The sequence below is a fragment of the Protofrankia sp. Cas3 genome (assembly GCF_963555955.1).
Classification (GTDB): domain Bacteria; phylum Actinomycetota; class Actinomycetes; order Frankiales; family Frankiaceae; genus Protofrankia.
Genome location: NZ_CAUVXP010000005.1, coordinates 1 through 85293, shown reverse-complemented (window position 1 = coordinate 85293; position 85293 = coordinate 1). Strand labels below are relative to the sequence as shown.

General features: G+C 67.0%; 79 protein-coding genes and 2 pseudogenes. 48 read left to right on the top strand and 33 right to left on the bottom strand.

What is annotated here, in order from left to right:
* Positions 1–829 (top strand): acyl-CoA dehydrogenase family protein (locus U9983_RS02230; RefSeq protein ID WP_322752417.1); only part of this gene is annotated, 829 nt, incomplete at its 5' end.
* A complete protein-coding gene (locus U9983_RS02225; protein WP_322752416.1) occupies positions 826–1767 on the top strand; it encodes a sugar phosphate isomerase/epimerase family protein in 942 nt (313 codons plus the stop codon). The genes U9983_RS02230 and U9983_RS02225, both read left to right, overlap by 4 nt.
* A gap of 86 nt (positions 1768–1853) precedes the next feature.
* Here U9983_RS02225 and U9983_RS02220 read toward each other — a convergent pair whose 3' ends face one another.
* The gene (locus U9983_RS02220) at positions 1854–2162 is read right to left on the bottom strand and encodes a hypothetical protein (protein ID WP_322750461.1); all 309 of its coding nucleotides are present in this window, start codon (positions 2160–2162) and stop codon (positions 1854–1856) included.
* 7 nt (positions 2163–2169) lie between these two features.
* Positions 2170–3678 (bottom strand): fatty acid--CoA ligase family protein, encoded by a 1509-nt coding sequence (locus U9983_RS02215; RefSeq protein ID WP_322752415.1) that lies wholly within the window; start codon positions 3676–3678, stop codon positions 2170–2172.
* Between the two features lie 402 nt (positions 3679–4080).
* Here U9983_RS02215 and U9983_RS02210 point away from each other — a divergent pair, with 402 nt between their 5' ends.
* A complete protein-coding gene (locus tag U9983_RS02210; protein ID WP_322750463.1) occupies positions 4081–5274 on the top strand; it encodes an amidohydrolase family protein in 1194 nt (397 codons plus the stop codon).
* Entirely contained in the window at positions 5271–6065 is a 795-nt protein-coding gene (locus U9983_RS02205) for a CoA pyrophosphatase (protein WP_322752414.1), read from the top strand. Before U9983_RS02210 ends, U9983_RS02205 begins: the two co-directional genes overlap by 4 nt.
* A gap of 71 nt (positions 6066–6136) precedes the next feature.
* Here U9983_RS02205 and U9983_RS02200 read toward each other — a convergent pair whose 3' ends face one another.
* Together U9983_RS02200 and U9983_RS02195 are read right to left on the bottom strand one after the other, a co-directional pair.
* A complete protein-coding gene (locus U9983_RS02200) occupies positions 6137–8626 on the bottom strand; it encodes a CoA transferase (RefSeq protein WP_322752413.1) in 2490 nt (829 codons plus the stop codon).
* A 164-nt stretch (positions 8627–8790) separates the two neighbouring features.
* Positions 8791–9714: an alpha/beta hydrolase gene (locus U9983_RS02195; RefSeq protein ID WP_322752412.1), complete on the bottom strand. Its 924-nt coding sequence runs from the start codon at positions 9712–9714 to the stop codon at positions 8791–8793.
* Between the two features lie 259 nt (positions 9715–9973).
* Here U9983_RS02195 and U9983_RS02190 point away from each other — a divergent pair, with 259 nt between their 5' ends.
* Positions 9974–11587, top strand: coding sequence for a DEAD/DEAH box helicase family protein (locus U9983_RS02190; protein WP_322752411.1), 1614 nt, complete (start codon positions 9974–9976; stop codon positions 11585–11587).
* A gap of 48 nt (positions 11588–11635) precedes the next feature.
* Here the strand turns inward: U9983_RS02190 and U9983_RS02185 are convergent, their stop codons facing one another.
* A complete protein-coding gene (locus U9983_RS02185; protein WP_322752410.1) occupies positions 11636–12085 on the bottom strand; it encodes an NUDIX hydrolase in 450 nt (149 codons plus the stop codon).
* 483 nt (positions 12086–12568) lie between these two features.
* Between U9983_RS02185 and U9983_RS02180 the strand changes: the two genes are divergently transcribed.
* Positions 12569–13813: an ATP-binding protein gene (locus U9983_RS02180; protein WP_322752409.1), complete on the top strand. Its 1245-nt coding sequence runs from the start codon at positions 12569–12571 to the stop codon at positions 13811–13813.
* Between the two features lie 48 nt (positions 13814–13861).
* A pseudogene (locus tag U9983_RS02175) lies at positions 13862–14730 on the top strand (HsdM family class I SAM-dependent methyltransferase); the annotation flags it as partial.
* Between the two features lie 3 nt (positions 14731–14733).
* On the opposite strand, the gene U9983_RS02165 reads toward U9983_RS02175, so the two are convergent.
* From U9983_RS02165 to U9983_RS02150, 4 genes are all read right to left on the bottom strand, one after another.
* Entirely contained in the window at positions 14734–16002 is a 1269-nt protein-coding gene (locus U9983_RS02165; protein ID WP_322752406.1) for an ATP-binding protein, read from the bottom strand.
* 64 nt (positions 16003–16066) lie between these two features.
* Positions 16067–16492 (bottom strand): AFG1/ZapE family ATPase, encoded by a 426-nt coding sequence (zapE, locus tag U9983_RS02160; RefSeq protein WP_322752405.1) that lies wholly within the window; start codon positions 16490–16492, stop codon positions 16067–16069.
* A gap of 109 nt (positions 16493–16601) precedes the next feature.
* A complete protein-coding gene (locus U9983_RS02155) occupies positions 16602–16916 on the bottom strand; it encodes a putative quinol monooxygenase (protein WP_322752404.1) in 315 nt (104 codons plus the stop codon).
* A 29-nt stretch (positions 16917–16945) separates the two neighbouring features.
* Complete coding sequence (locus U9983_RS02150; protein WP_322752403.1) at positions 16946–17956, bottom strand: LLM class F420-dependent oxidoreductase; 1011 nt, start codon at positions 17954–17956, stop codon at positions 16946–16948.
* A gap of 342 nt (positions 17957–18298) precedes the next feature.
* Between U9983_RS02150 and U9983_RS02145 the strand changes: the two genes are divergently transcribed.
* The 3 genes from U9983_RS02145 to U9983_RS02135 all read left to right on the top strand — a co-directional run bounded on the left by U9983_RS02145 (position 18299) and on the right by U9983_RS02135 (position 21411).
* Positions 18299–19102 carry an enoyl-CoA hydratase/isomerase family protein gene (locus U9983_RS02145; RefSeq protein WP_322752402.1) on the top strand — a complete coding sequence of 268 codons (804 nt, stop codon included), beginning with the start codon at positions 18299–18301 and terminating at the stop codon, positions 19100–19102.
* A 116-nt stretch (positions 19103–19218) separates the two neighbouring features.
* A complete protein-coding gene (locus U9983_RS02140) occupies positions 19219–20370 on the top strand; it encodes a CaiB/BaiF CoA-transferase family protein (protein WP_322752422.1) in 1152 nt (383 codons plus the stop codon).
* A 102-nt stretch (positions 20371–20472) separates the two neighbouring features.
* Positions 20473–21411 (top strand): aldo/keto reductase, encoded by a 939-nt coding sequence (locus tag U9983_RS02135; protein ID WP_322752401.1) that lies wholly within the window; start codon positions 20473–20475, stop codon positions 21409–21411.
* Between the two features lie 141 nt (positions 21412–21552).
* On the opposite strand, the gene U9983_RS02130 is transcribed toward U9983_RS02135, so the two are convergent.
* Positions 21553–22767: an ABC transporter substrate-binding protein gene (locus U9983_RS02130; protein ID WP_322752400.1), complete on the bottom strand. Its 1215-nt coding sequence runs from the start codon at positions 22765–22767 to the stop codon at positions 21553–21555.
* A gap of 531 nt (positions 22768–23298) precedes the next feature.
* On the opposite strand from U9983_RS02130, the gene U9983_RS02125 reads away from it, so the two are divergent.
* Both U9983_RS02125 and U9983_RS02120 read left to right on the top strand, forming a co-directional pair.
* A complete protein-coding gene (locus U9983_RS02125) occupies positions 23299–24393 on the top strand; it encodes a sugar ABC transporter substrate-binding protein (protein WP_322752399.1) in 1095 nt (364 codons plus the stop codon).
* A 205-nt stretch (positions 24394–24598) separates the two neighbouring features.
* A complete protein-coding gene (locus U9983_RS02120; protein ID WP_322752421.1) occupies positions 24599–25744 on the top strand; it encodes an acyl-CoA dehydrogenase family protein in 1146 nt (381 codons plus the stop codon).
* 132 nt (positions 25745–25876) lie between these two features.
* On the opposite strand, the gene U9983_RS02115 is transcribed toward U9983_RS02120, so the two are convergent.
* Positions 25877–26635: a 3-hydroxyacyl-CoA dehydrogenase gene (locus U9983_RS02115; RefSeq protein WP_322752398.1), complete on the bottom strand. Its 759-nt coding sequence runs from the start codon at positions 26633–26635 to the stop codon at positions 25877–25879.
* Positions 26636–26741: 106 nt separating this feature from the next.
* Positions 26742–27935 (bottom strand): acetyl-CoA C-acyltransferase, encoded by a 1194-nt coding sequence (locus U9983_RS02110; RefSeq protein ID WP_322752397.1) that lies wholly within the window; start codon positions 27933–27935, stop codon positions 26742–26744.
* A 404-nt stretch (positions 27936–28339) separates the two neighbouring features.
* Between U9983_RS02110 and U9983_RS02105 the strand changes: the two genes are divergently transcribed.
* Positions 28340–29245, top strand: coding sequence for a pentapeptide repeat-containing protein (locus U9983_RS02105; RefSeq protein WP_322752396.1), 906 nt, complete (start codon positions 28340–28342; stop codon positions 29243–29245).
* Between the two features lie 686 nt (positions 29246–29931).
* On the opposite strand, the gene U9983_RS02100 is transcribed toward U9983_RS02105, so the two are convergent.
* Complete coding sequence (locus tag U9983_RS02100) at positions 29932–31335, bottom strand: XRE family transcriptional regulator (RefSeq protein ID WP_322752395.1); 1404 nt, start codon at positions 31333–31335, stop codon at positions 29932–29934.
* Between the two features lie 556 nt (positions 31336–31891).
* Between U9983_RS02100 and U9983_RS02095 the strand changes: the two genes are divergently transcribed.
* From U9983_RS02095 to U9983_RS02085, 3 genes are all read left to right on the top strand, one after another.
* Complete coding sequence (locus U9983_RS02095; protein ID WP_322750043.1) at positions 31892–32197, top strand: WhiB family transcriptional regulator; 306 nt, start codon at positions 31892–31894, stop codon at positions 32195–32197.
* A complete protein-coding gene (locus tag U9983_RS02090) occupies positions 32194–32556 on the top strand; it encodes a hypothetical protein (protein WP_322750039.1) in 363 nt (120 codons plus the stop codon). The genes U9983_RS02095 and U9983_RS02090 overlap by 4 nt, the downstream gene beginning before the upstream one ends.
* 576 nt (positions 32557–33132) lie before the next feature.
* Entirely contained in the window at positions 33133–34407 is a 1275-nt protein-coding gene (locus tag U9983_RS02085) for a bifunctional GNAT family N-acetyltransferase/ATP-binding protein (RefSeq protein ID WP_322750038.1), read from the top strand.
* Between the two features lie 446 nt (positions 34408–34853).
* Here the strand turns inward: U9983_RS02085 and U9983_RS02080 are convergent, their stop codons facing one another.
* Positions 34854–35081, bottom strand: coding sequence for a hypothetical protein (locus U9983_RS02080; protein ID WP_322750037.1), 228 nt, complete (start codon positions 35079–35081; stop codon positions 34854–34856).
* A gap of 95 nt (positions 35082–35176) precedes the next feature.
* A complete protein-coding gene (locus U9983_RS02075) occupies positions 35177–36577 on the bottom strand; it encodes a transcriptional regulator (protein WP_322752394.1) in 1401 nt (466 codons plus the stop codon).
* Between the two features lie 149 nt (positions 36578–36726).
* Here U9983_RS02075 and U9983_RS02070 point away from each other — a divergent pair, with 149 nt between their 5' ends.
* From U9983_RS02070 to U9983_RS02050, 5 genes are all read left to right on the top strand, one after another.
* Entirely contained in the window at positions 36727–37857 is a 1131-nt protein-coding gene (locus U9983_RS02070; RefSeq protein WP_322752393.1) for a PP2C family protein-serine/threonine phosphatase, read from the top strand.
* Between the two features lie 9 nt (positions 37858–37866).
* Positions 37867–38175 (top strand): hypothetical protein, encoded by a 309-nt coding sequence (locus U9983_RS02065; RefSeq protein ID WP_322752392.1) that lies wholly within the window; start codon positions 37867–37869, stop codon positions 38173–38175.
* A 184-nt stretch (positions 38176–38359) separates the two neighbouring features.
* Entirely contained in the window at positions 38360–39697 is a 1338-nt protein-coding gene (locus tag U9983_RS02060; RefSeq protein WP_322752391.1) for an ATP-dependent 6-phosphofructokinase, read from the top strand.
* A 104-nt stretch (positions 39698–39801) separates the two neighbouring features.
* The gene (locus tag U9983_RS02055) at positions 39802–40035 is read left to right on the top strand and encodes a zinc ribbon domain-containing protein (RefSeq protein WP_322752390.1); all 234 of its coding nucleotides are present in this window, start codon (positions 39802–39804) and stop codon (positions 40033–40035) included.
* Between the two features lie 411 nt (positions 40036–40446).
* On the top strand, positions 40447–42156 hold the full coding sequence (locus U9983_RS02050) for an MFS transporter (RefSeq protein ID WP_416211249.1): 1710 nt from the start codon (positions 40447–40449) through the stop codon (positions 42154–42156).
* Positions 42157–42214: 58 nt separating this feature from the next.
* Here the strand turns inward: U9983_RS02050 and U9983_RS02045 are convergent, their stop codons facing one another.
* Positions 42215–43117 (bottom strand): alpha/beta hydrolase, encoded by a 903-nt coding sequence (locus U9983_RS02045; protein WP_322752389.1) that lies wholly within the window; start codon positions 43115–43117, stop codon positions 42215–42217.
* A gap of 300 nt (positions 43118–43417) precedes the next feature.
* On the opposite strand from U9983_RS02045, the gene U9983_RS02040 reads away from it, so the two are divergent.
* Positions 43418–44128 carry a metallophosphoesterase family protein gene (locus tag U9983_RS02040; RefSeq protein ID WP_322752388.1) on the top strand — a complete coding sequence of 237 codons (711 nt, stop codon included), beginning with the start codon at positions 43418–43420 and terminating at the stop codon, positions 44126–44128.
* A gap of 81 nt (positions 44129–44209) precedes the next feature.
* On the opposite strand, the gene U9983_RS02035 is transcribed toward U9983_RS02040, so the two are convergent.
* Positions 44210–44629 (bottom strand): hypothetical protein, encoded by a 420-nt coding sequence (locus U9983_RS02035; RefSeq protein WP_322750028.1) that lies wholly within the window; start codon positions 44627–44629, stop codon positions 44210–44212.
* 469 nt (positions 44630–45098) lie between these two features.
* Between U9983_RS02035 and U9983_RS02030 the strand changes: the two genes are divergently transcribed.
* The 4 genes from U9983_RS02030 to U9983_RS02015 all read left to right on the top strand — a co-directional run bounded on the left by U9983_RS02030 (position 45099) and on the right by U9983_RS02015 (position 49404).
* Positions 45099–46229: a DegT/DnrJ/EryC1/StrS aminotransferase family protein gene (locus U9983_RS02030; RefSeq protein WP_322752419.1), complete on the top strand. Its 1131-nt coding sequence runs from the start codon at positions 45099–45101 to the stop codon at positions 46227–46229.
* 73 nt (positions 46230–46302) lie between these two features.
* The gene (locus U9983_RS02025; protein WP_322750027.1) at positions 46303–47295 is read left to right on the top strand and encodes an NAD-dependent epimerase/dehydratase family protein; all 993 of its coding nucleotides are present in this window, start codon (positions 46303–46305) and stop codon (positions 47293–47295) included.
* 3 nt (positions 47296–47298) lie between these two features.
* Positions 47299–48456: an MGDG synthase family glycosyltransferase gene (locus U9983_RS02020; protein ID WP_322752387.1), complete on the top strand. Its 1158-nt coding sequence runs from the start codon at positions 47299–47301 to the stop codon at positions 48454–48456.
* Positions 48457–48510: 54 nt separating this feature from the next.
* Positions 48511–49404: a hypothetical protein gene (locus U9983_RS02015; protein ID WP_322752386.1), complete on the top strand. Its 894-nt coding sequence runs from the start codon at positions 48511–48513 to the stop codon at positions 49402–49404.
* Positions 49405–50282: 878 nt separating this feature from the next.
* Here the strand turns inward: U9983_RS02015 and U9983_RS02010 are convergent.
* Positions 50283–51014 (bottom strand): NUDIX hydrolase, encoded by a 732-nt coding sequence (locus U9983_RS02010; protein ID WP_322748848.1) that lies wholly within the window; start codon positions 51012–51014, stop codon positions 50283–50285.
* Positions 51015–51103: 89 nt separating this feature from the next.
* Here U9983_RS02010 and U9983_RS02005 point away from each other — a divergent pair, with 89 nt between their 5' ends.
* Together U9983_RS02005 and U9983_RS02000 are read left to right on the top strand one after the other, a co-directional pair.
* Entirely contained in the window at positions 51104–52192 is a 1089-nt protein-coding gene (locus tag U9983_RS02005) for an SPFH domain-containing protein (protein WP_322752385.1), read from the top strand.
* Complete coding sequence (locus U9983_RS02000; RefSeq protein ID WP_322752384.1) at positions 52189–53130, top strand: hypothetical protein; 942 nt, start codon at positions 52189–52191, stop codon at positions 53128–53130. Before U9983_RS02005 ends, U9983_RS02000 begins: the two co-directional genes overlap by 4 nt.
* Positions 53131–53190: 60 nt before the next feature.
* On the opposite strand, the gene U9983_RS01995 is transcribed toward U9983_RS02000, so the two are convergent.
* The 3 genes from U9983_RS01995 to U9983_RS01985 form a co-directional block, all read right to left on the bottom strand.
* Entirely contained in the window at positions 53191–53349 is a 159-nt protein-coding gene (locus U9983_RS01995) for a hypothetical protein (RefSeq protein WP_322748845.1), read from the bottom strand.
* A 751-nt stretch (positions 53350–54100) separates the two neighbouring features.
* Positions 54101–54334 (bottom strand): DUF397 domain-containing protein, encoded by a 234-nt coding sequence (locus U9983_RS01990; RefSeq protein WP_322752383.1) that lies wholly within the window; start codon positions 54332–54334, stop codon positions 54101–54103.
* The gene (locus U9983_RS01985) at positions 54331–55191 is read right to left on the bottom strand and encodes a helix-turn-helix transcriptional regulator (RefSeq protein WP_322752382.1); all 861 of its coding nucleotides are present in this window, start codon (positions 55189–55191) and stop codon (positions 54331–54333) included. The genes U9983_RS01990 and U9983_RS01985 overlap by 4 nt, the downstream gene beginning before the upstream one ends.
* Positions 55192–55562: 371 nt before the next feature.
* Here U9983_RS01985 and U9983_RS01980 point away from each other — a divergent pair, with 371 nt between their 5' ends.
* The 3 genes from U9983_RS01980 to U9983_RS01970 all read left to right on the top strand — a co-directional run bounded on the left by U9983_RS01980 (position 55563) and on the right by U9983_RS01970 (position 56761).
* Complete coding sequence (locus U9983_RS01980; protein WP_322752381.1) at positions 55563–55856, top strand: hypothetical protein; 294 nt, start codon at positions 55563–55565, stop codon at positions 55854–55856.
* Between the two features lie 252 nt (positions 55857–56108).
* On the top strand, positions 56109–56360 hold the full coding sequence (locus U9983_RS01975) for a type II toxin-antitoxin system VapB family antitoxin (RefSeq protein WP_322752380.1): 252 nt from the start codon (positions 56109–56111) through the stop codon (positions 56358–56360).
* A complete protein-coding gene (locus U9983_RS01970; protein WP_322752379.1) occupies positions 56357–56761 on the top strand; it encodes a type II toxin-antitoxin system VapC family toxin in 405 nt (134 codons plus the stop codon). Before U9983_RS01975 ends, U9983_RS01970 begins: the two co-directional genes overlap by 4 nt.
* A 178-nt stretch (positions 56762–56939) precedes the next feature.
* On the opposite strand, the gene U9983_RS01965 is transcribed toward U9983_RS01970, so the two are convergent.
* Positions 56940–57248 carry a hypothetical protein gene (locus tag U9983_RS01965; protein ID WP_322752378.1) on the bottom strand — a complete coding sequence of 103 codons (309 nt, stop codon included), beginning with the start codon at positions 57246–57248 and terminating at the stop codon, positions 56940–56942.
* A gap of 31 nt (positions 57249–57279) precedes the next feature.
* On the opposite strand from U9983_RS01965, the gene U9983_RS01960 reads away from it, so the two are divergent.
* The 4 genes and pseudogenes from U9983_RS01960 to U9983_RS27635 all read left to right on the top strand — a co-directional run.
* Positions 57280–57441: a hypothetical protein gene (locus U9983_RS01960; protein ID WP_322752377.1), complete on the top strand. Its 162-nt coding sequence runs from the start codon at positions 57280–57282 to the stop codon at positions 57439–57441.
* 111 nt (positions 57442–57552) lie between these two features.
* Positions 57553–58542 carry an alpha/beta hydrolase gene (locus U9983_RS01955; RefSeq protein ID WP_322752376.1) on the top strand — a complete coding sequence of 330 codons (990 nt, stop codon included), beginning with the start codon at positions 57553–57555 and terminating at the stop codon, positions 58540–58542.
* Positions 58543–58557: 15 nt separating this feature from the next.
* On the top strand, positions 58558–59274 hold the full coding sequence (locus tag U9983_RS01950) for a helix-turn-helix transcriptional regulator (protein ID WP_322752375.1): 717 nt from the start codon (positions 58558–58560) through the stop codon (positions 59272–59274).
* Between the two features lie 318 nt (positions 59275–59592).
* A pseudogene (locus U9983_RS27635) lies at positions 59593–59823 on the top strand (VOC family protein); the annotation flags it as partial.
* An 88-nt stretch (positions 59824–59911) separates the two neighbouring features.
* Here U9983_RS27635 and U9983_RS01945 read toward each other — a convergent pair.
* From U9983_RS01945 to U9983_RS01925, 5 genes are all read right to left on the bottom strand, one after another.
* Entirely contained in the window at positions 59912–60865 is a 954-nt protein-coding gene (locus U9983_RS01945) for a nuclease-related domain-containing protein (RefSeq protein ID WP_322752374.1), read from the bottom strand.
* Between the two features lie 821 nt (positions 60866–61686).
* The gene (locus U9983_RS01940; RefSeq protein WP_416210254.1) at positions 61687–62253 is read right to left on the bottom strand and encodes a Uma2 family endonuclease; all 567 of its coding nucleotides are present in this window, start codon (positions 62251–62253) and stop codon (positions 61687–61689) included.
* 50 nt (positions 62254–62303) lie between these two features.
* Complete coding sequence (locus U9983_RS01935) at positions 62304–62708, bottom strand: hypothetical protein (RefSeq protein ID WP_322752373.1); 405 nt, start codon at positions 62706–62708, stop codon at positions 62304–62306.
* A complete protein-coding gene (locus U9983_RS01930) occupies positions 62705–63064 on the bottom strand; it encodes a hypothetical protein (RefSeq protein ID WP_322752372.1) in 360 nt (119 codons plus the stop codon). The genes U9983_RS01935 and U9983_RS01930 overlap by 4 nt, the downstream gene beginning before the upstream one ends.
* Positions 63061–63384, bottom strand: coding sequence for a PadR family transcriptional regulator (locus U9983_RS01925; protein WP_322748832.1), 324 nt, complete (start codon positions 63382–63384; stop codon positions 63061–63063). Before U9983_RS01925 ends, U9983_RS01930 begins: the two co-directional genes overlap by 4 nt.
* A 116-nt stretch (positions 63385–63500) precedes the next feature.
* On the opposite strand from U9983_RS01925, the gene U9983_RS01920 reads away from it, so the two are divergent.
* Together U9983_RS01920 and U9983_RS01915 are read left to right on the top strand one after the other, a co-directional pair.
* Positions 63501–63809: a hypothetical protein gene (locus U9983_RS01920; RefSeq protein ID WP_322752423.1), complete on the top strand. Its 309-nt coding sequence runs from the start codon at positions 63501–63503 to the stop codon at positions 63807–63809.
* A gap of 189 nt (positions 63810–63998) precedes the next feature.
* Positions 63999–64229 (top strand): hypothetical protein, encoded by a 231-nt coding sequence (locus U9983_RS01915; protein ID WP_322752371.1) that lies wholly within the window; start codon positions 63999–64001, stop codon positions 64227–64229.
* A 259-nt stretch (positions 64230–64488) separates the two neighbouring features.
* Here the strand turns inward: U9983_RS01915 and U9983_RS01910 are convergent, their stop codons facing one another.
* Positions 64489–65046 carry a helix-turn-helix domain-containing protein gene (locus tag U9983_RS01910; RefSeq protein ID WP_322752370.1) on the bottom strand — a complete coding sequence of 186 codons (558 nt, stop codon included), beginning with the start codon at positions 65044–65046 and terminating at the stop codon, positions 64489–64491.
* 81 nt (positions 65047–65127) lie between these two features.
* On the opposite strand from U9983_RS01910, the gene U9983_RS01905 reads away from it, so the two are divergent.
* The 3 genes from U9983_RS01905 to U9983_RS01895 all read left to right on the top strand — a co-directional run bounded on the left by U9983_RS01905 (position 65128) and on the right by U9983_RS01895 (position 67915).
* Complete coding sequence (locus U9983_RS01905; protein WP_322752369.1) at positions 65128–65412, top strand: helix-turn-helix domain-containing protein; 285 nt, start codon at positions 65128–65130, stop codon at positions 65410–65412.
* Positions 65413–65680: 268 nt separating this feature from the next.
* Positions 65681–65842, top strand: a complete 162-nt coding sequence (locus U9983_RS01900; RefSeq protein WP_322752368.1) for a hypothetical protein — start codon at positions 65681–65683, stop codon at positions 65840–65842.
* 804 nt (positions 65843–66646) lie between these two features.
* On the top strand, positions 66647–67915 hold the full coding sequence (locus tag U9983_RS01895) for an ATP-binding protein (RefSeq protein ID WP_322752367.1): 1269 nt from the start codon (positions 66647–66649) through the stop codon (positions 67913–67915).
* Between the two features lie 175 nt (positions 67916–68090).
* On the opposite strand, the gene pglX is transcribed toward U9983_RS01895, so the two are convergent.
* Positions 68091–71516, bottom strand: coding sequence for a BREX-2 system adenine-specific DNA-methyltransferase PglX (pglX, locus tag U9983_RS01890; RefSeq protein WP_322752366.1), 3426 nt, complete (start codon positions 71514–71516; stop codon positions 68091–68093).
* A 418-nt stretch (positions 71517–71934) separates the two neighbouring features.
* Between pglX and U9983_RS01885 the strand changes: the two genes are divergently transcribed.
* The 6 genes from U9983_RS01885 (at position 71935) to U9983_RS01860 (ending at position 78926) form a co-directional block, all read left to right on the top strand.
* Complete coding sequence (locus U9983_RS01885; protein ID WP_322752365.1) at positions 71935–72228, top strand: hypothetical protein; 294 nt, start codon at positions 71935–71937, stop codon at positions 72226–72228.
* Positions 72229–72411: 183 nt separating this feature from the next.
* Positions 72412–72987, top strand: a complete 576-nt coding sequence (locus U9983_RS01880; RefSeq protein ID WP_322752364.1) for an HhH-GPD-type base excision DNA repair protein — start codon at positions 72412–72414, stop codon at positions 72985–72987.
* A gap of 384 nt (positions 72988–73371) precedes the next feature.
* Positions 73372–77043, top strand: a complete 3672-nt coding sequence (locus tag U9983_RS01875; RefSeq protein ID WP_322752363.1) for a choice-of-anchor D domain-containing protein — start codon at positions 73372–73374, stop codon at positions 77041–77043.
* 147 nt (positions 77044–77190) lie between these two features.
* Positions 77191–78342, top strand: coding sequence for an inorganic phosphate transporter (locus U9983_RS01870; RefSeq protein WP_322752362.1), 1152 nt, complete (start codon positions 77191–77193; stop codon positions 78340–78342).
* Between the two features lie 13 nt (positions 78343–78355).
* Entirely contained in the window at positions 78356–78613 is a 258-nt protein-coding gene (locus tag U9983_RS01865) for a hypothetical protein (RefSeq protein WP_322748818.1), read from the top strand.
* A 1-nt stretch (position 78614) separates the two neighbouring features.
* Positions 78615–78926: a DUF3349 domain-containing protein gene (locus U9983_RS01860; protein WP_322748817.1), complete on the top strand. Its 312-nt coding sequence runs from the start codon at positions 78615–78617 to the stop codon at positions 78924–78926.
* A 78-nt stretch (positions 78927–79004) separates the two neighbouring features.
* Here the strand turns inward: U9983_RS01860 and U9983_RS01855 are convergent, their stop codons facing one another.
* Genes U9983_RS01855 through U9983_RS01840 form a run of 4 tightly spaced genes read right to left on the bottom strand, consistent with a single transcriptional unit; the run spans position 79005 to position 82440 of the window.
* Positions 79005–80087 (bottom strand): M56 family metallopeptidase, encoded by a 1083-nt coding sequence (locus tag U9983_RS01855; RefSeq protein WP_322752361.1) that lies wholly within the window; start codon positions 80085–80087, stop codon positions 79005–79007.
* Entirely contained in the window at positions 80084–80590 is a 507-nt protein-coding gene (locus U9983_RS01850; protein WP_322752360.1) for a BlaI/MecI/CopY family transcriptional regulator, read from the bottom strand. Before U9983_RS01850 ends, U9983_RS01855 begins: the two co-directional genes overlap by 4 nt.
* A 9-nt stretch (positions 80591–80599) precedes the next feature.
* On the bottom strand, positions 80600–81970 hold the full coding sequence (locus tag U9983_RS01845) for a PH domain-containing protein (protein WP_322752359.1): 1371 nt from the start codon (positions 81968–81970) through the stop codon (positions 80600–80602).
* The gene (locus U9983_RS01840) at positions 81967–82440 is read right to left on the bottom strand and encodes a PH domain-containing protein (RefSeq protein WP_322752358.1); all 474 of its coding nucleotides are present in this window, start codon (positions 82438–82440) and stop codon (positions 81967–81969) included. The genes U9983_RS01845 and U9983_RS01840 overlap by 4 nt, the downstream gene beginning before the upstream one ends.
* Before the next feature lie 355 nt (positions 82441–82795).
* Between U9983_RS01840 and U9983_RS01835 the strand changes: the two genes are divergently transcribed.
* Together U9983_RS01835 and U9983_RS01830 are read left to right on the top strand one after the other, a co-directional pair.
* A complete protein-coding gene (locus tag U9983_RS01835; protein WP_322752357.1) occupies positions 82796–84268 on the top strand; it encodes a cytochrome ubiquinol oxidase subunit I in 1473 nt (490 codons plus the stop codon).
* On the top strand, positions 84265–85272 hold the full coding sequence (locus tag U9983_RS01830; RefSeq protein WP_322752356.1) for a cytochrome d ubiquinol oxidase subunit II: 1008 nt from the start codon (positions 84265–84267) through the stop codon (positions 85270–85272). The genes U9983_RS01835 and U9983_RS01830 overlap by 4 nt, the downstream gene beginning before the upstream one ends.
* Positions 85273–85293: the final 21 nt, after the last annotated feature.

Genomic DNA, 85293 nt, shown 5'->3' with positions numbered 1-85293 from the left:
ACTGGACGGCGACGAATGGGTGATCAACGGGGAGAAGTGGTTCTCCTCGAACGCCCGTTTCGCCTCCTTCCTGATTGTCGTCGCGGTGACCGACCCGGATGCCTCCCCGTACCGGCAGCAGTCGATGTTCATCGTCCCTACCGACACGCCCGGCATCCGGTTCATCCGGCACGTCGAGCTCATCGACGAGGATGCCGGTCAGGGAACCGAGGGTTACATCGCGTACGAGAACGTGCGGGTGCCCCGCACCAACCTGCTCGGTGCGCAGGGCGGTGGTTTCGAGGTCGCACAGGTCCGCCTCGGCGGCGGCCGCATCCACCACGCCATGCGCACGGTCGGCCTGGTGAAGTGGGCCTTTGACATGATGTGCGAGCGGGTGCTGTCCCGGTTCACCCAGGGCGAGATCCTCGCGCGCAAGCAGTTGGTGCAGGAGGCCATCGCCGACACGTGGATCCAGATCGAGCAGTTCCGGCTGCTGGTTCTGCGGACCGCCTGGCTGATCGACGAACGTCAGGACTACCGCCAGGTCCGCGGTGACATCGCGGCCATCAAGGCAGCCATGCCGAAGGTCATGCTCGACGTGACCTCCCGGGCCCTGCAACTGCACGGCTCGTTGGGTCTGACCAAGGAGATGCCATTCTTCGACATGCTCGTCGCCGGTTACACCGTCGGCCTCGCCGACGGTCCGACCGAGGTGCACAAGGTCACCCTCGCCCGTGAGGTGCTCAAGCGGCACAAGCCGACCGACGGGCTCTTCCCGACCAACCACCTGATCGCCCTTGAAGAACAGGCCCGGGAACGCTACGCCGACGTGCTGGCCGATCTGTGACCGGGGAGCAACCGGCCGCTACCGCACCGGCCGCTACCGCACCTGCCGCCACGAGCGGCGGTGGGCTCGTGCTCTGCAACGTCTCGGTGGCGTCGCTGAGCTTTCGCGATGTCGTCACCGCCGCCTCGGCAGCGGGCTTCGACGCCATCTCGATCCTGGGCCGTTCGCTGCATCGGGCCCGCACCCGGGAGGGGCTGTCCGACTCCGACATCAGAGCCATGTTGGATGACAACGGCCTTGCCCTCACCGAGATAGAGGCGGTCGGTGACTGGCTCACGCCACCCCCGGTCGATCAGCCGGCGTTCATGAACCAGGTTCTCACCGAGGCCGAATATCTCCAGGCGGGACGGTCGCTGGGGGCCAGGACGCTGGTGGCGACGCATTTCGGCGATCCGGTCGAGCTGGACCAGGCCGCCGAGAAGTTCGCGGGCCTGTGCGACCGCGCCGCCGACCACGGGCTCAACGTCGCGCTGGAAGCGGTGGCCTGGGCGACGATCGGCGACATCGGGACGGCATGGGAGATCGCGCGCCGTGCCGACCGGCCCAACGCCGGCGTGCTCGTGGACGCCTGGCACCACAACCGGGGACCCGGCGCCGGTGACGCCGAGTTGCTGCGCCGTGTCCCCGGGGACCGGGTGTTCGCGGTGCAGCTCAGTGACGCCGCGGCAACGCCGGTGGGCCCGCCCCTTGAGGACGTCCGGCACCGGCTGCTGCCCGGCGAGGGCAGTCTGGACCTGACCGGGCTCGTCGGCATTCTCGACGACGCCGGGGTGCGGGCACCGATCGGAGTCGAGGTCCTCAGTGCCGAGATCCTCGCGCAGGGTCCGGCCGGCGCCGGGCGGATTCTGCTGGACGCGCTCCGCGCCACGCTCGATCGCGCGCGGTCGAGCGTGGCAACGGAGCCGACTGCAACGGAGCCGACATCGCCGGGGAGATAGACCCCGACGGTCAGGGGCCGTCCAGCCGGTGATCGATCACCGGCTGGACGGCCCCTGACCGAGGGCACCTGAGCGGGGAACCTCGGTCAGTCGCTGGATGGAAGCGGCTTGGCCTCCTTGAGCAGCAGGGGGGTCAGCCCATCGGCGACGGTACCCGCTCCGGCCTTGGTGACGAGGAGCTCGATCTCACTGGCCTCGTCGGTGTACCGCTTGCCAAGCAGCGCCCCACCGGAAAGTTCCGGCTTGAGGTCCAGCCCTTCGGCCGGCGTCTCCTTGGATGCGATCATCGGATGACCACCGCAGGTCAGGTCGATCTCGCTGGACCCGGGCCGGACCACGATCACCTCTGTGGAGCAGACCTGGCTCCGCAGCCGCAAACCTGTCTTGAGCCGCATGGTGTGCTCACGTCCTTTCGTATGTCGTGGAAGCGCCGATCTCGGCGACCAGCTGACGGCGTAGAAGCTTGCCGGTGGGCGTGTAGGGAAGGTCGTCGCGAAAGATGACCTCGTCGGGAGTACGGGAGCTGCGAAGCCTGGCTCGGACCCAGGCGCGCAGGTCATCCGGTTCCGGCGCCGCGTGCGCCTCCGGCACGACGACCGCGGTCAGGCGCTCGCCCCACTCGATGTCGGGCAGGCCGATGACGGCCACCTCCTTGACCGCGGGGTGGTGGATCAGCACGTCCTCGATCTCGGCCGGCGCGATGTTCTCGCCCCCGCGGATGATCGTGTCGTCCGACCTGCCCTCGACGAACAGGTAACCGTCGGCGTCGAGCCAGGCCCGATCCCTGGTGGGGAACCAGCCGTCGGCGTCGAGGACGGAGCCCAGCCCCAGGTACTCCCCGGAGATCTGGCTGCCTCGCACCCACAGCTCGCCGATCTCGCCGGGGCCGGCGACCGCTCCGGCGGAGTCGCGGATCTCGCCTTCCACCCCGGGGACGAACCGGCCCGCGGAGGCCAACCGGGCCTGTACCGCCGGGTCGGCCGACGCGAGCGCCGCGCGGTGGTCCTCCGGACCGAGGATCGCGATCGTCGAGCTCGTCTCGGTGAGTCCGTAGGCGTTGACGAAGCCGGTACCCGGAAATGCGACGAGCGCCTTCTCCAGGACCGGACGAGGCATCCGGGCGCCGCCGTAGGCGATCGCCCGCAGCGTCGGCGTCGGTGCCTGGGCGCCAGCAAGTTCCTCGACGATGCGGGCCAGCATTGTCGGTACGACCATGGCGCTGGTCACCTCCTCCTCGGCCACCAGGCTCAGCCATGCGGCCGCGGAGAAGTTCGGCAGGTAGACGAAGCGGCGGCCGGCATAGAGGTTCGTCAGTACGGTTCCGACACCGGCGATGTGGTACGGCGGGACACTGGTCAGGGAGGCCTCGTCCGGTTCGGCGGAACCGAACTCGACCGTCTGTAGGACGTAGGAGACGAGGTTGGAGTGCCGGAGCACGACCGCTTTCGGCTTGGACGTCGTCCCGCTGGTGAAGAGCAGGACCGCCGGTGCGTCGTCATCGATCTCGACCGGCTCGGCCGGTTCCGCGAGTGCGGCGTCAGCCAGCCAGTCCTCGCTGTGGTGGATCTTCAGGCCGGTTCTGGCCACAACGCCCTGGAATGCCTCGTCGCAGACGACGACCGGCCCGTGTAACTCGCCCAGCAGCCCGTCCAGTTGATCTTCGCTGAGACGGTAGTTCAGCGGAACGAACGGCATCCCGGCCGCAGCCGCGGCGAAAAGGACGGCGGGGAAGGCTGCGCTGTTGCCACCGAGGTACGCGACCCGCTCGGCCCCGGAGGAGCGCAGCAGCGTGGCTCCGCCGGCTGACACCCGGACCAGGTGCTCGAAGGTGATGCCGTCGCCACGCCGCCCCAGCGCCACCCGGTCGCCGAAGGCCATCGCGGCCATGTCGAGCAACATCCCGATACTCATAGACCCCGCCCTAAATCATCGCTTCAGATAAGCTCTTGCATTGTAATTTAGGGATCAATCCACATGCATTGGTTGTCGAACGATCATTCGGCGATCTCTTTCGCGATCTTCGTAGTTCCCTGGTTGAGCCCTGGCGTTCCCTGGCGTTCCCCGTCGTCCTCCGGCTGGCGCCTCGTCCGGCCGGGCCGCTCGCCCGGGCCGCTCGTCCGGACGGGTCGATCGGTCGGGTCGATCGGCGAGGCGGGCGGTAGGGCCTGTCCGGCAGATCCTCGACCGCATCGACGGGTATCCGCTGGACGAACTCTAGCGTATGATCAGGAATACTAGTATGCTAATTAGACGAAATGGCTCGTAGAGTCGCGAGGCTCGTAGGGTCGCGAAGATGGATGCGGGGAGACTCCGATGACAGTGCTCGACTTCGGCCTGTTCGACTGCGACACGCACTGCTACGAGACCAGGGACGCCTTCACGAAGTATCTGCCGGCGCAGTGGTCCGAGTACGCGGTTCGGCCGATCAAATTCGAGGGCGGCCTTGAGAAGATCATGGCTGCGGACCGGGTCGCGACCTTCAACTCGGAGCAGGGGCTCGGCTTCGACCTGGCCTACCGGCCGGGATCCCTCAAGGAGATGTTGCGCCAGATGGCGTCCGGCAACCCGGACGAGACCTATGAGCCGGAGCCGATGCGCCCGGAGTACCACGACCGTGACGTGCGCCTGCAGTTGATGGACACCCAGGGGGTGGACAGGGCTGTCGTCTTCCCGTCCGCGATGGCCCTGTCGGTCGAGAACTACGTGAAGAATGTGCCCGCCGCCTATGCCAACGTGCACGCCTTCAACCGGTGGTTCGAGGAGACGTGGGGCTTCGCGTACAAGGACCGCATCTACGGCCCGGCTCTGCTGTCCCTGCGCGACCTCGACCTCGCTGTAACCGAGCTGGACGACCTCCTCGCGCGTGGGGTCCGGGTTGTGCTGCTGCCGACCGGTCCCGTCAACGGCCGTTCGCCCGGCGACCCCTACTTCGACCCGATCTGGGCCCGGCTCAACGAGGCCGGCGTGACCGTCGCCTTCCACATCATGGAGAACTGGTACAACGAGCACATCGCGCCCGCCTGGGGTCACGAGGCCTTCCCCGCGGCCTGGCACATGTCGGCGTGGCAGTGGAACAACCTCTACGGCGAGCGACCCATCGAGGACACCCTGTCGGCGCTCATCTACGACAACGTCTTCGGACGGTTCCCCAACCTGATGGTGCTCGTCGCCGAGTTCGGCGCCTCCTGGGTGCCGCATTTCATCGAGCACATGGACAAGAGCCGGGGGATGGGCCGCAACGGCCCGTGGATCGGCGGCCGCCTCACCGAGCGTCCCAGTGCGATCTTCCAGCGTCACATCCGGGTCGCGCCCTACCCGGAGGACAACGTTGCCAAGATCGTTCGTGATCTGCCTGAGGTCGACTGCCTGGTAATGGGCTCGGACTTCCCGCACGCGGAGGGGCTGGCGGTACCGGCGGACTTCACCGGGCTGCTCACATCGCTGACGCCGGAGCAGCAGCGGAAGATTCTTCGCGGCAACGCCGAAAAGCTCTTCGAGAACGCGTGATCAAGCCGGCGGATGCTCGCCGGCCCGACGACGCGGATTCCGCGGGTGCGGCTCATGCCGGCCCGGATTCCAGCGGGCAGGACGCTTCGCCGCGGCCGTACTGGGACACGTTCTCGGGTTCCCGTACCCGCCTGGACACGCCGCCGCCGTGGGCGGATCTTCCCCCGCAGACGCGTCAGGGGATCCGGATCGATACGGTCCGGCGTGCCTTCAGGCACCGGTATACCCCGCCGCCCGCCCCGCAGCGGCCGGGTATCCGGGACGCGGCGGTCCTGCTTGTCCTGTTCGAGGAGGCGGACGAAGCCCGGGTCGTCCTGACCGAACGCTCCGGCACGGTCAGCACGCACCGGGGGGAGATCGCCTTCCCCGGTGGTGTCTGCGACGCGGGCGAGACATCCGGCCAGGCCGCGCTGCGGGAGGCGTGGGAGGAGATCGGGCTTGCCGGCGCGACCGTCGAACTGATCGGTGAGCTGGGCTGGCAGAACGCCGAGCTGACGAAGTTCCAGATCACCCCGATGGTGGGTACGGTCGCGGCCCGACCGCTCCTTCGGATCAACCACAGTGAGGTCCGGGATGTCTTCGACGTCGCGCTCACCGGGCTGATGGCCGACGGCGTGTACCGGGAGGAGCTGTGGGTCGCTCCGGATGGCAGGTTCATGGTCCCGTTCTTCGACCTCCCACAGGGCATCGCCTGGGGTGTGACGGCGTCGATACTGGTGGAGCTCCTCGCCATCGTGACCGGTGGCGTCCACGACAACCGTCCGCCTCCGCCGGGATGGATCGCGCCGTGACCCGGGCCGTGACCTGGGCCGAGGCGCGCCGCCGGTAGCGGTGGCGCGCCTCGGCCCTATTGCCGGGCGCTCTAAGCGGGGAGGTCGGCGCCTGCGACGATCGTGGCGTCCTTGAGTGCCGCGATGGCGTCAGCGTCATAACCGAGTTCGGCCAGCAGCGTTTCGGTCTGCTCACCGAGCACGCAGCTACGGCCGATCCGCCCGGGCGTTTCCGACAGCGCCGCCGGCAGGCCGTGCACCCGGATCCGGCCGAACAGCGGGTGGTCCACCTCGGCGACCAGGCCGGTGGCCAGCATGGTCTCGTCCGTGCAGGTGAACCCGGAAAGGCCACCCTCGAAGACGGTCACGCAGGCGAGCCCCTCGGGAACGAACAGGTCCTCCCATGCCTGGGCGGTGTCGGTGAGGAGGACGTCTTCCAGGATCGAGGTCAGGTCGTCGTCGTTGGACACCCGACTTTCCACCGTGGCGAAGCGGGGGTCCTCCAGCAGCTCCGGACGCTTGATCCCACCGACGAGGATCTCCCACTCCTGCTGCGTCGGGGCGGCGAGGAAGACCCAACCCGGCGACGTCCGGTAAAGGCGGTACAGGGCGTTGTACCCGTGTTGTTCGGAATCCAGGGTGGGCGCGGGCGGCTTGCCCGCGTAGGCGTTGACGTCATCGGAGTAGGTATAGGCATTTCCGTTGATCATGGTGGTGGAGACGAGCTGTCCCTGCCCGGTCCGCTGCTGGTGGGCCAGCGCCAGCATGATGCTGGAGAAGACCGCGACCGCGGCGTTGGAGTCACCGTCGGTGAGACCACGCAGCCTCGGCTGGACGATGGCCTGTATTTCGGTCAGGTCGAAGCTGCTGACGAGATCGGGGTCCATCCAGTAGGCGGCCTGCTTGAACAGGCTCCCGGCCACGGCGCTCGCGGCGTCGGCATAGAGCGGGCGGGCACTGTACGGCCCGCTGCTGCCATACCCGGTGGCGTGAACGTAGATGATCTTTGGGTTGGTCTCGCGCAGGGTCGGGTAGTCGATGCCGAGACGTTCGGCCACCCCGGGCCGGAACCCGAGGACGAAGACGTCCGCCTTTGCGAGCAGAGCCTTGAGGATCGATTTTCCCTCGTCGGTGGCTACGTCGACGGCGATGCTCTCCTTGCCCGCCATCGTTTTCACGCCACCGGTCTCGCTGACCCCGAAGGAGCTGCGCATCGGGTCGCCCGCCAGACCCTCGATCTTGATCACCCGTGCGCCCATCGCGGCGGCAAGGGCGACCCCGAACGGCATCGCGTAGAAGTAGCCGAACTCGACAATGGTCACCCCTGCGAGGGGATGGACCGGGGCGGTGTCGGTCGGGTTCGCGGGCGCCGAGGGGCCCGCCAGCCCGCCGGAAACTACGGCCTCCGGGCGCGCGATCTGACGATCGTCGCGCGCCCTTTGGCCGATCAGCGGACCGTTGTTGGCGCCGAGCGCGGGTGCGGACCGCTCGATCCGGCACGGCGTCGCTTCGAAGGCCGCGACCGGGCCGACCTGGCGGATCGGGCCGCGCTCCGGATCGTCGATCGTGATCGAGTGCCCGTTGTAGATCATCTGCGGATGGTCGAGTGCCTCCTCGCAGGTCGCGCCGACCTCGAAGGCGACGTCCACGTCGGCCTCCAGCAGCGGTACCCACTCGGCGAGCGTCCTGCTCCGGACGGCATTGCTCAGCAGGTCCTCCCAGCGCTGCGCGTCCGCCGGCGTCTTGAACCGCGGCATGTCCGCGAAGAGCGGGTCGGTGATGAGCTGCTCATGGCCCAGCACGCGGGTGAGCGCCTGCGCCTGGTGGGGGAGCTGCGGATTGGCGATGATGAAACGGCCGTCCCTGGTTGCCATCGTGAGGCTGAACCGGCTGGCAGCCAGTGCGCCGCCGCGGGCACTGATGATGACATGGGGTTCACCGCCGGTGTTCTTCGCGTACTGCCAGTGCATCGTCCCGAAGTAGTCGACCGGGTTGTAACCCTGTACGAGGGTGGCCTCGACGCGCTGTCCGCGTCCGGTCCGCTCGCGGACGATGAGCGCGGCCATGATGCCGCCCAGTGCCATGTGCGCAGCGCCTGTGTTGGCCAGGGGGGCGGCGACGAAGATCGGGCCGGGCCGGAACCCGAACTGTCCCCGGGCGAACGCCCCGGCCTTCGCCGCGACGACGCCTTCGTAGCCCTTGAGCCGTGCGTATTTCCCGGTGGACCCGAAGCCGTTGACCGAGCAGTAGACCAGCGCCGGGTTGGCCGCGTGCAGGGTCTCGTAGCCGAGATCCCAACCCTGCGCGACGCCCGGCTCGAAACTCTCGATCAGCACGTCGGCATGGCTGGCGAGCTCGGCCGCCTCGGCCCGGCCCGCGGGGGTGCGCAGGTCGGCGACCAGGCTCTCCTTGCCCCGGTTCCAGACCAGGAAACCGGACGGTGACTGTGTGCGCAGACGGTCGCCCTGCGGTGGCTCGATCTTGAGCACCCGGGCTCCGTTATCGGCGAGGATCATCCCCGCCAGGGATCCGGCAACACTGCCGGCGCCCAGCTCGAGCACTGTCAGACCATCGAGGATCATCGATACCGCTTTCCAGGGCCGCGGGTCACACCGGCACGAGAGCCCTGTGAGCCGTCCTGATTCCCGCCGTGGGGGAGGAGGCTGGGCGCTCAGCTGCAGGCGCTCCTAATAGGTAACGAATCTAACAGCTTGTGCAGGTCGGGGACAGACCGCGCATCCGGCGGTTACCGGTCGTCGTCCGCGGTACCGAAGACGAAGTCGCTGATGAGATGGGCAAGCTCGACCGGCCGGTCGCCCTGGACGGAGTGCCCGGCGCCCGCCACGGTCTCGACGCGGGTCGTGGGCTGGCGGCGACGGAACTCGGCCACGTCGTCCTCGGTGACGACGCCGGAGGTCGACCCCAGCACGAGCATCGCCGGTGCCGGCAGCGCGCTGACGTCATCCCACAGTGGCTCGAAGTCCAACATGCCGCCAGGGCCAGGGGGGGCCAGCCGGTCGTACCGCCAGGCCCAGCGGCCGTCCGGGAGCGGGTGGGCGTTGTGCAGGATGCCGCGGCGCAGGGAGCTGACCGACCGGGTCGGGTTGTGGCGGACCGTCCGTTCCAGGATCTCCTCGAAGGAGGGGAAGGACTCCGGGCCGTTGATGAACGCCGCGATCGGGGCGCTCTTCGCCAGCGTTACGCTGGGCGTCACGTCGACGACCACAAGCCGGCGGACGAGATGTGGGTGGACGGACGCGAGGCGGATGCCGGTGAGCCCGCCGAGGGACATGCCGATCACACCTGCGGCCTGCGGCGCGAGTTCGCTGATCGCGCCGGCGAGGATCTCGGCGTTGCGGACCGGCCAGTAGTCACCGTCCGACCGTCTGCCGGAGTGACCGTGCCCCGGCAGGTCGAAGGCCACCAGCGGGCGGTCGCCCAGTGCGAGGGCGACGGTGTCCCAGGTGTGGGCATTCTGCGCCCCACCGTGGAGGAACACCAGCTCGGCTGGTCTGTCACCCCAGACCAGGGCGCTTATCCGTTCGCCGCCGACATCGACGTTCTCCCGCCGTACCAGCGGCGGACCGGCCCAGGCCAGGCCCGCTTCCCGTGCGTTCTCCTCGAAGAACCCGAACTCGTCGTATGCGGGCAGTTGTGCGGCCGCTGTCATGTGGGCCTCCCGGGGTGATCTGTTCCTCGAACGCCCGCGTGCGGTGACCGGAGATCGTGACGGTCCCCGTGGGGATTGGCTTATGCATCCAATATAGTTACAAAATATATCTATATCAGGTACGGTCCGGGCTGGGTAGACCGTTGCCTGGTCGTGGTTGGTGACAGGGTCGTGTCCGGTGAAATCCGGACCGAGACTACATTGTGAGTCTGCACAGTCACCAAATGGTCAAAGGGTGCACGATTATCGTTGTGTTCGCGTGCCCGGAGGCCCCAGGGCTCTCCACGGGGGCGGGCTGGAACGGTCACTCGCCGATGACCGGCCCCGGGCACTGATCCAGATGGCGACCGGCGCGGGCAAGACGTACGCGGCTGTCACCTCGTCGTACCGGCTGCTCGCACACGCCAAGGCACACCGCATCCTGTTCCTGGTCGACCGCAACAACCTCGGACGCCAAGCCGGGGAGGAGTTCGCCACCTACGTCACGGCTGGCGACGGCCGTAAGTTCACCGAGCTGTACAACGTCGAGCCGCTGACCGCCGCCGGGCTGCGCGGGTCCACCCATGTGGTGATCTCCACGGTGCAGCGGCTGTACGCGATGCTGCGCGGCCGCCCGGTGCCCGATCCCGACGTCGACGACCGGGCGTTCGACGCGGACACATCCGGGGACGGCTCCGGGGACTGGTCCGGGGACGGCGATGACGAGCCGATCGACATCGCCTACAGCGCGGACATCCCGCCGGAGACGTTCGACCTGATCATTGTGGACGAATGCCACCGGTCGATCTACGGACGCTGGCGCGCGGTACTGGAGTACTTCGACGCCTACCTGGTCGGCCTGACCGCCACCCCGGTGAAGCAGACGTTCGGCTTCTTCCATCAGAACCTGGTCAGCGAGTACACCTACCCGCAGGCGGTCGCCGACGGGGTGAACGTCGACTTCGACGTCTACCGCATCCGCACCGAGCTGACGCGCCACGGCGCGACCATCGAGGCGGGGATCACCGTCCCGAGGCGGGACAGGCGCACCCGCCAGCAACGTTACGAGGAACTCGACGACGACTTCTCCTGGACGCCGGAGCAGCTCGGCCGCTCGGTCGTCAGCCCGAACCAGATCGAACTGGTGCTGCGGACGTTCAAGGACCGGCTGTTCACCGAGATCTTCCCGGGCCGGACGCACGTCCCGAAGACGCTCATCTTCGCCAAGGACGACAACCACGCCGAGGACATCGTGATGAAGGTCCGGGAGGTGTTCGGCCAGGGCAACGAGTTCGCCACCAAAATCACCTACTCGGTACGGGACACCGACAGCCTGCTCAAGGCCTTCCGCAACAGCGCGGAACTGCGGATCGTCGTCACCGTCGACATGATCGCAACGGGCACGGACGTCCGGCCGCTGGAATGTCTGCTGTTCCTGCGCAATCCGCGCAGCGCCGTACTGTTCGAGCAGATGAAGGGTCGGGGTTCCCGAACCATCGACGGCGACGACTTCCAGGCGGTCACCCCGGACTCGTCCGTCAAGAACCGGTTCGTGCTGGTGGACGCGGTCGGTGTGCTGGAGAGCGAACGGGCTGAGGCGGCCCCGCTCGCGCAGCACACCGAAAAGCAGATCAGCCTGGACAAGCTGCTGCGCAAGACCGGGACGCTGACGATCGACGCGGACGAGGTGTGCACGCTTGCGTCCCGCCTCGCCCGGCTCAATCAGCAGATCACCCCGGACGAGCGGGCCGAGCTCGAACAGCTCGCCGGGGCGCCGCTCACTGCCGTCGTGTCGAGCCTCGCTCGCTGTGCCGACACCGCCCGCAGGGCCGGTCCGGGCGCGCAGCGGGCGCTGGTGGAGGATGCCGGAGGCCGGGCGAAGAAGGCGACGTAGAACCTGGACTGCGTGGGAGATGAGCGGGGTCTTGGATAGGGAGCCGGGCTATGCGTCCCGCAGCTCCCGGTATTTACTTAGCACGTCCTTCACGGCATCCGTCGCCGACAGTTCCTCGTTGATCGGCGTCCAGGTGTAGGCATCGTGCTCCTGCAACTCGATCGGCTCCGGGCTGGTTACGTCCACAGCGAAGTTGAACTGTCGGCTCTTCTTGCCGCTTCCGGACGTGTAATCGAAGCTGCCCAGGTAATCACCGAGCGCATCCACGTCGAGGCCGGTCTCCTCCCTGACCTCGCGGATGAGCGCGGTGTCCAGCGCTTCCCCTGGCTCGACCTTTCCGCTGGGCAACTCGAAAATGCCGCCCATGAAATCATCCTCGGGGCGTTGTAGAAGGAGAACCTTGTCGTCGTGCTGGACGACCGCGCCGACAACGAATTGCTGCACCCCGTCGGCTTCGGCTTCGGCGGCGAGTCGGCGGAGAAGAGACGAGTGATCCATACCATTATCCTCTCAAGTCGTGGTAATGCTCGGTAACTTTGTGGACCGCTTCGGCGCGCAGCTGCGCCAGATGGTGAACGATCGTGGATTATCCCGCACCGCTCGGACCGTCGATGCTGACGAACATGCCCCGCTCGTTGTTAGAAAAGGGACGGTGTTTCACCGTCGTCCCTTCCTGATGGTTTGTCGCAGAGTTCTTCCAGCGACAGCGGACCTGCCCCGGCAGGTTGGGCGAGGTGGACGAACAGCCGGACCGTGACCAGCGCGTCACAGGTGACGCGGTGCGGTGCGGCGCGAGAGTCGGGAAGACCATGCGCGTAGACCCGCCGCCCACCTGGCCGGTAGGTAGGCCGCGAGCGCGTCGAGCAGCCGCACGGCACGGTCTAGGTGCGCTGGATCGCGGTTCGAACGCGTGTTAAATTATCGATGATCTATGTGTAATTTCCATGGTCAACTGTGTGCTAATTCCATGATCGGACATTCGTGCGCGCCTACGTTCCTCGTCTGCTCGACACGGAGTTGCAGGATGTCGTCGCCTCCCACCCAGCCGTCCTCGTCGTCGGCCCTCGGGCGTGCGGCAAGACGACCACGACCCGGCGTGTCTGCCAGTCGATCCTGCGCCTGGACGTCCCGGCGCAGGCTGCGGTCGTACGGGCCGACCCCGACGCGGCGCTGCGCGGGCTCGAGGAGCCCGTCCTGATCGACGAGTGGCAGGTCGTGCCCGAGGTACTCGGAGCGGTGAAGCGGGCCGTCGACGACGACCCGCGCCCGGGGAGGTTCGTGCTCACCGGATCCTCGCAGGCCGACCTCACCGCCTCAGGCTGGCCCGCGACCGGCAGAATCGTCCGGCTGACGATGTATCCCCTCGTCGGCCGGGAACGCCACGGCGACCCGAGCGGACCCTCACTGATCGACCGGATCCTCGACGGCGGCGCGGACGCGTTCGCAGATCCCCCCACCGGCTGGGACCTGCACGCCTACGTGACCGAGGCACTCACCAGCGGCTGGCCGGAGGCGCTGCGAACCGAGGCCGACCGAGCACGCGACCGCTGGCTGACTGGCTACGTCGACCATCTCGCGACCCGGGAAGCCCCGGCGCTCAGCGTCGCACGAGACCCCCTGCGACTGCGCAGATATCTCCAAGCGATCGCCGCCAACACCGCCGGTGTGCCGACCCACAAGTTGCTCTACGACTCGGCGGGCATCGGACGCGAGGCAGCCGTGGCCTACGACGACCTCCTCGACACCCTTATGATCACTCAGCGGGTCCCTGCCTGGGCGGACAACCGCACGAACCGCGCGGTTCGGCTACCCAGGCGATACCTCACCGACCCCGGCCTCCTCGCCCCGTTGCTCCGTATCGACCACCGCCGCGCGCTCCGCGACGGCGACCTGCTCGGACGCATCATCGACACCCTCGTCGCCGCCCAGTTCCGCGCTGAGTGCGCGCTGAGCGTCGTCGGCGCCGACCTATACCACCTGCGTGACGCCAACGGCCGCCGTGAGATCGACCTGCTCCTCGAAGCCCGAGACGGCCAGGTCATCGCCATCGAGGTCAAGGCATCCGCGGCCCCCTCCCACACCGACGCACGACACCTGGAATGGCTTGCGGCGGAGATCGGTTCACGGTTCACCCTCGGACTCCTCGTACACACGGGCCCACGGGTCTTCCAGCTCACAGAGCGCATCCTCGCCGTCCCCGCAGCAAGCCTCTGGTCCTCCCGCTGAGGACGCCGGTGCCGCGGAAACGTCCACGAGGAGCTCGCCGCGCCCTCGCTCGTCGACGGCACGGCCCGGCTTGCCGCCATGAACATGCTGCTGCACGGCATCGGCCAGCCGAACGGGCCGTCCCCGATCGAGGTGGCCGACGCGCTCGCCCGACCGTCCGGCCTGCACCCGAGCGTGATCCTGGCGAACCCGCCGTTCGGCAAGAAGTCATCCATCACAGTGATCGCTGACGACGGCCGCGCCGGGCGGGACGACATCTCCTACAATCGCCAGGACTTCTGGGTCACGACCACGAACAAGCAGCTCAACTTCGTCCAGCACATCGCGACCGCGCTGGGTATGAATGGGCGGGCGGCGGTCGTCGTCCCCGACAACGTGTTGTTCGAGGGCGGCGCCGGGGAGACCGTACGCCGGCGGCTGCTGACCCAGTTCGACGTCCACACACTGCTGCGGCTGCCCACCGGCATCTTCTACGCCGGTGGGGTGAAGGCGAACGTGCTGTTCTTCGACAAGCGGGAGGCGCGGCCGGGGCGCCGTGGACGTCCAAGCTGTGGGTGTACGACTTCCGGACCGGAGAGCATTTCACCCTCAAGCAGAACCCGCTGCGCCGCGATCATCTTGATGATTTCGTCGGATGTTACCGGCCGGGTGAACCTCGTGCGGACCGGGTGGAGACCGAGCGGTTCCGCCCGTTCAGCTATGACGAGCTGGTCGCTCGGGACAAGGCCAATCTCGACATCACCTGGCTGAAGGATCCGAGCCTTGACGACGCAGACAGTCTGCTGCCGCCCGAGGTGATCGCCCGGGAGATCGTCGAGGACCTTCAGGCCGCGCTCGCAGAGTTCGCGGCCATCGCCGACTCCCTCGCCACCCGGGCGCAGCCCCGCGAGACCACGGCGGCAGGGAATCAGGGTTGACGGTTAACGCCACAGCCGGTCCACCGGCAGGACCCAGATCCGGTCATCGGCCTGATAGGCCCGTTCTCCCAGGTACAGGACCGTACCGGCCGTGAACCGCGAACCGAGTTTCTCGCGCAGCAACCGGAGCCCTCGCAGGTCTTCTCCCGGCACCCGGGATGACGCCTTGACCTCAACCGCCGCGATTGTCCCGTCATCGGTCTCGAGGACCAGGTCGACCTCATGCCCATCGCTGGTCCGGAAGTGCGACGGCTCGACAAACGTCTCCGCCCAGCCAGCCTGTTTGATCACTTCATTGACGACGAACGTCTCCATGATATGTCCGAATTCGGTCAGGGCCGCAGGGTCACGGTTCTCCAGCCGCTGCGCGGTGATCCCCAGTAGATAGGCCCCGAGTCCTGAGTCGACGAGGTGCGCCTTGGGTCTACCGGTGACCCTGCTGTGCAGCGTCCGTCCGAATGCCGGCAACCGATGGACGAGGAAGACCGTTTCCAACAGCTGGACGTAGTCACCGACGACATCCTGCGCCAGTCCCACTGCCCGTCCGATGTCCGCGAGATGGAGTACCTGACCGGTTCGTGCCGCGATCCGGCGAAGGATCATGGGCAGTACCCCTCGCTGCCGCACCTTGCGGATCTCCAGGACGTCCCGCTCGACCACGGTTGTCACATAGTCACGGAACCAGCGGTTGCGGGCCGCACCCGCAGGGCGGCGTGCAGCGAGCGGAAAGCCGCCCGCGATGAGCCGCTGTGTGTACTCCTCGCGGGGTGTGGGTTTCCCCTCCACAGCCAGCAACGAGCCGGGGTCGCCGAGGACCTGGTCCACGAACGTCTCCCGGCGACCGTTCAGTTCACCCTGAGACAGCGGCCAGAGAGTCATCACATGGACCCGGCCGGCCAGTGACTGGGACAGGGTCGGCATCGTCAGGTAACGGGTGGACCCGGTGAGAACGAACCTCCCTGGACGCAGGTCGCGGTTGAGTTCGGCCTTCACGGCATCCAGCAGCTCGGGGATGTGCTGGAACTCATCCACGAACACTGGCGATCGCGCTGCCATGAAGAAGACGGGGTCAGCCTCGACAGCCGGCCTCGTGGACAGATCGTCGAGATCGAGGACGGTGGCATCGTGCTGGGTGGCCAACGCGGATAGCAACGTGCTCTTCCCGGCCGTGCGAGCACCGTTGATCACTATCACCGGTTCGGCGGTCAGGAGCTCTGTCACCACCGGTGTCAGGTTGCGCCGCAGCGCGTCGCCGCCCGACTGCGTCACCACTGTATCACCGCTGGTTCACCACGGTGGACTCAGCCTCATGCCTTGCGATGCTAGAGTCCGAACGCTATTTTTGCCAGAACCCGAGCACTTCCGATGCCAGAACCAGATGATCTTTTATGCTGGAACCCGAGCACTCCATTGGGTCGAAGGCGGTGTCGGCACCACACAGCTCCGCACCACACAGGAGGTCCGCCAGCGGGATGTCGCCGATGCGGAACAGCGCGATGTCCCTGTCGCAGAGAACATCCACGAGGTTGACGAAACGCTGCTGGGCGTCCGGTGAGCACGCTGTCATCCGGCGCAACCCCTCGACAACCCAGACGGTGAAACGGTCCGTCAGCGCGAGCACGTCCAGTGCTGAAACGGGGCCTTCGCACAGGTCGCCGACGTTGAACCAGGTGTGGTCGTCCCGAACGGCCAGGGCCGGCAGACCACGGTCCGGTTCGCGATGGGACGAGTGGAAGGCTGACGTACATTGTCGCCCTGACATGCAGGTCTTTCTGACGTCAGGCTTCCACTCGTCGCGCCGTGGGTGCGGTTGCCGATGGGAGCGGACGGTTGTGGACGGGAGCGGCGCTACGTGACCAGTGGCTCCGGGTTCACGTGGGTAGGCCGACGCCGGTCACCGGGTTGAGGATGAAGCCCTTGCCCGGCTGCTCCATCAGGGCGTTCAGCCGGCTACCGGCCGCCTTCATGATCGGACCCCTGCCGTGGACCTTGAATGCAGCCTCGTCCGGGTAGAGCTCGTAGAAGGCGAACGAACCCGGCTTGTCGGCGCGCTGGTGGGAGACGTGCATCAGGGCGGCGGGCTCCTCGATCGTCATGGCCGCGCTGATTTCGGCCAGTATTGCGATCGCATCGTCTATCTTTTCCGGTGGAACCGAGAAGGTGAACATGACCGCGAGAGGTGGCATGGGCCGCTTCCTTCTGGGAGCTGCGAGGTTCAGGAGACCTGGAGGGCGGCCACGATGTCTGGCCACAGCTTCTCGTCGGACGTGTACGGAGTGTTGAGGGTGACCCGTGTCATGACGTCGCCGTAGCGCCGGCGGAGCTCGGGCGCGATGTCGTCGGGCTCGCCCACGACGGCGAAGGCGTTGAGGACATCGTCGTCGATGAGGTCGCCCATCTCGTCCCAGGCTCCCCGCTTGGACAGCAGGTTGAGCTGCTCCTGGAGGGTGCCCCAGCCGTGGATCTCCAGGACGGGTCGGTAGGCGGGCGTAGAGGCGTAGAACGCTATTTGCTTGCGGGTACCGCGCGTTGCGTCAGCCAGCGCCTGCTCGTCGTGGCCGGTGACGACGAAGGGTGCTCCGGCGATGGTGAAGCCGTCGAGCGTTCCGTCAGCGGACTCACGTCCGGTCGTCAGCGCCGGGAGCGTCACCTCCCGCAGAAAACGCTCGGTGGTGAAGGGATGGCAGAGAAAGCCGTCGGCGACCTCGCCCGCGACCTTCGTCATGAGCTCGCCGACGCCCGCGAGGAGCACCGGGGGGCGTCCGTGCGGGTTCGGGCCGGGGTTGAAGAACGGTGTCATGAGTGTGTGGGTGTAGAACTCGCCGCGGAAGTTCAGCTCCGCGCCGTCGTTCCAGCAGTCCCAGATCGCCCGGATCGCCAGGACGAGCTCGCGCATGCGGGCGGCCGGCCTGGACCACGGCATGCTGAAACGGCGGGTGATGTGGGGTTTGATCTGCGTCCCCAGCCCGAGCAGGAACCGGCCGCCACTGGCGAGCTGGAGATCGTTCGCCGCCATCGCCAGGTTCATCGGGCTGCGGGCGAAGGCAACGGCGATGCTCGTGCCGACCTGGATGCGGTCCGTGCCCGCCGCGGCCAGGGCCACGCCGATCAGGGGGTCATGCGCGGTCTCGCCGAGCCAGAGCCCGTCGTAGCCCCGGGCCTGGGCATCCTGCGCCAGGGCTGCCGCTCCGGTCGGATTGAGGATCCCGCCCGCATCGACCTTCACGTGTCCCGTCCCCTCGTCCACCTGGCCACGGCCTGCACGTAGCCACGGCCTGGCTGAGCCGATCTGATCTCTGTCGATCCGACTGGTTGTCGATCAGAATCGGAGGCTATCCCGTTAGAGTTAGACCATCAAACACATTGCACTACCAGAGCGCTGGAGCGTAGCGTCGGCAGCCGCGATCCCGCCGCATCGATCCCCACCCATCCGTTCTGACGCGTCGGGTCTGACGCGTCGAGTTTGACGCGTCGGTTTGACATGGACGCATTGTCGCCCATGTTGTCGCCGGAGCGCGCAGGTCGTCACCAGGGGCAGGGCCGCCCCGGCTGAAGGAGTGGTGCAGCCTTGGAAACCATCAGTATCGAGGAAGTGGCTCCGCATGTCGCAGTCCTTACCCTCAACCGGCCGGATCGGCTCAACGCGATCACGCTGAAGATGTACGACGAGATCGAGGAGACCGTCGACGCCCTCTCCCGGGACACCTCGACCCGAGCTCTGGTGATCACCGGTGCGGGCCGCGGCTTCTGCTCGGGCCAGGACCTGCGTGACCTCGGCGCCGACCCCGCCGCCTCCGATCTGGGGCGGATCCAGTTCGGGATGGCCTGGCAGGCCCGCGCGTCCCGACTGATCAAGGCCGTTCACGAGCTGCCGCAGGCGGTCATCGCCGCGGTCAACGGCCCGGCCTCCGGCGCGGGGTTGGCCATCGCACTGGCCGCGGACATCCGCCTCGCAGCACGCTCCGCCCGCTTCAACGTCGCCTTCGTCCGGATCGGGCTGTCAGGTGCAGACATGGGCACCAGCTACTTCCTGCCCCGGATCGTCGGGCCGACGGCGGCGGCCGAGATGATGCTGACCGGCCGGCTCATCGACGCGCTGGAGGCCAAGGACAACGGTCTTGTCCTGCGGGTCGTCGACGACGGCACGGTGGTGGACGAGGCGGTGTCGATCGCTTCGGCGATCGTGGCCAACAGTCCGTTCGGAGTCCGGATGACCAAGCAGGTGCTCTGGAACAACATCGACGCCCCGAGTCTCGACGCCGCCATGCAGGTGGAGAACCGCACCCAGATCCTTGCCAGCCTGACCGAGGACTGCCGCGAGGCCGAGGCGGCCTTTCTCACCAAGCGCGCCCCCGTTTTCAGTAACAAGTGAACACGTGACCCGTTACAAGAAGTGATCTGTTACAACAAGTGACGGTTGACAGTGTGACCGTGCCACCTCTGGTGGACGGCACTGACAAGCAGACAAGCAGACAAGATGGGCGTGCCATGGTCGAGAAGCAGGTGACCGCATCCGGCGGACCATTGCGTGGGGTACGCGTCGTGGAGCTGGCCGGTCAGGGGCCCGGACCGTTCGCGGCGATGCTGCTCGCCGACATGGGGGCGGACGTCCTCTCGGTGGATCGGTCGCCCGAGACCAGGGTGGAGCTGGCGCCCGCGCTACTCGCCCGCGGCCGGCGGACGGTGACCGTCGACCTGAAGGATCCGGCCGGGGTGGCCGCGGTGCTCGCGCTCACCGACGCCGCGGACGCCTTCATCGAGGGTTACCGTCCAGGCGTGGCCGAGCGGCTCGGTGTCGGCCCCGATGTCTGCCTCGCTCGCAATCCCGGGCTCGTCTACGGGCGGATGACCGGCTGGGGCCAGGACGGCCCCTATGCCCGCAGCGCCGGCCACGACATCAACTACATCGCGCTCGCCGGCGCGTTGGACCCGATCGGTCGGGAGGGTCAGGCACCGGTCCCGCCGCTCAATCTGGTCGGCGACTTCGGCGGCGGCGGAATGCTGCTCGCTTTCGGCGTGATGTGCGCGTTGTTCGAGGCGAAGGCGTCCGGCCTCGGTCAGGTCGTCGACGCGGCGATGGTCGACGGGGCCGCGCTGCTGATGATGATGACGCATGAGATGCGCGCGGCCGGGCAGTGGGACGGCCCGCGGGGCACCAACGTTCTGGACACCGGCGCGCCCTTCTACAACGTCTACGAGACCGCGGACGGCCGTTATGTCGCGGTCGGCGCGATCGAGAACAACTTCTACCGCACGTTGCTGGAGCTGGTCGGCCTCGACCCGGTGGATCCGGCCACGCAGTGGGACAAGGCCGGCTGGCGGCCGATGAAGGCCAGGCTCGCCGAGGTGTTCAGAACACGGACCCGGGACGAGTGGTGCGCGCTGCTGGAACATACCGACGCCTGCTTCGCCCCGGTGCTGTCGATGGACGAGGCGCCCTCGCATCCGCACATCGCCTACCGCGAGACCTTCACCGACAGCGGGGGAGCGGTGCGCCCGGCGCCCGCCCCACGTTTCAGCCGCACACCCGCGTCCACTCCGCCCGGCCCGGTCGAGGCGAGCCTCGACGAGGCGCTGGCCGCCTGGGGCGTGGCTGTCGGCCCATCAGCTGGGCCAGTTCGCCGCGCCGGGCTCGGGTAACGACCCCGGCTGCCCGGCGACGCTGCGTCCCCTATTGCCGGTCGCTCTTAGTGGTCGGCGCCGACCACTAAGTGTTTATAAGCGGATTGCGAAGGAGTGGGAATGCGTACCCGAAGAATCGGCAGCCTGGAGGTATCCGTCGTCGGGTTGGGTTGTAACCAGCTCGGCACCACCTGCGACGAGACCCGGACCGCAGCGATTCTCGACACGGCCGTCGACAACGGCGTGACCTTCCTCGACACCGCTGACGAGTACGGTGCCGGCGCGTCCGAGGAGCTGCTCGGACGTCTGCTGGCCGCACGTCGTGACAAGGTAGTGATCGCGACGAAGTTCGGGTCGACCTACGGCGCGGCGCCCGGTGACGGCGGCGCGAGCCCCCGCTGGATCACGGCAGCCGTCGAGGCGAGCCTGCGGCGGCTGCGTACCGACCGGATCGACCTCTACCAGTTGCATTTCCCCGACCCGACCGTTCCGATCGAGGAGACCCTCGGCGCACTGGACGCGCTCGTCCAGGCGGGCAAGGTCAGGGAGATCGGCTGCGCGAACGTGGGAACGGCCCAGATCGACGAGGCGGCGCGCGCCGCAAAGGACCACGGCCTGCGGCCGTTCGTCAGCGTGCAGAACCGGCTCAACCTGTTGCGGCCGGAGGCGCTCGCCGACACCGTGCCGGCCGCGAGTGCCCATGGTATGGCGTTCCTTCCGTTCTTCCCGCTCGCGTCCGGCGTTCTCACCGGCAAGTACCGCCGGGGGCAGGCTCCGCCCGAAGGCACCCGCCTCGGGGATCATGTAGCCCCTGATGTGGTCGGGAAAATCCTTTCCGACCGCACGCACGATCGTCTCGATGCCTTCGAGAAGTTGGCCGGCCAGGACGGGCACAGCCTCCTGGAACTGTCGATCGCCTGGCTGATCGCGCAACCGGCGGTGGCGTCTGTCATCGCCGGTGTGACCTCGCCCGCGCAGCTTCTCGCCAATGTCGCCGCCGCCGAGTGGGAACTGAGCGAGGACACCGCGGCCTCGGTGTCGGCGCTCGCCCACGGCTGAGCTCCGTGGCGCGTCCGGTAGGGGCTCCGGACGGTGCCCGCCTCGGACCTGGGGTGCCAGGGGCGGTGCCGGCCAGGTGCCGGCCAGGTGCCGGCCAGGTGCCGGCCCGGTGGGGATTCGGGCCGGGTGGCGTGTGCCCGGTCAGGACGAGTTGCCGCACAGGGGTGCTGTTGACAGCACGTTGAAGTGAGCGCCGTCCGGGCTGACCTGGACAAAGTAGTTACAAGGGTTCTGGCGGACCGCACTGGTGAGGTCGACTGGTGCCAGCAGGCCGCCGGCGGTGTAATGGTTGACCTTGTTGAGTCCGGTGATGAAGCCGTGCCGGGTCGGGCAGCTGCCGGCTGCCTGTACGCCCTGGATGAACATGTCGGCCGCTATCCATCCGTCGAGCGCCATCTGCTGGTTCGGCGGCTGTATCTGCGGAGCGTACTCGATCATCCCCTGTAGAAAGGCTCGGTGCGCCGGGAGGTTAAGCTCAAAGGGCGCAGAGTTGACGGCGATGATACCGCCGGCGAGTTTGGAACCCCATCGGTTGAGCTGGTTGGGGTCGTAGCCGCGCGTCCCGATCCGTACTTTGAGCGGTACGCCGGCCTGCCCGGCCGCGTCAAGAACGGACGCGTACACCTCCGGCGCGGAACTGATGATCAGAGTGTCGGCCTTCAGTCTTTTAATCTCCCGCCCGATGGCGGCGAAATTATCGTTGGGCCCGGAGACGTCGTGGGCATAGACGACATTGATGCCGGACGCGGCCAGGCTTTCGATAACGGCATTTTTCTGCTGTATCGACACCGGGTCGAACTGGACGCCGAGCACGGCCGCGTTGGTGCCACCATGGTCGCGGACAAACCTGGGCCAGGTGGTTTCCGGGAAATAGGTGGTCACGGTGAAGACGTTGTCGTAGCTCGCCTGACCTGCGCTGAGCGCCGCAACCGCCGGGATCCCCTGATTCTGCAGCCAGCTGCTGGTGTCGTCACTGGCGGCGAGCTGAACAATCCCGAAATCCTGTTCCTCGTTCACCATGTTGCGGACCACGACAAGGTTCTGCTCCGGCCGGTTCTGGTCGTCGGCCCAGGCGTATGTCAGGTGGCGGCCGTTCACCCCGCCGCGTGCGTTCTCCGTCCCGATACGGGCGTCCACGCCGGCACGAAACGGCAGCAGCGTTGCGTTCGTTGTCCCGGTGTCCGGGTAGACAAGTCCGAACTTGAGCGTGTCAGCACTCACGCCCGGGTCGGCACACAGTTTCGCGGCATCCGCAGCCGAGTTCTTGCTTGATCCTCCGCAACCGACCAGTAAACCTAACGCGGCGACTCCGGCCAGCGCGATTCCGCGACGGCCACGGAACATGGAACGTGGCATCGGTGCACCTCTCCTTCTATCCTGGTAGGCCTATTGAGATGATCTTATGGTCTTCCCGTCCAGGCGGGCTGGCACGCTTTGTCGTCGGCCGGTCACCGGTTCTCCCGGGATGTCCGACCGGCCCGGCCGCCGCCCGTGGTCGCCGTGGTTCGGCGTCTGGCTGGGTTGTCATCGAATGCTGCTCTGCTCTTCCGATTTTTCTGGTGAGTGGCTACTGTGGCCCTCTTCGCTGCCAATCTCAAGAAACACCGTTGAACGCTGCCGGCGCGGCGGGACAAGGCAGGCGGTTCCGTGGTACGGCAATGGCCGTACCACGCCCCTGTCGCGGCGCACCCGAGTATGACAAGACACCGAATACCCAATTCAGTTCACTTGAAGGACAACGTGAAGACACGAAATTCTCTCTACTTGAACAATAATCGTGGCGGGCTCGCGGACCTTGCGCGAATTTTTACCAGGTCACGGTTAGGTCGGACCCGGAGGCACAGCGGGTTACGGTTGGTCGCGGGCGCCGCGACGGCGGTCTTTCTTGTGACCGCATGCAGCGGAGGGGCGTCTGACGGGGGGAGTGGTGGCCAGACCGGGACGTCCGGTGACGCGCTGATCGCGGCCCAGGCCGCCCAGGCCGAGGTGTCGAAGGTGCTGCGCAACCCCAGCGGCATCCTGCTCGACGCACCGCTGTCAAGGACGCCGCCCACAGGCAAGATGATCGCCGTAGTGGACAGCCCGACCGGCACGGGCCACGTGAAGAACCAGGGCGTTGTCGATGGCGCGCGGGCGCTCGGGTGGCGGGCCGAAGTGATCCCCGTGGGCACGGGCGCCGAGGACGCGGCGGCCGCCTTTGACAAGGGGCTGGACATGCGCCCCGATGCCGTCGTCTTCGCCGGTACCCCGGTGGCGCTGCTGAGCAAGCAGCTCGCCAGGGCCAAGGCGCTGAACATCCCCGTCCTGGCGGACAGCATCACCGACCCGATCCAGCCCGGGCTCATCTCGACGTCCCTGGACGGCGCGCCCCAGGTGGCAGAGTACGGCCGGCTTGCCGGTACCTACGTTGCGGCCACGAGCCGGGGCAAGGCACACGTCGCCCTCTTCACGATCAGCGCCTATCCGGTTCTCACCGTCTTCGCCAACAGCTTCAAGCAGGCACTCGTCTCAGCGTGTCCAGCCTGCAAGATCGTAGTTGTCAATCAGCAGGTCAGAGATCTCGGGACCAGGACCCCACAGAGTGTCGTGGAAACAATCAAGCGTGATCCGGACATTGACTGGGCGATCTTCTCGCTCGGTGATCTGACGATCGGCGTGCCGGACGCGCTGCGGGCGGCCGGGCTGCAGGGCAAGGTCAAGATTGGCGGCGAGACCCCGACCACGGCCAACATCGAGGCATTGCGGGCCGGGACGGAGGAGGTCTGGACGGGTTTCGCCGCGACGATCCTCGGCTGGCGCGACGCCGACCTGCTCGCCCGCTATTTCAACGGCGACGACCTCGACCGGGCGAACCGGACGTTGCTGCCCACCCAGCTCATCACCAGGGACACCGTGGACGCGGCTGCGCTGGACTCGACCGGGTACTACGTGGGTTTCCCAGGTTACGTCGATGCCTTCAGGCAGCTCTGGAAGGTCGGATAGTTCCGGAGTCCGCGTCACCGGCCGCCGGCCGCCCGGTGCCCGGCGCTCTTAGGATATGTCCGCTATCCTGAATTAGCCTGGCGGGTGGACGGCGTCGTGGTCGTGGCGGTGGTCGTGTCTCGCGCGATCGCGAACCCCGGCCCCGCGTCCCCGAACCAAGTGGGAGAGGTGGTGCAGGGTGGTCTCGGACCAGCTGCCGTCGTCGCTGTCGGCGTGCGTATATGACAGTGATCATGAGCTTTTCCGCGACGTGGTACGGGCTTTCATCGCACAGCGCGTGCTTCCGAACATCGATGCGTGGGAGCGGGCCGGTATCGTCGATCGGGCGATGTTCTCCGACGCCGGTGCGCAGGGCCTGCTCGGATTCGGTGTCGATGAGAAGTACGGGGGTCCCGGTATCGAGGATTTCCGGTTCAACGCGATCGTGGGGCAGGAATTCGGCCGTGCGCTGGTCTCGTCAGCGGGCCTCGGTCTGACCTTGCAAAATGACATCGTCCTGCCCTATCTGCTCGGCCTCGCCACGGACGAACAGAAGGCGCGCTGGCTTGCCGGTACGGTTTCGGGTGACACTGTCCTCGCGGTGGCCATGACCGAACCGGGTACCGGCAGCGACCTTGCGGGTATCCGGACCCGCGCGGTCCGCGATGGTGGCGTCTACGTGGTCAACGGAGCAAAAACCTTCATCTCCTCCGGTCAGCATGCTGACCTCGTGGTAACCGCCGTGCGTACTGCCGACGATCCGCACCGTGGGCTGTCGCTGCTCGTCATCGAGCGCGGGATGGCGGGTTTCGAACGGGGCCGTAACCTGGAGAAGATCGGTCTGCATGCGCAGGACACCAGCGAGCTGTCCTTCATCGACGTCCGGGTGCCGGTCGCCAATCTTCTCGGGGAGGAGAACCGCGGGTTTTATGCCCTGGTCGGCAACCTGCCGCAGGAGCGGCTGTCCATAGCGGTCACCGGGCTGGGCGTGGCGGAGGGCGTGCTCGCCCAAACCCTGGTCTATGTGAAGGAGCGCACCGCCTTCGGCCAGTCGATCGGGTCCTTCCAACACAGCAGGTTCGTCCTGGCGGAGCTGGCGACCGAGGTCGACATTGCCCGTACGTTCATCCTCGACTGTCTGGTGGAGCATCTGCGTGGCGAACTCAGTGCCGCGCGTGCGGCCAAGGCGAAGTACTGGGTCACCGACCTTCAGTGTCGGGTTTCCGACCGTTGCCTGCAGTTGCACGGAGGGTACGGCTATATGCGTGAGTATCCGGTTGGCAGGGCCTTCGTCGATTCCCGGGTTCAGACGATCTACGGTGGGACCAATGAGATCATGAAGGAGATCATCGGTCGGGATCTCGGTTTGTGACCAGCTGTGGGCGTTGCGGGTGCGGTTCACCCAGGTTTTCGCCTCGCGGCCCCGGGGGCCCGGGATGGGTGGGCGACGGTGTTCGCGGACACCGCCGCCTGTCTCACCCCGGGACAGCCGGTGATCGGCTGGTCAGCGAGGGGCCATCCGGATGGCGCCGTCAAGACGGATGACCTCACCGTTGAGCATCGGGTTGGCGATGATGTGCTCGACCAGCGCGCCGTACTCGTCGGGGTCGCCGAGGCGGTTGGGGTGGGGCACCTGGCGGCCGAGCGAGGCCTGCGCCTGCGCCGGAAGGCTCGCGAGCATCGGTGTGGCGAACAGACCCGGGGCGATGGTCACTACTCTGATCTGCTTGTCCGCGAGGTCGCGGGCGAGCGGCAGGGTCATGCCGACGACACCCCCCTTGGAGGCGGAGTAGGCGGCCTGTCCGATCTGGCCCTCGAACGCGGCGACCGACGCGGTACACACGACCACGCCACGCTCACCCGTGGTGGGCTCGTTGCGAGCCATCCGCTCGACGGCAAGCCTGATCACGTTGAACGTGCCGATCAGATTGATCGTGACCGTGCGGGTGAACGTCTCCAGCGGCATCACGCCGGTCTTGCTGAGGATCCGGGCCGGCGGTCCGATCCCGGCGCAGTTCACCACGACGCGCAGGTCGCCCAGGCTGTCGGCGACATCGAGCGCGGCGGAGACCTGCTCGGAGTCGGTGACGTCCGCGGGCGCGAAGGTGGCCTTGCCGAGATCGGCGGCGGCCTGCTCACCACCTGACGTGGGCAGGTCCAGCAGCACGACGCCCGCGCCCGCGCTCACGAGACGACGAGCTGTCGCGAACCCGAGCCCGGACGCTCCCCCTGTGATCACAGCGATGCCGCCGGCGATATCCATCTGTCCGAGTCCTCTCCTGTTTCGTTCGTGCCGTTGCCGTTGCCGTTCCTATTGCCGTTCCCATTGCCGCTGCGACTGCCGCTGCGACTGCCGCTGCCGGGCGCTCTTACAGACGCTCGATGATGGTCGCGTTGGCCATACCGCCGCCCTCGCACATCGTCTGCAGGCCGTACCTGCCGCCCGTTGCCTCCAGATAGTTGACCAGCGTCCCCAACAGGCGGGTACCGGATGCGCCGAGCGCGTGCCCGAGGGCGATCGCGCCGCCACGAGGGTTGAGTTTCGCCGGATCGGCGGCGAGATCGTGTGCCCAGGCCAGCGGCACGGGTGCGAACGCCTCGTTGACCTCATAGGCGTCGATGTCGTCGATGGTCAGACCAGCTCGCGCGAGGACCTTCTGGGTTGCCGGGATGGGGCCGGTGAGCATCAGCATCGGGTCGTCACCAACCACCGAGAACGCGTGGAAGCGGGCGCGTGGGCGCAGGCCGAGCTCATTGGCGGTCTGCTCGCTCATGATCAGCGCAGCGGACGCCGCGTCCGTGAGAGGGGAGGAGTTCCCAGGGGTGATCTTCCAGTCGATGTCGGGGAACCGTGCCCTCATGTCTGCGGTGGCGAAGGAGGGCTTGAGGGCTGCGAGCCCCTCGGCGCTCGTGCCCGCCCGCACGGTCTGGTCGACCAGATGCGTGCCGGTTGTGCCATCCGGCGCGGGTGCCGTCACCGCCACGACCTCGTTGTCGAACGCGCCCGCAGCCGCGGCGTCGGCGGCGCGCCGGTGAGAGGCCGCCGAGTAGGCGTCGAGAGCCTCGCGGTCGAGCTTCCACTTCTTGGCGATCAGCTCGGCTGCGACCCCCTGGTTGACCAGGCCCTGAGGGTAGCGGGCGTGGAGTCCCGCGTCCTGCGGGTCCTGGCCGATGGTCGGCGTGCCCATCGGAATGCGGCTCATCGACTCGACGCCACACGCGATCACGATGTCGTAGGCACCGGCGATCACGCCCTGCGCACCGAAGTGCGCGGCCTGCTGACTGGAGCCGCACTGGCGATCGACTGTTGTCGCCGGCACGGTCTCCGGAAATCCCGCGGAGAGCACGGCGTTGCGGGTGATGTTCGAGGACTGCTCACCCACCTGCTGGACACATCCGCCGATGACATCCTCGACTCGTGCCGGGTCGAGGCCATTGCGTTCGATCAACGACCGAAGCACGGTCGCGAGCAACGCAACCGGGTGTACCCCGGACAGGGCGCCGCCCGGCTTGCCTCGTCCGGACGCGGTCCGAACGACATCAACGATGACAGCGTTGTTCATGAATTTCCCTCCGGGCGGGCTCTGGTCGGCCAGCGGCTGCGCGATCCCGATCCTGCTCGCGCGGCAGGAGGCCCTGAACAATCAAGGAAGTCGCCGGGCGTGGTCACAACGAACCGCTCGCCGACCTCTGTCGTCAGTGGACTACCAAGCCCATCGTCATCCACCGGACATTACGCGGTCAAAAAACCGGAATTTTTGATATGTTAGAGACCTTTTTATCCTGATTTTTGGATCCGGGATTTCCACGTGTGGGGCGGTCGGGTCCGGGGGAGTCGGCGGCACGGCAGCCGGCCCCGAGCCGAGGTGTCGTCCCGTGGTCACGACGGGGACGGCTGCCTTCGTCGTCGCGTAGAACATCAGTTATGCATGGGCGCGGTGACCGATGGTGGCGGCTGGGGCCGGCGGTGGTGGGGCTGGTTGTGCTGATCGGCTTGGCGGTGTTGTGGGTGCAGGCGCCGATCTTCTACCCGCCGCCGGCCGACGGTCGGGCACCGGCGATCGCGACCACTCGCACCGGGATCGTCATCGCGGGTGCCGCATTGATCATATTTGTCGGTCTGATGATGAGCCTTGCCGAGATCCGCCGGGCCGCCACCCGGGTGACCGAGAGAGATCGACAGGTGGCTGAGCGGCAGCTGGCCGGACAATTGATCGAGCGTTACACCCGAGCGGTCAACCAGCTGGGCTCGGACACGGCGGACGTGCGTCTCGGCGGGATCTATGCTCTCGAGCGGCTCGCGGGGGGTTTTCCCGAGGAGCAACCCGCCGTGGTCGAGATGCTGTCGGCGTTCGTCCGCGAGCACACGCGCCTCGGTCGGCCCGGCAACCGGCGGTGCAAGAGCGCGGCCGACGGACCGGAGACCGACATCCAGGCTGCGATCAACGTACTGGGTCGGCTCCCGGCGCGGGACGGGGTCCTGCGTGCCGATCTGACCGGCGCGGACCTGGCCGGTGCCCGGTTGGACCGTGCGAATTTCACCCGTGCGCGACTTGACGGCGTGAACCTCGCCGGCGCCCGGCTGGTTGAGGCGAACCTCACGCGGGCCGGGCTGGTCGGGGTGAACCTGCGCACCGCCCGTCTCGACGGGGCGGATCTGACCGGAGCTCTGCTGGACAGGGCCAACCTCACCGATGCCCGGTTGGAAGGGGCCGACCTCACCGGCGCATGGCTGGACGGCGTGGATCTCACCGGCGCGGTGCCGCTGACACAGGAACAACTTGAGGCCGCCCACGGGGATGCCGCGACGGTCCTGCCGGTGGGGTTCACCCGGCCGACCTCCTGGCCCGAGGCGATAACCGTCCTGCTCTGACCGGGAACCTCCGGCTGGTCTGGATCGGATGGCTGCGAGTCGGACAGAAGATCCAAAACGCGCTCTGAGTGCCGACCCGCGGATCCCGGCAGCGGCTGAATACCTCGTTAGCACCGGATACCCGGTCGACACCCGTCGGTCGACGCTGCGGGCATTGCAGAGTGCGTTCCGGTGGACGTGACCTAGCTATCAGTTTCGCGACAGCTTGGTCGGGAAATCATCTGTGGTGAGCGGCGCGGCCCCGATCGCGACTCTGTCGGTCGCCTGTCGCCGGGTGCGATCGCCATGCGGGCGAGATGCGGGCGAGAGGTCGCCATTGGTCCGGCGTTCCGGGGGTATTTAACGCTAGGTAATGATGGTTACGATCCGAGATTGAGTGGATGCCCTGTGGAAGCAGTCTGAAAGATCCTTTTTCGGCTGCTGCTGGAATCGACGGCCAGAGCATCGCGGGCATTTGCTTCCAGTCGGACTCGGATTGATGTGAAAATGTGGCGAGAGTCATACGCGTGCCCGGCATTGTAAAGATCGTTTAAATATGTCCTAATCGGACATTAGCCGCAAAAAGACAAGAGGCAGTCGAGGCGGTGATCCCGTCCCGGCTGCCTCGGCTGCCTCTTGTGTGCGGTGTCCCGTGCTGGAACCGCGGAGCCGGTCCCGCGTTGCGGTGACCGGGTGGAGCGTTGCCGTCAGGCTGCGCCGACGGCGGTCAGGGCGACCCGGGCGTGATCGGTGAGATCGGCGGCCCCGGCGCACCCGGTCCGTTCGATCTCACGGCAGAGCGTCGCGACGTCCCGGCCGGCCATTCCGGAGTCGAGAAGAGCCGCCTGCTCCACGGCCTGATGCCCGAGCTGAATAGCGGCGTCGGCATCGCCGGCCTGGACGTGCGCCACACCGAGTCTGGTCATGGCTTCCACCCGGGCGCGTGGGAAATCACCGGCCAGCCCGTCCGCGGCATTGTCCAGGTACGGAATCGCCGCGGCTCCGTCACCGCTGGCCAGTAGCGCTTCACCAGCGAAAAGTGAAATGCAGGACGGGACGCACCAATAGATGTGCGGAGGATCCTCCGCCGGCTGCGACTGGCTGATGAGATGAACCGCGTCCTCGGCCGTCCTGGCTGCGGTGGTACTTTCGCCGGCACGGCCGTACGCGAGAGCCAGCGCGCCGGAGATTGCCGCCTTCTCGGTGGCCGTCATTGCCGCCCGGGCCCCGGCCTGAGCCGACCGGAGCATGGTGACGGCGTCATTCGGGTCGCCATACCATGCCGCCTGCTCAGCCATGCAACGCAGGATGTTGGCACCGAGCGCGGGTTGGCCGGCCTCGCCGGCGGCCCGTAGCGCGACCATCCACAGGCGCTGGGCGCCGCCGTGGTAGCCGCTGTCGAACGCTGCCCACCCGGCCAGGCGGGCCAGCTCAGCCGCGACGGCGTACAGCCGTGCCTCGTGGGCGTGGCCGTACAGGGCGGTCCGCAGGACGCGTACGGCGACCCGCAGCTCCGCCATGGAAAGCTCGTATATGTCATCTCCTCCTAGAACGTCATCCATCTTGCGAAGCGTGTCGACCCGCCGCTCGAAACCCGCGACGAGCGAGTCGTTCACGCGCTTTCCTTCGAGCGCCGCGGCAAGCCCTGCTGAATCGGTCATGAGCCAGTGATGTGCGACCGAGGTCAGCGCCACGCCGGACACGCTGAGAAATTTCCGCCGTTCCATGTTGGCGGTCACCTCCTCGAACCCGACGGCCAACCCGTCAGGTCTCCATAGAAGGTCGAGATCGGCGTCTGCCCATCGAGCCTCCCCATCGTCAACTGAATTCGACATGAGTGCCAGAGCCCCGGTTTCGGGCCCGGTGTAGTCGCACGCCCAACCGAGGGCGACGACATTGGTGCAGTAATAGCGGGATAGTAGATCACAGTGTTCCCAGCTCGGGCGTTTGCCGCCCTCGTACTCTGAGAGGCGCTGCGCGGTCAACGCATCCCATGGTCTACCGATGTCCTCGGCGAGACTCCGGATCTCGTCCGCTGCCCGCGCCAGAGACAGGCCGCGGATCTGGCGTGCATGCTGCAACGGACCGATGGTAACCCTTCGAGGAGGCATCTGACCTTCTCCCATTTGGCCGTCATGTCAAGGCATGTACTCGGAACGTAGCCAACCCCCCTCCGGAGTCTAAGGACCCGAGGTCACCTGTGGTGAGTCGTTCTTCCTGGTCGGTCCGCGGCGGGGCAGCTTGATTCTCGCCGGATTACGTCCCGGCCGGTATTCGCCGGCACCGTATGCGACCTCCGCCGGGTGCCGGGTCCTCGCGACTCAGGTGCACGCGGAGTATCCGGACGGTGATCGTGCGGATCTGCGAACTGCCGCCCCGATGTCACTGGAAACCCTGATTCCCAGCACTTCGAACGAATGGCGGCGACGGGACGTTGTACCTCAGCCTTTATTCATGAGTCCCTGGCGTCGGCCCAGGTCATATTCCCCGTTCACTGGTTCTGAAACATTGCGAGTAGACACTCACTGGGGCCGGTCGTACGATTCTGTTCGATTTAGTCTTCATGTCGACGCGACCACGGGACGGTGTCGGATGGGCAGAAGAGTTCTTGTATTGGACGCGGCTGGCGAGCTGCGCGGCCAGTTCGAGGACATGAACACCGCATATATGTGGCGTCATGTTCGGGCACAGGAGCCGCAGTCCCCAGAGGATTTGGAAGTTTGGCGGCAGCGCAGCGCCTGCCGGGATGAGGACCCGGAGTTGTTCTTCCCGGTGGGTACCACCGGGCCGGCACGGCGCCAGCTGGAGGAGGCCAAGGCCGTCTGCCGGCGCTGTCTGGTGATCCGCGAGTGCCTGAACTGGGCGCTCGACACCGGCCAGGATGCCGGGGTCTGGGGCGGTTTGGACGAGGATGAGCGTCGGATCCTGCGCCGTCAGCTCGTGAGCGCTCCCGCTCCCCGGGTGCCACAGTGATCACGAAGACGTTGCCGAGGGCCGTCTCGCCGGTGTTGCTGGCCTGCGCGATGGCGGATTGGCAGCATGCCGCGGCTCGCCTGTGGATCGCCGCACGCGAATATGCCGAGGCTGTGACCTCGGAGAGCGATGTCATGACATCCCTTGCACGGCTGATCGCGGACGGTGCGCCGGAAGGAGAGATTCACCAAGCGCGGGCACTGCTGGCCCATCTGATGGCTATTCGCGCAGAGGCCGGGTGCAGGCTGGGACTGACCGGGCTGCCGGACGAACTCGCTCGTGCGGGCCGCGACCTGCTGTCGGCCGCTCCTCTCGCGCGCAAGCACGCGATCCCCCGGCCGCGCGAGGGCGCTGCCTGATGATTGGACTCCGTGGGACGGCGACAACGGTGGTCGGCCGTCCGCGAGTGCGGGGCAGCGCACCCCGAGGAATGTTCCGTCGAGGTTTCGCCGCATTGACGCGGTGGTGTCGCAACGCGGTCGACCGGCGTACCCGACGCCCGACAACTGTTTCTGCAACGAACTGGTCGGCGCTGCGCCGGTGTTACCTCGGCCGCATCCCCGAGGCTACCGAGAACCCGATCGAAAATCGTCGGAACATAACATCGCGTGGGTCTCCGCCGGGCAGGGCACGGCCTCCGGAGGCGCGAAAAGAGTCATGATCACGCCTTCCTCGGTCTGCAGCTGAGGTCCGCGTGGTCGGAAAAGCTCCCCGGCGCGGTGGCTGACAACAGTCGCGACCCCCGGGTGAGACCCCGGCGCGGGCCATCTACCGCTCCCCTCCGCGGTGCAATGGCCCGCGCCGGCTGGTTAGCTCCTTTCGAGCCTGCGCTGCGGGCTCCTTGCCGCTGCCCGAGTGGTAACACGAGTGGAAACGACGCGACAGGTAACTGACCCGTACTTGCGCACGAGTGACACGAGTGAAAGGAGTCGGCCATGACCAACTGGCATGTACGGTCCTACGACACCACCGATCACACCGCCACGGTTCAACTGCTTGAGGAGGTCAGATCTGACGCGGAAGGGCCGTCGTTTGATCTGACGGACACGGTTCTCGCGTTGCGCGAGGACACTCCCGCTGTCGTCGCCGTCACACCCGACCAGTGCGTCGGCGTTGCGGTCGGGAAATATGAACGAGGACACGCTCGGGTCCTTGCGCTGGCAATCTCGCCCGCATGGCGATACCGGGGCATCGGGTCCGCGCTCCTGCAGGCGCTGGAGAATCAGCTCATTCACGCCGGTCACCGCCGCATCACCACGCTGCTCGGGCCGGGCCAGTTCGGGGAACTAGCCTTCCGGAACAGGGGATTCGCCAAGACCGGGCTCACGCTCTATGAGAAGTACGAGCCGCTGCGGCCGGTTGACGTCACGACCGTGGAGCGCTGGGGCGGTACCCTGCTCACCGCGGCGGAATGGCACAGTCTGGCCGGGATGGCCGAGGGCAAGAAACTGGTGGAACAGCGCCTGCTCCTTCCCATCAAGGAAAACGAGCTGGCCGAGACGTACGGGGTGGTCACACCGACGACCATGCTTCTGTTCGGGCCGCCGGGCACTGGGAAGACGTCGTTCGCGCGGGCCGTGGCGGCGCGCCTGGAATGGCCGTTCGTGGAACTTCTGCCATCCCGGCTGGTCGCGACCGGCGGCGGCAACCTGGCTGGCGAGCTGCGCACGGCCATCACCGAGCTCATGCAGGTCGAACGGGTCGTGGTCTTCATCGACGAGGTGGACGAGATCGCGCAGTCCCGGGACGCGGTCGGGCCGGAGAGCCAGTCCGTGGTGAACGAGCTGCTGAAGGCCATCCCGCAGTTCCGCGGCGCCCCGGGGCGTCTGTTGATCTGTGCGACGAACTCGATCGCGGCGCTGGACCCGGCGTTCATCCGACCTGGCCGCTTCGACCTTGTTCTTCCGGTCGGGCCGCCGGACGCGCCCGGCCGCCGCCTGCTGCTCGACAGGTTCCTCGAGCGGATCGACAACAAGCAGGTCGACATCGAACCGGTTGTCGCGGCCACCGAGCTGTTCACCCCGGCCGATCTTGCTTCTGCCGTGCAACGCGCGGTGGCGGCGGCATTCCACCGCGCGGTCGACAAGGGTGAGCGCCTGCCGGTGACCACCGAAGACCTCCTGGCGGCGGCGCGTTCGTCGCGGCCGACCATCAGCGCCGACGAGCTTGACCGCTTCCGCTCAGACGCCAGGGCCTTCACCCGCAGCTGAAGCTTCCGCCACTGCTGCCCCAGGGCCTGTCTGATGGATATTGGTCGATGCGGGCGATGATCCAGAAGGAGGCCCGCAAGGCGGAGGAGGAGCCGATAGTGGTGTTCTGTCGGTGACGACGACAACGCGGCGAGGCGCCTTCTGGGCATCGGTGCGCGCGATCGAAGATCCATCAGACAGGCTCAAGCGCCGAACGGATGCCCGCGGCCGGTCCCGTGTCGGGACGGTCGCCTGGCATCGCCGTTGGGGTCTCCGTTGTCCGCATTGACCCCGATGGTGCACAGTTGATGTGTTCATGTCTACTAGCACCAGTTGTTGTTGTGTTTTGCATGTCTTGCTGTTGGTTTTTTCTGCACCGAGGGGATCGTGCGGACGGGGAGCGTCGAGATGACCATGGCTGTGCAGGCTCACCAGGTTGGGTGAGCCTGCACAGCCGCCGCTTGCGGCTACTTCCCGCCGGTGTCGGACAGCAGGGTCAGCGCGTAGGCCGCCCGGAAGTACTTGTTCGTGCCCAGGTCCGAGATGGTTTTGACGTTCAGTGCCTGATTGAGCAGTTTTCCGTCATCATCGGTCACTCCGGCGAGCGCGCTCACCGGCGCGCGGAGCACCTCGCTGAGGCTCTTGTTCTCCCAGTTCTTGTCCAGCTGCGTGTCAAGGTCTGCGCTGATCGGCATGTTCTGGTTCCCCTTCTCCGGAGGCTGGCCCGTGCGACTACGAGTCTGCGCCGGCGGCGGGGAGATCGCCGGGCGTGCCGGGTCGCCGGGCGCTCTTATCTCTTGAACCCGGCCACCGGGTTGAGCAGGACGTCGCGGTGGCGCCAAGCCAGGCGGAGCAGAGCCGCACCGGCCGGCTGCATGGGTTCGGTGCCGGTCTCGGTGCCGGTCTCGGTGCCGGCGTAGCGCTCGACGGTCTCGGCCGTGAACGGGATGCCCGTGACCGCACCGCTGCCGTCGGACCGGGTGCCGATCACATGACCTTCGGTGTTGGTCGTGACGAGGTTCGCGAACAGCGTGTCAAAGACGTCCGCATCGAAGACCGCGGCCTGGAGCATGTCCACGACGAGCGTGAGGGGGTCGACGCCGGTCCCGAGCCAGAACACCCGCAGCTGTCCGGCGGTTCGAGCCTGCGCCAGGGCGCGGTACAGGGGCCAACTGTCGTAGTCGAGCGGTGCCGTGTCGGTACCGTAGGACTCGTCCGTGCCGAGCAGTTCCTCGGACAGCTCCCGGACGGTTGCCCGCCACAGGTCAAGGTCGTTGGCCTCGTTCCAGGCCGCGTCCGCGGACGGCTGGAACATGCCGACGGGCATCACCTGGTAGAGCCCGCCCCCGCTGGCGACCTTGGCCGGGTCCCGCCAGTGCAGCGGGAAGCTCGCCTGTCCTGATGTGGGGTCACGGCGCAGTACCAGGGTACTGATCGCTGGGAGCAGCGGGCGCCGCCCGCCGTCGAACGGGTCGCCGATGAGCTGGCGCCACGGCAGTTCCGGCCAGCTGACAGGCGGAAGGACCGGTCGTGACCCGCCGGACATCTCACCGGACATTTCGCCGGACATCTCGCCGGGCGGCGGTGCCGATCCCACGTCGGTGACCCTGGCCAGGACGGCCCCGGCAAGTTCGTGCGCGGCGGCTTCGCAGATGTTGATGACGTCGAAGTAGGAACCCGGGGCGAACATCAGGCGCAGCGGGCTTCCGCCGGCGGGCGGTTCGAGGCCGACGAGCCGGTAGGTCGTGCGGTTCTCCAGCAACCGAGGTGGGTCGAGCGCAGTCAGCGCGTGGGCGTAGGTGGCGAACGATTGTCCCTGTTGTTCTGGTTCTCCCGTTTGCGGCGGCGTGGGGGTTCGGGTCACCGTTGGTGGCGGGCTCGCTCGCAGGGCAGCGGTCTCGGGTTCGGTTCCGTTGACCTCGCCCGGCGCCACGTCGGTTGTCCACCCCACCTCGACCTCTGCCAGGGGGACGGCCCGGTCCGGGATCCACCCCGGCGGCGCGAGCAGGGGTGTACCAGCCACCCGTGCCGACGGCGGGTACAGCTCACCGGCGAGCCGGGTCAGCCGGTGGCGGTGGCTGTTGAGGAACCGTCGGACGGTCCGCCACTGTTCGTGAGCGACCTGGCTGTCCCGGTCATCCACGCCTTGCCGTGGCCGTTCTGTCCCCTGCACGGGCCGATCCTCTCCCACCCGCGGATCCTTCCCTCCCACCGGTGGATGGCGGTCCGGGACGCCCTCGCGGTTTTGGTGGGAGCCGCGGCACAAGTAGCGTTCCACTGGTGGTCGTATTGTGGTCAACGGCGCTTCCTCGTTCGTTGGTTGTGGGCATGATGAGGACAATGCGGACACGTGGAAGCGCGGTCGTGGCGGCTGACGGAGGTCTGCCCGGCCTGCTGGGCCTGCTCGTGGTCGCCGATGTCGTCATCCCCGGGATCAACCTGACCGGCTTCTACGGGCTGGTGCCCTTGATCGCCTCCGCTACCGGCTCAACGGTGGTCACCGTTGCCGTCGGGCTCGCGGCGGTTGCCGCTGCCGTGGCATCGGGCACGTGGGACCATCGGTTCGGTACCGGGCAGCATGTCGCCGCGTGCGTGCTGGTCACCGTCCAGGCCGCGGTTGCGGTCTACGTTGCGGTGACAAGGCAGCACAGGGAACGGGAGCTGGGACGTGTCCGCGTCGTGGCCGAGGTGGCCCAACGCGCGCTGCTACCGGTGGTACCCGCCACCGTCAACGGGGTCGCGTTCGCCGCTCGATACCTGTCCGCCGCGGCCGAGACCCTTGTCGGTGGGGACCTCTACGAGGTCGTGACCGCATCGGGCGGCACCCGAATAATCATCGGGGATGTGAAGGGCAAAGGCCTACCCGCGGTCCGGCTGACCACGGTCGTCCTGGGTGCGTTCCGTGAGGGAGCCGCCAACCACCCGGAGCTCGAGGGGATTGCCGGGGCCTGCGCCCGGGCGGTTTCGCGAGAAGCGGGCGCCGAGGACTTTGTCACGGCCCTGCTCGTCGACATCCATTCGGACGGGACGTTGCGGTTGATCTCTGCTGGGCATCCACCGCCGATCCTGTTGTCCGGAGAGTCGGCGTACCCGCTGGCGATCATCGATCCCAGCCCCCCGTTGGGTATTGCCGAGGACTTCACGGCGACCATCAGCAGCTGGGCTCCGGGTGACCGGTTGCTGCTGTTCACCGACGGCCTGATCGAGGCACGTGACAGCAGGCGGGCGTTCTTCAGCCTCAATGACCACCTTGCCGAGCTGACAGCGGTCACTCTTGACACGGCGCTGGACGCGCTGGTTGCTCATCTGCACCGTCATGTCGGCGGGAAGCTGCACGACGACCTCGCCCTGCTCATCGCCGAACGGTTGCCCGCACCCGACCGCGCGACCGCGGCAGTCGGTGGGACGCCGGTGACCGCGACCGGATCAGCGTTCTCCGTTTCCCGCACCGATTCCCTCACCGAAGGATGACCGGATGACGTGTCGGTACCCGCGGGTGGCGTCCGGTCGGCATCGTCCAGTGAACGTTCAGTAATCGATCTCACTCTTTGCGGGTTTGGGGCACGTCGCCACGCCGGGCTGACCGGGGCGGTCGCGTCCGGCGGCGGCATGAACACCGACGACGACCTGCGGCTGGTCGCTGAGCCGACGTCGACCGGCGGTGCCGGTCGGGCTGACCCGGGTTCGTGGCATGTCCGGCCGGTAAAGCACGGGTTTCGGCTGGCGCACCATTCGGGCGGGTTCACGATCCAAGCCATCGGGGTTGGCGGCCTGGCCGGTACTGTTTGACACGAGTGGGCGAGAAAGGAGATTTGACAATCGTGGTGTGTCCCACCCGGAAATCTCTGTTTCACGTCGGTAACCGGGCTGGTCCGCCGGCTGGCCGGGAACGGCGCGGTCACCGGGCGGAGTCGAGAGCTCCCGGCTCCCTCCCGCTTGCGTCGGCGGCGGCGGTCCCAGGGATGCGTTACTGATGGCTGATGGTCCAGATCTTTCCGTAAGGACGCTGGGGCCCTGTCGGATCACGTCGCCGCTGGCGCCGTTGATCGGTGACAAGCGAACGACCCAGCATTATGTGGACGAGGATGACCGTGTTCTTCTCGACGACACGTTGTCCATGGTTGCACAACGTGATATGCCCGTCGACGCTCTCCCCGGATTCGAGCCGGCCGGGCCCCGGCGAAAGATTTTCTTTGATCCGTCCAAGACCCGGGTCGGAATTGTCACCTGTGGGGGGTTGTGTCCCGGTCTGAACGACGTCATCCGTGGCCTGGTGTTCGAATTGACCTCGCACTACGGCGTCACCAGAATCTTCGGTTTCCGCAACGGATACCAGGGGTTCATCGCCCAGTACGGCCACAGCGTCCTGGACCTGACCCCCGAGCTCGTCGGCACCATCAACGAGAACGGTGGAACAATCCTCGGAACCTCACGCGGGCAACAGGACCCGGAGGAGATCGTTGACTGCCTGGAACGGATGAGCATCACCATTCTGTTCGTCGTCGGCGGTGACGGCTCGCTGCGCGGCGCGCTTGAGCTTGCCCGGATCGCGCGCGAACGAGGTGACAAGATCGCTATTGTCGGCGTCCCGAAGACGATCGACAACGACATTCCCTACATCGACCAGAGCTTTGGTTTTCAGACGGCGTTCGGGAAGGCGGCCGAGTCGATACGGGCTGCGCACGTCGAGGCGACGTCCTCGCCCAACGGCGTCGGCGTGGTGAAGCTCATGGGCCGGCATTCGGGATTTCTGGCCTGTTACGCGTCGCTGGCGAACAGCGACGCGGACGTGGTGCTCATCCCTGAAGTGCCCTTCGCTTTTGACGGTGACGGTGGGCTCCTGAACTTCCTGCACAGGCGGGTCGAGGAGCGGGGCCATGCCGTCGTCGTCGTCGCGGAAGGCGCCGGCCAGGAACTTCTCGCGCAGGAGGAGCAGGGCCGGGCGCCGCAGGGCAGCGACGCCTCGGGCAACATCAGGCTCCGGGACGTCGGCCAGCTCCTCACCAGGCGGGTCACGGAACATTTCGGCGCGGTGGGCATCGAGCTGAATCTGAAATACATCGATCCGAGTTATGTGATCCGCAGCGTACCGGCCAATCCCTACGACAGCGTGTACTGCATCCGGCTGGCGCACGCCGCGGTCCACGCGGCGATGTCCGGCCGTACCGAGATGGTGGTCGGCCGGTGGCGTCGCAGGTTCGTGCACGTCCCGATTCCGCTGGCTATCAGTCACCGCAGTCAGGTTGATCCCGCCGGCGACCTCTGGCTGTCGGTCCTGGAGGCTACCGGCCAGCCGGTTCGCTTCGGCTGACCACCGGATCGCGTGTTCGATGCGGGCCGGTCTACGTGGGCCGGTCTACGTGGGCCGGTCTACGTAGGCCGGTCTACGTAGACCGTTCGACGTAGGCTGAGAGGGTGCCTGCCTATGAATACCGTTGTCGTACCTGCGACACCAGCTTCGAGGTGCGACGTGGCATCACCGAAACAGCCGCCGTCAGCACGCCGTGTCCGACTGGTCACGCCGACACCAGTCGGGTGTTCACCGCGGTCGCGGTGACCCGCGCGGGTTCGTCGCCGGCTTCCGGGTCGGCTTCGCTGCTGCCTGCCCCGTCGGGTGGCGCCTGCTGCGGCGGTGGCTGCTGTACCTGACTCGGCGCTGTATGGCCCGATGGGCTCCCGCGAAGAACTTCGCGGGAGCCCATCGCTTTTGCCGGATTATCATGCTCTCAGTTTGTTTTGGACTATATTTCCCTTATCTGTCGGTATTTTCGATTTAGTCTTTTTGTGCGTCAGGCACCTGTCGCCGGTCGCTCTAAGGCCAATCTCACACTTGCTGCTGTGTCACGTTGGGCGTCATTTGCTTAGTCTTACTAAGCAAGTTTTCGGATGAGGCGAGTGGTGTTCGCGGAGGGCTGCCAGGTGCCGGACTCAGATCGCGTCAGACAACGAATTTCGGATGATATCGGGATTGATCGGCTGCCGCCTGCGGCTGATCAATCCCCTGTACCAGGTCCCCGCTACAAGTGGATCGCCCTGTCCAATACCACGCTCGGTCTCCTGATGGCAACGGTGAACGGATCGATCGTTCTGATCGCCCTGCCGGAGATCTTCCGTGGGATCGACATCAACCCGCTGAGCCCGGGTAACACCAGTTACCTGCTGTGGATGATGATGGGCTTCCTCGTCGTCACCGCTGTGCTGGTGGTGACGTTTGGACGGCTCGGCGACATGTACGGCCGCGTCCGTATGTACAACCTGGGTTTTGCGATCTTCACCGTATCCTCGATCCTGCTGGCCGTCACCTGGATGCACGGCACTGCGGCCGCTCTCTGGCTGATCGGCTGGCGGATCGTGCAGGGCGTGGGCGGGGCGTTCCTCTTCGCGAACTCCACGGCGATCCTGACCGACGCCTTTCCGGCCCGCCAGCGTGGTTTGGCGTTGGGTATAAACGTGGTCGCCGGCATCTCCGGCACGTTCCTGGGCCTGTTGCTCGGTGGCCTGCTTGCCCCGATCAGCTGGCACTGCGTCTTCCTGGTGTCGGTACCGTTCGGGGTTCTGGGTACCTTCTGGGCCTATACGAGCCTCCAGGACAGCGGTGTGCGGCGACGCACGACGATGGACTGGTGGGGGAATATCACGTTCGCCGTCGGGCTGATCGCGCTGCTCGTCGGCATCACCTACGGCATTCAGCCTTACGGCGGGCACACGATGGGCTGGACCAACCCCTGGGTGCTCGCCGCGGTGATCGGTGGCGTGGTCACGCTGGTTGTGTTCACGATCATCGAGTCGACGGTGGTCGAACCGCTGTTCCATCTGAGTCTGTTCCGGATCCGGTCGTTCTCCGCCGGCAACGTGGCAAACCTGCTGGCGTCACTCGGTCGCGGTGGGCTCCAGTTCGTCCTCCTCATCTGGCTACAGGGAATCTGGCTGCCCCAGCACGGCTACAGTTTCACCGACACCCCGCTGTGGGCGGGAATTTACCTGGTTCCGTTGACGGTCGGCTTCCTGGTGGCCGCGCCGATTGCCGGGGTGCTGTCCGATCGTTTCGGCGCCCGGATGTTCACGGTGGGCGGCCTGGCGATCGTCATTGTGAGCTTCGCGTTGTTCATGTCCGTCCCGGTGAACTTCTCCTATCCGGTGTTCGCGTTGATCCTGCTGGTCAACGGCGTCGGTACCGGCCTGTTCTCCTCGCCGAACCGGGCCGATGTGATGAACGGATTGCCGGCGAACACCCGGGGAGTCGGCGCGGGTATGGCTGCCACGTTCCAGAACGCCGCGTTCGTGCTTTCGATAGGCCTGTCGTTCACTCTGATCGTCATCGGGCTTTCCCGCAGCCTGCCGTCGACCATGCTCAACGGTCTCGTGGACCAGGGTGTGCCGGCATCGACCGCGCAGGCGGCATCCGCACTCCCGCCGATCGGGGTGCTGTTCTCGGCCTTTCTCGGGTACAACCCGATGGAGCAGATCCTCGGGCCGCAGACGCTGTCAGCTCTGCCCGACTCGGGCGCCTACGTGACCGGCCGGGCCTTTTTTCCCAACTTGATCTCCGGGCCGTTCTCGGATGGTCTCGTCGCCGCCTTCATGTTCTCGATCACGATGCTGTTGATCGCCCTGGTCGCATCCTTCATGGCGGGGCCCGGCCGCAGGGCACAACCCGGGCTCGACGACGCGGAGATGGCGGGCGTACATCCGCAGGACTCAGACGCGGGCGCAGGCCTGATCCCCGCGCGCCGTTCGCAGGACACGGCGGCATCCGGTCATTCCCGGTGACTACCGCCGGGTTCACCGGGCCGTCGGGCGACCGGTACGCTGCCGTCGGTCGCCCGGCCTATGCGGTGGTCGCCTGGGCCTTCGGTCGGGTCTGGGGCACCGAATGCTGCCAGTCGGCCAGCAACGTCCGAATGCCGGTAACCAGCAGTAGGGGCTGGTCCAGCATGACATGATGCCCCGCCAGCGGGATTTCGATAACCGGCGCGACCCGCCCCAGCAGCTCGTACATCTCGGTGCCGATATCCGGTGTTATCAGACCGTGCTCGGCCCGGAACAGCGCGACGCGGCAGCGGACCTCCTTGAGAATCTGCGGCGACGGCCGGCGTCCCCGGAAAATGCCCGGATCAAATTTCCAGGTCCAGCCTCCCTCGACCGCACCCATGGACGTCCGCGCCACGTGGTTCACGACGTAGGGCAGCATGTTCGGCTGGTCCGGTACGGTTCTGAACCGGGCCAGGGCGTCGGTCACGGTCGGGTAGACGCGAAGTGGCCCGAATGCGGTCCGTTCGCGGGCGGCCCGTTCCTCCGGAGTGACATCGGCGACCGGAGCATCGATGATTATTATGCCGCCGATCTTTTCGGGGTGCTCCGCCGCGGCCATGATCGATGCCCAGCCGCCCATGCTGTGTCCGATGATGATCGGTGTGCCGCTAAGGCCGGCGTGCGCCGCCACGCTGACGATCTCAGCGGCCCAGCTGGTGAGGTTGTACTCATCGCGGCGCCCGCTGTCGCCATGGCCGGACATGTCGATGGCGACGACCCGGTACTCGCCGTCGATCAGTGGTGCGATGTGGTCCCACCAGCCCGCATGTCCGCCCCCGCCGTGCACGAGAACGATTCCCGGGCGGTCGCGCTTCCCCCAGCACCGGTAGCTGATCCGGCATCCGTCGACCTGGGTCGTGTGCCGCTCGGGCCGTCGCTCGAGTGCGGCGCGGAACCATCCAGGAGTCTCGATGTTCATGATCTGTCTGCCATGTCAGTTCTGCCATTCCGGATATGCGGTGCTGGACGGTGTCGTAATCCAGTTTGACCCGAGCCGGGTTGGCCAGCTGGCCGGGACGGTCCCGATCGCTATGATCGTTTGATCTGCTCACCTGGCGTAACTGTTGCCTGAGTGGCGTCTGGGCGAACTAGGTGATAAATGACTGTGTTCTCCGTTTTGTCCCTTCCTGCCAAGGAGGGACATATCCGGCGGAGACCCGCTGAGCGGCGTGGCGGAGGGAGAATGACAGGACGGGCAACGGCGGCGGATGGTGGTCCTATGCGATATGCGGTCGTGGCGGACCTGCACGGCAAACGCAAGGCGTGGCGGCGGGTGCTGGACGATGCGCAGCGTCGCGGGGCCGACCGGATCGTATGTCTCGGCGACTACCTCGACGCCAAGGTGCCATGGCGTAGCCATGACAGCACCACTCGGCGGGACCTCACCGACGTGGTGGAATCGGATCCGAGACTGTGGCGCGAGTTGGCCGGCGTCGATCTGGTTCTCGGCAACCAGGAATGGCGGATCCGCGATCTGCTGCGGGATGAGCAGACTGCCGGAGATCTTGATGTTCTACTTGCCGCACCCGAAACCCGCATGATCGGGGCTGCCACCGCAATGCACGGTCACCAGTTTTCCTGGGACCACGGGCCAACTCGTCCCGGATGGCCCACGGTGGCCTACCCCCGGTTCGCGCAGCTGCCCGACGTCCCGATCCTGATGGTCGGCCACTCCCACCAGGTGCTGCTTCTGGACCTGCTCTCGCTCGGGGAGCCGGCCGACCCGACCGACCCGACCGACCCGGCCGGCGCGGTGCTGGCGCGGCGTTGGCCGGTCACCCCGGGGATGGCGATCCCGGTTGATCCGGGCGGTGCGCGGCGCCTGCTTGTCAATGTCGGTCCGGCGCGGGGCAAGCCGTCGTGCTGGCTTCTCTATGACGACACAGCGTCCGAACTGACCTTCCACGAAGCCGTATCCGGGCGCTCATAGAGCGCCCGGCAACAGGGACGTGGATCAGGGAGCGGGGCCGGAGCGCGGGTACCCGGCGTCGCTGTGAGCGGTGTTCGCAGGTCATCCACCGCCGGTGTTGATGAATGCCTCGATGGTGGTGGCCGGGATGACGCCGAGCGGCCGACCCTCGTCTTCGACCGTGATCGTCGTGCCCGCAGGCGCATCGCGCAGGGACTCGTTGACCGCGGTGGTGAGAAAGTCACGCCAGTCCAGGAAGATTTCAGGTAGGAAGGTGTCGATCACGCCTGCCAGCGGTCGGGCCGGGTCGGGGACCTTGCCGAGGTCCGCCACAGTGATGATCGAGGAGCGGATGAGGTCGGCTTCGAGGTGCACGACCCGGGCGTAGCGCACACCCGCGTTGCGCATCTCGCGAGCGGCCTCGTCACGGGTGGCCGTGTCCTGGAGCTCGATGAAGGGCTCCACCTTGTCGACAAGGCCGACCACACCGGCGAGATCTCGAATGATCTTGTCCTGTGTCACGTTGCAGTTCCTTCCCGGGTGCCGGTCCTGGGAACCCGGCGGCCGCTGCGTACTGGGATCTGGGCAGTCGCGCCGCCAAGGTGTCCACCGGTCGTCGTGAAGCTGTCAAACACGCCCATTTTCGGCGCGTTGGGTAATAGTTGCATCGTTGTGATTCATCCACGTGTTCACGGTGGACTATCTGGGTCATCAGGTGACATGCCCCACGATGCCCGGGTGGATTTGGGTGGCAATGGTCTATCTTGTTTTCTGGTCACAAGCGGGGTGTAAACCGGGATCCTGGTGGTCATTCCCGGGCTGCCCGGCGACCCTCGGGTCGCCGTTCCAGGAAGGGATCATGGAAGGTGTCGCGGACCAGAATGATCCTGCCGGCTTTCCGGCAGGTGACCCGGTAGCGTCGCTCTGCGCAGTGTCCGGACCGGAGACGGTCGTGAACACCGATGTGTTGCGGCCCGAAGGGGGTGTGCAGGTGCAGGTTCCAGCGGCGCGGATCGTCTTCCCCGAAGCCGATCGCGCGGAGATCGCGTCCTTGACGTCGGAGATCCTGGCTAGCGGAGCGCTGACGCTCGGCGCGCATACGAAGGAGTTCGAAGCCGCGTTCGCCGCGGCTCACGGTGCCCCTTTTGCCGTCGCGGTCAGCAGCGGCACCGCTGCTCTTGAGATCATCCTCCGTACCGTCGAGGTGGCGGATGCGGATGTCGTCGTGCCGACGAACACGTTTGCGGCGACCGGTTTCGCGGTTCTGCGGGCCGGCGCGAATCTGATCTTTGCGGATGTGGATGCCGAGACGTTTGCCCTGAGCGCTGCGACAGTGGCCGCCGCGCTCACGCCCCGCACGCGTGCGGTGGTCCTGGTCCACATCGGGGGGTTGATCACTCCCGAGGTCGACGACATCCGGGCGCTGTGCGACGAGCGCGGCATCCTCCTGGTCGAGGACGCCGCCCATGCGCATGGTTCGAGCCATGACGGCCGCTACGCGGGTTCGTTCGGTGTGGCCGGGGCGTTCTCGTTCTATCCCACGAAGGTCATCACCAGTGGTGAGGGCGGGATGATCCTCACCGCCGACGAGCGGGTGCGGGACGAGGCGGTGATATTCCGGGATCAGGGGAAGGCCGGATTCCTCGGCAACGTCCACATCAAGCAGGGTTACGCCTGGCGGATGAGTGAACTGCATGCCGTCACCGGCTTGGTGCATCTCCGCCGGTTGCCCGAGTTTCTTGACAGTCGTAACGCCGCCGCCGCCGCTTATACGGCGGGACTCGGTCAGATCGAGGCACTCGAGCCGATTCTGGTACCAGCGGGCGGCCGCAGCAACTACTACAAGTACCTCGCGCTCCTGCGGCCGGGCATCGACCGGGTGCGGCTGAAGAAGGAGCTGAAAGAGCGTCACGGCGTGTCGCTGTCGGGTGAGGTGTACGAGGCGCCTCTGCACGAGCAACCGGTGTTCGAGTCCTATGCTCGGGGTAATCACCCGGTCGCGCAGGACGTGTGCGCCCGGCACGTATGCCTTCCTGTCCATTCGGATATGACCGCAGCGGAGGTGGATCATGTGCTGGTGTCACTGGCGTCCGCCGTCGAGGCCCTCACGGTCGCGATCTGACCGGGGGATCCGATCCCACCATCTCTGACTACATGATCCGACCCCAAACCTGACGATCTTGGACGGATGACCTATGCGTATAACCGTCACTGGAGGTTCCGGTTTCATCGGAGCCCACCTGGTGGACCGGCTCCTGGACGCCGGCCATGACGTGATCTCGGTAGATCTGCATGCGCACGTAGCGGACCCGCGCGCCGATCACCGGATCGTCGACGTCCTGGACCTCCCCTCGGTTACCTCAGTGTTTGCCGACTGTGACATGGTTTTCCACCTCGCGGGCATGTCCAACGTTGATCATGCCTTCGCCGATCCGATCCGGACGGTGCGGCTCAACGTCGAGGGCACGGCCAACGTGTGCGAGGCCGCACGCATCACCGGAGTGCGCCGGGTTCTGTTCGCGAGCACAGTCTGGGTGTATGGGGCGAGCGGCGGTGATCTGGATGATCCACAAGCGCTGACCGAAGACGCGGAGTTGGCGATGAACCGCGCCGGCCACGTCTACACCTCGACCAAGATCGCAGCGGAGCTGCTACTGCACAGTTACCAGCAGACCTACGGCGTGGACTTCACGATCCTGCGGTACGGCATCCCGTACGGTCCCGGCATGCGCGATGAGCTGGTCCTGGCCCGCTTCCTGCGTAAGGCGATCGACGGGGAGCCCCTCACCGTCGCCGGCGACGGGCAGCAGTTCCGTAACTACGTCTTCGTCCGTGACCTCGCGAATGCGCACGTGCTTGCCATGGACGACGCGGCGCGCAATGAGACGATCGCCCTTGAGGGTGACGAGCGCGTCAGCGTGCTGGCCATGGCGCAGGCGGTCCGGGACCACTTCCCGGGCGTCGAGATCGAACACATCCCGGCCCGTCCGGGTGACTTCCGGGGTCGGTCCGTATCGAACGCAAAGGCCCAGGCGCTGCTGGGCTGGCGGCCGACCACCCGCTTCGCCGACGGCGTCAGACAGTACGTCGAGTGGTACCTGGCGGACCGGCAGGCCAGCAGCGAGCAGCCGGTGTCGGTGCCCGCCCGGCGGGCCGACGGGGTTGGCGTCCCAGCCTCCGCCGAGTAGAGCATGGTGGGCGATCACGCGGACGAGGTGACGGAGTCCCCGGCGAACCGGGGAGGGCAGCCTGACCGGCGGGCGCTGTTGCTGTCGGGTTCGCTCGGGATGGGCCATGACGTCATGGCCCAGGCATGCGCGCACTCGTTGGCCCTGCGCGGGTTCTCCACCCGCACATTGGACTCCCTGCGCATGATGGGCGGCCGGGCCGGGTCGGCGGGTGAGGGCGTCTTTCGCGGGATGCTGGCCGTCCCCGGGCTGTATGACGCTGTGCACTTCTCGCAGATGCGTCCCGGTGGCGGACTGTCAAAGGCGATCGAGGCGGCATCGTCGCGTTTTCTCGTACCCAAGCTCCGCACGGAACTGCGCTACCAGTCAGTGGAGTTGTTGTTGTCAATCTTCGCCACCGGGGCTGCCGCAGCCAGCAGGGTCAAGTCCGAACATTCCCGGATGGTGACCGCGGTCTTCTGCACGGATGTCTGCGTCCACCGGCTGTGGGTACATGAGAACACCGACCTGTACCTGGTCACATCTACCACGGCCGCACGGTTCGTCCGGCGCTTCCATCCGGACGCGAGGATCGCTGTGGTGCCCACGCCGGTCCGTCAGCCGTTCTACGATCCACCGACGCAGGAGGCGGCCCGCGAGGCCTTCGAGATCCCCGCCGATGCACGGTGTGTGCTGTTGATGTCGGGTTCCTGGGGTCTCGGGCCGCTGGTCGAGGGCGCTCGGGCCCTTGCCGAGGCCGGCGTCTGGGTACTCGTGGTCGCTGGACGCAACGTCTCGCTCGCTGGCCGCCTGCGAGAGCTCGCGAACACGCACCCGCAGGTCGTCCCGTTCGGTTTTACCGACCGGATTCCCGCATTGATGGCAGCGAGCGATCTTGTTGTCACATCGTCGGGTGACACCTGTAGCGAGGCGCGGGTCATCGGTCGTGATCTGATGCTGTTGGATGTCGTGCCTGGCCACGGCCGGGACAACCTGCAGCTTGAGCTCGACCGGGGCCGGGCGGACGTCACCTCCGCCGATGCGGCATCCTTGCGCCGTTCAGTGCTGGCGGCCCTCGACCGCACCAAGCCACCGTCGGTGCGCGTGGTCGGGACGCCGGAGGCGTGGGAGCAGGCATTCGGCGGCGCGCTCAGCCAGGTTGAGTTGGCCAATGGCTGGTGACGGCCTGATTCCGCACAGCACGAACACGAACACGAACCGGATCCTGGAAGACGTGTGAGCGACGCGCTTGTCATCGGCGTCCCGGTTGCCGTTGTGTCGGCAGCGCTGTACGGGACGGCCCCGCTCATCCAGGCCGTTGCGGCGCGCCAGGCCCCGCCCGGTGGCGGGCTGGGGCTTGGCCTGCTGCTACGTCTCGTATTGCGACCGCTGTGGTTGCTCGGACTCGCCGTCGAAGCGGGGTCGTTCCTGCTGGAGGTACTGGCGCTTTCGGTGGCACCGGTCGCCCTTGTCGCTCCGCTCATGGCGGGCGACATGGTGGTGTTCTCGCTGCTGGCCCAGCGGTTCCTGGGAGAGCGGATCAGTCGGGTCGGCTGGCGCGGCATGGCATGCATGGCCGCGGGAATCGGTCTGCTGGCCGTTGCCTTCAGCCGTGGGGCACAGGTCGGCACCCCGGCGAGCGATCAGGATCTGGGTTTGTTCCTGGCTTTCGGACTGGGGTTCACAGCGGTCGGGGCGTGGCTGGCCAACCGGGCGGGGCACGCGGGGCGGATCGCGCAGGCGGCGTTGCTGTTCGGATTATCGGCCGGGGTCTGCTATGCGATCGCAACGCTGGCGACCCGTCAGGTCGGTCTGTACCTGGACGACCATGAGTTGACCGGGCTGCTGTGGACGCCGACCCCCTATGTACTGATCGCCTTTTCCGTCCTTGCCCTGGGCCTGGAACAGCGGGGCCTGCAAGGTCGGGCCGCTGTGATCGCGTTTCCGGTGACCAGCGGGGTCTCGGCCTTTCTGCCGGTGATGCTCGGCCTGACCCTCTTCGACGAGTCGGCGCCGCAGGGGCTGCAGATGGTGGCGTTTGTCGTCTCGTTGGGGCTGGTCGCGATCGGGATCTTCGGTCTTGGACGGGACCGGGCCGCGAGCGTCGCGCGGGAGTCGGCGACGGTCTGAGAACCCGACCTGGGCTGATTGGCTGGCAGACCGGTATACGACCCAGCTGGGCGACACAACTCGACGACACAGCTGGGCGACGCCGCTGGGGGCGATACAGCTGGGCGACATCACACCGGTGGGTGCCGTTGTGTTTTTATTGTCGATATTTGCTGGCGTGGCACGTTGGTTGCCCGACCAGGGGGAAAATCTGCTGTCGTCGACTATTGTATGTACGGATTATTCGGGTATGGTTGTTCTCGTGGGTATGTTTTGGTAACCATCTGTAATTGGGATGGACCATAGTCAGGCGCTGAGACGTGAGGCGCTGAGACGTGAGGCAACGGCCGCAAGCGACATGCGGGGGTGGCACAACGTGTATTCGGATGGAGTGGGTGGCCCCTACCAGGTAGTGCCGGTGACGCTTCCCGTTGATCTGGTGGAGCATCTGGTGAGCCGTGTTGGAGTTCAGGGGCTCTCAGCCTATATTACGCAGGCCCTGATGCGGCAGGAGCCGATGGCGTCGCTAATCGATTTCCATCACATGACAGCCGTCGCGCTCGGGCTTCTACCGGAAGCCATGGAACCGTCGCGGCCAGCCCTGTACGGCCGTGAGTCCGTCCGCTAGCCGTTGTTCCCGCCAGGGTCCGGCGTCGAGCGGTGACGTACCAGCCCAGCCCGGGTCGATGGGTGCCGGCCGGGCGAGTTCGTCACCGCGGTCACACCACCGGCCGGTCCGCGGCGATTCCGTTCCGTGTTTTCACTGCCCAGACCGCAGAGTGAGAGGTGGCCGGCCGTTCGGGTTCACCCCCCCGATCACCCGGGCTGCCGGCCACCCTAGCTAGCCCGCCTTTAGAGCGCCCGGCCCCGCGCCGCCGCGTCCCTATTGCCGGTCGCTCTTAATTGTCGTTTCGGGTTGAACCCGGTGTCGGGCGGAGCATGGCTGGGTGCAGAACGCCAGCCGGGCCACACCGGAAGAGCTCGGCCGGTCGGCCGCTGTCGCGCCTGGTCGTCCGTCCTGTCGGGAGCAGGAAGCCCGGGGTGCCTGTTACCTTGCGGTGGAAATTGCGTGGGTCGAGCCGGACGCCCCATACCGTTTCGTAGATCTGGCGAAGATCCGCCACGGTGAATTCGGGCGGGCAGAACGCCGTTGCCAGCGGCGTATATTCGATCTTTGCACGGGCCCGTTCCACCCCGTCAGCCAGGATGCGCCCGTGGTCGAAGGCGAGTGAGTCGTCGCTGGCGAGCAGTTCGTCCACTGGTGCCCACCGGGAAGCCGTCGCGTCTGTTCCCGCCACCGGCACCGGCAGGTCGGGGGCCATGGCGAGATAGGCAACAGTGATCACGCGTGTCCGCGGGTCACGGCCAGGTGCACCGTAGGTGGCCAGCTGCTCAAGGTGCCCGGGTAGGTTCGCAAGGCCGGTTTCCTCGTTGAGCTCCCGGCGGGCGGCGACCGCCAGGTCCTCATCGGGACGAACGAAGCCTCCGGGTAGCGCCCACTGTCCGCGGTAGGGCTCGATGCCACGCTCCACCACGAGCGCGCACAGCACGTCCTGGCGGACCGTCAAGATGCTCAGGTCGACCGTCACCGCAAACAGGGAGTAGTAGTCCTGGGTACTTTCAGTAGCCACTCATTCAGCCTATCTCGTCAGGTTGACGAAAACTCGCCCAACCAGTTATCGTCGAACAGACGATAACAAGCAAGCGAGGAGGCGCGACGGTGGCTGACATATCGAAGGTGTTGTTTCTCCGTCACCTGCGTGGCACACCTACCGCGCACATCCAGCACCTGCGCCGCGGACGGGTGGTCCACGAGGGGATCGGCCAGACTTTCTGGTACCGCCCGCGGACGGCCGTGATCAGCGAGATCCCGCTGGACGACCGGGAGTTACCGCTGCTGTTCCACGCGCCCACCCGTGACTTCCAGGACATCGCGGTGCAGGCGACGGTGACTTTCCGGATCGCCGACCCGGCCATCGCGGCGAGCCGTCTGGACTTCGGAATCGATCCCGAATCCGGCACCTGGCGAGCCGCTCCGCTCGAGCAGCTCGCTGGCCTGATCACCGAGACCGCCCAGCAACACGCCTTCGAGCTGCTCGCTCGTACGGTCATGACGGATGCGCTGGTCAGCGGGGTCCCGGCCGTGCGAGCGCGCATTCTCGACGGTCTCGTCGGCGATCCGAGACTCACCGAAACCGGAATCGCGGTCGTGGGCGTCCGAGTCGTTGCCGTACGACCGGAGACGGACATGGAGAAGGCGTTGCGGACGCCCACCCGAGAACAGGTCCAGACCGATGCTGATCGTGCGACCTACGGCCGTCGAGTGGTAGCTGTCGAGCAGGAACGCCGGATTGCCGAGAACGAGATGCAGAACAAGATCGAGCTGGCCCGTCGAGAGGAGCAGCTCATCACCCAGCGGGGTGCCAACGACAACCTGCGGGTCACCCAGAAAGCAGCGGCGGAACGCATTGCCGCTGATGGCGAGGCCGAGCGGACCCGGGTCAGCGCGGCTGCCACGGCCGATGCCACCCGGTTGGTCGGCGCGGCCCAGGGTGAGGCGGACACCGCGCGCGTCGCCGCTCTGCGGGACCTCGACCGGTCGGCTGTGATTGCCCTGGCCGTTCGGGACCTCGCGGGGAACCTGCCCGGCATAAACACGTTGACGATAACTCCGGACCTGCTCACCGCCCTCGTCGCCAGACTCGCCGGATCGGCCGTGCCAGTTGTCGCACAACCGCTCCCGGCTGGCTCAGGCGGGCCGGCGGCACCGGCGGCACCGGCGTCGGTGGACGATGGGAACTGGCGATGACCCTCGCGCCCCGGGTGGTGGTCGTCTACCGCCGTACCGAATACGCCGAACTGCTCGACCGCCACGGCACCCGGGGCCAGGCCGCGTTCTTCCTTGCCAACAGGGACCGCGACCTGGTCGAGGTCGAGGCACGCCACGCGGCCCATCGGGATGCCCGTCGGGCGGTCGCGGCAGCCATCCCGCCGGACTGGCGGCGGGGGGAGGTCGAACGTCGCGACCTCGACCGATTCATGTTTGCCGCGGACGACATCATCGTCTGCGTCGGCCAGGATGGCCTGGTCGCCAACGTGGCGAAATACGTCGAGACCCAGCCGGTGGTGGGCGTCAACCCTGAACCGGGTCGTAACCCCGGCGTCCTGGTCCGACACCGGCCGCGGGACATCGGCGGGCTGCTGCGCCAGATCGAGGCGGACAACTCCGGTGCGGCGCGCCGAGGCCGCGACGGCACCGCCGCAGATGACGTGATCATGCGGTTGACCATGGCGGAAGCTGTGCTCGACGACGGTCAGCGACTGGTGGCCCTCAACGAGCTCTACGTCGGGGACAGCGGGCACCAGACTGCGCGCTATGTGCTGCGGGCGCCCGGCCCTGACGGTCAGAGCACCGAGCGACAGGCATCGTCGGGTCTGCTCGTCGGGACCGGGACCGGTTCCACCGGCTGGTGCCGATCGGTGTGGCAGGAACGCGCCAGTGGCATCGGTCTGCCGAACCCGGAGGCACGGGTGTTGGTGTGGTTTGTCCGGGAGGCGTGGCCGTCACCCGCTACCGGCACGAGCCGTACCGAAGGGATGATCAACGGTTCGGCACGGCTTGAGCTCCTGGCCGAGTCCGAGCGGATGGTCGTCTTCGGCGACGGCATCGAGACGGACACGTTGACGCTGGCCTGGGGTCAGCGCATATCCGTCGGTATCAGCGAGCGGTACCTACACCTGGTCTGAGCCTCGCAGTTGAAGGGTTGCGGGCCACCGGAGGGCATCCTGGGCCAGGTTGGCGGGCGGTCATGGCCCGAACCGTTCCATCGCCTTGCGGACCCGGGAGTTCGCCTGGGCAAAACTGATCTTTCCGTCGACGTACGCCGCGAGAGAGTTGCGGCGCACCCGCTCGGCGCGCGGGTCCTCAAGCGGGGTGTTGAGCAGGTTGGTCGTGGCAGTGGCCACGCTGATCACCTCCCGTTGTGCGGAAACAGGACGACGAAAAGCCAGCCTGGCGTGCGTCAGGCGTGAGATGGATCAGGGGGCTCCCGGGTCGGTGGGGTTGGTAATCCCTGCCCGCGAAGCGATCGATCGCCTATGTTCCGCCGGCGCGCGATCGACGGGCCCGGCTGGATCTGAGGCTCGGATGCAGGGGGAGCCCGGCACGCCCCGACCTTCGGGCCTCTGCCCAGGCGATGGCGTACATAGCGGCTTCGCTCCCTACGACGGCGGGCACCAGTACTCGACAAGATGATCGAAATCTTCACCCAACATTGACCACGAGGTCAACATTGATCAAGAAGGCAACTTTGACCAGGAAGACGATGTTGTCTGGGAAGACGATGTTGACCAGGAAGGGAACAGGGAAAGAACTGTGACCCGACCTGGCCTCTACAGAGTGCGCTGTCGTCGGCCCGATCGCAAGGGCTTTTTCGCGGTGTCGTCGTACGTGCTCGCGCAGTGGCCGCGTCGGTCATGTCGCGCGGCACGGTGGTTGCGAGCCGGTGCTGCTGTGCGACGGTGCTGCTGCGACGGTCGGGGTCGGACGGTAGGTGTCCGTCCGACCCCGACCGTCACCTGTAGTGACCGGCACTCATCGTGACTCGGTAACCAACGTGGTACTCTCAGACTTCAGAGAGTATGATGGCGTGCGGCGCAGCTGTGAGCGGTAACGTTGCGTTGATCAAACGTCGTTGTGATCAAACATTCCGGTCGGTCAGGCCCGGTCGAACTCGCCGTCCCTGGCGCCCGCGAGGAAGGCCTCCCACTCGCCGCCGGTGAAGGCCAGAACCGGCCCGGACGGGTTCTTCGAATCGCGGACGAAGACGCCCTCGTCAGCTACCGCAACCTCTACACACATACCGCCGGCACCATTGCTGTAACTGCTCTTGCGCCAATCGGCGGTCTCGGCATCGATCGTGGGGCTGGCCAACCTGGTGTTTTCAGTCATTTCATTTCCTCCGTCACTCTGGCTATCATCTCGAGGGACTGGTCGGGGCGGAGCGCGGCGGCCAACAGGTAGTCGGTCTTCAGCCGGTAGTGCCGAATTTCCGCCGCTCGTTCAAGATAGAGGCTCCCGGTCGCCTCCTCGATATAGACCACGTCGTGGTCTGTCGGGTCCGGAAAGCCGAGGATCGCGAATGTACTGCCCATTCCCGCGTGGGCACCCGCGGCGAAGGGTACGACCTGAATGGTGATATTGGGCAGTTCCGCTCGCTTGATGAGATGTTCGAGTTGGACGCGCATCACGGCCGTGCCGCCAACCGGGCGGTGCAACACCGCCTCGTCGAGGACGACCCACAGCCGAGGTGGGCTCTCGTGTGTGAGGCGATTCTGCCGGTCGAGCCGGAGCGCGACCCGGCGTTCCACATCCTCCTCGGCGATCTCCGGATTGTCGGCGCGGATGACGTGCCGGGCGTACTCGGCCGTCTGCAGCAGGCCATGGACGAGCTGCGCCTCATACACGCTTATCGAGGAGGCGTCCCCTTCGAGTCCGATGTAGATCTCGAACCAGGGCGGAACCACGTCGTGGTAGGTATGCCACCAGCCACGTTTACGGGACTCGCGGGCAAGGGCGAGGAACGCCTCGCGCTGAGCGTCGTCCGTTACGCCGTAGAGCTGCAGGAGATCGTGGACGTCGCGCGTCCGGACGGGTACGCGACCGTTCTCCATTCTGCTGATCTTCGAAATAGAGCAACGGAGGAGTTCGCACGCCTGCTCGACTGACACGCCGGCCCTCTCGCGGAGTCGGCGGAGTTCGGCGCCGAGTCGCCGTCGCCGGACAGTCGGACCACTGTTGGTACCCATTGGTCCTCCTTGGTGATCGGCGCCGGACGTTCGTCCAGGGTCTGCCGGCCCCAGGCGGCGCCTCGCGTCGTTGTCGTCAGCCCAGGTAGAACACCGCTACCTGGGCCTCCTCCGCCTCGCGACGCATCCACCTGGCATCCGACATCCCCCGAGCAACGTCCAGCGCCGACCACTTAGCATGGTCTATTGCTACATAATGCCACTGTCTCATCACTCCCATCGGGTGGGGTTGAGCATTCTGTGGTGACACGGTCACAACGGCTGTTGCGGGGGGTCGTCGGTCCGGTCCATGCTGTCTTCGGGATCACTTTAAGTTTGTTCTCTACTTCGAAGGGTGAGTTGTTGATATGGGTGCGATGGGGGGAGATCAGGTGGACACAGGTGAAACGATGATCAGACGCAGGTTTCTGGTCTTTGACGGAGACGGCGAGCTCGTCGCCACCTTCCCCGAGTGGGGCTCAGCCCACGCATGGGCACACCTGCGGGCCATGGAACCGCGCACGCCACAGCCGGTCCAGGTCGAGGACAGATGCGACCGCCGGACGTGGACCATCGAGGCGGGACGCTGCCGGATGACGGTATGGCGCCGCGATGTCGAATATCGCTCCTGTGCACCGGACGCCGCGGTGGCGATCGGCCGGCGGGAGCATGCCCGGGCCTCCTGACCGGCCGGCATGGGCGGCGGCAGGGCCTTCGATTCTCGTTGAGCGGCTGCCGTCGTGGACCAACCGTGTGCTGAATGGCAGCTTTTCAGGGTATGTCTGAATAATCAATTCGATGGCGCGTCGCGGACCGCGCGGACGGCAGCGATCGCATCGTCCGTGGTGAGCCCGCCGCCGGACGGGATGCGCCATGGCACGTCCCGAGATCCGGGTACCATGGTGGAGCTCTGAGCTTCCATGGTGGAAGGAGGTTCGATGGCGCTGAACATCAAAAACGACGAAACGCAACGACTCAGTCGCGAGCTCGCCGAGTTGACCGGAGAGAGCATCACCGCCGCTGTGACTGTTGCCGTTCGTGAGCGCCTCGACCGGATGCGTGCCGATCGTGAGGGCGCTGAGCAACGAGCCGCCCGCATTGTGGCCATCGGCCGTCAGATTGCTGCCGCTGTGTCCGCGTCCGGCCTGAGCATTGATGATCTTTATGACGAGCGTGGGTTGCCGGCGTGATCGTCGACTCCTCTGCGCTTGTCGCCGTCGTCCGGGCCGAACCTGACGCGGCTCGTTATGCTGCTGCACTCGTCGCGGCGAACCGGCCGGCGATGTCGGCCGTCAACTATGTGGAGGCTGCCGTCGTCGTGGACTCGGTTCGTGATCCAGTCGCGAGCCGAAGGTTCGACGAACTCGTGATGGTAGCGGGCATAGACGTGGTCGCCGTCAGCGCAGCGCAGGCCAGCATTGCTCGGCAGGCATACCGCGACTTCGGGCGGGGCAGTGGTAGCCCCGCCCGGTTGAATGTCGGAGACTGCTTCGCGTACGCGTTAGCGGCGCAGAGGCGGGAGTCGCTGTTGTTCAAGGGCGCGGACTTCACTCATACCGATCTGGTCGCTGCGGACATCCCCGACCAGTAGTTCACCGCAACGAACCAACGGCTAACGTGACAGGATGAGCCTGCGCCTGAGCCGGATTGCGGGTGCCGTAAGGATGAACTAGGCCGATCTCGCCGCAGTGGCGTGAGGACGCAACGGCTGCCGTACCCAATCACGCCCACGTGTCGTGATCGCGTTGCGGTGGGCGGTGGGCGGTGTGCTAGTGCGTGTTTCGTCGGCGATGTAGCCGTAGGGCGGTCAGGCACAGGACCAGGACTGCCGGGCCGACGTGGATGGCCATGACTCCGATGTAGTGCGGGCCGCCCCAGTCGTTTCGATAGGTCTCGGGATGACTGAGGTCGTCGACGGCGATCACGAATCCGGCTCGCACGACGGCGAAAGCGCCGATCGCGACCACGATGATGCGGATGATGCCACGCCGCAGTCGGGTACCCCACCCGCGGCTCGGTGCGGGTGGGGGCCGGCGTGCGCAGGCCAGCCCGTCCTCGTCTCGTCCTTGTCTCGCCATATGATGCATCGTATGGCGTAGTAGATGCGGAGTGCAACCGTCCACCAACGCGGGCCACGGTACGAGGGCGAGTCTGCGCCTGAATCAGCTCGCCGAGGCGGCTGAGCTGCTGACCAACGATCCGCTCGCCCTGCTGATCGGGATGGTTCTGGACCAGCCGATGCCGCAAGGATGGAGTGGGCTGGCGCGCTGACGCGGTGTGCCGCCGTGGTCCGGTACGAAGACAGTTGCCGGCGGATGAGTGGCGCAGGTCACCTTCCAAAGGTGACAGTACATTGTCGCCGTCCTCGACCACGATCGAGGCATGACACACATCGCTACCGCGCGTCCCGCCGGCCCTCGTCCCGATGACGTCGCCACGACCGGGCTTGACTGCCTCGCCGAAACCGCAGCGTTCAACGCCGCATTCGAGGCCAAGGCGAAGTCCCGTCCTGACCGGGCGAGGCGACCGGATGCCGTGATGCTGGCGGCTCTGCGGCGCAATCGACTGGGCGGCGACACGCCGCCGGTGCGTCTGGCTGAGGCGCACGACCGGGATGTTGAGGTCGACGGGGCACGTGTGAAGCTGCGGGTCTTGGTCCCGAGCGTGGTCGAGGGCGTATACCTGCATATGCATGGCGGCGGCTGGATGTTCGGCTCGGCCGATGGGCAGGACGAGCAGTTGTGGGACCTCGCCCGTACCGCGCGGCTCGCCGTGCTCAGCGTCGACTACCGCCTCGCCCCCGAGCACCCGTTCCCCGCGGCGCCGGATGACTGCGAGCGTGCGGCGCTGTGGCTGACAAGTAACGCCGTGACGGAGTTCGGCACCGATCGTCTTCTCATAGGCGGCGAGTCCGCCGGCGCCCATCTGTCGCTGACCAGCCTGCTACGGCTTCGGGACCGGCACGCGATCACGAATGCGTTCCGAGCGGTCCACCTGACATTCGGCCCCTTCGATCTGTCGATGACGCCGAGCCAGCGGCTGTTCGGAGCGCGCCCGCTACTGACCAACACCGACTCGCTTCGGACGGCCTACGATGCGTTCCTCCCCGACTGGTCACCCGAACAGCGGCGCGACCCGGAGCTGTCGCCACTGTACGCCGACCTGTCGGGAATGCCGGCGGCGCGGATCGTCGTCGGGACGGCGGACCCGTTGCTGGACGACTCGTTGTTCCTGGCCGCGCGTTGGCGGGCCGCCGGCATTCCCGTCGAATTGGAGGTCGTGGCCGGGGCGATGCACGGGTTCACCCTTTTCCCGCTCACCGTTACCGAACAGGAGCTGCGCAGACAGGCCGAGTTCCTGTCGCAGGTGTGAGGTAGCTTTTTTGACGTGACACGGACCGATCGTCTCTATGCGCTGGTGGAGGAGTTGCGTGCAGCAGCACCGCGCCCTCTGACGGTGTCGACGCTCGCGCGGCGGCTGGAGGTCAGCGAACGCACCGTCCAACGCGATCTGAAGGCAATGACGGAGACCGGAGTACCCATCTACAGCGCGAGCGGGCGCGGCGGCGGCTGGTATATCGACTCGGCGATGACTCTGCCGCCCATCAATTTCACTTCCCGTGAAGCCCTCGCGGTGGCCGCGGCGCTGGCCGCCGCGGAAAGCTCGGCACCGTTCTCCGACGGCGCCCGCGGCGCGATGCGGAAGATAGCCGCGTCGCTGTCGGGTCAGGTCTCGATCGCGGCGCATGACCTTGCTGCCCAGATAGTCGCCATGCCTTCCCGTATTGACCCGACGGTGCGCGCCGCGGTCGAGCGGGCCGTTACCGAACGCGAGGTGCTGTGGTTGAGCTATCTGGATGCGAACGAGCAGGCTTCCGAGCGCGAAGTGGAACCGATCGGTCTGCTTACCGCCCAGGGCCGGTGGTACCTGCTGGCGTGGTGCCGCGTACGGCGCGCCTCACGCGGGTTCCGGCTCGACCGTATCCAGGCCGCCGCCCCGACCGGCCGCCCGGCGCCCCGGCGAGACCTCGCCGACATGCTCAGCTCGGCCGCCCCGGGCGCTGTCACCCCGCCCGCGCTGGACTCCCTCACCACACATGCTTGATGGCGGCGGAACTGCCCGGCGAGTCGGTGGACCAAAGGCCGACCGGCCGGAGTAGGGATATCGATGGCATCTGAAGCGGCTGGCTTTGCGGGTCAGTGGCAGTTCTCCCTCCGCTTCGGCCAGCGGTGGAGGACCTGCTGGGCGCCGGAGCAGTCCTCTCGAAGGCCACCGATGCCGTCCGCCCGTCCGAGCTCCGGTCGATGCCATCTCCGGATGAGACCGAACAGCGCGTCTCCTGATGCCGATGTCTAACGAGCGCGTTCGTCCGGTGAATCATCTGGTGAGTCCGGCCAGCCCGAGGCTCGCTCCGCCGGCGCCATCGCTTTCTACCGTGATGTTTTCGGCGCGGTGGAGCAGGAACGGCACATCGATGAAACCGGCAAAATCGTACACACCGACCTTGTGGTCGGCGGGGTCCGGATAGCCGTCAAGGACGAGGACGACGGGGATCCGGCGCCGCCGCGTCTGGGTGGGACACCGGTCATCATGGCCGTGGAGGTTCCTGACCCGGACGCCACCGCGGCGGCGATGCTCGAACGGGGAGCGGCTGTCGTACCCCCCGGCACCATCAGCCGCGTCCGTGGGGAGTACGACGCCAACCGTCGGCTTGTCCGGCTGTCCGGACCTGTGGCCCCCGTCAGGCGTTCAGCCAGTTACGCCGGTCTCGCGCCGCGGCATAGATCCGCTCGACGTGGGCTGGCTGCCACGCCGCCGAAAGATCGCCGAAGGTGGCGATCTCGTCGTGCCGGATGGCCCGGACGTGGATGGCATGGGCATCGCCACGCGGGCGCGCCACGGTCAGGTTCGCCGGCTGGACGAATGCCAGCACCGCCTTGGCCTCCACCGCGAATCCGCAGGTCTGACTCAGCACCGCCGAAGCCCGCTTGGCCTCGGCCTCGGCCTTTCGCACGTACGGATACAGTTGACCGCCCACCTTCACCATCTGGTCGCCGACCCAGATCCTGGCGCCGGCGTGGTTCTTCGTGTTGAAGGTGAACACCCCGCCCGGGCCGATCAGAAGATGATCGATGTCGACGTTCCGGGGCAGCGGTATCGAATGCACTACCCGCCAACCCCGGCCGGTGAGCCGCTCCAGTTCCGCTCCCACCGCCTCCTCTCCGACCAGTCCCTTGCGCCACCCGTCGATCTCCGACGGCCGGCGAAACAGACGGTTGAGCAGGGCGCGCCAGAAACCCGGCGTCAGCTCTTCGATCTTCGCGCGGATCGTCGCGCCGGGCGGGTTGCCGGCGAGGTCGTCCGCGGGATCGGGCGCTGCACCAACCGGGCCGCTCGTCGTCCACCCTGGCGGCGTAGATACTTCCGGCGTCCATCCGGCCAGCGGTGCCGACGTCGGTACGGGCGGCGGTGGCGGCGGCATGGCGGGCGACGGCAGTGGGTCGGCCGGGGGCGCCGGCCTTTGCGCCAGGTAGGGGGCGAGGGCGTCGACCACTTCGTCCCGATTGACGTCGAGCAGGACGTTGAGCTGATGGGTCCGCAGATCGAACCAGGCGGCGCTCTGCCCGTCCGGAAGGTTCACGTAAAGCCGGTCCTGCCCACGCCGGCGCCACGGCTTTACCTGTAGCTCACCCATGCCCATGCCCATTCCTGTCGCCGAAGATGACGGATCAGGGTGGATCAATCGTCTTTGCCGCGCGCCGGATCGGCCGTCTTGTGGACGGACGACTCCCGTACGGTGCGACCACGCCACACTATCTCCGGGGGAAGCGCTCATCCACCGGTTCTGCGACGGTCGGAAAGCCGGCAGCCCGTAATACCATCAGTATGAGGCCGCTGACCAGCGCAATTACCGATCGGAACCGAATTCCTGGGATCTTTGGCGTTCGCTACTCTTCGTGGAGAGGAATGCATGCCTTATTACACTGCGTATGCAGCGTGGTCTGCGGTACAACCGCCTCGCTGGCGCGGCGATCGTTACGGAGTTGTAGGCCCGCCCGAGTGCGGCTACGCATGATGTCACGACGCCTGGCGGCGGATAGTGCTGGACGCGGTCGGTCGTGTCTCCACCGAGCGACGTCGGGGTGGATGCGCCGGAGTTCGAGGGACGCGGAGTCCTTGGAACCAACCCATTCGAGACCGTCGAGCAGACAGCGGACGCGGCGGGTCTCACCTGGAGAGGATCGTGTCCTCGGCGTGCTCTGTGTCCTCGTCCGTCTGACGCCGTGACCGTCGGGTGTCTATGTTGATCTCAGTTTCTCCCCGCCGTCCTCCGGGACTGGCGGGATGGTGCTGGACCAGCGGGTATCGGAAAGAACAAACGCGGCGTGATCTTTGGCGTGAAGATCGCGGCTTGACAGTTGGACCCGAGGGATGTTTATGCCCTCCTGAACGACCCGGCTAACAGAAGTGGCAGCGGCTCGATGCGCATCTGGGCTGGTAGACGATGCGCTTGCACTATGGCTGGGTGAGGTCAATCTTCACGGGGAACGGAGCCGCAGCTTCGACGACACCCGTGTGGACATCACCGACTCGGTAGGTTCCCGCGGCCGGGTCGAGCACATAGGTATAGACGAGAGGGACGCCGGCGGCGGAGTGCTCGATCCGCCAGTAGAACTGGATGCCGGCCCGGGCGTACTGCTCCGGCTTGAAAACACGGTCCGTGGTTTCAGAACCCGGTGAGACCACTTCGCCGACGAGGAGGATGTTTTCCGGGCGCATCGGGGTGACACCGACCGCGCCTGCCCGGTATACGACGATGTCAGGCCGCCGGACCGTCAGCGGCACATCCTGGAGCCGGACATCGAAGTCAAGATCGGCGAACCACCCCGGGGCCCCGGCCAGCTCCATGGCATTGGCGACTTTCCTCGCCAGCCGGTTATGCGGCAGGGAGGCGCTGGGGACCATGACGACCATCCCGTCCACGATCTCGATGTCCTTGCACTGTTCTTCGGACAGCGAGTTGTACAGCTCCGCTGTGATCTGCTGGTGCATCCAGGCGGGAGCGACCATCTCCGCGGTCACGGCGCACCTCCCTGAATTGGCGCCCCTGGATCGGTGGCAGACCTGATGCCTCACGGCAAGCGTAGCGCGCTGGTCGTGTCTGCCTGCACTGTTCGATGACCGGGAGCGCGTGTGGATGCTCGTCGACGCCCCCTCAACCTGCGGTACAGCGTCAGGCCGGTCAGGAACAGGACGAGGATGGCGGGGCCGACATGCACGGCGATGAACCCGATGTAGCGAGGGCCGCCCCAGGCGTGTCGGTAGGTCTCCGGACGGCTGGGGTGTTCGGTGGCGAGGATGTATCCGGCCCGTGCGACAAGGAAGGCGCCGGCCGCCAGGAGGAGAAGGCGGACCGCCGCGCGTCGTAGCCGGGCGCCCCAGCCAGCGGCTGGCGGTGACGCTGGTCGGCGTGCCGTGATCAGGCCCACCGTGATCAGCCCCGCAGCGACCACAGCGGCTACGGCCAGTCTCCTCACGCCGGCTCGTCTGCGCGGTGCCGGGTGCGGCGCACGATTGCGGAGCCGGCCACCAGCGCCGTTGGTGTCAGGACCGCCACCAGCGCCAACGCCCGAAGCGGGGTGGTCGGAGCCCAGAGGATGTTGTCGGTCAGCCCTGCCCGTACGGCGGCGACCTCCAGGGCGGCCGTGGCGAGTACCGATTTGGTGATCTGGGCGAGCCACGTCCAGGACTGAAGACGGAGCTCGACGGCGTGGCGCAGGACGTCGATGACGGTGGCCAAGGTCAGTGGAGTGTCCTGGAGGAGCGCGGCGAACTCGTCGCCGTAGCGTGCCCGCCACTGCCTGGGATACATGGCGAGAAGAAAACGCCTCATGCCTGGGCCAGCCGTGACTGCCCGGTCTGGACGACCCGAGACCAGGTCGCCAACTGCGCGGTCAGTGCCACTCTTCCCGCCGTCGTGATCTCATAGGGGCGGCGGCGATCGTCGCTGGGTAGCGGGGTGATCAGGCCGCGTTCCACCAGCTTGGTCAGTGAGCCGTACAGGGTGCCAGGGCCGAGCCGGACCCCGGTCTGTTCCAACACATCCGCGGTGATCGCGTAACCGTGCTTGGCGCCGTCGCTCAGTGACAGCAGGACCAGAACTCCCGGCTCGCCGAAGCGGGCCAAGCCCTCGTCCCGTCCGAATCTCGCCATGCGATGCATCGTATGGCGTAATAGTCGGGGGCGGCAAGACACCGCTGTACGCGGGCCTGCCTGCTGGCGCGCTCATTGTCCGTGGCCGCGGCCAGCGGGTGGGAGGTGATCGACGAATGATCATCCTCCGCGGGCGGCTTGCGCGGCCGTCCTTCCGGCGGGCAGCCGACTTCGCAACGTTCCGGGGACGGCCGACTACACAGCCCTCGGACGGGTGGTGTGGCAGCCCCCGCCGCACGGTCGGCTACGGTGATGTCGTGGGACTGCACCTGAGCCAGATCGCCGAGGCGGACGAGCTGCTGACCAGCGACCCGTTGGCGCTACTTATAGGCATGGTTCTGGACCAGCGAGGTTCGGAAAGAACAAACGTGGCGCCGACAACCAGTGCTGACTATGACGGCCATGGCTCGCCGGCCTTCTCTTGAGGTGAAAGCGCCGTGACATTCGACGCCGATGTTCCAGACGGACGGTTTCCAGCCGGGCAGCAACCTGTTCGGGGTTTCGTCCGAGGCCGTGACGAAGGCCGTCGGATCGATCTGCCGAACTGGTCGATGCTCGTCAAGGTCACGGATTAGGAACGGACGGCGTCCCATCCCCGGATCGCACCATCCGGCGTGCCCGCTGGCGGGAACCGCGCCTACGGCTGGCTGCCGGACAAGCGGACCAAGGACGAGGCGGAAGCCGCGCTCTTGGTCGCCGGGGTCGACGACATCCTCGAAGGTGTCGGCCTCCACACGATTTGTCGCCGCTGGAATCTAAGTTGTGCGGCGGTCGGGCTGACGATGCTGGAAGGAGCACACGGCTTACCCGGTAGCTCGGCCGGTTGGAAGGGCTGGCGCGATTGAGATCGGGCGAGTTTATGCGGCAGGCCCGTAGCCGCGCACACGGCTCTCGTAGCGAATGGCTGCCTCCACGTCCGCCTCGGGGATCTTGTGAAGTCCGGCGATAGCCGCGATGGACTCTCCCGCGACGAATCGGCGGTAGAGGCTGGCCGTCCGAATACCCAAAACGGTTGGCTCCCCCAGGTCGTGCAGCGGATCGAATACGACGGGGCTCGATTTGTTGTCCGGATAGAGCCGGACCGCTATTCCTCCTGGCTCGAAGTCAATCTTCTGGACGAACGCTTCGGCTCCAGGCGCGAGAATGAGTTGTCCGTTGCGAAGGACCACCATGGCAAAGCTCGCCCGTGATGCCTGTCTGCTGCTGCACATCGAGGACCAAGTCTCTGTTCGCGACGTATGGCCTGGCGTGAGCGAGGGGGTACGGCACCCCAAGGCGGTCGCGGAGCATCTGCACGACCGGCCGAAGCTGTTGCAGGCTCACCCTGTGCCTGACGCGGTACTCGCGGAGGTAGCCAGCCTCGACGAACTCACCCCAGGTGACCGTTTCGCTTCCGGTGCGACGTGGCCTGATTACAGGTTCGTAGCTGGCGCCGGCTCGGGTGTAGCCGTCGATCCAGCGCCTCAGCGTCGCTGGCTTGACGCCCAGCAGACGTGCGGCTTGGCTCATCGTGTAGACCTCACGCTCGAGTACAACGAGGCTTGATGGCTCCTGACTCGATGGCGACGAGACCGTCAGCGTCTTCGGGGTGCGTTCCCAGATCGCGAGGATCTTCGCGAGCGGCTCGTCGTCCTCGTAAAAGTCTCCCTCCACAGTGGTCATGACCGTATCGTGCACCATGCGGCGCGGCTGTTCCATTCTTCCCGGTGGACAGCGCGGACGTGCGCGGTCAGCTGGTAGGCCTTGGCAACCTGTGGGGGCGGCTGGACACCGCGTCGCCTCAACCGTCGGTTCATGTCCCGCATCGGGCTGGCACCCAAACGGTTTAGCCGGGTGCGCCGGTTTCAACGGCTCCTGCGCGCGGCCGGCGGCAGGGACGATCCGGACTGGGCGCGGCTGGCAGTGGACTGCGGGTTCTATGATCAGGCCCATCTGATCAACGACTTTCGGGACCTGTCAGGGCTGACTCCGGGGGCCTATCGCCCCCGCTCGGTCGATGTGCCCAACCATGTGCCGGTGACCGACTGATTCTTCCAATCCAACCTGGTCGGACGCGGCGACGATACCGCCATGCAGACGCCCTTCGTTGCCTATCCGCGGCTGATCGTGATCAACGCAGCCGACGCCATCATCTTCTACCGCGACGTCTTCGGCGCGCAGGAGAAGGAACGACACCTCGACGCTGGCGGCCGGATCGTGGATGCCGAGCTGACGACCGGCACGGCGCGAGTATCGGTCAGGGACGAGGGATTACGGCGACCCGGCGCCGCCGAGCGTCGGCGGAACATCGGTCATCATGGCGATGGAGGTTTTCGACCCGGACGCCACCGCGGCGGCGATGCTCGAACGGGGAGCCGCTGTCATCCACCCGATTGCCGATCATCCGTACGGCCGGGCCGGCCGGCTGGTGGACCCGTACGGCCACCAGTGGATGCTGCTGCGCCCAGCCGATGGATAGGCCACGACGATTCACGACCTGACAGCTCGACGGTTCGGCCGGCCGCCGGGCAGCGGTATTCGGGTGCTGCCCGGCGGCCGAGGCGGCCTGGTCCTTGAGCGTCAGCCAGGACAGCCTCGCGGGGGCGTCACCCGAGGCGGGGCTGCCTTCTATGCTGTGCCGGTGAGCCTGCACCTCAGCCAGATTCCGGAAGCGGACGAGTTGCTGACGAACGATCCGTTGGCGCTCCTTGTGGGCATGGTGCTGGACCAGCCGGTTTCGGAAAGATGGAGTGAGGTGGGACGATCCTCGTCCGTTTGACGGCGGACCCGTCCCGGTTGCGGTCCCTCATCCGCGCCGGCCATCCGTCTGTCCGGCTGGCCGTTCGGTGCGCCCCGGCCGGACCCGTCGAGGTCGTCGAGGTCGTCGACGCGACCCGGATCCGGGCGAAGATGGCCGAGGCCATCGAGGATGTAGCGGCGATCGTCGCGACGAAGTGGTCCTTGGCGTGTCCTGCGTCGCTGGTGGTTCCGCTGCTGCCGGTCTCGGTCAGAGTGCGCCGAATCCGTGTTGCAGCCGGGCCAGGGTGTCGTCGACCGCAGCGGCCGGGTCCCGCTACGGCGAGGACGTCGAGGGCCGCCTGGGCAGGTCGAGTTGGGTGATCATCATGATGCCGATGATGGCGCCGCTGACCGCGACGACGTTAGGGTCGTCCGCTCTGCGTCCGGCGTGTTCTGTCACGGCCAGGGCTGACGAGGTTGGATCGGCAGACCTGGCGATCTGCTATTGGAAGACTAGAAACTCTGTCATTGGTAGAGTAGAGATGTGGTCGACTATCGGCGCCGTGTCCTTGACGGCACACTGGACGCACTTCAGCCGCATCTTCGCGCTCTGTCGATCCACGGGCCGAAGGCAGTCGGCAAGACCGCGACCGCGATGCGGCGTGCAGCGTCGATCATCGATCTCAGCCTTCCCGGCCAGCGTGAGATCGTGGCCGCCGATCCGACCATCCTGACCCGGCTGCCGGGGCCAGTCCTCGTCGATGAGTGGCAGCGTCTTCCCGAGGTGTGGGACCACGTGCGGCGCGCGGTCGACGCCGGCTCGCCAGCAGGCCACTTCATCATCGCGGGCAGTTCCGCACCGCGAGGGGCGGTGGTTCACTCGGGCGCCGGGCGGATCGTGCCTTTGCGGATGCGCCCGCTGAGCATGGCCGAGCGGGACGTCGACAAGCCGACTGTGAGCCTCGCTGCGCTCCTCGACGGAAACAGCGACATTGGTGGTGCCACCTCGCTTCGGCTGACGGACTACGTCGAGGAGGTCACGGCATCGGGCTTTCCCGCTATCCGCGGCCTGCCGTCGCGGGCGCGTCGAGCCGAACTGGACGCGTACCTGGACAATGTCGTTCAACGGGAGTTCCCCGAGCAGGGCTACCCGATCCGCCGACCGACGGTACTGCGCGCCTGGCTCGCCGCCTACGCCGCCGCCACGTCGACGACGACGGCCTACTCGAAAATCCTGGATGCGGCGACTCCCGGCCTGGGTAACAAGCCAGCCAAGGAGACCACTCTCGCCTATCGCGACGCCCTGTCGTCGCTGTGGCTGCTCGACGCAGTACCACCGTGGATTCCCAGCCGAAACCATCTCGAACGGCTCGGCCGGTCTCCCAAACACCACCTGGCGGACCCCGCGCTGGTCGCACGGCTGCTCGGACTCGACGACTCCGCGCTGCTGCGGGCCGAGCAGGGCAGCACCACCCTGTCGGCAGGCACGATCCTCGGGGCCCTGTTCGAGCACCTCGCCGCGCTCAGCATTCATACCTACGCCGAGGCCGCCGAGGCCCGGGTAGGCCACCTGCGCACCCAGAACAACGACCACGAGGTCGATCTGATAGTCGAGCGCTCGGACGGCCGCGTGCTGGCGGTCGAGGTCAAGCTGGCGGACCGGGTCGAGGATTCCGACGTCAGGCACCTGAATTGGCTACGAGACCGCATCGGAGAAGATCTGATCGATGCCCTCGTGATCTACGCGGGCGAGCACGCCTACCGCCGACGTGATGATGTCGCCGTAGTCCCGCTGGCACTTTTCGGTCCGTGACCCACTGGGGCGGGCGGCGCCGCGGGTTCCGGTCCGAAGCTACCTGGATGCCGACGACCACGGCGCCTGCCGGGACTACACCGACTACACGGCGATCTGATCGCCGTGGCCTGATCGCCGGGGGCTCCGGCGGGTCGTCACGAACCCTGCGTCCGCCCTGCGGCTGATCTCGTGATCAGGATCGGATCTTCCGGGGTCTTCCCCGACGAGGTGGCTCCGGGCGCCATGCCCGAAGATCCTCCAGCGTTTCGTCCCTTTCCTCAAGGAGCCTGGAGAAGTACTCGGCGAACGGTAGGCCTGATGCGGACTCACACACGGGGCCTGGCCGTCCCCACGCGTGTTCCAGCCACGGAAGGAGCTCGTACAGGGCATTCAGGAGCGGCGTTATCCGTGACCGCTGGTCGCTACCCACCCCGTCGGCCGCGAGGAGATCGGCTAGGACCTGCGCTCGTTCGGCCGTCTCCCAGCCGGCCCATCCGATCAGGGTCTGGTCCGGCATGCGTGGGTCGAGAGGAGGGTAGGAGATGAAACGCTCGTTGGGAACGTCGAGTTTGCCGCGGATTCGCCAGTAGCTTGGACGCAGAAAATCACCGGATGTGTACTTCGGTGGCACCATGGATGCCGTCTGAGAACTGGGCTCACTGGCGTCCTCTGCACGCTGGTTCGCCCAGACCGTCTCCCAGTCGGCCCGCTTCACGAGACCCGCCGGAGTATGCCGCAGAGCCGCCGCGCACGGGACGTGCCCCTCGACGAGAAGATCGGTGAGGACCTCGGCTGGGTCTCGGTCGGGTGCAAGGAGCGCCGCGACCGCGACCACCTGGGGATCGGCCAGGACGAGTCTGGCCAGACGACCAATCGTAAGCGGTCGAGGGTGGCGGAGCCCGTCGCGATCCTCTTGCCAGAGATGCTGTGTCTCGCAGTGGTCCAACAGCCACCGGCGAATCGCGCCGGCCTGCATCGTGTCCCAGCCGTCGCTGTGCCACCGGCGCTTGAACTCCGGCCTCTCCAGCAGGCTCAGATCGTCGCTGCGCTCGATCGCGTCCACTCGACGGACGACGACATCGCGGTATGCGGCCGGCCACCTTTCGGGGATCTCAGTGATCGGCGTCGAGCCATGGCGGGAGAACCAGGTCGTGTTCTCCCCGCCTGCTGCGACCCTCCTGGCCAGCACGATCTCGAACGCCCGCTCACCCGGACTGATCGGTGGGATGCTCTCGGCCGGAGCGAGAAGAGTCTCGCCGGGCTCGGGGAGGATGCCGTAACGGGCATACATCGTCCAGTCCAGCTCCTCCTGAATCGCGACCATTTCTCGCCCGACGCTCTCCCACCGGCGTCGGGCCTCGGCCAGGCGTGCCCCAGTCGGTGCTCCGGAGGCGCTGACGGCTTCCGGGGTGCAGGCTGCTCGCTCCTGAGCGAGTCCATCCAGGAGACCCGACTGCCACGTCGTGAAATCACCGGGAAGAGGAAGGCCCTGGAGGTTGGCCCCGGTGAACTCGTAGAACTCCTGCCATGCCTCCCCACCGCCTTCCTGCCTCAGGCCAGATCCCTTACTGTTGCCGTGCTGCTTCAACCAGAAGCATGCGGCCGAGCTGTTGAGGAGTCCGACCAGGGAGACGTACCGGGCTCGGGTGGAATCCTCCGGAAGCTCGATGACCGGCGCCGACTGCAGTGCGACGACGCGCCCGCGCTGCAGCGCGAAGTGGTTGTGGCTTGCCACCCAGGAGAAGGTGATCGCGGTTCCGTCGCCGCCCGCCCGCGCCGCGATCTGCGTCCAGTCGTACCAGGGCCGCCCAGCGGCGCGGTGCAGGGCGCTGGCGGCACGGCGCTCCTGCAGGGTCGTTCGGTAGGGCCAGAGCCGGTCATGGATGCGCGGGTAGCTGCGAAGGTCCTCGATATGGTGATCGTCGCGTCGGGGGAAGAAGCCGGTCCTGCCGGTCTGGACGGCCCAGTCACGCACCTCGAAGCCCGTGGTGATCCGAACCAGGCCTCCCTCCTCCGCTGGCCCGAGTCTGCGGAAGACGTCTGGCGGTGCGACGAAGACGTCGTCCGCACCGGTGATGGCCGAATAGCCGATGCGGATGGCGACGTCCCCCAGCACGGATTGTCTGGACATGCGGGCGATCAGGCTTCGCGCGGTGCTGTCGGTCAACTGCCACGGAAACTCGCGAAGGACACGCCGGTCCAGGCTCACGGACCGAGTCCAGCGATCGGCGAGGCCGACCGTACGCGCGTGTCGACGGATCGACCGCCATACCTGACCCTCACGAGGTACAGGTGGCAGTGTGGGTTCCCCGCGCTCTGCGAGCACGACGACCAGAGGCTCCGACACGTCGGGTCGCCGGTTTCGGCCGATCAGAAGCACGGTCGGGGTGCCATGCCCGGGGATGTAGGCGCCGGACGTGTCCAGGACGTGTGTCAGTGTCACCTCCTCGGCGAGGAATTCCGTGGCCAGCCGTTGCCCGAACTCCCGCCTCATGAAGGAGTTCGAGGTCAGGATGCCGACGTGACCGGCGTTCCGTCCGTCGGCGTCAGCCGGACGAGCCAGCTGGAAGAAACGCTGTGTGAAGGGGACCGCCAGCGTGTACGACCCTCGGCAGGTCTCGTACTGCTCCCGGATGCGACGGCTGAGGTTCTGGTCCCGGACGGCAAGGTAGGGCGGGTTCCCGACGACGACGTGATAGCCCCTCCCGTGGGTCCGCTCGGTTTCGTCTGCCTGCGCCGTTTCTGGTCCGAGTAGTGAGTCGCCGACCCTGATGTTGAGTGGCCAGCCGAGGTTCGCCACATCGACCGGCCCGACCACCCCAGCGGCGTGCAACGCGGTCACGAACAGCCGAAATCGGGTGATGGCGACCGACGACGGGAGCAGGTCCACACCGTGCACCGCTGCCAGGGCCTTGCGTACCTGGTGACCTGCGGAGAGCTCAGGCGCCTTCCGGCTCCACGCGCTGAACAGGCGGTCGAAGGCGCCCAGAACGAACTGCCCCGAGCCGCATACCGGGTCGATCAGCCGAACATGCCTGTGCCCCACCTCCTCGATCGCGGGATCGAGCGTCAGGTCGAGCAGGAGATCCGCCACGAAGTCAGGCGTGGGTACGAGGGCGTGCTCCTTTCGTCTGGAGTCGGAGAGCCGCTCGTAGACATCCGCAAGGAAGCCGGTGCCCAGCGTCGGGTCGGTGAAGTCGTGCCGGAGATCGCCTCCCTGGTCACGACGGTTCCAGAAGGACACCAGGGTGTCCGCGGCATCGGGGGGGATCGTCAGCAGTAAGTCGGATGTGAACACGCCGTCGAACACGGTCGAAAATCCCGTCCGCAGGAACACCGCCAGGCAGGATATGAGGTGATCAAGGGCGGTTCCGCCGTAGCGGGCGTCAGCCTGTGGGCCTGCGCTGCTGTGGGACATCGACTGCGGCGTCGCGAGTCGGGTCCCGGTGGGGACGAGATGGTTGTCCTCGCAGAAACGAAGCAGGAGCGTGGTCACGACCCAAGCAACGGCTGTGTCTGTCGCCTGTGTGGCCGAGCGGCGCGCATCCGACGCCAGAGTGGTCTCCAGTGCCCGGACCAGCCGGGCGAGATCGTCGGAGAGAGCTTGGCGATCGATCATCTGGGACCTCTCCTGGGATTGCTGCCGCGAGAGCTGCCGAGCAGGACGGTTGGATCGAGACTCCGATAATCCTCTGAGACGTGTTGACGTGCCCTACGGTACTGTATGCGCGTGCTCGTCTGAAGTGCTCGTGGGCGGGTTACCGGACGCCGGGTCTGGCCTGGGAGAGTCTCGATGGAGCGCAAATCTGGACATGCTGCGGCGAGGAGGTTGCCCCTCCGGGCCCCATCCTCGTCCGTGCAGGTAGTCGACAGCCTTCTGAGTCGGCTCCAAAAATTTCCGTCACTGGTTGTGAGACTGTGATGCGAGGGGAGGTCGAGGAGCCCATGAGCGCCGCCCCGACGAAGCGCACCATGGCCTACGAGGACTTGGCGCGAGTCTTCGAGGTGATCAATGGGGCGTTCGGCGGCTGCCCCTGGTGGCAACCGCGCCTTCCCCGCTGGTAGCGGCGGTCGGTGTCGTGACCGCGCTGAGCATGGTCCCTGTCCTGGCGATCGCGGGTCTTGCCGTGTCGGGGGTGACCAGCCTCGTCAAGGTGTGGCTGCACCTACGGTTTGCCCGCTACATAACGGACAAGGCGGCAGCTCAGGGTGTGATCCTGGACCCGCAGGCCGTCATTGCCGCAGCTACGGGCCCAGTCGCCCCGCCCGTCCCAGCCGCCCCGCCCGCGGCAACCGTCACTCCTCCGGAGACGTCGCCACCTGCCGGATGACGGCATTCAGCGTCTGAGGACGGCGTGCGTAGTTCGATGGGTCGCACCGTACATCCCGTACCGCTGCGCCTGTCCCTGTTGGTGCCGCTGACGACTACGAAGCGTGCCGGCACAACCTAAACCACACGGCGATGTGGTCGGCGGCGCGACGGCCGCTGTTCCCAGGCCGGCTACGGTGTTCGAGTGGGACTTCACCTGAGCCAGATTGACGAGGCGGACGAGCTGCTGACCAACGATCCGCTCGCCCTGCTGATCGGGATGGTGCTGGACCAGCAGATACCGCTGGAGCGGGCGTTTGCCGCGCCGTATGAACTGAGCCGGCGGCTCGGCCGTCCCCTGTATGCGGCAGATCTCGCCGATGCGGACCCCGACGAACTCGGCGCGGTTTTCTCTCGGGTGCCGGCACTGCACCGGTTCCCCGCGTCGATGGCCAAGCGGGTCCAGGCGATGTGCCGCCTGGTGGTCGACGACTACGACTCGGGCGCCGCGAACGTCTGGCTGACCGCGACCGACGGCAGTGAGCTGCTGCGACGTGTCTCGGCGTTGCCCGGGTTCGGGCCGCAGAAGGCCAAGATCTTCGTCGCGCTGCTCGGGAAGCAGCTCGGCGTCACCCCGCCGGGTTGGCGGGAGGCGTCGGCTCCCTTCGGAGAGGACGGATCGTTCCGTTCGATCGCCGACATCATCGATACGATCACTCGTGACAAGGTCCGCGAGTACAAGAAGGCGCTGAAGGCCGCCGCCAAGGCGTCCATCGGCTGAGCAGGGTCTCTCCAGCGCTGAAGATCGGCGTGAGTTTGTCATCGCGTACGCTTTTCGGGCCGGAAACCGTACACAACGACAAACTCGCGCCGATCATGCTCTGTGGGGTGGCCGCGGACGGGATCCGCACGACCTGAGGCTGTCGCCGAGTCGGCGCTCGGGCGCCATGGCCGCGCTCCGGGGTGCAACAACAGCCGGCGGATGTTGATGCTGGGTGCCCCGTACGCCTCAGGCGCCTCGTGTACCTTGTGCTACCTGTTCATTACCTCGTTCACCGCGTCGTCTCCTTTGTGACATCTGATGGGCGTGTGTAGATAAGGAAATCGCCGTTGCGCGTCGGAATCGCAGGTCGATAACCTGCGGCACGCCGTGTAGGGGGAGAGAATGAATTTTCGTTCATTGCCGCGAAAGCTGGGTGCTTTCGCGGTGGCGCTCGCCACTGTGAGCGCATATCTGGTCGCCGTTCCCGGGCTGGCGCGCTCGGAGGTTCTCACCGTGTCGCAGGATGCGTTGCGCACCGGCTGGGACCAGGCGGAGCCGGGTCTTTCCCCGTCATCGGTGAGCGCCTCCGACTTCGGCGAGCTCTATTCTGTCGATCTTGACGGCTCGGTCTACGGTGAACCTGTCATCGCCGGGGGGACCGTCGTCGTCACGACCGAGAACAACAACGTCTACGGTATTGACGAGGTAACCGGCCTGAAGAAGTGGTCGATGTCGGTGGGTGCGCCGTGGCCGCCCTCGGTCATCGGGTGCGGCGATGTGGGAATCAACATCGGCATCACCTCGACGCCCGTTGTCGACAAGGCGACCAACACTGTCTATCTGACCGCGAAGGTCAATGACGGTGGCGACGTGCAACACCCTCATTACTACATGCATGCCCTGGATCTCACGACCGGCGCGGAGCGTAGCGGCTGGCCGGCGACGATCCAGGGCGCGCCCAGCAACGACCCGGCCGGCACACCGTTCGACGCCCGGGTCGAACTGCAGCGCCCGGGGCTGCTGCTGCTCAACGGGGTCGTGTACGCGGCGTTCGGTGGCCACTGCGACATCGGCAAGTACCGCGGCTATGTCGTCGGCGTGAGCACGACGACCGCGAAGCTGACCACGATGTGGGCCAGCGAAGCTACCGGCAGCGATATCGGTGGGGGTATCTGGCAGAGCGGCGGCGGCCTGATCTCGGACGGGCCTGGACGAATCATCCTCACGACCGGTAACGGAGTGTCGCCCGCGCCCGGGCCCGGCTCGAGCGTGCCCGGCCAGCTTGCAGAGGCCGTGGTAAGGCTTGGTGTCGGTGCTGACGGCAGGCTCTCGACGCAGGACTTCTTCACCCCGGTAAACGCCGCGACGTTGAACCAGAATGACACCGACCTCGGCTCGGGCGGTCCGCTGGCCCTGCCGGACGGGTTTGGCACCCCCACCCATCCCCACCTGCTCGTACAGGACGGCAAGGACGGGCGGGTGTTCCTGCTCGACCGCGACGACCTCGGCGGGCGCGGGCAGGGACCGCAGGGCATCGACGACGTGGTGGGCATGACCGGTCCGTTCCAGGGCGTGTGGGGTCACCCGGCGTTGTGGGGCGGCGACGGTGGCTACGTGTACCTGGCAGGCAGCGGAGGTCCGCTGCGCGCGTTGAAGTACGGCCTGACGGGCGCGGGTGAGCCGGCCCTGACCGCAGCGGGCACGAGTAGCGGCACGTTCCCGTTCGGTTCCGGTTCGCCCACGGTCACCTCCGATGGGACGACATCTGGATCCGCGCTGGTGTGGATGGTCTACGAAAGTGGCGCGTCCGGCTCCAACGGCCAGTTGCGGGCCTACGACGCGGTCCCCACCAACGGCGTGCTCACCCAGCGCTTCTCCGCGCCGATCGGGATCGCGTCGAAGTTCACCAAGGTGGCGACCGACGCCAACCGCGTGTTCGTCGGTACCCGCGACGGTCATCTGCTCGCCTTCGGCCGGCCGACCGGCGCGGTGCTGTACGGCTCGGCGACCGACTTCGGGAAAGTCCCCGTCGGAGTGTCCGCCACCGCCACGGCGCAGGTCACGGCGCGTGTTCCGCTGACCGTGTCGGCGATCTCCACGTCCGCGCCGTTCGCGGCGACGCTGCCGACGCTGCCGGTCACGCTTGCCGCCGGTGCCACCCTGAGCGTGCCGGTGACCTTCACGCCGACGGCCCCGGTCGCCACGGACGTCTCGCTCACGTTCACCACCGACACCGGACTGGCCTCGATCGACCTGCGGGGCATCGGCACGCAGGCGGGTCTGGGCGCGGACCCGCCGTCGCTCGCGTTCGACCGACTCTCCACCGGCGGCTCGAGTGCGCTGTCGGTGAACATCGTCAACACCGGCACCGCGGCGACCACGATCACTGGGGCCACTCTGCCCGGTGACCCGTTCGCCGTGAGCGGGCTGCCCGCGCCTGGCACGACGATTCCGGCCGGCGGCTCGGTGACCGCATCGGTGACGTTCGCTCCCACGACCGCCGGGACCTTCGCCGCCACCCTGACGGTCACCAGTGCTGACGGCCCGGTGAGTGTGGCGTTGTCCGGGTCCGCGGTCACCGGCGCCCCGAAGATGACGATCTCGCCGATGTCACTGGACTTCGGCCAGGTTCCGCAGGGCCAGGCCCGGACGGCGACGTTTGACGTCCGCAACGACGGCAACCTGCCGTTGACGATTACAAAGGCGAAGGCCCCGGTCGGTGACTTCGCCAGTACGCAGATCTCCGAAGGGCTCACGCTGGCCCCGGGCGAAGTGATCCACCAGTCGGTGACGTTCACGCCGACCTCGACCGGGGTGCAGGCCGGCTCGTACATCCTCACCGGCGATGACGGAGCGGGCGTACAGACCGTGACGTTGTCCGGCGAAGGCACCTCGCCGGACCCGAACAGCTTCCCGCCGCCCAGCCAGGGTAAATGGACGCTCAACGGGACCGCGGCGATGTCCGGCGGTGATCTGGTGCTGACCCCGACACAGCAGTACAAAGCCGGCTCCGCCGTCTACCCGGTGACCGTGTCGACCGACCGGTTGGCGATCGAGTTCACCGCGCAGATCGGTGGCGGCACAGGTGGCGACGGACAGACGTTCGCGCTGCTGGACGCGACCAAGACGACCGACCGGGCGCTGGGCACGAACGGCGGGTCCATGGGCTTCGGTACCCTGCCCGGGGTGGCGGTCGCCCTCGACACCTACACCCACGGCAATTCGCTCGCCGTGGCGACGGGGACATCCGGCGGATCCTCGACGTATGTGGCGCGCACGACCAACGTGCCTCACTGGCGTGACGGTACCCACGTTGTCGACGTGGTTGTCACCGGCGGCCGCGTGCAGGTCGCGGTCGACGGCCAGGCCAAGCTCGACGTCGCCGTGGCGGTGCCGGCCAACGCGCTGCTGGCCTTCACCGGTTCAACCGGTTCCGTCACTGATCTGCATGTGGTGCGCGACGTGACGATCAGCCGTCTTCCGTCGACGCCGCCACCGCTCACCGCGCCCGGATGGTCGCGCAACGGCTCGGCGACGCTGTCGGGCAGCGACCTCGTGCTCACGCCCGCAGCACAGAACCGCGCTGGGTCGTCGTTCTACGGCACCCCGCAGCCGACCGCCGGTGGTCTGCATGCAACGTTCACCGTGCAGATCGGTGGCGGCACCGGGGCGGACGGTCTGACCTACGCGCTGCTGGACGCCGCGAACGCCGGACCCACCGCACTCGGGAAGAACGGCGGCGGGCTCGGGTTCAGCGGTCTGGCGGGCTTCGCGGTCACGCTTGCCACCTATCGTGGCGGCGCGCCGTCGCACTATGTCTCGGTTGTGCGGGGCGCCGCCGGCACGCCGCCGGTCGTCCTGGCAAGTTCGACCAAAATTGGTGACCTGCGGACGGGTACCCACCTGATCGACGTGGAGGCCTCGGGTGGCCGGATCGTCGTCGCGGTGGACGGGATAACGGTGATCGACACGGCGGCGGACCTGCCGTCGAACGTACTGCTCGGGTTCACCGCTGGGACGGGTAGTCGCACCGATGTGCACACGGTCCGGAATGTGACAATCACCCATGGCTGACTGCCCCGGATGCGGTATGTGAGCCGCTGACCCGCCGCCCGGGAGCTGTTATCCGAAATCCATCCGCGACCGGGCGGATCAGCGGACGAATGGGTATCCGTTCCCGCTCGACTGGCGATCTGCGCCGGCGAGCGGGAATGTGATGGGGTGGAAAACGATCTGCTGCTCGCATTGGTAATTGTGACGGCACTGGGATTTGATTTCACCAATGGTTTCCATGACGCCGGTAATGCAATGGCCACGTCGATCGCGACCGGTGCTTTGCGTCCCCGGGTCGCGGTCGGGCTGTCCGCGGTGCTCAACCTGGTTGGTGCGTTCTTGTCCCTGAACGTGGCGGCCACCATCGCGAGCGGACTCGTGCAGAGTGATGCAATCACCTTGACCGTGGTGTTCGCCGGCCTGTGCGGCGGTGTCACCTGGAATCTACTCACCTGGTTTTTCGGAATCCCATCGAGTTCGTCCCAGGCCCTGATCGGAGGCGTGATCGGCGCCACCCTCGCGGCCGCCGGCACCAGCGGAGTGAAGTGGCAGGGCCTGGTCGAAAAAGTTATCATCCCGGCGATCATGTCGCCGCCGATCGCCGGCGGCATCGCCCTTGTCGGGACCTTCCTCATATTTCTGATCTCCCGCCCGGTACCGACCGGCCCGAGAGATCGCGGATTCCGGATAGGCCAGGTCGGGTCGGCGTCCATGGTGTCGCTCTCTCATGGAACGAATGACGCCCAGAAGACGATGGGTATCATCACCCTCGCCCTGATCACGAACGGCACGCTCAGCGCCGACGCGCAGGCGCCCGACTGGGTCATCGTGTCCTGCGCCCTGGCGATCAGCCTGGGCACCTATGTCGGTGGCTGGCGGGTGATGCGGACCCTGGGAAAGGGCCTCATCGAGATCGAAGCGCCCCAGGGCATGGGTGCCGAATCAGCGTCGGCGGCGACAATCCTGTTGTCGAGCTACTACGGGTACTCCCTGTCCACGACCCAGGTGGTGACCGGCGCCATCCTCGGATCGGGGGTCGCCAAGCGGGGTGCCGAGGTGCGTTGGCGCGTTGCCGGCCGCATGGCCGTCGCGTGGGTATTCACGCTGCCGGCGGCAGGCATCGTCGGCGCTGTTTCCTATGGAATTGCGGAGGGTATCGGCGGGGATCTCGGTGCCGCCCTCGTCTTCATCGCACTCCTCGCGGTGGTGATCTCCTTCTACTTGGCCTCGCGTCGGAACCCGGTCAACCCCGACAACATCAACGACGAATGGACCGGCGACGGGGTTCCGGCCGAGCCGGCCACCACCTCCAGCACCTGAAGGGCAGCGGGTCGTGAACAGTTGGATTGATTTCAGCGCGGTTGGCAAGATAATTGTAGTCGGATTGTTGGCGGGCGCGGGCCTGCCGGCCCTGTTCTCCGTCGGTATCCGTGCGCTGGCTCTGCCCGGCGGCGGCCGGCACGGAACCGATGCCGCCGCCGGCACCACGGTGATGGGCGGTAATACGGTGGGGCTGGTTCTCGCAGTTCTGTGCTTCGCCACCGTCCTGGCTGGGATCGGACTCGGCATCTACATCATCGTGGCGGCCTGACATGGCGCTTCCCGCCTTTCTTCAGCGCATCATCGACTGGGTCCGTCAGGGATATCCCGAAGGGCTTCCCAAACATGACTACATTGCGTTGTTCGCTGTCCTCGGCCGGCAGCTTTCGACGGCGGATCTGGAACGGGTCGCCGACGAGTTGGCGCTGTCCGGACAGCTGGCGACGGCCGACGACCCGCATGAAGTGGTCCGTCAGGCGGTCAGCGCGGCCACGAATGGACCTGTGGACGAGGCCGCCGTCGCTCGCGTCGAGGAACGCCTGCGGGCTGCCGGCTGGGACATCACGGAGCTGCCGCCGCGCTGAGTCCGAGGTCATGAGCTGGGGATGTCGAGCTGAAACCGGACGGTCCAGCCGGGCCGGCGTTCCAGCGAGCAGCGCGGGCTAGGAAGCGAACAGGACGACGACGGGGAACCCGCTCACGGTGGCTGCCGTCAGGTAGACCGCCGCGTGTGCCCACAGTGGCGTTCGGGGCGAGGGATCGAGCAGGCGCGAGATGCGAGCGATCAGCGGGGTATCGATCGGCGACCGGATGGGCGCAGTCGGCGGGACGGTCGCGTCTTTCACGCCCTTTGTACCGTGTGATCCCATCGTGTCGCTGCTGTGGCCGGCACGTGGCGGCCACAGCAGCCGGCCTCGCGCAGACAATCGGTGCTGGGGCACCCCTGTGATCGCAACCGCGCCCGCCGGCACCGGGGAGCGGGCGACGCCGAGCCGGGCCAGCGCGCGCGCGAGGGTCTGCCCACTGGTACATCGGGCGGCGGCGTCATCGGCGAGCATCTCGACCAGCAGCGACACAGCGGCGGTCGCCTCGCGTGCGGGCGGCAGGAAGGGGAACGTCTCCTGCCAGGCCACAAAGGGTTGGATGACGAGATCGTGGCGACCCCGGGCATGGGCTTCCTCGTGGGCGAGGACGGCTTCCAGTTCGTCCGGGGCGAGTGCGGCGAGTAGCCCCTTGGAGACGACGACCCGGGTGTGGCGTACTCCGGGTAGGCAGTACGCGACCGCGACCGGATGATCCAGCACGCGGAGCTGACCGCGTCGGCGGGTCCGTTCGCCGTGGTCGCCGTGGTCGCGGCCGGCGAGGTCGACCAGGTGGCGATGGCGGCGACGTTGCCGGGCCGTGCGTGAGGTGGATAGAGCCAGGACGCCGAACAATCGGGCGGCGAGCGCCGATGCCACCGCAAGGCCGATCAGGTTGATCCAGCTGAGCCCGGCCAGCGGCTCGCCCGCGGCCAGATGGTCGGCATGATCCCGCAGGCTCACCGGCACGTTCGCGGACAGCGGCGCGAAGGTGAAGGCGATTACCGCGATCAGGGCGGAGACCCCACCCGCGAGCCCGACGGCCTGCCACAGCACGATTGCCGATCGAGGGCAGCGGGACGGCCAGCGGGCCGCGGCGAGCAGCCGTGGGACCGGCCACGCGAGGACGCCCGAGAACAGAGCGAGGATGGCCGCGGTCATCATAAGGGGTGAACAGTACCTCTGCCAGGAGGCCGTGCGTCCTCCCGCTCCCGTTGCCCGTGGGCATCCGGCCCGGTGCTGGCTTGCCCCGTGGTTTCGGGCCCGGTGGTTTCGGGTTCGCGGGTATTCTGTCCGAGGGCGTCCTGGCCGGCGTCGGCTGGCCGGGTCAGCGCCCGGCGCAGGATTTCGGCTTCGGCGGGGGACACCGAACCGACGAAGCGGACCAGTGCCGAGTTGCGGTCGTCGGTGGTGTCGAGGACAGCGAGCATGGCCTCAGCCACCACCGCGTCCCGGCTGCTCGACGCCTGGTAGCGGTGCGCGCGCTCGGCGCGTTCGCGCTGGACGAATCCCTTGCGCTCGAGACGTTCCAGAACCGTAAGGACGGTGGTGTAGGCGAGGTCCCGTTCGTGGTCGAGGCGAGCTGCGACCTCACGCGCGGTGAGCCAGCCGTCTGTATCCCACAATACGTCCATGACTGACCGCTCAAGGTCACCCAGGCGCGCCATGGGTACATCTTATGGCGCGTCGAGAGCTTGTGTGACCTGATCCACAAATCCCGTGTCCGTTGACCGTGGCGGCCGTTGACGGTGACGGGCCGCGCTGCACTGGCCAGGAAGAACGGCCAGCTGGCGGTCAACCTCGTCGACGTCACGATCGGTCAGCTCCGCCTGGATGCGTCGACCAGCGGTGTCGAGATGGATCGTCGCCAGCCCGAGTATCCGCTGTACCGGTCCCTGGACCCGACGGACGCTCTGAACCTTCTCCAGCGGGACCCATCGGGTAATCCGGCGTACCCGACCACTTGTGGTTACGACGCAACTGTCATTTCCGCCCCAGGCAAGGTAGTGGTATCGAACAGGCGCCTTCCATCGGGCTCGCGGCGGGGCAGGCCGATCGGCCACCGGTGCCCCGGGGATGAGCTGGGACAGCAGGTATGCGGCCTGGTCGTGGTCGCCGACCGGGAGGATCGCCCGTAGCTGGCGCCCCTCGGGCCTGTTCTCGTTCCTGGCCTGTCTGCCCGCCACCTCGACCTCGAGCCGGCACCACCGCAACGGCCGCCACAGGAGCGGCTCGACCAGTTGGACCGCCTGGACACGGCCGAAGGGGATCGTCTCGGCAGCGGTCTGGATCGCGCCGGAACGCAGGTGGAGGCCGTCGGCAGCGACGGAGACAGTGAGCTCAAAGCCGCTGTTGAAGCGCCGCCAGGCAGCGGTGAGCATGCCGATCACCAGGCCCGCTGCGCCGCCCAGGGCGCCGACGGCTGCCGGGATCATGACCGCGACCACGGCGAAGGCGACCGTCGCGACCATCGTGACAACGCTCTGGCTGCTCAGCAGCATGGAACCGACCAGGCGCCGGGTGGACAGCGCCACCAGCAGTCGTTCCGGTGGCGGCGGCGAATCCTCGGCGACACCGTGCGCCAGGGCCAGCAGGCGTGCGCGCAGGACCTCGGCGTCCGCCTTACGCAGGCATGCCAGCCGGCCGGTCGCGCCGCCGGAGGCTGCCATCCGCAGGTGGAGTTCGGCCAGGCCCAACAGCCTGGCCAGCCCGGACTCCACCAGGTCGATCGCCTGGATCTGGGTCAGTGGGTAGCGCTGTGAGCTGCGGCGCAGCAATCCCGTTTCGATCCGCAGCGTGCCGTTGTCAACCTGCCACCGGGTGACCAGCCACGAGACCACACCGATGACGACGACCACGACGATCACCGCCAGATCCCAGTAGCCGCCCTGCCCGCCGCCGTCCTGTTGGCGCGTCACCGTACCGGACAGCACGACGAATGCCACCGCCACAAGGTGGCGCCCCGCCCGTACCAGTGGCGATAACGGGTGCAGGCGGCGCCAACCGCCGGCAAGAGCCGCAACGGCCGGCTCGTCGGCGCTGGTCACAGCCCGGCCGCCTGGGCTTCGCCCAGCGCTGCCAGCGCGTCGCGAAGCCGCGCGGCTTCGGCTGCGACCAGGCCTGGGATCCGGGCGTCACTTGCCGCGGCGGCCGTGTGCATGCGGACGGTGGCGAGCCCGAACATGCGCTCGAACGGCCCAGCGGTGACGTCGACGAACTGCATTCGACCGTAGGGAACGACGGAAAGTTTGCGGATCATAACGCCACGTCGAACGAGAAGGTCGTCATTCCGTTCGGCATATGCCCAGGCCCTGACCCGGCGATAGAGGAGTCGTTCCCATGCCAGTGCCACCGCAGTGACCGCCAGCGCCAGCAGCCCGCCGAGCCCGGCCGAGCCCATGGTGCCGCCGAGCAGGCCGACCGCCGTGATCGCCGGAATGGCGATGACCGCCAGTTGCGTCCGGCGCATGGCTAACAGGCGGGTTGACGGAGTGGTCCAGTCCTGGCTGTCGTTCATGTGATCCGTCCGCTGGGCCTATCGGGCCGTTGCCGTGAGACATCCGCTCCGCGGCCGGCGGCCCGGACCCGTCAGCGCGGTGATGTGGTGACGCGACGGTGCGGTGAGTGTGACAGAACCGGGCGTCACGCACCATTTTGACCCGCCCCGGCGGCACCGCGGTAGTTCGGTGCCCGGTTCGCGGGCACATTCGGCAGGCGTATTCTACGTAGCGTAGAAGTTCTACAGAACATAGAAGATCGCCTTGAGGCTCGGGTTCGTGATCATCGGCAAGCGAGCCGGGACGGTGTGATCGTCTCTCTTTTCGCGCAGCCGGGGCCCCGATGGGTGGCCCAGGCAGGAGGAGGCCGCGCAGATGGTTCTCGCCGGATCCGTAGATCTCGCTCGTGGCCAGACCGCGTTCAGCCTCGCGTTCCACATCTGCTTCGCGGTGTTCGGAGTGGGACTGCCCTGGCTGCTGCTCTATACCGAGCACCGCTGGCTGCGTACGGGCGACGCCGTCTGGTACGCGCTCACCCGTACGTGGTCGCGGGCCTTTGCCGTTCTGTTCGCGGTCGGCGCGGTGTCGGGAACGGTGTTGTCGTTCGAGTTCGGCCTGCTGTGGCCGGCGTTCATGGCGCGTTATGGCGGAGCGCTCGGCCTGTCGTTCACCCTCGAGGGCTTCGCGTTCTTTACCGAAGCGGTGTTCATCGGCCTCTACCTCTACGGGTGGAACCGCCTGTCGCCACGGGCGCACTGGTGGACGATGGTCCCGATCGCCGTCGCCGGCACCCTGTCCACCCTGTTCATCATCACCGCAAACGCGTGGATGAACGTCCCCCGCGGCGTGCGAGAGGTCGACGGCCGGGTAGTTTCCGCGGAGCCGCTCGCGCCCTTCACCACGCCGTCCGCACCACCGCAGGTGATTCACATGCTGCTCGCGGCACTGATGTGCACCGGCGGCGCGGTCGCCGGGGTGTACGCGGTCGGGATGCTGCGCGGTCGGCGGGACACCTACCACCGCCGCGGGTTACGCGTCGGCCTGATCACGGTACTCGTGTGCGCCCCGTTGCAGCTCGTCGTCGGTGACTGGGCGGCGCGGGTGGTGGAGACGCAGCAGCCGGCGAAACTCGCCGCGATGGAGGCCCTGTACCGGAGCGGAGCGCATGCGCCGTTGACCCTCGGCGGCGTCTACGACGGCGTGACCGGGAAGGTCCGGTACGGGATCGAGATCCCGGACGCCCTGTCCATCATGACCGGATGGAGTCGGGAGCACGTGGTGGCCGGCCTCGACGCACTCCCGCCGGCCGGGCGGCCGAACGCCCTGGTCGTCCACCTCGCATTCGACACGATGGTGGGGCTCGGGACGGCGATCATCGCGCTGTCGGTAGCTGTGGCGGTGGCGGCGGTGGCGCTGGGACGACGGCGACATGCCCGCCGTCCGGTGCTCCCGCTCGGCCGGGGCTGGCTGCTCGCGGCGGCTGCCACCGGGCCGGCGTCCGTCATCGCGATGTTGGCTGGCTGGGAGGTGACCGAGGGTGGTCGCCAGCCCTGGATCGTCTACGGCCGCATGCGGGTGTCGGACGCGGTGACGGCGAGCCCCGGCGTCGGCTGGGCGTTCGCCGGGACGCTCGTCCTCTACCTTGGCCTGTCGACGGCGCTGGTACTCATCCTGCGTCGGATGGCCACCGGCGGACCGGCTGGCGGGATCCCTCCTGAGGTTGCTGCCGGCCCTGCGACCGAGCGCGTGGCTGACCTCGTGACTGACCTCGTGACTGACCCCGTGACTGACCCCGTGGAGACGGCGCGAGGGAGACCCCCGGTGCGGCGCAACGGGGTGGCCCGATGACCGCCGCCGACCTGCTGCTGATGGTCATGGTCGGCGGACTGACCGCGTATGCGCTGCTGGGCGGCGCCGACTTCGGCGGCGGTGTCTGGGACCTGCTCGCCCGGGGCCCGCACGCGGGCGACCAACGAGCGTTGATCTCCGGTGCGCTGGGTCCGGTGTGGGAGGCCAACCATGTCTGGCTGATCTTCGTGATCGTGGCGATGTTCTCCGGGTTTCCAGCCGCGTTCGGCGTGATCGGCAGCACCCTGGAGCTGCCGATGGCGCTGGCCCTGGTGGGCATCGTGCTGCGCGGCGTGGCCTATGTCTACCGCGCCTACGGCGCCGGCGCGGCCGGCCCCGACCACTGGTGGGGGCACGTGTTCGCGGTGGCGTCCACGGTCACGCCGTTCATGCTGGGCGTGTGCGGGGCCGCCATGGCCAGCGGGAATGCTCGCACGGACGATGCCACCGCTCCGCTGACCAGCGCATTCGGGCTGGTGGCCGGGGGGTTCGCGGTCACCGTGACGGCCTTCCTCGCCGCGGTGTACCTGTGTCGGGACGCATCCCGGCGAGCTGGGACCGAGCATCTCGTTGACGGCCTGCGGCGCCGGGCGCTCGGCAGCGCGGTCGTCGCGGGCACACTGGCCTGCGTGTTGCTGCCGTTGCTGTGGCGGGACGCGCCCGTGGTGGCGCAGCGGTTCGCCACCCGCGGGGTCCCTTTTGTCATGGCGTCGGCCTGCGGCGGGGTCGGCGCTCTCGTACTGGTCTGGCGGCGTCATTTCACCGCGGCGCGGCTCGCAGCCGGCCTTGCGGTGGCGGGCGTGCTGTGGGGCTGGGCCGCCGCCCAGTACCCGGACCTGGTGGTCGGGCAGGTCAGCGCAGTCGCGGCCGCGGCGCCCACCGAGAACGTGCGGGCCGTGCTGATCGCGATCGGAGCCGGCGTAGCCATGTTGATCCCGGCGTTGGTGTTGCTGTTCAAGGTCTTCGCCGACCCGGAACCCGCAGCTGGTGACCTGCACCGTTAGGGCGGGCGTGCACCGTGCGGG

Bases quoted from the DNA above. Each gene is read 5' to 3' on its own strand.
- U9983_RS02220 (WP_322750461.1), bottom strand. From the start codon at position 2,162: ATGCGGCTCAAGACAGGTTTGCGGCTGCGGAGCCAGGTCTGCTCCACA.
- U9983_RS02215 (WP_322752415.1), bottom strand. From the start codon at position 3,678: ATGAGTATCGGGATGTTGCTCGACATGGCCGCGATGGCCTTCGGCGAC.
- U9983_RS02210 (WP_322750463.1), top strand. From the start codon at position 4,081: ATGACAGTGCTCGACTTCGGCCTGTTCGACTGCGACACGCACTGCTAC.
- U9983_RS02200 (WP_322752413.1), bottom strand. From the start codon at position 8,626: ATGATCCTCGATGGTCTGACAGTGCTCGAGCTGGGCGCCGGCAGTGTT.
- U9983_RS02195 (WP_322752412.1), bottom strand. From the start codon at position 9,714: ATGACAGCGGCCGCACAACTGCCCGCATACGACGAGTTCGGGTTCTTC.
- U9983_RS02185 (WP_322752410.1), bottom strand. From the start codon at position 12,085: ATGGATCACTCGTCTCTTCTCCGCCGACTCGCCGCCGAAGCCGAAGCC.
- zapE (WP_322752405.1), bottom strand. From the start codon at position 16,492: ATGTCAGGGCGACAATGTACGTCAGCCTTCCACTCGTCCCATCGCGAA.
- U9983_RS02155 (WP_322752404.1), bottom strand. From the start codon at position 16,916: ATGCCACCTCTCGCGGTCATGTTCACCTTCTCGGTTCCACCGGAAAAG.
- U9983_RS02140 (WP_322752422.1), top strand. From the start codon at position 19,219: ATGGTCGAGAAGCAGGTGACCGCATCCGGCGGACCATTGCGTGGGGTA.
- U9983_RS02135 (WP_322752401.1), top strand. From the start codon at position 20,473: ATGCGTACCCGAAGAATCGGCAGCCTGGAGGTATCCGTCGTCGGGTTG.
- U9983_RS02130 (WP_322752400.1), bottom strand. From the start codon at position 22,767: ATGCCACGTTCCATGTTCCGTGGCCGTCGCGGAATCGCGCTGGCCGGA.
- U9983_RS02115 (WP_322752398.1), bottom strand. From the start codon at position 26,635: ATGGATATCGCCGGCGGCATCGCTGTGATCACAGGGGGAGCGTCCGGG.
- U9983_RS02110 (WP_322752397.1), bottom strand. From the start codon at position 27,935: ATGAACAACGCTGTCATCGTTGATGTCGTTCGGACCGCGTCCGGACGA.
- U9983_RS02100 (WP_322752395.1), bottom strand. From the start codon at position 31,335: ATGCCTCCTCGAAGGGTTACCATCGGTCCGTTGCAGCATGCACGCCAG.
- U9983_RS02095 (WP_322750043.1), top strand. From the start codon at position 31,892: ATGTGGCGTCATGTTCGGGCACAGGAGCCGCAGTCCCCAGAGGATTTG.
- U9983_RS02085 (WP_322750038.1), top strand. From the start codon at position 33,133: ATGACCAACTGGCATGTACGGTCCTACGACACCACCGATCACACCGCC.
- U9983_RS02080 (WP_322750037.1), bottom strand. From the start codon at position 35,081: ATGCCGATCAGCGCAGACCTTGACACGCAGCTGGACAAGAACTGGGAG.
- U9983_RS02070 (WP_322752393.1), top strand. From the start codon at position 36,727: ATGCGGACACGTGGAAGCGCGGTCGTGGCGGCTGACGGAGGTCTGCCC.
- U9983_RS02060 (WP_322752391.1), top strand. From the start codon at position 38,360: ATGGCTGATGGTCCAGATCTTTCCGTAAGGACGCTGGGGCCCTGTCGG.
- U9983_RS02050 (WP_416211249.1), top strand. From the start codon at position 40,447: ATGGCAACGGTGAACGGATCGATCGTTCTGATCGCCCTGCCGGAGATC.
- U9983_RS02045 (WP_322752389.1), bottom strand. From the start codon at position 43,117: ATGAACATCGAGACTCCTGGATGGTTCCGCGCCGCACTCGAGCGACGG.
- U9983_RS02040 (WP_322752388.1), top strand. From the start codon at position 43,418: ATGCGATATGCGGTCGTGGCGGACCTGCACGGCAAACGCAAGGCGTGG.
- U9983_RS02025 (WP_322750027.1), top strand. From the start codon at position 46,303: ATGCGTATAACCGTCACTGGAGGTTCCGGTTTCATCGGAGCCCACCTG.
- U9983_RS02020 (WP_322752387.1), top strand. From the start codon at position 47,299: ATGGTGGGCGATCACGCGGACGAGGTGACGGAGTCCCCGGCGAACCGG.
- U9983_RS02000 (WP_322752384.1), top strand. From the start codon at position 52,189: ATGACCCTCGCGCCCCGGGTGGTGGTCGTCTACCGCCGTACCGAATAC.
- U9983_RS01990 (WP_322752383.1), bottom strand. From the start codon at position 54,334: ATGACTGAAAACACCAGGTTGGCCAGCCCCACGATCGATGCCGAGACC.
- U9983_RS01985 (WP_322752382.1), bottom strand. From the start codon at position 55,191: ATGGGTACCAACAGTGGTCCGACTGTCCGGCGACGGCGACTCGGCGCC.
- U9983_RS01975 (WP_322752380.1), top strand. From the start codon at position 56,109: ATGGCGCTGAACATCAAAAACGACGAAACGCAACGACTCAGTCGCGAG.
- U9983_RS01965 (WP_322752378.1), bottom strand. From the start codon at position 57,248: ATGGCGAGACAAGGACGAGACGAGGACGGGCTGGCCTGCGCACGCCGG.
- U9983_RS01955 (WP_322752376.1), top strand. From the start codon at position 57,553: ATGACACACATCGCTACCGCGCGTCCCGCCGGCCCTCGTCCCGATGAC.
- U9983_RS01945 (WP_322752374.1), bottom strand. From the start codon at position 60,865: ATGGGTGAGCTACAGGTAAAGCCGTGGCGCCGGCGTGGGCAGGACCGG.
- U9983_RS01930 (WP_322752372.1), bottom strand. From the start codon at position 63,064: ATGAGGCGTTTTCTTCTCGCCATGTATCCCAGGCAGTGGCGGGCACGC.
- U9983_RS01925 (WP_322748832.1), bottom strand. From the start codon at position 63,384: ATGGCGAGATTCGGACGGGACGAGGGCTTGGCCCGCTTCGGCGAGCCG.
- U9983_RS01920 (WP_322752423.1), top strand. From the start codon at position 63,501: ATGATCATCCTCCGCGGGCGGCTTGCGCGGCCGTCCTTCCGGCGGGCA.
- U9983_RS01910 (WP_322752370.1), bottom strand. From the start codon at position 65,046: ATGACCACTGTGGAGGGAGACTTTTACGAGGACGACGAGCCGCTCGCG.
- U9983_RS01900 (WP_322752368.1), top strand. From the start codon at position 65,681: ATGGCGATGGAGGTTTTCGACCCGGACGCCACCGCGGCGGCGATGCTC.
- pglX (WP_322752366.1), bottom strand. From the start codon at position 71,516: ATGATCGATCGCCAAGCTCTCTCCGACGATCTCGCCCGGCTGGTCCGG.
- U9983_RS01875 (WP_322752363.1), top strand. From the start codon at position 73,372: ATGAATTTTCGTTCATTGCCGCGAAAGCTGGGTGCTTTCGCGGTGGCG.
- U9983_RS01860 (WP_322748817.1), top strand. From the start codon at position 78,615: ATGGCGCTTCCCGCCTTTCTTCAGCGCATCATCGACTGGGTCCGTCAG.
- U9983_RS01855 (WP_322752361.1), bottom strand. From the start codon at position 80,087: ATGATGACCGCGGCCATCCTCGCTCTGTTCTCGGGCGTCCTCGCGTGG.
- U9983_RS01850 (WP_322752360.1), bottom strand. From the start codon at position 80,590: ATGGCGCGCCTGGGTGACCTTGAGCGGTCAGTCATGGACGTATTGTGG.
- U9983_RS01840 (WP_322752358.1), bottom strand. From the start codon at position 82,440: ATGAACGACAGCCAGGACTGGACCACTCCGTCAACCCGCCTGTTAGCC.
- U9983_RS01835 (WP_322752357.1), top strand. From the start codon at position 82,796: ATGGTTCTCGCCGGATCCGTAGATCTCGCTCGTGGCCAGACCGCGTTC.
- U9983_RS01830 (WP_322752356.1), top strand. From the start codon at position 84,265: ATGACCGCCGCCGACCTGCTGCTGATGGTCATGGTCGGCGGACTGACC.